General features: G+C 43.2%; 91 protein-coding genes and 7 tRNA genes (1 of these 98 only partly in view). 51 read left to right on the top strand and 47 right to left on the bottom strand.

Annotated elements, in window-relative coordinates:
* The first annotated feature begins 57 nt into the window (after positions 1-57).
* Entirely contained in the window at positions 58-237 is a 180-nt protein-coding gene (locus AABK40_RS00230) for a hypothetical protein (protein ID WP_338397345.1), read from the top strand.
* 82 nt (positions 238-319) lie between these two features.
* Here AABK40_RS00230 and AABK40_RS00235 read toward each other — a convergent pair whose 3' ends face one another.
* Complete coding sequence (locus AABK40_RS00235) at positions 320-583, bottom strand: DUF2492 family protein (RefSeq protein WP_338397346.1); 264 nt, start codon at positions 581-583, stop codon at positions 320-322.
* Positions 584-638: 55 nt separating this feature from the next.
* On the opposite strand from AABK40_RS00235, the gene AABK40_RS00240 reads away from it, so the two are divergent.
* Positions 639-1,247: a Crp/Fnr family transcriptional regulator gene (locus AABK40_RS00240; RefSeq protein WP_332919356.1), complete on the top strand. Its 609-nt coding sequence runs from the start codon at positions 639-641 to the stop codon at positions 1,245-1,247.
* A gap of 117 nt (positions 1,248-1,364) precedes the next feature.
* On the opposite strand, the gene AABK40_RS00245 is transcribed toward AABK40_RS00240, so the two are convergent.
* Both AABK40_RS00245 and ndk read right to left on the bottom strand, forming a co-directional pair.
* Positions 1,365-2,003, bottom strand: a complete 639-nt coding sequence (locus tag AABK40_RS00245) for a hypothetical protein (protein ID WP_332919355.1) — start codon at positions 2,001-2,003, stop codon at positions 1,365-1,367.
* Positions 2,004-2,253: 250 nt separating this feature from the next.
* Positions 2,254-2,724 carry a nucleoside-diphosphate kinase gene (ndk, locus tag AABK40_RS00250; RefSeq protein WP_332919354.1) on the bottom strand — a complete coding sequence of 157 codons (471 nt, stop codon included), beginning with the start codon at positions 2,722-2,724 and terminating at the stop codon, positions 2,254-2,256.
* Between the two features lie 353 nt (positions 2,725-3,077).
* Between ndk and AABK40_RS00255 the strand changes: the two genes are divergently transcribed.
* From AABK40_RS00255 to AABK40_RS00280, 6 genes are all read left to right on the top strand, one after another.
* Positions 3,078-3,551 carry a MarR family winged helix-turn-helix transcriptional regulator gene (locus AABK40_RS00255; RefSeq protein WP_332919353.1) on the top strand — a complete coding sequence of 158 codons (474 nt, stop codon included), beginning with the start codon at positions 3,078-3,080 and terminating at the stop codon, positions 3,549-3,551.
* Between the two features lie 40 nt (positions 3,552-3,591).
* A complete protein-coding gene (locus AABK40_RS00260) occupies positions 3,592-5,991 on the top strand; it encodes a 3-hydroxyacyl-CoA dehydrogenase/enoyl-CoA hydratase family protein (protein ID WP_338397347.1) in 2,400 nt (799 codons plus the stop codon).
* Positions 5,992-6,019: 28 nt separating this feature from the next.
* Positions 6,020-7,192, top strand: coding sequence for an acetyl-CoA C-acyltransferase (locus tag AABK40_RS00265; RefSeq protein ID WP_332919351.1), 1,173 nt, complete (start codon positions 6,020-6,022; stop codon positions 7,190-7,192).
* A 77-nt stretch (positions 7,193-7,269) separates the two neighbouring features.
* Positions 7,270-9,075, top strand: coding sequence for an acyl-CoA dehydrogenase family protein (locus tag AABK40_RS00270; protein WP_332919350.1), 1,806 nt, complete (start codon positions 7,270-7,272; stop codon positions 9,073-9,075).
* A 152-nt stretch (positions 9,076-9,227) separates the two neighbouring features.
* Positions 9,228-9,392, top strand: a complete 165-nt coding sequence (locus tag AABK40_RS00275; protein WP_332919349.1) for a hypothetical protein — start codon at positions 9,228-9,230, stop codon at positions 9,390-9,392.
* Positions 9,393-9,511: 119 nt separating this feature from the next.
* Positions 9,512-9,880, top strand: a complete 369-nt coding sequence (locus AABK40_RS00280) for a DUF6787 family protein (RefSeq protein WP_338397348.1) — start codon at positions 9,512-9,514, stop codon at positions 9,878-9,880.
* 42 nt (positions 9,881-9,922) lie between these two features.
* Here the strand turns inward: AABK40_RS00280 and AABK40_RS00285 are convergent, their stop codons facing one another.
* The 3 genes from AABK40_RS00285 to AABK40_RS00295 form a co-directional block, all read right to left on the bottom strand.
* Positions 9,923-12,241: a serine/threonine protein kinase gene (locus tag AABK40_RS00285; protein ID WP_332919347.1), complete on the bottom strand. Its 2,319-nt coding sequence runs from the start codon at positions 12,239-12,241 to the stop codon at positions 9,923-9,925.
* A 250-nt stretch (positions 12,242-12,491) separates the two neighbouring features.
* Positions 12,492-14,768: an ATP cone domain-containing protein gene (locus AABK40_RS00290; protein ID WP_332919346.1), complete on the bottom strand. Its 2,277-nt coding sequence runs from the start codon at positions 14,766-14,768 to the stop codon at positions 12,492-12,494.
* 651 nt (positions 14,769-15,419) lie between these two features.
* Positions 15,420-16,274, bottom strand: a complete 855-nt coding sequence (locus AABK40_RS00295; RefSeq protein ID WP_338397349.1) for a DUF3244 domain-containing protein — start codon at positions 16,272-16,274, stop codon at positions 15,420-15,422.
* A gap of 175 nt (positions 16,275-16,449) precedes the next feature.
* Here AABK40_RS00295 and AABK40_RS00300 point away from each other — a divergent pair, with 175 nt between their 5' ends.
* The 6 genes from AABK40_RS00300 (at position 16,450) to AABK40_RS00325 (ending at position 23,094) form a co-directional block, all read left to right on the top strand.
* Complete coding sequence (locus AABK40_RS00300) at positions 16,450-18,156, top strand: sensor histidine kinase (RefSeq protein ID WP_332919344.1); 1,707 nt, start codon at positions 16,450-16,452, stop codon at positions 18,154-18,156.
* A complete protein-coding gene (locus AABK40_RS00305; RefSeq protein WP_332919343.1) occupies positions 18,125-18,835 on the top strand; it encodes a response regulator transcription factor in 711 nt (236 codons plus the stop codon). Before AABK40_RS00300 ends, AABK40_RS00305 begins: the two co-directional genes overlap by 32 nt.
* A gap of 88 nt (positions 18,836-18,923) precedes the next feature.
* A complete protein-coding gene (locus AABK40_RS00310; protein WP_332919342.1) occupies positions 18,924-19,643 on the top strand; it encodes a 1-(5-phosphoribosyl)-5-[(5-phosphoribosylamino)methylideneamino]imidazole-4-carboxamide isomerase in 720 nt (239 codons plus the stop codon).
* Positions 19,644-20,750: 1,107 nt separating this feature from the next.
* Positions 20,751-21,629: a methylenetetrahydrofolate reductase [NAD(P)H] gene (metF, locus tag AABK40_RS00315; RefSeq protein ID WP_332919341.1), complete on the top strand. Its 879-nt coding sequence runs from the start codon at positions 20,751-20,753 to the stop codon at positions 21,627-21,629.
* A 322-nt stretch (positions 21,630-21,951) separates the two neighbouring features.
* On the top strand, positions 21,952-22,611 hold the full coding sequence (locus tag AABK40_RS00320) for a MarC family protein (protein WP_332919340.1): 660 nt from the start codon (positions 21,952-21,954) through the stop codon (positions 22,609-22,611).
* Between the two features lie 309 nt (positions 22,612-22,920).
* Positions 22,921-23,094: a hypothetical protein gene (locus AABK40_RS00325; RefSeq protein WP_332919339.1), complete on the top strand. Its 174-nt coding sequence runs from the start codon at positions 22,921-22,923 to the stop codon at positions 23,092-23,094.
* 752 nt (positions 23,095-23,846) lie between these two features.
* Here AABK40_RS00325 and mutS read toward each other — a convergent pair.
* Positions 23,847-26,456, bottom strand: coding sequence for a DNA mismatch repair protein MutS (gene mutS, locus AABK40_RS00330; RefSeq protein ID WP_338397350.1), 2,610 nt, complete (start codon positions 26,454-26,456; stop codon positions 23,847-23,849).
* A gap of 233 nt (positions 26,457-26,689) precedes the next feature.
* Between mutS and AABK40_RS00335 the strand changes: the two genes are divergently transcribed.
* From AABK40_RS00335 to AABK40_RS00385, 11 genes are all read left to right on the top strand, one after another.
* Complete coding sequence (locus AABK40_RS00335; protein WP_338397351.1) at positions 26,690-27,562, top strand: LytR/AlgR family response regulator transcription factor; 873 nt, start codon at positions 26,690-26,692, stop codon at positions 27,560-27,562.
* A 359-nt stretch (positions 27,563-27,921) separates the two neighbouring features.
* A complete protein-coding gene (locus tag AABK40_RS00340; RefSeq protein WP_338397352.1) occupies positions 27,922-30,339 on the top strand; it encodes a TonB-dependent receptor in 2,418 nt (805 codons plus the stop codon).
* Positions 30,340-30,794: 455 nt separating this feature from the next.
* Positions 30,795-31,289 carry a mechanosensitive ion channel domain-containing protein gene (locus AABK40_RS00345; RefSeq protein ID WP_338397353.1) on the top strand — a complete coding sequence of 165 codons (495 nt, stop codon included), beginning with the start codon at positions 30,795-30,797 and terminating at the stop codon, positions 31,287-31,289.
* 54 nt (positions 31,290-31,343) lie between these two features.
* The gene (locus tag AABK40_RS00350) at positions 31,344-31,601 is read left to right on the top strand and encodes a zinc ribbon domain-containing protein (RefSeq protein ID WP_338397354.1); all 258 of its coding nucleotides are present in this window, start codon (positions 31,344-31,346) and stop codon (positions 31,599-31,601) included.
* Between the two features lie 46 nt (positions 31,602-31,647).
* On the top strand, positions 31,648-32,067 hold the full coding sequence (locus AABK40_RS00355; RefSeq protein WP_338397355.1) for a 2-thiouracil desulfurase family protein: 420 nt from the start codon (positions 31,648-31,650) through the stop codon (positions 32,065-32,067).
* 11 nt (positions 32,068-32,078) lie between these two features.
* Positions 32,079-33,206: an LOG family protein gene (locus tag AABK40_RS00360; RefSeq protein WP_332919333.1), complete on the top strand. Its 1,128-nt coding sequence runs from the start codon at positions 32,079-32,081 to the stop codon at positions 33,204-33,206.
* Positions 33,207-33,430: 224 nt separating this feature from the next.
* Complete coding sequence (locus tag AABK40_RS00365) at positions 33,431-35,107, top strand: PNGase F N-terminal domain-containing protein (RefSeq protein ID WP_338397356.1); 1,677 nt, start codon at positions 33,431-33,433, stop codon at positions 35,105-35,107.
* Positions 35,108-35,241: 134 nt separating this feature from the next.
* Complete coding sequence (locus AABK40_RS00370) at positions 35,242-35,388, top strand: hypothetical protein (RefSeq protein WP_338397357.1); 147 nt, start codon at positions 35,242-35,244, stop codon at positions 35,386-35,388.
* A 109-nt stretch (positions 35,389-35,497) separates the two neighbouring features.
* Positions 35,498-36,007, top strand: a complete 510-nt coding sequence (locus AABK40_RS00375) for a CPBP family glutamic-type intramembrane protease (protein ID WP_338397358.1) — start codon at positions 35,498-35,500, stop codon at positions 36,005-36,007.
* A gap of 118 nt (positions 36,008-36,125) precedes the next feature.
* A complete protein-coding gene (locus AABK40_RS00380) occupies positions 36,126-36,272 on the top strand; it encodes a hypothetical protein (protein WP_338397359.1) in 147 nt (48 codons plus the stop codon).
* Positions 36,273-36,406: 134 nt separating this feature from the next.
* Positions 36,407-36,703 (top strand): hypothetical protein, encoded by a 297-nt coding sequence (locus tag AABK40_RS00385; protein WP_338397360.1) that lies wholly within the window; start codon positions 36,407-36,409, stop codon positions 36,701-36,703.
* Positions 36,704-36,850: 147 nt separating this feature from the next.
* On the opposite strand, the gene AABK40_RS00390 is transcribed toward AABK40_RS00385, so the two are convergent.
* Together AABK40_RS00390 and AABK40_RS00395 are read right to left on the bottom strand one after the other, a co-directional pair.
* Complete coding sequence (locus tag AABK40_RS00390) at positions 36,851-37,570, bottom strand: metallophosphoesterase family protein (protein ID WP_338397361.1); 720 nt, start codon at positions 37,568-37,570, stop codon at positions 36,851-36,853.
* Positions 37,571-37,909: 339 nt separating this feature from the next.
* Positions 37,910-40,447 (bottom strand): chondroitinase-B domain-containing protein, encoded by a 2,538-nt coding sequence (locus AABK40_RS00395; RefSeq protein WP_338397362.1) that lies wholly within the window; start codon positions 40,445-40,447, stop codon positions 37,910-37,912.
* A 282-nt stretch (positions 40,448-40,729) separates the two neighbouring features.
* Between AABK40_RS00395 and AABK40_RS00400 the strand changes: the two genes are divergently transcribed.
* Positions 40,730-42,163 carry a sulfatase family protein gene (locus AABK40_RS00400; protein WP_338397363.1) on the top strand — a complete coding sequence of 478 codons (1,434 nt, stop codon included), beginning with the start codon at positions 40,730-40,732 and terminating at the stop codon, positions 42,161-42,163.
* A gap of 72 nt (positions 42,164-42,235) precedes the next feature.
* On the opposite strand, the gene AABK40_RS00405 is transcribed toward AABK40_RS00400, so the two are convergent.
* The gene (locus AABK40_RS00405; protein ID WP_338397364.1) at positions 42,236-42,598 is read right to left on the bottom strand and encodes a hypothetical protein; all 363 of its coding nucleotides are present in this window, start codon (positions 42,596-42,598) and stop codon (positions 42,236-42,238) included.
* An 81-nt stretch (positions 42,599-42,679) separates the two neighbouring features.
* Positions 42,680-43,294, bottom strand: a complete 615-nt coding sequence (locus tag AABK40_RS00410; RefSeq protein ID WP_338397365.1) for a hypothetical protein — start codon at positions 43,292-43,294, stop codon at positions 42,680-42,682.
* A 194-nt stretch (positions 43,295-43,488) separates the two neighbouring features.
* Between AABK40_RS00410 and AABK40_RS00415 the strand changes: the two genes are divergently transcribed.
* A protein-coding gene (locus tag AABK40_RS00415) for an IS630 family transposase (protein WP_421953307.1) occupies positions 43,489-44,629 on the top strand; the annotation gives its coding sequence in 2 pieces (ribosomal slippage) (positions 43,489-43,931 and positions 43,930-44,629; 1,143 coding nt in all).
* On the opposite strand, the gene AABK40_RS00420 is transcribed toward AABK40_RS00415, so the two are convergent.
* The 7 genes from AABK40_RS00420 to AABK40_RS00450 all read right to left on the bottom strand — a co-directional run bounded on the left by AABK40_RS00420 (position 44,606) and on the right by AABK40_RS00450 (position 53,739).
* Positions 44,606-45,298, bottom strand: coding sequence for a hypothetical protein (locus tag AABK40_RS00420; RefSeq protein WP_338397366.1), 693 nt, complete (start codon positions 45,296-45,298; stop codon positions 44,606-44,608). The genes AABK40_RS00415 and AABK40_RS00420 overlap by 24 nt on opposite strands.
* Before the next feature lie 81 nt (positions 45,299-45,379).
* Positions 45,380-46,009 carry a transposase gene (locus AABK40_RS00425; RefSeq protein ID WP_338397052.1) on the bottom strand — a complete coding sequence of 210 codons (630 nt, stop codon included), beginning with the start codon at positions 46,007-46,009 and terminating at the stop codon, positions 45,380-45,382.
* A gap of 79 nt (positions 46,010-46,088) precedes the next feature.
* The gene (locus AABK40_RS00430; protein ID WP_338397051.1) at positions 46,089-46,586 is read right to left on the bottom strand and encodes a helix-turn-helix domain-containing protein; all 498 of its coding nucleotides are present in this window, start codon (positions 46,584-46,586) and stop codon (positions 46,089-46,091) included.
* Positions 46,587-47,291: 705 nt separating this feature from the next.
* Positions 47,292-47,495, bottom strand: a complete 204-nt coding sequence (locus tag AABK40_RS00435; RefSeq protein WP_332919322.1) for a hypothetical protein — start codon at positions 47,493-47,495, stop codon at positions 47,292-47,294.
* Positions 47,496-47,661: 166 nt separating this feature from the next.
* Positions 47,662-48,354: a hypothetical protein gene (locus tag AABK40_RS00440; RefSeq protein WP_332919321.1), complete on the bottom strand. Its 693-nt coding sequence runs from the start codon at positions 48,352-48,354 to the stop codon at positions 47,662-47,664.
* Positions 48,355-48,383: 29 nt separating this feature from the next.
* Positions 48,384-52,703, bottom strand: coding sequence for a DNA polymerase III subunit alpha (gene dnaE, locus AABK40_RS00445; RefSeq protein WP_338397367.1), 4,320 nt, complete (start codon positions 52,701-52,703; stop codon positions 48,384-48,386).
* Positions 52,704-53,196: 493 nt separating this feature from the next.
* Positions 53,197-53,739, bottom strand: coding sequence for an SRPBCC family protein (locus AABK40_RS00450; protein ID WP_338397368.1), 543 nt, complete (start codon positions 53,737-53,739; stop codon positions 53,197-53,199).
* 124 nt (positions 53,740-53,863) lie between these two features.
* Between AABK40_RS00450 and AABK40_RS00455 the strand changes: the two genes are divergently transcribed.
* Positions 53,864-54,433, top strand: a complete 570-nt coding sequence (locus tag AABK40_RS00455; RefSeq protein ID WP_338397369.1) for a TetR/AcrR family transcriptional regulator — start codon at positions 53,864-53,866, stop codon at positions 54,431-54,433.
* 255 nt (positions 54,434-54,688) lie between these two features.
* Positions 54,689-55,555: an SDR family oxidoreductase gene (locus AABK40_RS00460; RefSeq protein WP_338397370.1), complete on the top strand. Its 867-nt coding sequence runs from the start codon at positions 54,689-54,691 to the stop codon at positions 55,553-55,555.
* 189 nt (positions 55,556-55,744) lie between these two features.
* Here AABK40_RS00460 and AABK40_RS00465 read toward each other — a convergent pair whose 3' ends face one another.
* Together AABK40_RS00465 and icd are read right to left on the bottom strand one after the other, a co-directional pair.
* Complete coding sequence (locus AABK40_RS00465; protein ID WP_338397371.1) at positions 55,745-57,352, bottom strand: S1C family serine protease; 1,608 nt, start codon at positions 57,350-57,352, stop codon at positions 55,745-55,747.
* 568 nt (positions 57,353-57,920) lie between these two features.
* Positions 57,921-59,186, bottom strand: a complete 1,266-nt coding sequence (gene icd, locus AABK40_RS00470; RefSeq protein WP_332919316.1) for an NADP-dependent isocitrate dehydrogenase — start codon at positions 59,184-59,186, stop codon at positions 57,921-57,923.
* A 251-nt stretch (positions 59,187-59,437) separates the two neighbouring features.
* On the opposite strand from icd, the gene AABK40_RS00475 reads away from it, so the two are divergent.
* Both AABK40_RS00475 and AABK40_RS00480 read left to right on the top strand, forming a co-directional pair.
* Entirely contained in the window at positions 59,438-60,058 is a 621-nt protein-coding gene (locus AABK40_RS00475; protein ID WP_332919315.1) for a sterol desaturase family protein, read from the top strand.
* A gap of 589 nt (positions 60,059-60,647) precedes the next feature.
* Positions 60,648-60,995, top strand: a complete 348-nt coding sequence (locus AABK40_RS00480) for a hypothetical protein (RefSeq protein ID WP_332919314.1) — start codon at positions 60,648-60,650, stop codon at positions 60,993-60,995.
* A gap of 164 nt (positions 60,996-61,159) precedes the next feature.
* On the opposite strand, the gene AABK40_RS00485 is transcribed toward AABK40_RS00480, so the two are convergent.
* Entirely contained in the window at positions 61,160-61,615 is a 456-nt protein-coding gene (locus AABK40_RS00485; RefSeq protein WP_332919313.1) for a hypothetical protein, read from the bottom strand.
* A gap of 3,293 nt (positions 61,616-64,908) precedes the next feature.
* Between AABK40_RS00485 and AABK40_RS00490 the strand changes: the two genes are divergently transcribed.
* Positions 64,909-65,247, top strand: a complete 339-nt coding sequence (locus AABK40_RS00490) for a T9SS type A sorting domain-containing protein (protein WP_332919312.1) — start codon at positions 64,909-64,911, stop codon at positions 65,245-65,247.
* A 358-nt stretch (positions 65,248-65,605) separates the two neighbouring features.
* Here AABK40_RS00490 and AABK40_RS00495 read toward each other — a convergent pair whose 3' ends face one another.
* The 3 genes from AABK40_RS00495 to AABK40_RS00505 all read right to left on the bottom strand — a co-directional run bounded on the left by AABK40_RS00495 (position 65,606) and on the right by AABK40_RS00505 (position 69,689).
* The gene (locus AABK40_RS00495; RefSeq protein ID WP_338397372.1) at positions 65,606-65,875 is read right to left on the bottom strand and encodes a DUF805 domain-containing protein; all 270 of its coding nucleotides are present in this window, start codon (positions 65,873-65,875) and stop codon (positions 65,606-65,608) included.
* A gap of 114 nt (positions 65,876-65,989) precedes the next feature.
* Positions 65,990-67,537 carry a glutamate--tRNA ligase gene (gene gltX, locus AABK40_RS00500; protein ID WP_338397373.1) on the bottom strand — a complete coding sequence of 516 codons (1,548 nt, stop codon included), beginning with the start codon at positions 67,535-67,537 and terminating at the stop codon, positions 65,990-65,992.
* A gap of 250 nt (positions 67,538-67,787) precedes the next feature.
* Complete coding sequence (locus AABK40_RS00505) at positions 67,788-69,689, bottom strand: tetratricopeptide repeat protein (protein WP_338397374.1); 1,902 nt, start codon at positions 69,687-69,689, stop codon at positions 67,788-67,790.
* Positions 69,690-70,067: 378 nt separating this feature from the next.
* On the opposite strand from AABK40_RS00505, the gene epsC reads away from it, so the two are divergent.
* On the top strand, positions 70,068-70,892 hold the full coding sequence (gene epsC, locus AABK40_RS00510; protein ID WP_332919308.1) for a serine O-acetyltransferase EpsC: 825 nt from the start codon (positions 70,068-70,070) through the stop codon (positions 70,890-70,892).
* Between the two features lie 86 nt (positions 70,893-70,978).
* Here epsC and AABK40_RS00515 read toward each other — a convergent pair whose 3' ends face one another.
* Positions 70,979-73,645 carry an alpha-L-rhamnosidase-related protein gene (locus AABK40_RS00515; RefSeq protein WP_338397375.1) on the bottom strand — a complete coding sequence of 889 codons (2,667 nt, stop codon included), beginning with the start codon at positions 73,643-73,645 and terminating at the stop codon, positions 70,979-70,981.
* A 97-nt stretch (positions 73,646-73,742) separates the two neighbouring features.
* Here AABK40_RS00515 and AABK40_RS00520 point away from each other — a divergent pair, with 97 nt between their 5' ends.
* Positions 73,743-74,492, top strand: coding sequence for a porin family protein (locus AABK40_RS00520; protein ID WP_338397376.1), 750 nt, complete (start codon positions 73,743-73,745; stop codon positions 74,490-74,492).
* 38 nt (positions 74,493-74,530) lie between these two features.
* Here AABK40_RS00520 and AABK40_RS00525 read toward each other — a convergent pair whose 3' ends face one another.
* The 6 genes from AABK40_RS00525 to AABK40_RS00550 form a co-directional block, all read right to left on the bottom strand.
* Complete coding sequence (locus tag AABK40_RS00525) at positions 74,531-75,055, bottom strand: GNAT family N-acetyltransferase (RefSeq protein ID WP_338397377.1); 525 nt, start codon at positions 75,053-75,055, stop codon at positions 74,531-74,533.
* Positions 75,056-75,104: 49 nt separating this feature from the next.
* Positions 75,105-75,533 carry an organic hydroperoxide resistance protein gene (locus AABK40_RS00530; RefSeq protein ID WP_332919304.1) on the bottom strand — a complete coding sequence of 143 codons (429 nt, stop codon included), beginning with the start codon at positions 75,531-75,533 and terminating at the stop codon, positions 75,105-75,107.
* A gap of 602 nt (positions 75,534-76,135) precedes the next feature.
* On the bottom strand, positions 76,136-76,705 hold the full coding sequence (locus tag AABK40_RS00535; protein ID WP_332922923.1) for a GNAT family N-acetyltransferase: 570 nt from the start codon (positions 76,703-76,705) through the stop codon (positions 76,136-76,138).
* A 412-nt stretch (positions 76,706-77,117) separates the two neighbouring features.
* Positions 77,118-78,518 carry a dihydrolipoyl dehydrogenase gene (gene lpdA, locus AABK40_RS00540; RefSeq protein WP_338397378.1) on the bottom strand — a complete coding sequence of 467 codons (1,401 nt, stop codon included), beginning with the start codon at positions 78,516-78,518 and terminating at the stop codon, positions 77,118-77,120.
* Between the two features lie 232 nt (positions 78,519-78,750).
* Positions 78,751-80,325: a 2-oxoglutarate dehydrogenase complex dihydrolipoyllysine-residue succinyltransferase gene (gene odhB / locus AABK40_RS00545; RefSeq protein ID WP_338397379.1), complete on the bottom strand. Its 1,575-nt coding sequence runs from the start codon at positions 80,323-80,325 to the stop codon at positions 78,751-78,753.
* Between the two features lie 59 nt (positions 80,326-80,384).
* Entirely contained in the window at positions 80,385-83,147 is a 2,763-nt protein-coding gene (locus tag AABK40_RS00550; RefSeq protein WP_332922920.1) for a 2-oxoglutarate dehydrogenase E1 component, read from the bottom strand.
* A 556-nt stretch (positions 83,148-83,703) separates the two neighbouring features.
* On the opposite strand from AABK40_RS00550, the gene AABK40_RS00555 reads away from it, so the two are divergent.
* The 7 genes from AABK40_RS00555 (at position 83,704) to AABK40_RS00585 (ending at position 84,443) form a co-directional block, all read left to right on the top strand.
* A tRNA-Arg gene (locus AABK40_RS00555) sits at positions 83,704-83,777 on the top strand.
* A 37-nt stretch (positions 83,778-83,814) separates the two neighbouring features.
* A tRNA-Arg gene (locus AABK40_RS00560) sits at positions 83,815-83,888 on the top strand.
* Positions 83,889-83,925: 37 nt separating this feature from the next.
* Positions 83,926-83,999: transfer RNA gene (locus AABK40_RS00565), tRNA-Arg, on the top strand.
* A 37-nt stretch (positions 84,000-84,036) separates the two neighbouring features.
* Positions 84,037-84,110 (top strand) — tRNA-Arg (locus AABK40_RS00570).
* 37 nt (positions 84,111-84,147) lie between these two features.
* Positions 84,148-84,221, top strand: a tRNA-Arg gene (locus tag AABK40_RS00575).
* A gap of 37 nt (positions 84,222-84,258) precedes the next feature.
* Positions 84,259-84,332 (top strand) — tRNA-Arg (locus AABK40_RS00580).
* Between the two features lie 37 nt (positions 84,333-84,369).
* Positions 84,370-84,443 (top strand) — tRNA-Arg (locus AABK40_RS00585).
* 114 nt (positions 84,444-84,557) lie between these two features.
* On the opposite strand, the gene AABK40_RS00590 is transcribed toward AABK40_RS00585, so the two are convergent.
* Positions 84,558-85,796, bottom strand: a complete 1,239-nt coding sequence (locus tag AABK40_RS00590; RefSeq protein ID WP_338397380.1) for an aspartyl protease family protein — start codon at positions 85,794-85,796, stop codon at positions 84,558-84,560.
* A gap of 671 nt (positions 85,797-86,467) precedes the next feature.
* Here AABK40_RS00590 and AABK40_RS00595 point away from each other — a divergent pair.
* Positions 86,468-87,925 (top strand): carbohydrate porin, encoded by a 1,458-nt coding sequence (locus tag AABK40_RS00595; protein ID WP_338397381.1) that lies wholly within the window; start codon positions 86,468-86,470, stop codon positions 87,923-87,925.
* Positions 87,926-88,025: 100 nt separating this feature from the next.
* A complete protein-coding gene (locus tag AABK40_RS00600) occupies positions 88,026-89,087 on the top strand; it encodes a DNRLRE domain-containing protein (protein WP_338397382.1) in 1,062 nt (353 codons plus the stop codon).
* Between the two features lie 45 nt (positions 89,088-89,132).
* Here AABK40_RS00600 and AABK40_RS00605 read toward each other — a convergent pair whose 3' ends face one another.
* On the bottom strand, positions 89,133-90,401 hold the full coding sequence (locus AABK40_RS00605) for a glycosyltransferase (RefSeq protein ID WP_338397383.1): 1,269 nt from the start codon (positions 90,399-90,401) through the stop codon (positions 89,133-89,135).
* A 95-nt stretch (positions 90,402-90,496) separates the two neighbouring features.
* Entirely contained in the window at positions 90,497-91,705 is a 1,209-nt protein-coding gene (locus AABK40_RS00610) for a glycosyltransferase (RefSeq protein WP_338397384.1), read from the bottom strand.
* Positions 91,706-92,031: 326 nt separating this feature from the next.
* Between AABK40_RS00610 and AABK40_RS00615 the strand changes: the two genes are divergently transcribed.
* On the top strand, positions 92,032-92,865 hold the full coding sequence (locus AABK40_RS00615) for a universal stress protein (protein ID WP_338397385.1): 834 nt from the start codon (positions 92,032-92,034) through the stop codon (positions 92,863-92,865).
* A 25-nt stretch (positions 92,866-92,890) separates the two neighbouring features.
* Positions 92,891-94,153, top strand: coding sequence for a cation:proton antiporter (locus AABK40_RS00620; RefSeq protein WP_332922196.1), 1,263 nt, complete (start codon positions 92,891-92,893; stop codon positions 94,151-94,153).
* 212 nt (positions 94,154-94,365) lie between these two features.
* Here the strand turns inward: AABK40_RS00620 and AABK40_RS00625 are convergent, their stop codons facing one another.
* Positions 94,366-95,019, bottom strand: coding sequence for an O-methyltransferase (locus AABK40_RS00625; protein ID WP_338397386.1), 654 nt, complete (start codon positions 95,017-95,019; stop codon positions 94,366-94,368).
* Between the two features lie 181 nt (positions 95,020-95,200).
* Between AABK40_RS00625 and AABK40_RS00630 the strand changes: the two genes are divergently transcribed.
* The 3 genes from AABK40_RS00630 to AABK40_RS00640 all read left to right on the top strand — a co-directional run bounded on the left by AABK40_RS00630 (position 95,201) and on the right by AABK40_RS00640 (position 99,605).
* The gene (locus AABK40_RS00630; protein WP_338397387.1) at positions 95,201-95,962 is read left to right on the top strand and encodes an FkbM family methyltransferase; all 762 of its coding nucleotides are present in this window, start codon (positions 95,201-95,203) and stop codon (positions 95,960-95,962) included.
* 109 nt (positions 95,963-96,071) lie between these two features.
* On the top strand, positions 96,072-97,550 hold the full coding sequence (locus tag AABK40_RS00635) for a glycine--tRNA ligase (protein WP_338397388.1): 1,479 nt from the start codon (positions 96,072-96,074) through the stop codon (positions 97,548-97,550).
* An 819-nt stretch (positions 97,551-98,369) separates the two neighbouring features.
* Complete coding sequence (locus tag AABK40_RS00640; protein ID WP_338397389.1) at positions 98,370-99,605, top strand: alkaline phosphatase family protein; 1,236 nt, start codon at positions 98,370-98,372, stop codon at positions 99,603-99,605.
* A gap of 92 nt (positions 99,606-99,697) precedes the next feature.
* Here AABK40_RS00640 and AABK40_RS00645 read toward each other — a convergent pair whose 3' ends face one another.
* The gene (locus AABK40_RS00645) at positions 99,698-100,705 is read right to left on the bottom strand and encodes a hypothetical protein (protein ID WP_338397390.1); all 1,008 of its coding nucleotides are present in this window, start codon (positions 100,703-100,705) and stop codon (positions 99,698-99,700) included.
* 214 nt (positions 100,706-100,919) lie between these two features.
* Here AABK40_RS00645 and AABK40_RS00650 point away from each other — a divergent pair, with 214 nt between their 5' ends.
* Positions 100,920-101,159, top strand: a complete 240-nt coding sequence (locus AABK40_RS00650; protein ID WP_338397391.1) for a hypothetical protein — start codon at positions 100,920-100,922, stop codon at positions 101,157-101,159.
* 47 nt (positions 101,160-101,206) lie between these two features.
* On the opposite strand, the gene ade is transcribed toward AABK40_RS00650, so the two are convergent.
* The 3 genes from ade to tilS form a co-directional block, all read right to left on the bottom strand.
* Positions 101,207-102,832, bottom strand: coding sequence for an adenine deaminase (ade, locus tag AABK40_RS00655; protein WP_332922189.1), 1,626 nt, complete (start codon positions 102,830-102,832; stop codon positions 101,207-101,209).
* A 119-nt stretch (positions 102,833-102,951) separates the two neighbouring features.
* A complete protein-coding gene (locus AABK40_RS00660; RefSeq protein ID WP_332922188.1) occupies positions 102,952-103,467 on the bottom strand; it encodes a Crp/Fnr family transcriptional regulator in 516 nt (171 codons plus the stop codon).
* Positions 103,464-104,846: a tRNA lysidine(34) synthetase TilS gene (tilS, locus tag AABK40_RS00665; RefSeq protein ID WP_338397392.1), complete on the bottom strand. Its 1,383-nt coding sequence runs from the start codon at positions 104,844-104,846 to the stop codon at positions 103,464-103,466. The genes AABK40_RS00660 and tilS overlap by 4 nt, the downstream gene beginning before the upstream one ends.
* Before the next feature lie 88 nt (positions 104,847-104,934).
* Here tilS and AABK40_RS00670 point away from each other — a divergent pair, with 88 nt between their 5' ends.
* Positions 104,935-106,539: an OstA-like protein gene (locus AABK40_RS00670; RefSeq protein ID WP_338397393.1), complete on the top strand. Its 1,605-nt coding sequence runs from the start codon at positions 104,935-104,937 to the stop codon at positions 106,537-106,539.
* Positions 106,540-106,874: 335 nt separating this feature from the next.
* Here the strand turns inward: AABK40_RS00670 and yfcE are convergent, their stop codons facing one another.
* The 7 genes from yfcE to prfA form a co-directional block, all read right to left on the bottom strand.
* A complete protein-coding gene (gene yfcE, locus AABK40_RS00675; RefSeq protein WP_338397394.1) occupies positions 106,875-107,420 on the bottom strand; it encodes a phosphodiesterase in 546 nt (181 codons plus the stop codon).
* A 6-nt stretch (positions 107,421-107,426) separates the two neighbouring features.
* Entirely contained in the window at positions 107,427-108,173 is a 747-nt protein-coding gene (locus AABK40_RS00680; protein WP_338397395.1) for an SDR family NAD(P)-dependent oxidoreductase, read from the bottom strand.
* 152 nt (positions 108,174-108,325) lie between these two features.
* A complete protein-coding gene (locus AABK40_RS00685; protein ID WP_332922183.1) occupies positions 108,326-109,363 on the bottom strand; it encodes an RluA family pseudouridine synthase in 1,038 nt (345 codons plus the stop codon).
* 96 nt (positions 109,364-109,459) lie between these two features.
* Positions 109,460-110,194, bottom strand: a complete 735-nt coding sequence (locus AABK40_RS00690) for an acyl-CoA desaturase (protein ID WP_332922182.1) — start codon at positions 110,192-110,194, stop codon at positions 109,460-109,462.
* A 77-nt stretch (positions 110,195-110,271) separates the two neighbouring features.
* Entirely contained in the window at positions 110,272-110,868 is a 597-nt protein-coding gene (locus tag AABK40_RS00695; RefSeq protein WP_332922181.1) for a sigma-70 family RNA polymerase sigma factor, read from the bottom strand.
* 264 nt (positions 110,869-111,132) lie between these two features.
* Entirely contained in the window at positions 111,133-112,500 is a 1,368-nt protein-coding gene (locus tag AABK40_RS00700) for a hypothetical protein (RefSeq protein ID WP_338397396.1), read from the bottom strand.
* Between the two features lie 108 nt (positions 112,501-112,608).
* Positions 112,609-113,679 (bottom strand): peptide chain release factor 1, encoded by a 1,071-nt coding sequence (prfA, locus tag AABK40_RS00705; protein WP_332922179.1) that lies wholly within the window; start codon positions 113,677-113,679, stop codon positions 112,609-112,611.
* A 317-nt stretch (positions 113,680-113,996) separates the two neighbouring features.
* Between prfA and AABK40_RS00710 the strand changes: the two genes are divergently transcribed.
* The gene (locus tag AABK40_RS00710; RefSeq protein WP_332922178.1) at positions 113,997-114,509 is read left to right on the top strand and encodes a YfiR family protein; all 513 of its coding nucleotides are present in this window, start codon (positions 113,997-113,999) and stop codon (positions 114,507-114,509) included.
* A gap of 73 nt (positions 114,510-114,582) precedes the next feature.
* Here the strand turns inward: AABK40_RS00710 and AABK40_RS00715 are convergent, their stop codons facing one another.
* Positions 114,583-115,343, bottom strand: partial view of a helix-turn-helix domain-containing protein gene (locus tag AABK40_RS00715; RefSeq protein ID WP_332922177.1) — the 3' portion only. 163 nt of this gene lie beyond the right edge of the window; the window shows 761 of its 924 coding nt (coding positions 164-924); its start codon lies off the right edge, out of view; its stop codon occupies positions 114,583-114,585.

The raw sequence follows: 115,343 nt of genomic DNA on the forward strand, positions 1-115,343 counted from the left end.
TTCCATCTATAAGCCAAAAAGATATTCACTTTTCGACTCAACCAAAACAACCTAATCATGAGTAAAATGAAAGCTTTTTTGAAACGTTATCGCTTTATCTTCGGAATTTTATTGGGGATGCTGATCTCTACCGACATTGTTGCCTTTTCTCAGGCTGTAAAAGAAGGAAAAACGGTCGAGTATGTGATCAGTGATTTTATGGATGTGCTTGCGACTAAGGAAGAGGGTAATTTTTAAAGCAAAAAAATATTTTCATAACATGTACGGACGTTGCATGCAACGTCCGTACTGATATGATTATATCACTTATCGTGATAAATTACGCCTGAAAATTCTCGTGGCCATTACAAATCGACATCGCTGTTACGATACGGATTTTGCCATCAATAAGCTCCACTTTGTTTTTTCCGATAATAAAATCCAAAGCATCCTCTTTAGGGAAAGGTACGCCTGAACATGCCATAAACTGAACATCTGCGCCCCATTTTTCAGTGATCGCCTCCACCAATGATTCCGCAGTAAACTGACCGTCATTTTGTTGAACCATGAAAATTACTTCGTGTACGTGTTGAATATTGTTCATAATCGTTATTTTATATCTTTGCTGTAAAGATCCATAGACCAAAATTGTGAATGATATGACCGATGTCATAAGCCCGATCATCCCCGAGGAAATATTAAGAAAAAATGGTGCCCAAAAGATCCCCTTCTCAGCACGGGAACGGATTTTTACCGAAGGTGACGCCCCTGTTTTTTATTATCAGATCGCTCAAGGTGAGGCGCAGATGATTCACTATTCCACGGAAGGGAGAACCTTTGTTCAGGGGATTTTCAAAGCCGGGGAAAGTTTTGGTGAGCCAGCAATTTTTGGCAATTTCCCCTATCCTTCTTCTGGGGAAATGCTTTCAGCAGGCAGTATTTGGCGCCTCAAGCGAACGGCATTTCTCGAGCTGTTATCTTCTTGCCCTGCCCTACACTTTAAATTTTCCGAAGTGCTTTCTAAGCGGCTACTATATAAATCGGTAATGCAAAGGGAAAGTACTGGTGACGTGGTTCACAGAATCGCCGAGCTTTTTAAATATATGGCCGAAGCACAACAGGCCGAGCGGCCATTTCTGATTTCACTGACCCGCCAAGAGGTTGCAGATCGTCTTGGTTTGCGGGTGGAGACGGTCATCAGGGCCATAAAAAAAATGGAAAAAGAAGGGATTGTCTCCCTGATCAACAAAAAGATTTGGCTAAAATAAAAAAAGGAAGAACCCTTGAGCGCTCTTCCTTTCCATAAAATCGTTATTTCTACTATTCGATTGTGATGTCGATGCAGCAAAATTTAGACCAAATTATATTCGCCTTCGATTTTTATATTAAAGTCCAATTTTTAGTCCTGTTTTTCCGCTTTCGGCTTTTAAAATCATGCCTGCCTCGCCTTTTTCAAGTCGGTATTTTATCGTGCGCATTCCACCTGTAGGCTTCGCGTTGGTGTCGCTGTCATTATAAATAGGGAACTCACGCACCAGCTGCCCACCCTCGATTACAAATCGATCGTGCCCCATATAACCTTGCTTTAAATCAGCGCTCAATTCGGGCATGTAAATGGGGCCAAATGATTTATTACTGTAGGAGGCATAGGCACGAACCTGCCCATAGGCACCACTCCCCTGGCTGTATTCAAAAAGATACAATTCCTTGTAGCCATCCTGGTCGAGGTCGGCCACATAGCCTTCCCGAACAATCCCTTCAATGGCCTCTTCATAAGGCTCTTTCATATTTTCAAAGCCCTCAGGTGTAATCGTAATTTTGTTGCCTGTGGAAGTATTGGGAATATGAACCACCATTTTCTGACCATCAAAATCAAAAGACTGATCAAAAGCGACACTTGTAGCGTCCTGACTGACCTCTTCAGTGGAGGCACTTTGTTTTTGCTCTTGTTTTTTAGACTCTGTACAGCTGAACAGTACAGTTGTCCCCATCATAGCAATAAGTATCGTTTTAAGGGTGTTCATAACTTTCCGTTTGATTTTTACCTGATTAAAGATGATCCAATATAATTTATTCCGGCTTACCTTTCTAATTTATCAATCGTGAAAAGTGCACCTTTTATAGGGCTTTTTATTCATCACCTGCCAAACTTGTGCCCGTTTGGTACTCGAAAATCCAACTAATGATGGGGCAAGAGCAGGTCATTTATAATTTAGGGAACAAAAAAACACCTGAGGTTGTCTCAGGTGTTTGCCATGTTTTTTGTCTGCTTCCTTAGCGTGGAACAGTCACATCGAACTGAAGTTTCACTTCTCCAGATTCAGTGAAAATTTCTGAACGGGAAAAGAAAAACAGCGCTTCGTTTGCAGCATTTTCTACACTGTCAGAACCATGTACGGCATTTTTACTCACGGATTCTGCAAATAACTTGCGGATCGTTCCTGATTTCGCTTCTTCAGGATTTGTACTGCCAATCAATTCACGGTAGCTCTGAACAGCATTTTCTTTTTCAAGAACCGCCACAACAATAGGGCCCGAGGTCATGAACTCAACCAACGAGCGGAAGAATGGGCGCTCTTTATGAATCCCGTAGAAAACTTCCGCTTGAGCGGTCCTCAGCTTGATCATCTTCATAGCGGCGATGCGGAAACCCGCGTCTGTAATTTTCGCCAAAATTGGGCCGATATACTCGTTATTGACCGCCCCAGGCTTGATCATCGTAAAGGTGAAATTTCCTGAATCCATAGTTTTTTTAGTTTGAGGTTGATGTTTGTTTATTGAAAATTCTAAAGTTTTTTTATAAATGCAAGAAAATCAGTTTAAAAAAGATTCGCCATTTTATGATAATGTTAAAGCGATTACTTTTTGCACCAAAAGGTACATTGCTGGTTTCCTTTATGCTCCCCGTGTTGTAATCTGTTGCATTATATAGTGTCGTCAATCTTCAATTGCTCGTTCACTACAGGTTTAAATGGCAGTTTATGAACAATTTAGTACATCTTGTTGAACTGAATAGTAATAGACAATATCGTTTTTTTTCAATAATAGTCGGCATGCCGAACATTTTTTTTGTATATTCAGTTAAGACCTAAACAGCTATGAAGAAAGAAGAAACTGTCGATTACATTTTCAAGGCGAGTTGGCATGCGATTTCCCGAATGTATAATCGTTACGCCTCCTCACAAGAGATTACCACATCGATCGGCTATGTGTTGTTGAATATCCACCCAACTGAAGGTACGCCTGCGACCAAAATTGCACCATTAATGGGGCTCGAAAGTCGCAGTTTATCGCGGTTACTCAAGAATATGGAAGAACGGGAGCTGATATATCGCGAAAAAGCGAAGTATGATCGGCGTTCAGTTTTAATCCATTTAACAGAAAAGGGCCGAAAAAAACGTGAAGTATCCATTGTTACTGTGCGGTCATTCAATGAGGCAGTTCGTAATGCGGTGGAAGATCAGGAACTGGAAGTGTTTTTCCGTGTTGCCTCGAAAGTTAACAGTGTTGTAGAACAAGCAAATAAAGAACAAATAAACTTGTTGGAGGATTTCCCTCTAACGACCAAATAGGTGAATAATACCCAAAACAAATTAAATTTTTTACCACACCATGAATCGATCTATTAAAAAAGCGGCTATCCTTGGCTCTGGAATTATGGGCTCAAGAATTGCCTGCCATTTGGCAAACATCGGCGTAGAAGTACTTTTGTTGGATATCTCTCCCAAAGAACTGACGCCCGAGGAGGAAAAGAAAGGTTTGAGCCTGGAGATGGCTGTTGTGAAAAACCGCATCGTTACCCAGATGTTCAACACAGCAGTAAAATCCAAGCCCGCCTCGCTTTATGATCCGGCTTTTGCGCAAAGAGTTACCCTGGGTAACTTCGATGATGATATGCCCAAAATTAAGGAGGTAGACTGGATTGTGGAAGTGGTGGTAGAAAATCTGGGCATCAAAAAGGTGGTGTTTGAGCAGGTGGAAAAATACCGTACGCCGGGAACTTTCATTACCTCAAATACCTCAGGAATTCCCATTCACCTGATGACCGAAGGCCGTTCGGAAGATTTCAAGAAGTATTTCTGCGGTACGCACTTTTTCAACCCGCCTCGCTATCTGAAGTTGCTCGAGGTTATTCCTACCCCTGATACCGATCCGGAAGTGGTGGATTTCTTCATGCATTATGGAGACCGATACCTCGGTAAAACCACTGTACGCTGTAAAGATACTCCTGCATTTATCGCCAACCGTGTTGGTATTTATGCGATTTTGAAGGTCGTGGATTCCATGCAGAAGTTTGGGCTGAATATCGACCAGATTGATAAATTAACCGGTCCGGTGATTGGCCGTCCGAAGTCGGCAACCTTCCGTACTTCTGATGTCGTAGGGCTGGATACCCTTGTGAAGGTCTCCAACAACCTTTATGCTACTTTGGAGAATGATGAGTCAAGAGAGACCTTTAATCTGCCTCCGGTGATCAACACCATGATCGAAAAACAATGGCTGGGGGATAAAACCAAGCAAGGCTTCTACAAAAAGACCAAAGACGAGAATGGCAACAAAGTGATCTTGACTTTGAACCTGGAAACGCTGGAGTATGAACCAAAGCAGAAGGCCTCTTTCCCTACTCTGGAAATGACCAAGCCTATTGATGACGTGAAGGAACGTTTCAAGGTATTGCTTTCCGGTAAAGACAAAGCGGGTGAATTTTATCGTGATTCTTTCTATGGTTTGTTCCAATATGTGTCTAACCGTATTCCTGAAATCACCGATGAGCTTTACAAAATAGACGATGCGATCTGTGCTGGTTTTGGCTGGGAAGTAGGTCCATTCAAAACCTGGGAATTGGTGGGGGTGAAAAAGACCGTCGCCAAAATGGAAGAAGCAGGTTACAAGCCTGCCCAATGGGTTTATGAAATGCTGGAGGCCGGTCATGAAACCTTCTTTAAGGCTGAAGGCGGAACCACGACTTTCTATGACATTCCTTCCAAATCCTATAAAGGTGTTCCTGGTACGGAAGAGTACATCATACTGGACAATTTGCGGGAAAGCAATGTGGTCTGGAAAAATTCAGGCACTACCCTTTTCGATATTGGCGATGGGGTATTGAACCTTGAGTTCCATACCAAAATGAATACCCTTGGTGGGGAAGTGATTGAAGGGATCAATAAGGCGATCAGTCTGGCAGAAGAAAAATACCGCGGTTTGGTGATTGCCAATAACGGGCAGAACTTCTCCGCAGGTGCCAACCTCGCTTTGGTATTTATGAATGCCATTGAACAGGAGTATGATGAGATTGACTTCATGATTGCGGCTTTCCAGAAGACCATGATGCGTGCCCGATATTCTTCGGTGCCTGTGGTGGTTGCTCCGCATGCCTTGACTTTAGGTGGAGGTTGTGAACTGACCCTGCATGCCGATCACGTTCAGATGGCCGGGGAAACCTACATTGGATTGGTGGAAGTCGGTGTTGGGCTGATCCCTGCCGGGGGAGGAACCAAAGAACTGACCATGCGCGCGGCTGATCGTGCCATGAGTGGAGATGTAGAGCTCAATACTTTACAGGAAACCTTCATGAATATTGCGATGGCTAAAGTGGCCACTTCCGCCTATGAAGCCAAAAATATGGGCATTATTACGGCTAAAGACAGCATTACCCTCAATAAAGATCGACAGATAGCCGATGCGAAGGCGGCTGTAATTCGCCTTGCGGATCAAGGATATACACAGGCTGCTGAGCGTACATTTAAGGTACAGGGCCGGTCAGGTATGGCCATGTTCTATGCTGGGGTAAACGGTATGCGAATGGGGAATTATATCTCTGATCACGACGTGAAGATTGCCAAGAAAATTGCCAACGTGATGTGTGGTGGTGACCTCTCGGCACCAACAGTTGTTTCCGAACAGTATTTGCTTGACCTCGAAAGGGAAGCCTTCCTGTCGCTGACAGGCGAGAAAAAGACCCTTGAGCGTATTCAGGCAATTCTCAATGGTGGCAAACCATTACGCAACTAATCCATTACCAAACGCAAAATTTAGAACCATGAATGCATATATCGTTGCCGGCTATCGTTCGGCAGTAGGAAAAGCAAAAAAGGGCGGTTTTCGATTCACCCGCCCCGATGATATTGCTGCGGATGTGATTAAACATTTGGTCAGTAAAGTAGAAGGTCTTGATACCAAAAGAGTCGATGATTTGATTGTGGGCTGTGCCATTCCTGAAGCGGAACAAGGCATGCAAATGGGGCGGATGATCTCCCTGTTGGCCTTGGGTATTGATGCCCCTGGCTTTATTGTGAACCGTTACTGCGGATCAGGCCTGGAGGCTATTGCCATTGCCAGTGCGAGAATTCATGCAGGGCAGGCAGATTGCATTATCGCTGGTGGTGCAGAGTCCATGTCGATGGTACCCATGATGGGTTATAAAACCGCCTTGAATTATAAAATTGCGGAAGAAACTCCCGATTACTATACTTCCATGGGACTGACGGCCGAGCAGGTAGCCCTGAAGTATGGCATCAGCAGAGCCGAAGCGGATGAGTTTGCTGTGAAATCTCACGCCAAAGCAGTGGAGGCGATCAAGCAAGGGAAATTCAAAGATGAGATCGTTCCGGTAACCGTTGAAGAGGTTTATCTGGATGAAAACATGAAACGCAAGAGCCGTTCGTTTACGGTGGATACCGATGAAGGCCCTCGCCCTTCGACCGTGGATGGCTTGGGCAAATTACGCCCTGCTTTCGCTATGGGTGGGCAGGTAACTGCCGGTAACTCTTCCCAAACCTCAGATGGTGCCGCTTTCGTGATGGTCATGTCTGAAGCAATGGTCAAAGAACACAACCTTGAGCCGATTGCCCGCCTGGTAAGTTATTCGGTGGCAGGTGTTGAGCCTAAACTGATGGGGATCGGCCCCGTGGAGGCCATTCCTAAAGCTTTGAAAGTGGCAGGATTGTCACTAAATGATATCGAACAAATAGAATTGAATGAAGCCTTTGCTGCCCAGTCATTAGGGGTGATCAAGGGTGCTGAGCTGAACCCCGACATTGTGAATGTGAATGGTGGCGCCATTGCCCTTGGGCACCCGCTGGGATGTACAGGAGCAAAATTATCGGTACAGTTATTCAATGAAATGCGTCGCAGAAATCAAAAATACGGAATGGTGACAGCCTGTGTCGGTGGCGGCCAAGGCGTTGCCGGTATTTATGAATTGCTGAAATAATGCTGGTAGGTGGAGGGAATGCCCTGCACCTACCATTTCAAACCCCTATTGAACAACAAAACAAACTATACCCTACTATGGAAACACTAAACCAAGAAAAGAAAGCGATAAAAGGTGGTGAGTTCTTAATTTCGGAAACTCAACCTCAGGATGTTTTTACACCCGAAGAGTGGAATGAAGAGCAAAAGATGATTGCTCAGACCTGTACTGACTTTGTGGACCATGAGGTACATCCGCATGTGGAGGCTTTGGATGCAATGTCTGACCCTAACCTGATGCCTTCTTTATTGGATAAATCTGGTGAGCTTGGCCTTTTGGGAACCTCTATTCCTGAGCAGTATGGTGGCTTCGGAATGGACTTTAACACCTCCATGCTGATTGCCGAAAAGGTGGGTGCGGGCTATTCCTTCGCCGTGGCTTTATCCGCACATACAGGTATCGGTACATTGCCGATTTTGTATTATGGCAATGAAGACCAAAAAGCCAAATACCTTCCTAAACTTGCTTCGGGAGAATGGAAAGCCTCTTATTGCCTGACAGAGCCAGACTCTGGTTCTGATGCCAATTCAGGAAAAACCAAAGCAGAGCTAACCGCTGATGGCAAGCACTACCTGGTAAACGGACAAAAAATGTGGATTACCAATGGGGGGTTTGCAGACATTTTTATTGTCTTTGCCAAAATTGAAGACGATAAAAACCTGACGGCCTTTATCATTGAAAAGGATTTTGGTGGGGTAACCATGAATGAAGAAGAAAAGAAGATGGGGATCAAAGGGTCATCCACCCGTCAGATTTTCTTCAACGACTGTAAAGTGCCTGTCGAAAATATGCTTTCAGATCGCCAGAATGGTTTTAAAATAGCACTGAACATTCTGAATATTGGTCGGATTAAATTGGCCTCGGCAACGCTTGGTGCATCTAAAGGCGTGATTCAAAACGCTCTTGGCTATGCACAGGAACGCAAGCAGTTTGGGAAGTCAATTTCAGAGTTTGGGGCAATTAAGCACAAATTAGGGGAAATGATGGCAAGAATTTATGCTTCGGAGGCGGCGACTTACCGCGCAGGGCAAAATATTGACGATGCTTATGATGCACTGATCGCCAACGGAATGTCTGAAGCGGAAGCCAAGCTGAAAGCCGTGGAGGAATTTGCAATCGAGTGTGCGATGCTGAAAGTACATGGATCGGAAACCCTGGATTATGTAGTGGATGAGGGCGTACAGATTTACGGAGGTATGGGCTACTCGGCAGATGCCCCAATGGAGCGAGCTTACCGTGATTCCCGTATTAATCGGATTTTCGAGGGAACGAACGAGATTAACCGTATGCTGACCATCGACATGTTGCTGAAAAGAGCCATGAAAGGGGAGCTCGATTTAATGTCGCCAGCAATGGCAGTGGCCAAAGAGCTGACCTCAATTCCTGATTTTGGAGGAGATGACGATGAGCGTATTTTGGCAGGAGAGCATAAGTTGCTGAAAAATTTGAAGAAAGCAGGCTTGATGATCGCTGGTGCGGCAGTTCAAAAACTGATGGCTACACTCAAAGATGAGCAGGAAATTTTGATGAATCTCGCCGATATGCTGATTCAGGTGTATGCTTTGGAATCAGCGGTATTGCGTACCGAGAAAATTATTGCCGCTCAGGGAGAAGAAGCCGCAAAGGTGCATATCGAGATGGTGAAAATCTATGCGCAGTTTGCCGTAGATCAGGCGACATCAGCAGGGAAACAAGCGATTTATGCTTTTGCGGAAGGCGATGAGATGCGCATGATGCTCATGGGCTTGAAGCGATTCACAAAAATTCAACCACATAATTTAAGAGATGCGAGACGATTCGTAGCGGATTATTGCTTAGATAAAGGACAATATCCTTTCGGCTAATGCATTAGTCCAATGGTGTAATTCTATTGTTTTTTATTCGAAACCGACCACATTTGGTCGGTTTTTTTATTTTAAATTACATTCATAAGTCCCACCTTTGAGATAGGAAGAATCATTTTTCCGTTCACCCATTAAAAATAACCACACAACTTATGAAAGTATTGAAGCAGCTATTTTACTGGTTTTCAGCATTCATGCTGATCCTGAGCTTGTCAGGTTTGTCGTCTTGTGCACAACAGAAGTATAAATCTTATGGCAAGACCAAAACAATTAAAGAACGCGGGAAAGGGAATACAAAATATAAGACGATCTATTAATGATTGTGATTTAAGGCTGATCTCATCTTAATTTCATTTGTGCGTTTGTTTTTCCTTTCTAAAAGTGATAATTTTCGACGCATCACTTTTTTGTATGTTAAGTCGAAAGATTAGGATAGATGATATCAGAGAAAATAGAAACTCAAAGCCAAATGGGGCAAGAGCAAAAATCAGGTTGGTTGGAGAAGTTGGCTCAAAGATGGGAACTCAACAGTACTAAGCAAGTGTTGTTGGTGCTGTTGGTCTTTTCACTGACGGGCTCCACGGTAGCCTATATGCGAAAAGGGATTTTCGCCCTTTTTGGTTATGATGATGCCACTCCTTTCTGGCTGAAAGTCATCACTTACATTGCATTGGTTTTCCCAAGCTATCAAATCTTGATTTTGGTTTATGGCTGGATTTTTGGCCAGTTTGATTTCTTCTGGAAGAAGGAGAAGAAAATGCTTCAGCGCATGAGGCTGATGAAAAAAGATACAGATAAAAAATAGGCATACAAAAAAGGCGAATCTTTTCAGGATTCGCCTTTTTTATTATACGTCGTAAGCGTCAAATTTTTTCCACCATTCCTTCCGCTTTGCTTCCGTCCAGTGGTAGCGCTCTTGCAGCCGCTCAATGGTCATCAGTACTTCATTGATGTCTGCAGGCCGGTCGTTGATATCATAGGCCATACAGGAGAACAGGAAGTCGATCAGTTCCGAAGGTAAATCCTGCATTTGATACGCGTCGATATTGATCATATCTTTCGTCAGTGGCTTACCCCCCAGATTACTTTGGGAGAGCATATCGATCAACAGTTTTTTACCCAAAAGGAAAAAGCCAATAGCGCCAAGGGAGTAAATATCCACCCGATGGTCTGCCAGCTTGGGATTGCTCATACGCTCTGGCGCAAGATACGAAGGCGTACCAGCAACCTGATTCATTTGCGTGATTTCCTCTTCATCGTGCATATCCTTCACCAGACCGAAATCAAGTACCTTGATGTAATCAGGCTCTCCGCCAATCTTGCAAAGCATGATGTTTTGCGGCTTAATGTCGCGATGAACCAAACCCATCTGATGCGCTTCTTTCAGTGATTTTGAAACCTGCATCAGGATGTGCAACACGCGCTCGATAGGTTGTTCCCCATGCAATTTGACAAGCTCTTGCAGTGAAATACCATCAAGAAACTCCATGGCATAATAAAAACGACCATCTTTGGTGTAATTGTAATCGTAAATTCTGATCGTGTTCGGGTGTGAAAGTCGGGCGACCATCTGCACCTCCCGTTCGAAGCGTTGCAGGTGTTCCGACTCTATAAGCTCTTTTCTCAGGACTTTAATTGCCGTTGGTCGTCTTAAGAAGGCATGTTCTGCCAAATAAACTTCCCCAAAGCCTCCTTCGCCAATTTTTTTCTTGATCATATAATGCCCCATTCGGTTGGCCTTACTGACTTTTTTCTTCAGCAATGAGATATTCACATTACTGTTGAACAACAAAATGGAAAGAATGATGATCACAAAGAACATCGGGAAATACACAATTCGGATATAGCGGATAGGCGCAAAAACCTCATCAGCCTCTACTTCTGTCGCCACCCCAAAATTATACTCAGGAAGCCAATACCACGCCCCGACCATTTCCTTGCCTGCATAATTGCGGTAAGGTTCCATCACTGTCCCATAGTTGAGGCTATCAGAGGTGGTGCCCTTTGCTTCCAGGGCCCGCTGGACAATCCTGACGTAGTTGGAACTTTCCTCAGGGTCACGCATGGCCTGAATGCTATTGTGGTGAATGGTGTCCGAACTGGCGGTAATCAAACCTACCTGATCGAGTTCTGTGAGGGTCTTGGAAATTAAGCGGCCTTCATGGTCGAAAGCGTAAGACTCCCCCCCTTTTCCCTCAAGTGCAATATTGAAAAGCTTCGAGAACTGATGCTGCGGATTTGCGGCCACAGCAACCCCACCAATAATGCGGCGCTGCTCGTCATATATTGGTGCGCAGAAGTAACAGTAAGTATTGTAATTATCGATCAGGATGTGCTTCTTCTGTTCCTGAAATGGGGGAAGAAACACAGAACGGCCTTCACGAAGATCCGACAGGATGCCCATCAAATCTTTTGAGATGTAAGTGCCTACGATATAATGATTCAGCGTAGAGTCTGCCTCAATTTCAGTGGCGCTGTCTACTGCGTTATTATGAAATGCCACAACAGCACCCGATAAATCAATAATTGCAATCAGCGAAGCATTCCCCTGCTCCTTGATTTTATCGAGGAGCGTATCGAAACGTTTGTGCGCATCTACTTTGAAAGTGCGATCAATGAATGGCTTTTGAGCGGAAGCCTGTAAAATCTCTACGGCAGTCTGGTGAAGCTCTGTGCTGTCAGACACCTCGCGGGAAACTTCCGTGAGCTGATTACCCACCCATGTTTTCAGCAGTTTATGTTGTGCAATAAGAATGGATTCGAGTTCCTTGCGCTGCTGATTGATGATCTCTCGGCGAACACCTGAACGGAACAGGTTACCACATAATGAAATCAGCAATAAACAGGACGCCAAAGCCAGTGCCCGAACCCTTTTTGGGACCAGCAGTTGGTTGCGCCATTGCTCAAGAACAGAAATTTTCTTTTTGGAAGTAAACTGGGTGTCAGCGCCAACACGCTGAATAATACTTTTGGTTTTATTGGCAGTGGTTGTACCTGACTTGGTGATCGGGCTTTCCTCAACAAAATTCAGCAAAGACATAACCTCTTTACGCACCGACTCATCTCCCTCTGACAAGAGATCAATCTTTGCCTGAGCAAGCTCTGGAGGTAGATCCATCACCTGAGCAATGATATCACTGACTTTTTGGTGTTTATCCTGATGCATTGAGTCTGAAATTGAAAATCGTTGGTTAAGTACTATGACTTACTAAAATAGAAATAACAAAAATCAAGCCGTATATGAAATGATAATTGATGTTTTAAGTGTAAAAAATAATACCGAAAATATTCGAAGCCGTTACAGGCTATTTCAAGTAGATTATTGGAGGGAAAGTTAATCAAATGATTTAAGATTTTTAATAAAAAAAAGCCGTTTTCGATAAGAAAACGGCTTTTTAACATATTTTGGGATAGTATTAAATGTCACACTGGCCTGACATACAAGCTAACTCTTGTGCGGCAGTTGTGTAATCTTCTTCCTCGAAGCGGTAGATTTTCGCAAAATCAATCTCAGGGAAAGCAGCATTTAATTTCTCATAAGTAGCTTTATCGATCTCTACATAAGGCATTTGATCAAATTGTGCATCGTAGGCTGGAAGGAAAGTCATACCGCCAATACGGCTTTGGTTTTCCCACGTCCAGCGAACAATATCCAAAACTTCATCCTGCTTATAGGTAATCGTTACCGATGGGTTATGTTCCGTATAGTTGGTTTTTACTCTCAACCAGTACTCACATTGCTCAAGGGCAGTACGGTCATTTCTTGTTACGGCACCTTCTGGCGCTTTTACAGGGAAATGAGCCACGTAAGTTGTCGCATTCTCGGCTGTTTGTCCATTTTCAGGATCCATAGGTACACCCGACGATTTCAATACTTTGTAAATTGGAGTGGCAGCGCCAACACGCACGTTACGGATGTAGTAAGGAGACCAGCGAGAGTGAATACCTGGTGAACAGTTCAACAACTGAGAAGAGTTCCCTGAAGGCTTCACACAGGTGATGGATGCCGAAGCATTGATGCCCAGAGTCGCTGCATATTTTGCGTTGGTTTCTACGGCAAGATCTCTAAGAGTTTTCATTACCTCAGCATCCTGAACCAATGGTGTATCCAACTGCCCGTTGATGTCCACCCCTAAAAGGCGTTCTTCTTCACAGTTTTTCTTCCAATGGTCGCGAAGGCCAGGGAAATGCGTCGCCATAGACTGGATAGTACCGATAATGGTCGCCAACTCTACTTTTTCTTTCAGGTCTTCCAAGGTGTCCTCAGGGCGGGCAACCGCTACTGAAAGGTTACAGAACTGGAATGGGCGCAAGATAATTTCGCCACAAGGGTTGGTACCGAAGCGAGCTTCTTTACGACGGGCAGGCTTGGTAGCCAAAGCGGCTTTTCTGTTGAAGATACCTGGCTCACCACGCTCTGAGTGTACCATATCCAAAAGATATTTGGCGATCTCTGCCTGTGAAAGCTCACGCTCAGGCCAAACTGCCGAGTTGTTGGCATTCCAGCGTTGTGGATTTGTTCTCCAGAAGTCACCATCTTTTGAGTGGCGCATTGCGTCATCATCAAAATCAAACAATGAGATCATTGCTGTACGGCGAACACCGCCAGAAACAGCAGCAGAACCAATCGCACACATAATATCATGCGCATCTACGGAACGAAGGAATCGACCCTGGCGAGCAATGATACGCGCACGGGCAAAATCCAACATCTGACGCAATGGCTCAGGACCCGAAGCACGACCACCTTTAATGCGCAATACGGCACCTGAAGGACGTACCAGTGAGTAATCAAATTTAATATCGTTACCTGCGAACCAAGCATCCAAACCAACACGCAATGAATCTCCCCAGCCTTCGGTGGTGTCTGTTACCACGTGTGTAGGAAGAATAGTGCCTTGCTGGCGCTTGATACGAGGGAAGTTTTCTATGTATTCGTTCTCTACAGAGAAACCTACACCACAACCTGCCATGGAAATCAGCAATGCTTCAACGAATGAATCCACTGAATCTACAGGCATATAAGAACAGTTGTAAATCGACATGTTGTTACGGCGTGCCGCAGGGCCTGCCATGGCCAACAAACGCATCGATGGCATTACACGCATGTCCAGAATACCCTTACGAACACGTTCGTAATCAGCTTCAGGAAGGCGGTTTTCAGAAAGTTCTTTCATGAAATCCACTGCGCGGTCCACCGTTTCGATCCATGTCTCACGGCGGCCTTTCTCATAGCCAAAACGAGAGTATTTATCGTAAAACTGGAACTTCTGTAATTGTGTAGGGAAGAATTTATCCGATGCTTCAAAGTCCTCTTTTACCTCCTGAGGAATCGGACGATGCTCTCTAAGCTTGGCATGCTCGGCGCGGTAAAGAATATAATGCTTGGCTGCGGCATATTCTCCTTCGGCCTGAAGTGTCATTTCCACGATATCCTGAATATTTTCTACTGTCGGGACATCATATTGTGCCGAGACGATATTCACCACACGCTCGGTGAGGTTGGAAATCAACGGCTTCACTTCTGATTCCTTACGACCCACATTGGCAAAACACTTCAAGAGAGCGTTTTCAATTTTTGATGGATCGAAAGTGGCGCGTTTGCCATTTCGCTTGACTATTTGAATGGGCTGATTCACGGTTTCTTCAGCATTTGCTGCGTTTAGAGTCTCTGAAGCGGAATTTTCGGACATAGTTTAATCGGGGATTTTGTTAAAATACCTAAATGTGCTTGTTCCCTGGCTTCGTTTAATTGCTTAAAATTACGAAGTCCTCAAGGAATAAGATAGTTCAAGCTGTTCCTAAGTTGTTCAGAATAAAGGAGCTACTTTAAAAAGTGCAAAATTTATTTGCAGGCATCCTTAAACGTTTGCTGATTGATCCTGAAGGCAGGACACTCGCTTGAAGAGCATCAAATGTAGTAAATAAAACGACAGCATGGGAAAGCAAAAAAATCTTCAAAGAAAAGTTCTTCAAATATTCCAAAAGGACGCATTTAGTGGTTTATCTTTTAAAAAATAGCACATATTTTATTTAACCTCCGCTATTGGTGGTGGCAAATGGTTATTATATAAATATTTAGTGAGTGCGTTTGCAAATAGGAAACATTTCAAATCTACTTCCTGAAATTAAGGCTAACCCATTTCTTGAGGTGATTTTAACCGATCACTATTTTTTACAATTGTGGTTTAATAAAAACGCACAATGTTTAAAAAGTGCAATTTACTTCTGCCCATATTTTTTTAAGGCTTGACTTTTACATAAATAAAAAAGTAGCAAGGAAAAAAGTTCCTTACTACGCGAATTGGGGTATGAAAAGAAAGCTAAATGCTTGATGGATTTACTTACTGAATGGAGAGGTGCTTCTGAAAGGCTTTTTTACCTTGTATAATTTGAAGCTGATACTCCCCTGCCTCAAGGGGGGCTGTGTCAATGGTGGTTTGGTAGGCGCCATCCACCGCCGAGATGCTTCGCTGAAGTATGGCTTGCTGTTGGCCGTTGAGTAGTTTCATTTCAAGGTTTTTGGCCTTGGCCTCAAAGCCGATAGAAATCTGGTTGTCCTGAACCATCAATTCTATATTTTGCAATTTCAGCGGATCAAAACCACTTTGTTTTTGCTCTTCGGGTGTCAGGTTATGCAGTCGGGTAGTTTTTTTGGCAGCAGGAAAATGTGCCTGCATATACTGCTGTATATCTCCTGAAGAAACGTGGGCTTGCTGAAGTTGTGCCATGGCCTGCTGTTTCAGCTGTTGTATTTGTTGTGGCGAAAATCCCTGAGGGGCCCCTGTGCCGTTGTTGTCGAAAAATTGCTGAAAGGAACTGTCGTTGAAGAACGACCCCATATTGGCCATACCATGCTGAAAGAGGCTGTCGAAATTATCGGGGATCATATTTTGCTGAAATCCGAAGCCCGAAAATGGATCTGCGCCTGTGGAGTCAGTGGAAGAAAAAGACGAGGAAGACGAAAAGGAGAACGCCCCATTCATGCCCGCTTCTTGCATTTGCTTTTGCACATTGGCCTGATCGGCCTCCATGGCCTGGCGGCTGTCGTAAGTTTTGGTGATGGTTTTCTGATGGCCGTTGGCATCGGTGGTCATCATTTTTATGGTATATTTTTCTTTGGTATTTGATTGTGCCCGCAAAGTGGACGAACAACAAAATATACCACAAATGAGGATAAATGTCAGTAGGTGTTTCATGGCTTAAAAAGGATTGTCGTTGCAATGAAATTTACAATGCTAAGGTATTGTCTTTGAGTGGTTTATTTTGTTAATAGGCTGTTAAAACAAGTTAAAAGATGTTAAATACAGGCGCAGGAGTACGATTTAAGAAGCAGGACACTTAAATTGGGTTGGTCTTTTCGGCTATACATCTATGAACAAGAGAAATCTAAATATCGTCATCGGCATCATGTGCCTCTCTACACTCTGCCTGCTGGGTTTTCAGCTGTATTGGGTAGGGAATGCCATGAAAGTGAATGAAGAGCGTTTTAATCAGGATGTTCATATGGCACTGAATGCCGTAGCGCTGAACCTTGAAAAACAGGAGGTGATCCATCGGGTGCATCAACAGCAAAAAGCACTGACCGATTCTGACTTGCTGTTTTGGGTCGATCAGATGCAATCTCACGGCTACCCGACCTCCATACTGGACCAGAATGGGAAGTTGCGTAACAGCCAGCAGTTGCAGCAGCAGATTCAGCGCATGCAAGGGCAGATGACCAACATGATGACGGCCCTGGGCTTACCTGTACAGGGGCTGAATTTTAAAGACCTGATGAATGCTGGTGAAGGACAATGGTCGATCAGTTTGCAGCAGGGCGATTCTATTTATACTTATGGCAACTCCTTTTTTTCCAAGGGAAAACCAAACCGCAAGTTGAATAAAAAGGGCTTTGGCCAATGGAAAAAACAACAGCGATCTCCCGCTGCAATGAAACAGGAGCAGGAAAAGCGGATGAATGAGCGCAATAAAATGGTGCAGGCCATTGTTGATCAGATGTTTGCCCAACCCCGAACCGTTGCTCAGAAACTTAAAAAGCATACCCTCGACTCCCTACTCCATGCCGAACTTGGACGTCGAGGCATGCACCTCGATTATGAGTATGGTGTAACGCAAAACGATCACTGGCTGATGAGTAGCCATGCGAGCATTAAAGCGGCGGAACTTGTGAGTTCTGACTTCTACACCACGCTTTACCCCAATGATTTCTTCAATTCCAACACCAAACTATTGGTGAATTTCCCTAATAAAGACCGCTTCCTGCTGGGGAAAGTCGGCCTTGCTTTGGGCTCCTCATTGTTGTTGGTGCTGGTGATGATTCTTTGTTTTGGTTACGCCATTCATACGATTCTGCATCAGAAGAAAATTTCTGAAATGAAGAATGACTTTGTCAATAACATGACCCACGAGTTCAAAACCCCTATTGCGACGGTCTCGCTGGCCTGCGAAGCACTCGCCGATCCAGATATGAGGCAGTCGGGGTCCATTGTGGATCGCTACCTCGGGATTATCAGGAATGAAAACAAACGCCTTGGACAGCAGGTGGAAAAGGTGTTGCAGGTTGCCCGCATGGATCGTAAAAAGATGAAAGTGAAGTGGGAAACGGTGGATGTGATCAAGGTGGCCAAACAGACAGTGCAAAACATTGCTCTTCAGGTGGAAAAGCGTGGAGGGTCTATTCAAATCGAGCAAACCGCCAAACGAACAGTACTCCGATCGGACCGTGTTCACTTGACCAATATTATTGAAAACCTGTTGGATAATGCCAACAAATACTCGCAGGGAGAACCGCATATTCGCCTGCAAATTGAAGAAACAAAAAATGCATTGATGCTTTCTGTAATTGATCAGGGCTGTGGAATGAGCAAAGAACATATCCGAAATATTTTTGATAAATTCTACCGTATTTCCACAGGAAACCTTCACGATGTAAAGGGTTTTGGCCTTGGGCTCTCCTATGTAAAGTCGGCCGTGGAGGCCATTGGCGGAGAAGTGGAAGTCAGCAGTCAATTGGGAAAAGGATCAACATTTACGCTATTTTTACCTTATGGAACAGAAAACAAAGATTCTATTGGTTGAGGATGACCCCAGCCTTGGACAGATCTTGCAGGAATATTTAACCATCAAAGGGTATGAAACTACCTGGTGTGAGGATGGCGCCGAAGCATGGGCCACTTTTCAGAAGGAGCAATTTCATTTGTGCCTGCTGGATGTGATGTTGCCCAAAAAAGATGGTTTTACCCTCTCGAAAGACATCAAAAATTCCAGTAAAGATGTCCCCTTTATTTTCCTGACCGCCAAGTCCATGAAAGAGGATACGCTGGAAGGGCTGAGCCTCGGGGCTGATGATTACATGACCAAGCCGTTCTCTATGGAGGAACTTTTGCTTCGGATCAAAGCAATACTGCGCAGGACTTATGCCGATGCACCGCAGCAGGAAACGGCCAAAGTTTTTGAGTTTGGCGACTGTGTGCTTGATGTGCACCTGCAGGAGTTGGCCGTGAAAGGTCATAAAATTCACCTGACCGCCAAAGAGGTTGGACTTTTAAGACTTTTAGTGATGAAGAAAAACCAGACGATGGAGCGCTCCGATGCCCTGAAAGAGATCTGGCAGGATGATTCTTACTTTAATGCCCGAAGCATGGATGTTTACATTGCCAAACTGCGAAAGTACCTCAAGCCTGACCCTTCAGTTTTGATCCAGACCATTCATGGGCAGGGATTCCGCCTGGCGGAAATTGACCAAGCGGCATCCTGAGGAAAGGCAGTGTTTTTTTCCGTTGTTTTTGCTATATTAAGGGGATAATACCCTACCAAGGCAATTTTTTACTAATAACCACATCAGAATGATCGAAATAATCCCTTCTTTAGCAGTGTTGCAGAACAAGGTTGTTCGCCTCCAGCAAGGTAAGTTTGACTCCGCCAAAGAGTATGACAAGTCGCCAACCGACTTGGCGAAGCGATTTGAGGATATTGGCGCCAAGCAAATTCATATTGTTGACCTTGATGGTGTCAAGCGAAAAGAGCCTGTGAACTTGGATATGTTAGACACAATCAGTTCGCATTGTTCACTGAGTGTGAATTTTGCAGGAGGGGTTTATACTGATGGGGCGATCAATAAAGTATTTGAGTACGGCGCCAAAAGTGTTACCGCAGGGGGGCTTTCAGTGCTCAACCCTCGGTTGTTTGTAGGTTGGATGATGACCTACGGACGTGAAAGAATCGCTTTGTCGGCAGATTCGCTCGGAGGGATGATCATGACGGACGGCTGGCTGAAAAACACACAGATTGCCACCGAGGATCATATTGCCTATTTCGCCTCGAGGGGTTTGAAATATTTTAAGGTGACCGACATTTCTCGGGATGGTACTTTAGAGGGGCCTGATACTGAGTTCTTTAAATCGTTGGTGGAGAAGTTTCCTGATATTAATATCATGGCCAGCGGGGGAATCAAGTGTATTGATGATATCAAAAAGCTTGAAGATGTAGGCGTAAAGGGTGTTGTGATCGGTAAAGCCGTTTATGAAGACCATATAAAAATAGAAGACTTAGGTGTATTTGCTTAGGGTAGTTTATAATACGCACTATAATTTACGAGTAGATCATCAGCTTTAAAATATGCGCTGAATGAGGCGTGCTTAAAAAATAACCTGAGGGTGGAAAGAGATCGTTCTTTGCCACCCTTTTTTATGCACCATTTCTATTCGTCAGTAGTATTCCCAGAGGGGTATAAACAGTATGCTCGTTTCATTGAATTTTCTACTGAAAAGTCATCAGGTACTTTTTGGTGGATGATAGCCTTTTTAGCTACATGAAATATGCAGAAATATACTGGACGATATAGCTCATGAAGCCCTTAACCGATCAGTTTTGGTCATGTTCAATATCATGCGTTATTCTGAGGTGTGGAAGGTAAAGCAGCGGTCATTTTTCAGGAATCTCTCCTGTTTGCTGTTTATCAGGCTGTTAGCTGTTTTTGCTACGGAAACGGCCAATTAATCAGAAAAAAAGTTAATTGTTTAGGATAAAATAGAGGGCAATGAAACCGTTTTGGCACGCTTTTAGCAATATTATAAACAGCGGTAAAATAGAACTGCCACCTCTTAGAGGTGGCAGTTACAGTCCAAAAAATCCTTGCGATACGATAAGATAAAAAAGTCCTAATAGTCTTAGCTGAAAAAATAAACCGCTTTACAAATTTCTTGTCCATTCCACAATTTGTAATTAAGGTTCACAGCCTTCAATAAAAAAACAACAAAAAAGTAGAGATTAAAAAGTCGCTTGTCTAAGTCAAAAAAATGGGTTCAGGAATTAAATTCCTGTTCCTTTCTCCAAAAATCTATAATACAAATATCGTTAAAATTTTTTAAAATAACATGACTTTTGTCATTAGTTTAACGAATCTTAATTTTGGTAGTGATATTCAAGGTCAAATTGCAAAATTTTGAATTTTGGCTAAAATCAATGCTAATTTGACATAGCCCGATTTTTCCTTCTGCAGATTGTTTTTTCACAATTGAATTTTTCTCCTTAAATTAAAGCTATACAAGCACTTTATAGCCTATTCGTTGTATTATTTCAATAATGAAATACAGTTGCAAACGTTGGCGGTGAAAAGTAAAAGTTGTAATTTAGTAAGATCGCTCCTCATAAATTAAAACATTTTTCTGCGCATGAAAATTCAAAAAATTTTTGAAAAAAAATCAAAAACCTTCTCTTTCGAGTTCTTCCCTCCTAAAAGTACTCGGGCAAATATAGAATTTGGCATCAACCTGGGGCAACTTTTACGTTTGAGTCCTGATTTCGTTTCGGTTACTTATGGTGCTGGAGGAAGTCATCAGGAGGCCACTTTTGATTTGGTGGATTATATCCAGAATAAGCACGAGCTCACGACAATGGTACACTATACGTGCGTCGGTGCTGATGAGCAGAAAATAAAAACCGATCTTGATTACCTTCAAGGGATTGGAATTGAGAATTTTATGTTGCTCCGTGGCGATCCACCTAAAGGAGAGTCGAGTTTCAAAATTCAGGAAAGCGGTTTTAATAATGCCAGTGATCTGGTTGCTTATGCCAAGACCATCACAGATGCAACGCTTGGTGTGGCGGGCTACCCTGAAAAGCACCCTGAAGCTGTGGACATGAATTCAGACATCAGTTATCTGAAAAATAAAATGGAGCAAGGCGGGGACTTCATTGTTACCCAGATGTTCTTTGATAACGACGCTTACTTTTCTTTTGTAGAAAGGTGCCGTAAAGCGGGGATCAAGGCAAGGATTATTCCTGGGATTATGCCTATCACGAATTTCAAGCAGATCAAGCGCTTTTCATCGATGGTGAATGCCCATATTCCTGATGAGATCATCAATGCGATGGAACCGCTACAGGATTCGCCAGACAAGATGTATAAAGTCGGGGTTTATCTTGCCTTAAAGCAGTGTATGGAGCTTCTCGAACGTGGGGCGCCTGGCTTGCATTTTTATACCCTCAACAAATCGCGTGCGACAGTCGATATTTTTGAGGCTTTGCCTGAGTGGCTGAAACGCTCTTGATTTGGTTCAGGGATGAAGTAATGCACCCAATAGCAATGACATAAAAGACAAGGAGTTACAGGTATAACAAAAAAAGTAGCCCAAAATAAGATTTTCAGTATTGATAAAGACTGCCCGAAATTAGGACGGTCTTTTTTTATGTTCAAAATTTTATATGGTGAAGGGGTGTTTGTGCAAAATATTGGGTTTGAATTTTCATTGCTTCTATGGTGTTTCAAAATCAAATTTCGTTTTAAAGCGCATGTTTTATCTGAAAAATGACTGATCTTTGCATTTCACCGAACCATTTATCGAAATGGTTCAACACCTTTGATCAGGATTTATGATAGCATACAAATTGTTTTTAACCACCGTGTTTTTGGGTTTTTTCTCGATGATGAACCCCTTTGCATTGATCCCTGTTTATGCAAGCTTGGTGGAGCGATTCGACGGACATACCCGACGTAAAATCGCCAATAAAGCCTGCATTGTCAGCTTCTTTTTGCTGGCACTTTTCGTGCTGCTCGGAAATGTGATTTTTCAGATGTTCGGGATTACCCTGAATGCTTTTCGTTTAGTGGGCGGCGCCATCATGATTTCCGCTGGCGTAGAGTTGCTTCGGGGGAAAATGAGTAAGGAAAATCGCCCTAAAGGGGATGTGGAGCGCGAGGACATGTCGTCAGAGGATATTGCCATTTCGCCTCTTGCGGTCCCGATTTTGGCGGGGCCAGGTACGCTGGCAGTCGGTATGAACTTCTCAGGAATGTATCCTGGCTGGTGGTATTCTTTTGCCATTGTGGGCATTGGCGCAGTTACACTGAGTATCGTTTACTTTTCTTTTATTTACTGTGAACTGATCACTAAATTTCTCGGTCGCGACCTGATGGACGTTATCGCAAGAATCATCGGTTTAATTATTGCCGTTATGGGAGTGCAAATGATCCTGTTCGGAATTCAGTCTGTATTGGAAGGCTGGGGGCTGATTCACGGGCTGTCAGTATAAAAATATTCAATAACATGAAAAATATCATCTTTTGAGGTGATGGAGGGTTTTTTTAAAATATTTTTAATTTGACTTCAGTATAGCAAGATTATTTATAATTTATGCGATCAGAAAGGGCTTTTGCCCTTTTTTTTTAGGGCAAAAAATAGACTGCATCAAGGTGTAAATCAACTGCCTAAGAGGATATTTATAAAAAATTATTTATTTTTGATAAAATACCTCAAAGGACGTAAATGAACCATATTTTTTAGACTGAAGTCCGTTTGAGATTAAAATTAAATTATACCATTCAACATTAATCTGATAGACATGAGCAATTCGAAACAATTCAGCTTCATTGGAAAAGCATTTTACCCACTAATGATGATCTTCGCAGTTATCATTTTGGCTCTTTCGATCGGTGTTTATCATCACGTACAAGATGATACCACTACTGCAAGTATTGAGACTACAGAAACAACAACGGCACAAGCGGTTGATTAAGAGAAAATATATTTGATGAAAAGCATCCTTCGGGGTGCTTTTTTTTGGACAAAAATCGCTTGAGCTTGTTATAGTAAAGTAAACAAAGAAAAACTTTATGAAAGATAAAGCGAAAGCAAGTAAGAAAATCATCACCGTTCTTACCTATGTAATGCTCGGCGTGATTATTATTGGCGCAGTGCTGTTCGGTGTGCTGCAATAAATCAGGAAGCATCTGCCCTAATCGGTCAGGTGCTTTTTTGTTTTCCAATAACACAAATGTTAAAAATCCTATTAATTTTCAATAATGCTGTCAGTGTGGCTTTACTTTTGCAATGAAACCATTGAACATTACATGATTATCGCATGTAAATGGCTTCAAAACTTAACTTTAAGGAATAGGCAGGGCGATGACTCCTAAAATATGCACTGCCTTCCTTTTTAACACTGATGACAATGGGTAAGGACAAGAAAAAAACGGGCGTTAAGATTTCAATGAACTTCACTTATGTGATGTTATTCGTGATCGTACTTTGCGCAGTGCTTTACGGCTGTAATGTGTAATGCACAAAGCAAGAAAACGCAAAAAAAGGCGCTTGATACGATATCAAGCGCCTTTTTTATTGCCTATGCACCGAGCCTGTTTTGGTTCAAACGTCTCGATTGGATCAAAATTTTATTCGTTTGAATTGCTTTAGCCGAAGCGGGATGCTTGAACTAAAGATTTTTTTAAGCTACAGCGAGAGTCCTCTTTCGTGATGCAACAACCTTATTTATTTCTTCACCGCCAACTTATCCTTCAACTCATTCAGCTTTAGCAGTGCCTCAACAGGCGTCATGGCATTGACATCCAACTTGCGGAGCATGCGCTCCACTTCTGCCAATTGCGGATCCACGGCATCAAACAAATTCATCTGGAAGTTATTTTTCGGCATCGCCTCAATGCGCTCTTTGGCGCGTTCCTTCGTGCGGCTGTCCTCCAAATGCGCCAATACTTCATTGGCTCGGGTAACGATCGGCTTGGGCATTCCCGCCAATTGCGCCACATGAATACCAAAACTATGCGCGCTTCCTCCCGCTTGCAGCTTACGCAGGAAGATCACTTTTCCGTCAATTTCCTTCACCGATACATTGTAATTTTTGATGCCTTTGAAATCTTCCGCCAATTGGTTCAGCTCATGATAGTGCGTCGCAAAAAGCGTTTTGGCTTTGGCTTTTCGGTGATTGTGCAAATATTCAACAATCGACCAAGCGATCGAAACCCCGTCATAAGTCGAAGTTCCACGACCAATTTCATCCATCAAAATCAAACTGCGCTCCGACAGGTTGTTCATGATCGAAGCCGTTTCGGTCATCTCCACCATAAAAGTAGATTCCCCTTTCGAAAGGTTATCCGAAGCTCCCACACGGGTAAATACCTTGTCGATCCAACCGATTTTGGCTTCAGAGGCAGGAACGAATGCTCCCATCTGTGCCATCAAAACGATCAGTGCCGTCTGGCGCAACAAAGCCGACTTACCCGCCATGTTTGGTCCTGTGATGATGATGATTTGCTGATCGTCATTGTTGAGCAAAATATCATTCGGAATGTAAGGTTCGCCAACAGGCAATTGCTTTTCGATCACGGGATGGCGACCGCCCTTGATATCCAACGTAACCTCTTCGGTCATTTGTGGCTTGACATATTCATTCGTCAGCGCACTTTCAGCAAAAGAACTCAGACAGTCGATGCTCGCCACCGCAAAAGCATCCTGCTGAATCGGCCCGATGTATTCTGCGGTAAATTGTATGAGTTCGCGGAAAATAGCCTGCTCAATAACCGACAGCTTTTCCTCGGCACCCAAAATCTTCTCTTCATAAACCTTCAGCTCCTCGGTGATGTATCGCTCGGCATTCACCAACGTTTGCTTGCGAATCCACTCCTGAGGCACCTTGTCCTGATGTGCTTTTGAGACTTCAAGATAGTAACCAAATACCTTGTTGTAAGAGATTTTCAGCGATGGAATACCTGTGCGCTCCTTCTCTCTTTCCTTGATTTGATCCAAATAGTCTTTTCCTGAAAAAGCAATTGCACGCAATTCATCCAATTCCGCATTGACACCATCGTTGATGATGTTCCCCTGATGAACAAGCATTGGCGCATCCTCCTTCAGGACCTCTTGCAGGCGCTCGTGCAGTTTGGTGCATGGGTTAATGCGGTCTGCCAAAGCCTGAAGCTCTGCATAAGGAGAATCCAATAATTGCTCACGGATTGGCCCTAAAGCTTGCAGGGCCTTTTTCAGTTGAGTCAGCTCTCGCGGATTAATACGCCCCGCCCCTACTTTGGAGATCAGGCGCTCAATATCATAAATGTTTTTCAGTTGGTCGCGGATGATTAGCTGAAGCTCTTCATCCTCACAAAGGGCTTCCACACAGGCGTGTCGATGCTGAATGGCGTTCAGGTCTTTCAGCGGCAGTACCAACCATTTCTTCATCAAACGACCACCCATTGGGGTCAAAGTATGATCCAAAATCTGAATCAACGGCACACCGCCTTCTTGTTGCGGTGCAAGCAATTCAAGGTTACGGATGGTGAATTTATCCAGCCAAACATACCGATCCTCTTCAATGCGGGAAATGCTGTTGATGTGCGCAATTTCCTTATGAACAGTATCTTCCAAATAATATAAAATCGCTCCTGCCGAGATAATCCCTTCTTGTAATCGTTCAATACCAAAACCTTTCAGGGAATCCGTTTTAAACTGCTGAATCAGTTTTTCATAGCCATATTCATAGCTGAAAATCCATTCTTCCAAAGTGAAGGTATTGTACTGATCATCAAAAGATTGCTGATATTGCTCTCGCTGTGAACGGCAATAAAGAATTTCTGACGGACGAAAACTCTGGATCAAATTCTCGATATAAGTCAATTCACCCGTTGCCACAGAAAATTCTCCAGTCGATAAATCCAAAAAGGAAACACCATGTCCATTTTTGCCAAAATAAACCGACCCCAAATAGTTGTTCACCTTCTGATCCAACACCTGATCGTTGAACGAAAGCCCTGGCGTTACCAATTCGGTTACCCCTCTTTTGACAATCCCCTTGACTGATTTAGGATCTTCCAACTGATCGCAAATCGCCACCCGATGACCCGCACGTACCAATCGGGGCAAATAAGCATCCAAAGCGTGATGGGGAAAGCCTGCCAACTCGATATGGGAAGCGGAACCATTGGCTCTTTTGGTCAAAACAATGTCCAAAACCTTACTTGCGATAATTGCATCCTCGCAGAAAGTTTCATAAAAGTCCCCGACCCTGAACAGCAACAACGCCCCTGGATATTGCGCCTTGATGGCGTTGTATTGCTTCATTAATGGTGTTTCTTTGCTCCCTTTTGCCATTGAGTGGTAAATTTTTGATCTATGAGATTAACCTAAAACAGGTGATATATTACTTGAAATGAAATGCAAAGGTAATCATTTTTCATTTTATTTAAGGGTATGCTTGTCGGCAAAATCGGGAGAGTGAAAGCGGTATGGGTGTAAGGGCTGTGAAAAGCACAAATACTTTGATAATTTTGCATCAACGGAAAAAACACTGCTATTTTTGTTGAACATTAATTGAATCGGACGGTATGCTCAAGAAACTACTCCTACCTATCGCCTATCCATGGGCACATCAATGGGTCGCAAAAATGGCCTGGGGTACCGCTGTGTTCATCGCCTTGTTTTTATTCTTGTTCGCACCATTTGGCCTGGCGAGTTTTACGGTTCCTTATCAAAGAGCATTGATCACCGCTGGTTTTGGGCTGATCACCGGCTTGGTTTTGCACCTGACGTCCCGTGCTTTGTTTCCTTATATTAAAGCCCGAAATAGCTGGAAATTGTGGGAGGAGATTGTCGCTCACTTGTTCCAAATTGGTGTCATTGCCATATTCAACAGTTGCTATGCCATGGCGCTGGATATGTTCCCAACTTCGTTCAATACTGTATTTTCATTTTTGTATTATACCATGCTCGTCGGTACCTTTCCAACGGTTTTTTTTACACTCCTCAAGAGTGGGGAAATCGGGCGGTCTTCGGAATTGATCTCATTAGATGATTCGAAAGCGGAAAGTAATAAAAGTGCTATTTCATCTGCTTCTGATCGATTGGTGCTTGCAGGGCAAAATCAGTTTGAACAGGTTGATATATCCACGGATCAACTGCTGTACATGCAAACGACGGATAATTATGTAACGCTTTATTGGGAGGATAATGGGACGGAGAAAAGTATGATTTTGAGGGGGAGCCTGACCTATTTCGAGTCGCAGATCAACTGTTCATTTATTGCCCGAGCCCATCGTTCTTATATCGTCAATTTTAATAAGGTTACCTCTTGGGATGGAAATGCGGGGGGTGGAAAACTAAAGCTTCAGGGGGTGGAAGATTCTATCCCTGTCTCCCGAAATTATGCTTCCAAATGGAATGTGTGGCTGAAAGAGCGATTGTCAAACAGCCCAAAATAGTGCTTTTAAGCCCATAATAGCGCTAATTACCCCAAACTAAACCCTATTTTTCTAATGACGGCGACCGTCTGTCAGGATCTTCAGAAATTGTGGTTGATGAGATGATAAATCTCTCAGAAAATGCCGTGTGCTCCATTTCCTTTGGGAAGTTTATTCCCCTTGATCCATAATTAATAGGCCTTCAAAGGGACTGAATAGCAAGATAGTGCGTAAGGTAGAGAAGGCGTACCACTTACAGGTTATCGGTTATTTTTGACATGGAGCAGCTATGCTCATGGTTAGCCACGGTTTGGCATTTATTGCTGAGAAAATTATCGAATGCTCATCATCAATTTCGACCAAAAAACAAATGATCTGTCATGGAAAAGTACCACATTGAATATTGTAGAAATAGTTGGCTTTTGAGCCTGTTTTTTATTCTTCTGCTGTCCTGTTTTTCGGGGCGAGCCTTGGCACAGGAAGGTCAAACGGTACAGGGACAAATCGTAGATAGCGACTCTGGTTATCCGATCATTGGGGCTAATATTATTTTGGCGGATCATGAACCGCTATTGGGAACGACCACCGATGCTGATGGGCGTTTTCAGTTGAAAAATGTACCGCTCGGCAGGCAGTCGCTCAAGGTTTCGGCGATGGGCTACGCACCACAGTTTTTGCGTTCGATTTTGGTGGTGGGTGGAAGAAGCACCCAACTGAATATTGAATTGACCGAACAGGCGACACAGTTGGAGGAGCTGGTCATTCAGGGACAAAAAACGGATGCCCGACCGAATAACGAAATGGCGCTGGTATCGGGTCGTGGATTTGATACTGAACTGACGGAGCGTTTTGCGGGTAGCCGAAATGATCCTGCCCGTATGGCGACGAATTTTGCAGGGGTGTCGGGTGCTAATGACGGTCGAAATGATATCATCATCCGAGGGAACTCGCCGATGGGTGTGCTTTGGCGACTGGAGGATATTGACATCCCGAGTCCAAATCATTTTGCTTCTTTTGGTTCAACGGGTGGACCTGTCGGGATGTTAAATACCAATGCCTTGGGACGCAGTGATTTCATGACGTCGGCTTTTCCTGCATCTTATGGGAATGCGCTTTCGGGGGCTTTTGATTTGACGATGCGCAACGGAAAAGTTGGGCGACCGATGTTTACGGGACAAATCGGGTTCAACGGGATTGAATTGGGTGCTGAAGGTTCTTTTTCGAAAAATAGCAATGCAACCTATCTGATCAATTATCGCTACTCGACTCTTGATCTTTTCAAAAAAATAGGCTTGAATTTCGGTACAGGATCAGCTGTCCCTCAATATCAGGATTTATCCATGAAGCTTAATTTTCCGCTAAAAAATGCAGGCAAGCTGTCGGTTTTTGCTTTGGGTGGAAAAAGCTCGATTGATATTCTGGGCAGTGATTTGGATCTGGAAAGCGATGATACGGATTTGTACGGAAATGAGAATGTAGATATTTACAATACAAGTCAGACTTTGGTAACAGGGCTATCACATACCTACTTTTTTGATGCGCAAACTTACGGAAAACTGACTCTTGCCTATACGCATCAGCAAAATGGGGTGCAGGTGGATACCTTGACTTGGCAACAAAATGTACCTTCTGCTCGACAGGAGATCTTTTCACATAATCGGGAAGATCGTTTGGTGGCGCATTATTTCATCAATCGAAAATGGAACAGCAAGCACACGACCCGATCGGGTGTGATGCTGACCAATTTTATCAATGATTTTGCGGACAGCACTTATATCAATTATGCGGATACATGGCATACTTACCGTTCGGGTGATGGCAATACGCAGTTGGTGCAGGCTTATACCGATTGGCTGTATCGCTTTGCTCCGAAATGGCAACTGAAGTCGGGAGTGTATGGAAGTTATTATTTTCTAAACGATCAGTTTGCGATTGAGCCACGGATTAATTTGAGCTATCAGTGGACGGATCGGTTGTCGGTAAATGCTGGTTTTGGGATGCACAGTCAGACACAGCCGATTCCTGTTTTGTATGCGAAACCCGAGTTTGATGGTACGGACACGAGCCTGCAAGATAACCTGAATTTGGGCATGAGCCGATCGATTCACTATGTGTTGGGCATGAATTATCAGTTGGCGGAATATTGGTCGATCAAGTCCGAAATTTACTATCAAGACTTGTATGATATTCCCGTAGCGGCACAGCCGTCGGGCTTCAGTATGCTCAATGCAGGCGATGACTTTGCTCTGCCTTATAAATTCGGTTTAGTCAATGAAGGGGTCGGTCGAAATTACGGAATGGAACTGACGGTCGAACGGCAATTCGCCGATCAGTTTTATGCTTTGCTCACGGGTAGTGTCTTTGGATCAAAATATCAGGGTTCCGATGGCATTTGGCGAAATACGGCTTTCAACAGCGAAGTGGTAACGAATGCTTTGGTGGGAAAAGAATGGGCCTTGGGCTCAAATCTGACATTGACTGCCGACACGAAAGTGGTGGTGGCTGGCGGTCGATATTTTACGCCGATTGATTTGGAAGAAAGCCGAAAGGAAGGCAGGGAAGTGCGTCGGGAGGATGATCCTTACAGCGAAAAAATGGATCCTTATTTCCGTTGGGATTTCAAGATTGGCCTGCGCCTGAACCAAAAGAAATTGACCCACGAATGGGTGATTGATATTCAAAATCTGACCAACCGACAGAATGGATACAGCATTAATTATAATAGCCGAACCGAGCAAATCACGCAGGTCAGTCAGCTGGGATTGTTTGTGGTACCGCAGTATCGGATTTATTTTTAGTAGGGTCCGGGCTTTATGGCTGACCTAAACGTTTTATGATTTTTTCTATCGCGAGACTCTGTCTTGTGATAGAAAATTGGGGAGGTTAGGCTATCACGAGAGGGACTCTCGCGATGGATATAGGAGTGTTTTTAAACCATGATTAATTTTTAAAGATTATTTTGACCACGATTTTTTAAGCTTGTTTCTGCTATCGGAGGCTGTTACACCAATCCATTGAGATTATTTTATAAACTGTATGGATGCACCTGTGTGTTTATCCAAATCTATCAAATACAGGATTGGTTTGGGCAGACACATAGGTCAGCCCGTACAGCGACCAAATATGCCTTTGGTTAAGTGTCTCGCCTGGGTCAAAGCATAGGTGAAATTAAGTTAGTCCAAGCGAGTCGCTTGAACTAACTTAATTCGTATATTCAGCCCATCAAACAACATTTACCTAAAATCAAACATCAATGAACAGCACAGAGATTGAAATTGGATTGAGCATTTTGTTGTTGCTCATTTTCTTTATTGGCAAAAGATACATTTCCCGATTCATCAAACGCAGTGGAAATTCGCATGACTATATGCCTTTTCGCTCGGTCTATGTGTCGAAGGTGATCACCTTCCTTTGGGCCGTATTATTGATCGTAGTTTTGGGAGTGATTTGGGAAGTTTCTTTTCAGGGGCTTTCGGTTTATATCGCCTCGATCTTTACGGTGGTTGGGGTAGGTTTCTTTGCCGCATGGTCAATTCTGAGTAACATAACTTCGGCGATGGTGTTGTTTTTTAACGCCCCTTTTAAGATTGGCGATCGCATCAAGATCAAGGATGGGGACAATGGTGCCGAGGGCGAGGTGATTGATATTAATTTGTTCAATATCCGCATCCGTGATGTGGATGGGAATGTAACGGCATACCCGAACAATTTGGCGATGCAGAAGGCGATTGTGAAATATAAATTATAATATGAACGGGTTGTAGGGACGTTGCATGCAACGTCCGTACGGTAAATGAAAAATATGTCAAAAGAGAAGTGTCAGAGTTGTGGGATGCCTTTATCCAAGGATCCGCAGGGTGGAGGAACGAATGCTGATGGAAGCAAGAGTGAGGAATTTTGCAGTCATTGTTATGTCGATGGGCAATTTTTGTTTGAGGGAACGGTAACAGAGTTTCAAAAGCATTGCAGAGAACAGATGGTCAAGAAAGGGTTTAACCGATTTGTAGCGTGGTTTTTTACATTGGGCATTCCCAAATTAAAGCGTTGGCAGTCATCGTAATCGTCGTAGAGGCATCGCATGCGGTGCCTATATTCGAATAAGAAACATGGAAAAAATATTGGTAAGCGCCTGTTTGGCGGGGAAGAGATGTCGGTATGATGGCAAGGACAATGGCGTCCCACAGATTCAGCAATTACATGCCGAGGGGCGTTGTGTGTTGGTTTGCCCAGAGGAGTTAGGTGGTTTGCCGACCCCACGAACCCCTGCTGAGATTGTCGGGAGTCAGGTGTTGACTAAAGATGGGGAGGATGTTACTGAAGCTTTTAATGCTGGGGCGGCAGCGGGCTTGAAGATCGCTCAGTCGGAAAATATTAAAGAGGCGATCTTAAAGGCAAAATCTCCGTCTTGTGGTTGTGGGCAGATTTATGATGGTTCCTTTTCGAGGAAACTGATTGTCGGAAATGGACAGTTTGCAGCGCAACTGCTATCGGCAAGAATTAAAGTGAAAACAGAGTTGGATTTATAAAAATTTTTAGATTGAGAGAAATACATTCAGCATCCGAATTTGAAAAAGTTTTAGCGCAGAATAAGCGACTTACACGTCTGGCTTTTCAGGCCATAGACTTAAATCCATTCAAAGAAAAGTTACTTCATACCCCAATAAATAAGTGCTTGTTTCTGGGGTGTAAGATGGACAAAGACCTGATGTTTTACCTGCAATATGAGCAGGAAAATCAGCTCTTTCCTGAGTTGGATATGCCTTTTCATATGTTTCGGTCGGAATTATATGACAAGGAAAGTATCTATAAAAACTTTGATCGTGAAGACCCTAAAAGTTACTACTATACACCCGATCATGTGATTTACAGTCACTATGTGAATTCGGGAAAACAGTTCGCTACTGACATCAGTGTTACGCTTGCGCAACGCTTGCATGACCATGCGATTACGGATGCACTGGAGGAATTTATCAAAAATTTTGATCCTGATAAGCGCGTGGCAATCATGGGAGGGCATCAGCTCAAACGCACCGATGAAGATTATCTTCGGGTGGTGAAAATCTCCAAACAGCTGGCTGAAAAAGGTTATTTGATGATGTCTGGCGGAGGCCCTGGTGCCATGGAAGCAACCCACGTGGGCGCATGGATGGCGGGACGTTCGGAAGCAGAATTACAGCAGGCATTGGAGGTATTGGTGCAGGCGCCAAGCTTTGAGGATGACGGCTGGCTGGCGACTTCCTTTGAGGTGATTGAGCGTTTCCCGAGGGATGAAAAATATGAGTCTTTGGGTATCCCGACCTGGGCATATGGACATGAACCACCAAGCCCTTTTGCTTCGAAAATCGCCAAATATTTCGCCAACTCTGTTCGTGAAGAAGGGCTATTGGCCATTGCCATGGGCGGGGTGATTTTCTCTCCCGGCAGTGCTGGAACCTTGCAGGAAATCTTTCAGGATGCCTGTCAGAATCATTATGAAACCTATGGCAAGGCGAGCCCGATGATCTTCCTGAATAAACAATTCTGGGAGGAGGAATTACCTATTTTCCCATTGATGCATAAGCTGAAGGCAAGACGCCGATACCGCCATTTACAACTCGGTATTGGCAGCGAACCTGAGGAGATTTTGCAACTGATCGAAACATTAGGACAGGTGCAGGATACCTAAATAAGTATCGGTCACCCTTTCAGGCATTTTTGCAGTAATCCGCTGGAACTGTGAAAATGCTTTTTTTATTTTTGATAATCCAATCAGCGTAAATCAATGGCGCAGATGAAAGGGTTAATTTTGTGCCGTTATTGAAGAAGTACGGAGGGATTAACAGTTAATATTACCCAAAAATAACCCAAGCCTCGGATCTTGTAAGCCTTTACATTACATCATTTTTTGATATGAAACATTGGTTTACTAAAGTGGTAGCGGTGGCCTCTCTGGCGACTTGCACCCTGCCCGCTATGGCAAGAAAAGTGAAAGATCAGGGGGAGATTATCTACCTGTCTTCTTATAATGGTAAAATGACTGGCGATACCATTCGGGTGTTTTTCGCAGATCAGAAGGCCCAAATTTTCAGTAAGCGTTCAAGCAAAAACGAGTTGCAACTGATTGATTATGCGCAGGCGCAAGGCTTAAGCGTATTGACCACCCAGGCGGGGGAGCACTACACTTTGCAACGCCCTTTTGAAAATATGCCAAGCATGACCGCCACTGGGGAAACAGAAAAAATTGCGGGGGTACTTTGTGAGAAATATGAGTTCGTTTCTTTCTCGAACAAGATGGAAATGTGGATTGCCAAAGACAGCAAGATTCATGGTTCTCCTTATAACAGTATGGGTGCCGACAAAGGGCTTGTGCTGAAGGTACGCCGTAATGGCAACAGCACGATTGAGGCTGCAAAAATCAATTATAAAAAGCTGAAACCTGAAGCGCTGAACTGGCCTTCGGACTTTGGGAAATTTGTTGATGCCCCACATTATACTCAACAGCAAATTGAGAACAGATACGAGACCATTCCGGTGTTCGATCATCAGCATTTGAACTTTGGCGATGAATTGAAGGCGGTAACGAATCCGCAGGAAAATGTGGCTTATCGAGTAAGTAAGGGAGCAGTGGTTTTGAAGAAAATCCGATTGCCCAAGCGGGATGATGCGCGTGTTTTTGCCCGCCTGACGCAATACTCCGAAGGTGATGCATATGACCGTACAGGTTCTGTTTTTGTGATTCCTACGGATAAACCGAAAAGCTTTTTGGATGCCTTCTTCCAAGGGCTGGATCAGGTGCCGAGTTTCAAGGATAATAAAGGTAGAACGTATCAGGGCATGACCGTTACCGACGACTATACCCCACCGATGGAACTGATGCGTTTCTTCACTTCTTTTGGGGTACGGGCTTATAATGATAAGCGTCCGATTGCGGGCTATCCGTGGGCAGATTCTACCATTTACAAACAGGATATTTCCGAGTTGTTGCCCGCAATGCAGGAGGAGGTTTGGATCGGGGTTTTTATCGGAAACTATGCCAAAAACGGACACAATGTGAGCCTGGACCTGATGTACTACCCTTCTGAAGAACCCAAAACAAAAAAATGGGTATCCCCTATTTTTGATACCGTTAATTTGATGGAAATGGCGGGTCAGGAGTACCCGAAAATGTTTGATGGGGACACCCTTGAAGTGGAAGTGAATATTCCTGAAGGCGTGAAGAATGTGCGCCTGCGCTATGTGCCGACCGGTCATGGTGGCTGGGGCACGGGCGATGAATTTGTGCCGAAAGAAAACCGCATTTTTGTCGATGGGAAGCTGTCGTATCGATTTACACCATGGAGAACCGATTGCGCCACATACCGCCTGAGCAACCCCGCTTCGGGCAACTTCGGAAATGGGATGTCATCCTCAGACTTGAGTCGTTCGAATTGGTGTCCGGGTACTTTGACCCAACCGACATTCATCAGCATGCCGGAGCTTACTCCGGGGAAACACCTTATTCGGGTAGCGATCCCACAGGGAGCAGATGCAGGAACCATGTTCAATTTCTGGTGCGTGAGTGGTACTCTGATCGGGGATTACGAATAAAGTACAGATTATACATTACACTTTTCATAACGTTGAGGCCACCCTTTGCACATGGGGTGGCTTTTTTTATTGATAATAAAGTGAAAAATTGTAATTTTAAAGTAAAGAATAGTGGGTTATTAAACAGATCACTTATGACAACTCAACCTATCCTCAAATTACTTAAAGAAACTTTGACCTATGGAATAGGTGTAATTATGGGATCATTTTTCGGCTATTGGGCGATGAAGAAGATTTTTACTTTATTGACCGTTAATGGGCTTTGGCGGGAGGTTTTTTGAAATGAATTCTTCCCTGAAACTTTATCTACAAGCACCGAGCATATCGATACCTAATGTAAATTATAAAGAAATAGTCTTGGCTGGAGTGGTGCTCAAGGTATAGATTAGTTTGGTTTCGGTATTTTTGGGGCTGTTGTTGTATTTCAAGTACGCCTTCAACTTTTATGATTTCAAGCTGGCCAATACTGAAGTTCTTTGGTGGAAGGCGGTTATCCTCGGGCCTGTTTTCGAAGAATTGACTTGCCGATTGTGGCATGATTTCAAAACACGAAATCTTATTTTATCCACCGGATTAATAGGTGGCTATCTTCTTTTTATTGGGCTAAATTGGGCACTTGTCGGTCTTTTGTGCTTGCTTACTTGTATCTTTTTGGGAAGGCAACTTGATCAAGTGCCGATCAATCGGAATATCGTCATTCACCTGAGTACCCTGCTATTTGTGTTGGCACATTATCGTGTGGGACTTGAAAGTGATTTGACCACTTGGTACGAACAAACTTATTACTATTTACAACTTCTACCTGTCGGTTTGTTTTTGGCTTATTTGCGAAATGTGAAAGGAATCGGCGCCTGCATTTTGCTTCATATGCTTAATAATGGACTGTCGATGTTATTCTAAATTATGTTTTGTACCTATCGGTACGGACGTTGCATGCAACGTCCCTACGGTAGTAGAAATCATATTTTTGGTTGGGTAATGGTATATTTTCGATAAGCTAATCCTAAATTTTACGGATATGAAAAATTATTTTGACTCAAATTTATTCCGCTTAACCAAATCAACACGTCTTTATGCGGGTATCGGTTTGATTGCCTTTTCCTGGTTGGTTATTGAGCACCTTGGTGAGAAGATCGGGGTGTTGTTGTATGTGTTGGTGAATTGATGGATTGAATATTTTCCACGGGTTGAAACCCGAGGCTTTTGTAAAATGTACCTTCGGCACATGCGTTATGTGGGCTTATTTATAAATATTGGCTACCTTGTTGAGCTTCGATATTTGAGTATAAATTGGTGAAAATGACGAAAGATCAGCACGTAAAGGCCTTAGCATTGGTTGATAGCCTGATGAGTAAAGAAAAGATGAGCCTTAAGGAAGAGGCTTTAATGGACAGCTTAGTGGATCAGATTGAAGCGTATGAAGAACGCTGGGCCTCTGAAGAGATTGAAGATGAGTTATCACCGGATGAATTTGATGAAACCTTTCACCTCCTTCGCTCAAAGATGAATACAGAGCGTCTTTACAGGGCTATTGAGCAGGTGGATCATGGGAAAGTAAAGCAGATCGATTGGTGTGAATTAATAGATTTACCTTAACGTACCATTGCAAGTCACCCCACAAAATACCTTCTCTCCTTGTACTGATCATCGACCGTCAGCGTCATTGCCTGTTCAATTTCCTTGATGTCTTTGCTGGCTGTTTGGCGGGAAACCTTACACTTCTGACTGTAGATGGAAATCGTTCTACCTCGCCTTCTCCAAAGCCTCGGCAAACTTATCGGGAAAGTCCGAATCCAAAATGCCTTGCATCGCCTTTTTGACATCGTAACTGAAACGAGGAAAACTAACTTTGAGTGATTGTGGATCTTTAGGGTCAAGCTGGTCAAATTCCAAAAGGGCACAACAGCCGTCGGTATTGCGGTCTTTGGGTTTGCCCGCCGAACCGACATTGATCACATGTTTGTAATGCTCCCCTTGCTGAATGATGCGATGATACGGCAGGTGCGTATGTCCACTCAAAAACAGATCGGCATTGCTTTCAGCCATCATTTTCAAAACATCCGCCTCTGGATAATCCTCCAACAAATAATCATTGATCGCCTTCTTGCTTCCGTGCATCATTTCCATTCGGAAGACCTTCTCCCCTGTTCCAAATTCCAAACTCAGGTGGCGGGGCAACTGCTGTAAAAAGCGTCTTTGCTCCTCTCCCAATAGCTTTTGGGTCAGGCCTCCATTGGAAGTGTCCCCTGTCAAGTCTTTTAATTGTTTCTCATCATGATTACCCATGATGGTTGGAATGCGGTGCTTTCGGATGCGGTCAATCACCTCATTTGCCCAAACATTATAACCAACCAAATCCCCCAAACAGTAAATGGCATCGGGCTGAATTTCTTCGGCTTTTTGGAGGAAGGCTTCGAAGGCGGGCAAGTTGGCGTGGATATCGGAGAAGAAAAGGAGTTTCATGGGGTTGTTTTTTTGTGGTAACTAATAATGTTGGGGGGGAATGACCATGATTTACAGGATTACCATGATTTTTTTTGCTCTATGTCGCTTAGTATTAGCCTGTCGAAAATATGCCATTAGCTTATCCAAAAACATCATTTTTAGTGCCGTAAAAACGTTGCATGCAACGTCCGTACCGTGAGGTACAAAAATACGCGACAGCCCAGTTTAGCGTAAAGCTTTGTAGATAAGTAAATCCCCCTTTACAATTCTTAATTGATGCCTAAAGATAAACAAAAAAAGGTCGTAAACTTTCGCTTACGACCTCGTGTTTGACAATTCTATGACAGAGAATTGAATTTATCGAATGATGATCTTTTGACTATGTGTTTTTTCGTTTCCGATCAATTTCAGGATGTACATGCCTGAAGGGAAAACCGGTAAAGAAAGGTGATTTCCTTTCAGTGCGCTGTGGAATACCTGGCGTCCTTCCATATTGATCAAAATCAGCTGATCGTAACCTTGAAGGTTTTCAAAATTCAGGTGATCCTGTACAGGGTTCGGGTAGATGCGCACTTGTTGCGCTGCAGGAGTTGAAGTAATCGCATCATCATTGTCCTCTTCTTCCTGATCGTCTTCATCTTCCTCTTCCTCCTCGTCCATCATCTGTTTATAGATATCAACCTCGGTGATGGTATTCCAATCATTGCTTGAGTTGCCCTGACCAATGATTCTGACATATCGAACGGTTTGGTTGAAGGGGTAAACGGTTTGCTCAAGGGTATTTTGACTTTCCTGATTTGCAAGGATAATATCAAAAGTTTCGCCATCGGTACTACCTGCCAAGTCAAAATAGGAAGTTCGTTCATTGGCTTTGTTGAATGCGATCTGAACAATGTTGACCAACATTTCTTCGCCCAAATCATAGGTGATGTGTTCGCCTTTGCCGTTGGAAGCCCACAAAGTGCCGAAATCATCATCAATCGTTTTATCAGCCGTATTGCCTTTGGCGGTTTCTTCGGAAGAAGCATAAACCTCTTTGATCTCCGCCAATTCACTGTTCGCAGGAATCTCAGGTGCTTCCTGTTGGATATTGATGGCCGTCGAAATCTCCCCGTCGGTAAGGGTCAGAACAGCCGATCGTTGTTCATCGGTATCATTGGCCGAAGCGGTAAGGGTGATGGTTGCATCGCCGTCGCCACTGTTTTTATCGATCGTTAGCCAATCGCTGTCGGTGCTTGCTGTCCATTGAACATTGGCATAAACCATTATTTCAATTGATGTTTCCGCTGCAGGAAGTGTGTTTGGCTCAGAGATGTTGATGTAGTTTTTGTCTTCTACTTCATTGTCCAAACTGCCTGTTGGCCCAACATCCTGTGGTCGCATTGGGTGATACATCATCGCTCCTGTGCTGTACTGATCAGCGCCAACGGTCGTTACTACTCCACGATCCTGTCCGTGAATATCCTTTAGATTGACAATAGAACGGAGGTTGTCGAAATCTGGTGTGTTGGCAGTACTGAAATACAGGCTGTCGTTCAGCGCAAGTTGTGGATCAAAGCTTTTTACTTCTGCATCGGCAAAAGAAATATTACTTTCGCTGTTGGTCATCTCGCTACCCGATTGCGGATATACCAAGTTATTACTCCAATCAATGCCGGCGTGTTCGCTGTCATCGTAGAAGTTGATCGGGTCGTTGGTGGTGTTGATGATCAGGTTGTTGGCCAAGGTAATGTCCTCGATGCTTTTCGGGTAGTTGCCATTGTTGTCAAAACCCAATTCAATACCATATTCATTGTCCACCAAAGTATTATTGGCAATCACTACACGCTGAGCGATAAAATGTTTGTTCAGTTTGCTGTCCTGTCCGTCGATCGCATCTCCTTTAGTTATCGTAATCGGTGCATCCCAACGGTTACCGTTCAGTCCCTGAAAGTAGTTGTTGATCACCACATGATCCGTTCCATAAATACGGATTCCACCTGTACCCAAATTCGCCCCTGCAGGAGAGGTTGAGGTTGGACGGCCACCACCGAAAAAGTAGTTGCCTTCGATATGGTTGCGGTTACCATGGCGCAATGACAACACACCATAACAGCCCACGAAAGTGTTGTGGCGGATGGTATTGTCACATGATTTTACAGAAACGACCTCTGGGTCACCATCACAATTTTCAAAACGGTTGAATTCTACGGTGGTGAAGCCACTCGACATCGACATCTCCGACCAACCGATACGGATGGACTCCTGCTCATTTACCGCACGGGGCCCGTTGTTGCGGAAGTAGTTGTGGTCGATGCGGTCGTATTGCGATTGGCGGTATTCTTCAGGATCACCGTTTTCGTTGTCCTTGTTATTTGTACCATCAATGGTGATGTAGTGCCCTGGTGTGGTTTTATTTTGGAAAATATTATGGTCGATGCGGTTGTGATGACTTTCGTGCTCAAAGTTTTTGTCGTCCCAAACGCCTTGAATAATCAGCCATTTGACGCTTCTGCCCTCTTCTGTGGGGGTCAGTTCAAATACATTCTGGGTAACACGCATGTTGTTACAGCCCTCAAGCTTTACCATCGTGGTGTTATTGACCACATTGAAGGTAAATCCCTGAATGATCACATGTTCAGATCTTCTGAAGGAAAAATAAGCGTTTCCGGACATTTTGACGCCACCGACTTCTTCCGCCATAAATACAATCGGTTTTTCGGCTGTTCCTTGAATCTCGATGCTGGAAGCACTCAGGTCTGCATAGGTTCCGGATTTAACAATGATGGTGTCGCCGGCAACAGCAGCGGCCAACACTTTTCGCATGTCGCTTCGGTTATCGACAATCGTGGTTTCTGCCCACGCATTCAGACTAAAGAGCAGTCCGAATAATACAAAAATGGGGGTTGATTTCATTTGGAATAAATAAAGTGATTTTTAAAAAGTGATGGTAATGTAATGAAAATTGGTATTTTGGTTGTTGGATTACCAAAATTATAATTAAAAATTCACTTATTATTTTAACACTATCGCTTTGGTCAATCAACCGCATGATAAATGTCGCTTTTAAAGAAGCTTTAGATATTCATGATCATGTTATGGCTTAATTTTTATTTCAATTTGTAAATCGAACAGGTATTTATAGGCAGGGGTGTTATTATGCTGCGAAGCAATTTTTTTCAACTAAAGTCATTACTCATGCAAAGACCATTCACCGTTTACAGTCTGTTGTTTTTTTTGGGCTGGTGTGGGAGCACCTTGCCGCTATGCGCTCAGCAAGATACCCGTCCCAACATTATTTTCATTATTACTGATGATCAACAGGTCGGATTATTAGGGGTTGAAGGCAACCCGACCGCTCACACCCCTAATATTGATCGCATTGGTAAGGAGGGCATGCTTTTCAAAAATGCCTTCGTTACCACTCCCCTTTGTTCGCCGAGCCGTGCGAGCTTCTTCACGGGGAATTATTCGAGCAAGCATTTGGTGATCAATAATGATAAAATTGGTCTCGATGCGATCAGTCATACGCTCAATACCTGGCCTCGACGTTTGCGGGAAACGGGCTACGAAACGGCTTTTATTGGTAAATGGCATATGGGCTTGGATGATTCCCGTCGTCCGGGCTTTGACCGTTGGATGAGCTTCAAAGGTCAGGGGGATTATGTGGATGGGGTGATCAACGATGAAGGGTTGCGGAAGCAAACCACGGGCTATATGACCGATATTATCAATGATCATGCGGTGGAGTTTTTGCAGAGAGCACATGATAAACCCTTTGCGATGATTGTGGCACACAAAGCCGTGCACTGGCCGATCATTCCCGCTAAAAGACATGAAGATTTATATTCAGATGTGAAGTTTGAAATACCTGAACCACCCAAAGGAGATTTGGAAGGAAAGCAGGTGTTGTCCTCCAAATTTGAGCGAAAGCCTGTTTATGCCCTGGAGAATGTGATGCCCGAAATGCCTGAGTCAAGACGTGGACGAAGCAATACGCCCTCGAATATTTTTGCTGATGAGCACCGCTGTATGCAGAGTGTGGATGATGGTGTGGGCGCTATGTTGAAGCAATTGGAAGACATGGGCGAACTTGATAATACCCTGATCATTTATGTAAGTGACAATGGCATGCTGATGGGCGAACACGGACAGTTCAATAAAAAACGTTGGGCGTATGATCCTGTGCTTCGCATCCCGATGTTGATGCGCTATCCGAAGTTGATCGAGGCAGGAAGCACCCGTGAGCAGATGGTGCAGAACATCGATGTTGCTCCGACCATCCTCGAATTAGCAGGCGTTGAACCGATCGAACCGATGCAGGGAACGTCCCTTTTGCCGATCCTGAAAAATGAAAAAGCACCGTGGAGGGAGTCGATGCTCCATGAATATTTCTTCGAAAAAGTAGTGGTGCATGTGCGTCCGTGGCAAGCCGTGCGTACCGAAGAATGGAAATATATCCACTATACCGAAGGCACTTTCGATGATGAGCTTTACCATCTCGCCAACGATCCTGAGGAGATCCACAACCTCGCCAATGACAAAAAATACAAGAAACAACTGGCGATCATGAAGGCAGAATTGTTGAGGCTGACGATGAAGGAAGATGTGAGGAGCGGGAAGGTGAGGTGATTTTTGAGGTGGATGAAATGAAAAAAGCAACCTGATGTGGGTTGCTTTTTTTGTGAGGGAGTAGATTTCCCTTTAGAAATTCAAAACCGCCCTTTGCGCCTTCGCCAATGATTTTTTAGCATAATTTAAGTCAATCCCAAACTCATCAATCTTCATCGGATTGTCCAAAACACGGGATTGCAAATCATACTTCCCCTTGAACTGATTAATCGACCGCAGCGTCACACTCACATTATCCGGATGATTAACAATCTCCGCAATCTGCTCATTCGTGTGCGTCGCCCGATACCTCATGAACAACTCCTCCGCCGAGATGATGTGCTCATAATCGTAGCGATCCCCACCCCGCAAGGGCTTGCCTGTATAGCAATCAGTGTACAGCGCCAACCGCTGACCATCAAATGCCTCGCCCCGCTTCAAGGCTTCCTTTTGCATGGCCTGCTTGCGGAGCTTGAAGGCTTCATCGATTTCTGTGCGGGAGTAGGGGCGGGTGATAGAATTAGGTTGTATAGTGAATTAACTTAAACTAAAGTATAAAGCACAAAGTGCAAGAATGTTTGATATGAATAAAAACACATAAATATACTTATTATTGTAGCCTATTTTTACATTACTTCCACTTGCATTTACTTTTTTCAAGATTTTTTCATGTGCGTTAATTTTGACTCTTAATTGTTCAATTTCACGATCATGTCTTTCATCTGTTTTGGCTTGGTGAGCTAATTCCTTGTCATGTCTTTCATCTGTTTTGGCTTGGTGAGCTAATTCCTTATCATGCCGTAAGTCTGTAGCTTCTTGATGCTCTAATTTGATAGTGTTATTAGCTCCAACCTCTTGTATGTCTTCTATTTTTTTTTGTTGGTCTATAAACGCTTTTGCCTGTTGAATTAAGTGATGAGCAAATTCTTCCCCTTTATTGTTTAATTTTTTAAGTTTCCCATCTCGATCCCTAAAACCGTTCTTTGTCATTTCAGACATATGGTTAAACATACACTGAGAAAGGTATAAAGAAGAACATGAAAATTTCACAGCTTCTTGAATTAGCTGATTCATCTCACTTACAGCTTCGTTTGTCTTGATTAGAGCTTCAGAAGTTGCCTGTGATTGACGTTTAGTTTTACCGAAACCCAAAAAACCACCAGAGATATCTTTTGCTTGAATGGCCTGTGCTTCAGCTTCCTTTATCCTTTTTGAAAGGTTATCAATCTTCTTAAAGATTTTAACTGATTCAAGTTTTGATGAACGCTCAATCTCATTGTGAGATAAACTAGTGACGCGTCAAACAAACAATGTCTGTCATTAATCGGTTCTTCCTAAAAAAGAATATGAGCCGCTATACTGTTGAACTGACTAATGAAGAAAGATCTGCTTTGAGGGAGATCATTTCGAAAGGATCCCATAAATCCCTCAGAGTTATAAATGCTCTTATTCTCCTAAACAGTGATGAATCGGGTGAGGAACCAAGGAAACCCTATGAAGAAATTGCATCTGCTCTAAATGTAAGCTCTAAAAAAGTGGAGCGCGTTCGAAAACGTTTTGTGGAAGAAGGTTTTGAGGTTACTTTGAATGGAAAAAAACGAGATCCCTCCAGTTACAGGGTTAAATTTGATGGAGACCTTGAGGCTCATATTATTGCACTAAGTTGCAGTAAACCTCCTCAAGGAATGGCTCAATGGTCATTAAGGTTATTGGCAGATAATGTGGTTGAATTAAACTATACTGATAGTATTTCACATGAATCAGTTCGATTAATTTTAAAAAAACGAGCTGAAGCCTTGGCGAGTGCAAGGATGGGTAATTCCTCCTGAGCAAAATGGTGAGTTTGTTGCTCATATGGAGCAGGTTCTCGATGTCTATAAACGCCCCTACGATAAAAACCATCCTGTAATTTGTATGGATGAAGGGGGAAAGCAATTGATTGGTCAAACTCGGACTCCTATTGAAGTAAAGGGAGCTAAGGGCGTTCAAATAAAGGAGGATTACGAATATAAACGCAATGGTGTATGCAATATCTTTGTTGCGAATGAACCGCTAAATGGGAAAAGGTATGCTCAGGTTACAGACCGAAAAACAAAATCAGATTGGGCAAAATTTATCAGGAAATTAATTGATGAGCATTACTCTGAGTGCAATAAAGTTACGGTAGTATTAGATAACCTAAAGACGCATACTATCGGGGCTTTTTATGATACATTCTCACCAAAGGAGGCAAAACGGATTGTTGATAAGATCGAATTTGTTTTCACCCCAAAACATGGAAGTTGGTTAAATATGGCAGAAATTGAGCTCAATGTTTTGGGTAAGCAGTGTCTGTCACAAAGAATAGCTGATAAAGAAACATTGCAAAAGCAAGTGGATGCTTGGGTGTCTTACAGAAATGCCATTACCGCCTCTATCAATTGGCAATTCACCACGGAAGATGCCAGGATAAAACTAAAGAGGTTATATCCGACAATAGAGGCTTGACATAACACTAGGTAGATGGTTTTTAGCAGTCTGTTCCCCTCTGTCAATTGCATCATTTAAAGAGTTTCTATTGATATCAAAATGTTCTTCATTTGTAATCTCTCTATTGCTTGACTTCTTATTTGCCCATTCATCTTTATCGAGGTCACTCATTGATTTGTTGACTCCTCTATCAGTGCAAGCTAAGTTACCTTTATCAGTGGCAAAGTCGGCTTTCTGTTCATCTGAAAGCATAAACCCCCCATCTTTATGGAATTGAGATAATGACTTTATATGATCAGGACTACTTTCAGCGCCTTTTATCGTTTTTCCTGTATAAGCATCAGTAAGGTTGTCATGAGAGTCTAATTGTTTCCTTGTAAACTCAGCACCGACTGAATTTTTTCCACCTCCAGCAAAAGATTTTCCTTCTGAATTTTTACCTCTGTCATATAAGTCCCTTTTATATTTATCTTCTTTTTTTGCATAAATACCTCTTTTATGTTGAGCTGTTTTTTGATTTGCATTGTGGATAGTCGTTACATTTCCCCCGTCTTGGTTAGAAATGATCATACTCGCAAGTCCGAATTGTGATGTGATTGATGATGTGATTGAGTCTTTGCACTGATTTAATAATCCTTGCGTGTCTTTAGAAGTCATTTGTTCTCTCAGACTTTCCATTTCTTCCATTGCTTTGCTGTGCCCTTCGTCGACTTTTATTTTAAAAGAGCTTATTTTATCTAGTGCGATAACCCTTAAATACCACCCGATTTAAAACCCACCAAAACACCACTCAATTGGCTTTTTCCATCTTTCATTGTAATACTCAATATAGTTGGTGATTTTTCTTTCTAAATTAGGGACCGAGTTAAATTGCCCATTACGAATTACATGCTTCTGTAAACGGCCAAACCAATTCTCTATTTGGTTCAACCAAGAGCAATGTTTTGGAGTATATTGAAATCTGATTTTATGGTCTTTATCCTCTAAAAATTCCATCCTGGACTTCATCGTCTTTAATACTCCACACCGTCCTTTCTTACCTAAATCACTGTCATAATTTACTTTATCAGCAATTAGCTTGACTAATGACTCTGATTTATGTGTATTAAGCTGGTCTGCAATAAAAACGATTTTTTTGTTAGGGTATTTATCGATGATTGACTCTATAAATTTACAAAAATCCTCCTCATTCCGAGTCTGTCCAAGTTGATATTTGGTGACCTCGCCGTCCATTATATTCAGGCCTGCGATTAAACAGGTCGTTCCGTTCCGCTTGTATTCTGGGTCTACTCGCTTAACTTGACCGCTTTTTGCTGTGGTTATTTTTATGTTTTGTTTAGCTTGAATACCCGTCTTTTCATCCACAGAAATAGTCACAACATCGTCTGATTGCTCCAAATAAACACTGCAAACATCAGAAACACGGTCGTTATGCTCCTGTTGGTCACCTATTTTTGGATGTATCCAATATTCAGTTTTATGAGGACTTAATTCGTTTTTTTAAAAGTCGACCAACATGACTTGATGAGATTTCGATTCCCATTTTCTTCGCTTGCTCACTCAAAGACTCATGAGACCATTCAGTGATTGGAACATCATAATCTTGAGGATCTTGGCAGCTTAATGTTTGCACTTGAATTTTTTCTTCGGCAGTTAAACGAGGTTTCCTTCCGCTTCTTTTAGAATCAGTTAATTGTTCATAAATAAGTCGGATAAATTCAGTATCTCCTATTTTATTTTGGGTTTCATCTAACTCATTGATTGCGTCCCATTTATTAAGCCATCTCTTCACTGTATTGGGATCTGCTTTTTCATTAGCACAAATCTCTTTGAAGCTTAACCCCTTATTAAAATGGTACACAAATGAGGCTCGGCGACGAATATTTGAAGGCGTCTTCCCACTATTAATAATTCTAAATAGTAGTCTCTCTTCTCGCTCCGTCAGATCAATGACAATAGATGTTTTTCTTCCCATACAGTGATTCAAGAAAAAATCATGCTAAATTTAGGGGGTGTAGCACTAGGCTATCTAATTCTTTAAGAATTGCTTTCTCATCTAGAATTTCGAATTCGGTCTGATGTTTTTTCATAGTGATTTATCAATTAGGTTCTTTTGCGAATTTAGAATTGATTGTAATTACAGTTTCCCGAGTACTTCAGTGTGATTCTGTATGTTGGCATAGTTTTTATTAGCTGTGTAGCTATTATTATTGATGTTAAAAAGTCTATTTTTTTTGTATTTAAAAGGCTATAAATGATGATTTAGCCTTTTAGTTCAATTAATCAACCGAATTTAGCTGTTTTTTTGTTGTTGGCATGGCTTGTTTATTGCAGCTGTGTAGCTAATGATTGTTTTTTGGGAAGTGGTGTATGCCTGTTACGTTTACAGGTAGAAGAGGTGTTTTCTGCTGATGATATCCACGCTTATTTTTGGGGAGGTGCTGAGCTCAGATGATTTTGAGTACAGTAATTTTATCCACCTTATGTGGTTTTTTGGAGCTCTTATGAGGGAATAAGAGATTCGGATCTGTTTTGGGCAGTTGGTGGCCTTTGCTTGGGGTGTTGCTATTTCGTTCATGGTAAATTGGTGCTTGCTGTTGTTTACCAAAACGATTAAAAAATGATAAGGTATAGCTATGTAGCTATGAGATACTGTAATATCTGATCAAAAAATGCTAACTTAGGAAAGGCGTGTTTGTTTGAGGTATTTCTGATCAAGAAGTCCTTCTTTGGAGAGATCGATGTGGTGCACCTGTTGAAATGATTCACGAATGATTTTCCCATTATTTTCTGAGATAAGGTCAATAGGGATCGCTGTAGCGACTTTAACCGTCAGTGTCTTTTTTTCTTGTGGGTGAAACAGGGCAACTTCAAAAAATGGCATTTGTGTTTTATTGGTGATGATAGCACAATCTAAGGAGTAAATCCCTGAGAAGCAATTATAGCTATACAGTTATGTGTAATATTAATAATGATTTGATATGAAACGGATAAAAAAAGCCTCACTTCAAGGTGAGGCTGCTTAATGGGTGATAAATATTTTTGTATTTTTAAATCAGATTGGGATCGTTGGACAAGAGCTTTTGTCGATAATAATCGGCGTTGTGCTCTGCGAAGGTGTAGCCGTTTTGTTCGTAAAAATCGATCAGGTTCAACCCGATGTCCTGTGGCAGAATCATCCAGGTGCTTCGTGCTGTGGATTGTGGAATACCGAGCTTATCCACTCCGTGCCATCTCACCCCTACACACTGGTTTCCGTTAAAGTTAACCAAGGCGGCCACAAACCTTAGTTTATCTTCTGTTTCAGAGTTTCGTTCCCTGCCGTGATGGTCCATATAGGATTTGGCAGGTGCATATATGACCTTGATTTCTCCCTTGATATAAGTTTTTGGTGAGATGACTTGCTTTATAGTATCAAGAAAGCGGGCTTTGTCGGGAAACCGCTTACGATCTTCCTTAAGGTCGTAGGTTAGAATTTCCAGTTTTTGCTCAGCCGCAAACGGTGGCTCGTTGATTTCGATATCGAGCCACAGGGTGGTCAGCTCATCATGCGCTTTCAGCTCTTTTCGGGAAGAGAAATTTCCCATAAAAGATATTTCCAACACCCCGATAGTCCTCCCTTGCTGTGGTTGATAGTTCTCAACCACAGTAATTTCATCAATTTCTGAAGCAGGCAACTGATTAGGGAACCGCTGCTCTTCAATTAATGGGCTAAATTTTTCTATCAGTTCAGAATCAGTCATGATTTTGATTAATGGGTTATGTTAAAGGCTTAGGTGAGCACAGAATACGTAATTTCATCGATTTCATCAAGCTTCTGAAAGAATTCATTTTCAGGCTTGACCTGGAAACTCCTTGAGATCATGTCGATAGAAATATTCTCTTCAGTATCTTTAATAACGAACTTCAGATTACAGTGCCCTTTATGTTTCAGGGCTGCAAACTTAATGCCTTCCATCACATTATTTGAAATGTCTTTGGTTTCAATTTGGATGGAGACTGTTTTTGCCAGCTTATCTCGGATATTCCCCAACAGTTCAATATTTCGGATTTTGAATTCCATGCGTCCTGGGTCCCACTGACGTGCCTGAACCGTTCCTTTCAGGTAAAGGAACCAACCCATCTCAAGGTATTGCTTGAACTTCACATAGTCTTCACCGAAAAGGAAGAAAGTGAATGAGCCAGAATAATCTTCCATGGTCAAGGTACCAAAAGGCTGCCCTTTTTTGGTATAGCGGTGTGCAAAATCGGTTACACATCCTCCAATGGAGACCTCTCCACGTCCTGCCAATGCCTCCATCTGTGTATCCAACATGCTCAAATTGGCATTACAGAACATATCGAGCTCGAGCTTATAATCATCAAGCGGATGGCCAGAAATATAGATGCCGACCACTTCTTTTTCTTTGTTGAGCTTGGTGATCGATGACCATTCTTCCACTACGGGCGCCTGCGGTTCGGGCTCGGCAACACCGGAATCTCCACCAAACATGGATACCTGTGCCTGTTTGGCTTGCTCCTGCTGACGCTGACCATATCGCACCGCTTTCTCAAAGAACAACATGTCCTTTTCTGTTTCCGAATGGAAATAAGCCGCACGCGGAATGTTGAAAGAATCGAAGCCTCCGCCCAATACCAGACACTCCATCGCTTTCTTGTTCACGGCACGCAAATCTACCCGCTTGGTGAACTCAAAAATGGAATTGAACTTACCGTTTTCCTCACGCTCACGAACAATAGCGGCTACCGCAGCCTCTCCTACTCCTTTGATCGCACCCATACCGAAACGGATCGCGCCTTGGTCGTTCACGGTGAATTTCAAAGAAGATTCGTTCACATCGGGGCCAAGTACAGGGATTTTCATGCGCTGACACTCCTCCATGAAGAAGGTTACCTTCTTGATGTCGTTCATGTTGTGGGTCAGCACCGATGCCATGTATTCGGGCGGATAATTGGCCTTAAGATAACCCGTATGGAAGGCAACCACCGAATAACAGGTCGAGTGGGACTTGTTAAAGGCATAGGCGGCAAAGGCTTCCCAGTCTTTCCAGATTTTCTCCAGACGATCCTCAGGGTGTCCATTGGCTTTACCACCGTCAATGAATTTCGGCTTCAGCTTTTCCAGCAAAGCGAAGATCTTTTTACCCATCGCCTTACGCAGCATATCGGCCTCACCTTTCGTAAACCCTGCCAACAACTGCGACAACAACATTACCTGCTCCTGATAAACCGTAATACCATAAGTCTCGGCAAGGTATTTCTCCATTTCAGGCAAATCGTAAGCAATGTCTTCACGGCCGTGCTTACGGGCAATAAAGTTCGGGATATACTCCAAAGGTCCTGGACGATACAGGGCGTTCATCGCAATCAAATCGGCGAACTTATCGGGCTTCAGGGCGCGCAGGTGCTTCTGCATCCCAGGGGACTCAAACTGAAACGTACCGTTGGTTTCCCCTTTCTGATACAGCTGATAAGTCTTTTCATCATCCAAAGGAATTTCATCGGGATCGATGTCCACATTGTGGCGTTGCTTGACGATCTTGATCGCATCCTTGATAATGGAAAGGGTTCGCAAACCCAAGAAGTCCATCTTCAGCATACCGGCATCCTCTACCACGGAGTTGTCGAACTGCGTAACGAGTAGGTCGGCATCTTTGGCGGTGGATACAGGGATGAATTTGGTGATGTCGTCAGGGGTAATGATGATCCCACAGGCGTGAATACCGGTGTTACGCATCGAACCTTCCAACACACGGGCCTTGTTCAGCACATTGCCCGTCATATCGTGTTGTTTGGAGATCTCGAAGAGCTGTCTTGCCATTTCCATCTGATCGGAATTTAACTTGTCCTTCAGCTGCTCAGGCGACATGCCGAACATCTTCTTCAGCTTGATATCAGGGACCAGCTTCGCAATACGGTCGGCCTCGGGCAATGGCAAGTCCATCACACGGGCGGTATCACGAATGGATGATTTGGCCGCCATCGTACCGTAAGTAATGATGTGCGATACCTGATTGTGGCCATATTTCTCTACTACCCAATCGATGATTCTTCCACGACCTTCATCGTCAAAGTCAATATCAATATCGGGAAGGGATACACGGTCAGGGTTTAGGAAACGCTCAAAAAGGAGATCATATTCAATCGGATCGACATTCGTAATTCCAATCGCATAGGCAACGGCAGAACCCGCCGCCGAACCACGACCCGGCCCTACGGATACACCCATATCACGAGCTGCGGAGGTGAAATCCTGCACAATCAGGAAGTAACCAGGATAGCCCGTCTTTTCGATAATCATCAACTCAAAGTCGAGGCGTTCGATGATGTCTTTATCGAGTTCTTTGCCCCATCGCTTATAAGCACCCTCGTAAGTCAAATGGCGTAAATAGGCATTTTCCCCACGCTTGCCGCCGTCTTTTTCATCTTCTTCATTAACGAATTGTTCAGGAATGTCGAAGGCAGGCAACAATACATCACGCTCGAGTTTATAAGCTTCTATTTTATCATAAATCTCATTGGTGGTAACAATCGCCTCGGGAAGATCTTTGAAAAGCTCCTTCATTTCCTCCGGAGATTTCAGGTAGAATTGATCATTCGGGAATCCAAAGCGGTAACCTCTACCTCTACCGATAGGGGTTTCTTTCTTTTCGCCATCGCGCACACACAACAAAATGTCGTGGGCATCAGATCCCTCCTGATTGATATAATAGACATTGTTGGAGGCGAAATACTTCACGCCGTATTTCTTTGCCCAACCGATTAACACCTCATTGACGTGGTCTTCTTCATCCAAACCATGACGCATCAATTCCACATAAAAATCATCCCCAAAATGACCATGCCACCAGCGGAATGCTTCTTCGGCTTTCTCTTCGCCGACATTCAGAATCAGGTCAGGAATTTCGCCATTGAGGTTACCCGTCGTAGCGATCAGGTTTTCTTTATACTCAACAATCAGGTCTTTATCCACACGAGGATAACCCGCATACAAACCGTCCACATAGGCGATAGAGCTCAATTTGGACAGGTTATGGTAGCCCGCTTTGTTTTTGGCAATCAAGGTTTGCTGAAAACGGCGGTCGGGATTGTCCTTGGTAAACTGACGTCTTTTGTATTCCTGTGCGACATAAAAATCACAACCCACGATTGGTTTCAGATCGGCCTTCAGTGCGGCGCGCACAAAGTGAAAAGCGCCCATCATGTTACCGTGGTCGGTCATCGCCACGGCAGGCATGCCCATCTCTTGTGTCTTGGCAACCAAAGACGGAACATCGCAGGTTGCCGAAAGAATAGAGAATTGGGTGTGTACGTGAAGATGTACAAAAGGGACATCGGTCAGGTCAATGTCCTTGGTGGTCTCAACGCCCGAGCTGTCGCTATCTTCCTCCTCATCAAACTCAACATTATCGGGTTTGTAGGGTTCGATGTTCAGACCAATGGCTTCGATCATGCTCGGATTATTTTCCTTAAAAGCATGAACAACATCTTCGGTTGTTCCGAGTTTTTCGGCAGGATAGAGGCCAATACGCACCATTTCGAGGAAACAGCGGGCGGTGGCTTCCACATCGGCAGAGGCATTGTGCGCCTCGGCAAAGCCTTCACCGAACAGCTTCATGTGCAGTTCGGTCAGCGTCGGCCATTTGAATTTACCGCCACGTCCACCAGGAATCTGACAGTATTCCGTACCCTCATCCTTGGTGTCGAGTTGTGGTTTGTCAAGGATTTGCGCCGTGTCCATGCCTTTGCGATCCAGCTCCGCCCCAACAATGTTGATATCAAATTCAATGTTTTGTCCGACCGAGAACTGCGACTTGGAAAGGGCGACTTCAAACTCTTTCAGTACATACTCCAAAGGCATCCCCTGCTTCTCGGCACGCTGTGTGGTGATACCGTGAATTTTGGTGGCATTGAAAGGAATCGAATATCCTTCGGGCTTGACAATAAAGTTTTTGACCTCTACCAAATTCCCTTTTTCATCGTGTAACTGCCAAGCCAACTGTACCATTCTTGGCCAGTTTTCGTGATCAGTAACCGGTGCATTGTAATTTTTTGGAAGTCCGGTGGTCTCGGTATCGTATATTAAAAACATAAATTCTCCTCGAAATGAAAATTGGCGAAACTGCGCCAATACAAAGATAAGAAAGATGCTTAAACAAAGGAGAATCGAGGTTTAAATATTGGTGAGGGTAAGATTGTGGCTGTTGCACAACTCAGATTTATCAATTTAACGCAAGAGATTATTTTGTTAGCTGTATGGATGCACCCATGTGTGTATCCAAACTATTCCATACTCTTAATGATTCGGGCAGACACATAGGTCGGCCCGTATAGCGACCAAATAAAACTTCGTGGTGCAATATCAGATGTAACATTAATGTTACGATTTATCAAGAAAAATAAACGTTCCACAATGTTTCACGGCGCTTCTATATTTTTCAATTGGTTATTAATCAATGATTTTGTCGTGTTTCACGATTGTTCCACGAAAAATGTGAGACGTTAAGAATAACGTCTCTACAAAAACACCGACCCATGCAAACACTGACGCATGAAGACACCAGCGCATGCGCTGATGCTACCCGTTATTGCTCCATCACCTCCTTCAAATTACCCAATCCTTCCTGAAAATCCTTGCCGATCATTTGCTCCAAATCCATGAACAATAACAACGAATTGGTCGGGTATGGCATATGTCCTTTCATCCCCCACTTGACCAATGTTCCACCGTCCTGTGCTTCGGTGGTGAAATAAACAGGGCTTTTGGATTCGAAAGGTTCGGTGAAGCTGATTTCAATATCCACCCGTTCGTTCGGGATGATGTTGGTGATTTCCTGTGTGCCCGCACCGACATCAGGATTTTCACTTTTCCACGAGGCGGTGAAGCCGACGGTGCCGTCTGTGCCTGTATAAGTGTGTTGGGCGTTGGGATCTTTATCCACCCAAGTGCCCCACTCCTCTTGCAGGTGCTTGATGTGAACCACATAATCAAAAACCTCCGCAACAGGTCGATTGATTTTGATCTGCTTCTCTACGGCATAATCCTTTTCAATGAACAGGCCTGTAACCAAAGGAAAGGCGATGATGACAAGGACGATGATCAGAATGCTTTTGAAGAATGTTTTCATGGTAGTGGTGAATTGGTCTTTTGAGGTTAAGTGGAAATGCCACGGTGTTTTTACAATTTAGTTTTTTTCATAAAAAAATGCTGAAAAAGTTTTAACCGAATAAATATTCGCTTACATTTGAATCATGAAACCAAAAGACGAGCAAAAGCGACAGGCAATTTTCAGGGCGACTTTGGCCTTGGCGGGAGAAATGGGCATAGCGGGCATCAAGATGTCGGCGATTGCGAAACGTGCCAATATTGGCAGCGGGACGCTTTATGTTTATTTTCAGAGCAAGGAAGAGCTGTTGAATACGCTGTATGCGGAACTGAAAGCGCAAAGCTCGATGTCTATTTTGGAGGATATTTCAGGCTTGCCAGTGAAGATGAAGCTGTTTGAGTTGTGGAAAAGCTCTTTGCGTTATCGCCTTGAGCATCAGGATGAGGTGGTGTTTATGGAGCAGTTTGCGTTCTCTCCTTTTGCTTCCGAGGCATCAAAAAAAATCTCTCAGCAATTCAGTGATTTCTTGTTTGGCGTTTTGGATGAGGGTAAAACTCAAATGATTATTAAAAACACTTCCAATGACATTTTGGTTGCCTTATTGTCTGGATTCGTAAGAGATCTGGCGTTGACTTGCGACCGGACAGGCATCGTGGTAAATGATCAATTGTTGCAGGCTTCTTTTGGGATCTGTTGGGATGCGCTGAAGTCTTAACGATGTTTGTCTTTATTTTACCCGTTCTACTGATGTAGGGACGTTGCATGCAAAGTCCGTACCGATAGGTACAAAAAAATAAAGGCATCATATCTTGTTAAGGTAAAAGGAGGGCTTGGCAGCACAAATCAATAATCCTTTGAATTCCATAAATCTGTGGACAATAAATTAAACGGGGAACATCCATTCCCCAAAAATTTTAATCAAAAACCGAATAAATATTCGCTTAAAATAAACCTAATAATCATATCAACAATGAAAAAAGTAATCTTAATCACCGGAACATCAACAGGCGTAGGTCTTTCATCAGCATTGGCATTCGGGCGTAAGGGCTATAAAGTATATGCAAGTATGCGGAATTTGGCGAAGCGCACCGTTTTGGAAGAGGCGGCGAAAGCTGAAAATTTGCCAGTAGAAATCATCGAGTTGGATGTAACGTCTATGACGTCCATTCAGTCGGCAGTGGATTTGGTGATGGAAAAAGAAGGCCGTTTGGATATTTTGCTGAACAATGCAGGAGCAGGCTTCGCCAAAACCACTGAGCATGCGACTGAGGAAGAAATTCAATGGCAGATGGATGTGAATTATTTCGGTGTGGTGCACACGACCAAAGCCGTTTTGCCGATCATGCGAAAGCAGAAATGCGGGCACGTTATCAACGTAACTTCCGTAGGAGGCTTGGTGGGTCAGCCGTTCAATGAATTGTATTGTGGCGCAAAATTCGCCGTGGAGGGCTATACGGAAGCCTTGGCGTCCTATGTGACCAAAGCATTCAATATTCATTTCACCAATGTGGAGCCAGGTGGTATCGCAACGGAGTTTGTTAATAATGCCATGACAAAGATGGCCGAGGGTGGAATGATTGAAGAAGGTGATCCTTATGCGCCAGTGTTCAATGCTTACTTGTCGGGCATGCAGTCGCGTTCGGGCGAAGAATTGGCGTCCCTTTACCAAACCCCTGAACAAGTAGCCGAGGTAATTTTGGAAGTCGCACAACAGGAAGAGCCGGTGATCAGAGTTCGTACTTCGGATTGGGCAGAAGATTTGTGCCAGTTGAAAACCGAGGCTGACCCAACGGGCTTGAAGTTGCGGGATAAGGTGGTGAAGCAGTTTTTGGGGTGATTTAATTCTTTGGAAAAGTAATTATTTACATTTTTTTGCAGGATATTTATCTATTGAAAAATAGCTCCCACCTTATTATTTTCAGCTGAATTGTTCAGGGAAATCGAAAAAGCCTTGGTTCAAATCTAAAGTTGAGCCAAGGCTTTAATTTTTACAACGAGTTTGTGTTCTCTTGCCGGTTAATATCTATTATTTTAGTTGTTTTGGGGCAGAGTCCGAAAATTGAAGCTTAAGCTTATCTATAACTTCATTCGTTGGAATTCCGAAAGCAACTCCTTCTACTCCAATTCCAATAAGCTTTGAACTGACAACCCCAATAGCTACTCCTTCTTGATTTACGAGGGCACCACCACTATTACCATGGTTGACACTCGCATCAGTTTGAATGAGGTTAATTTTATTGGCGTTTTCTCTGAATCCAGAGACAATACCTTTTGAAATGGTTTGAGCAAGATCTTGCGCATTTGGCGTGCCGACAGCATAAATTTCTGAAGCTATTGCTAAAGAACCCTGCTGATCGAGTTTGACCGGTTTTAAGTCTGTAGCATCAATCTTTAACAGGGCCAAATCATGCACCTTGCTTGATCTAATGATTTTAGGCGTGAATTTCTGACCATTTGGCAGAATAACACTTAGTTTGTCCGAGGTAGCGATTACATGAAAGTTCGTCAAAATATACCCGTCACTTCCAATAATAAACCCACTGCCATGCCCAGATTTGTTGGAGATTGTTACAGAAGAGGAAATGACTTCTGAAACATTCGATGCGTATGGTATGTTGTTTTCAATATCAAATGGCGTAAAATCCTGCTCAATATTTTTGTCCTTTTTAAGTAAGGATTTCACCTTTGGAGCTTTTAAGAACTCCAACAGGTTGTACTCCATGGCATCTTTAAGCATTCTTTTTACATGATCACCATTTGTGGATGAAAATTCTCCTGAAGATGCCTTTGATTTATAACGAAAAATAGATTGTTCATAATAATCCAGGATATTCCATTCTACTTCAACGGTAGCTTTTTGAAGGATATTACTATTACCACCTGCAAATCCACCTATTCGACCACGAGTAGCATCAGTGGTGATGCCCAAGATTGTTGCATTAACATGAAGGTTTTCGGTATAGCCGCTGGCGAGTATTTTCTTCGACTGATCTATATACTCTAAATCAACGAGTAATTCATTTAGCGCTTCAGCAAAGATGGTGTTTTCTAATTTAATCTCCCCATCCTCAATTTCAGATTCTGAGGACTTATTGCTTGCGTATTTTTTGTATCTTGAATACCTATTATGTTCTATTTCTCCATCTTCAATATCAATACTCACTTTGTTAATGACAATGTGTTTTTGATCATCTTGCTTTTTGTGTAATGGTTCTAATCTATTGAATTCAACGACCTTTTGGTAGTTAACGGACTTTGTCCCATTATCAAGCAAAAACATGAATAGAGCACTGACTCCTGCAATTGCCTGTGCGCCGGGAATGAAAGCACAAGCACCTGCAGTAGCTAACGAAATCATTTTTACAGGAGATTTGTAGTCTTGAGAAATAGACCTGGTTTCACTTTTATACCCAGGCTTACTTACTGTGATTTCTTTTATGCCATTATCTCGTTTAACTTTGTATTTGCCCTTGACTTTTTTTGCGGTCTTTCCATCAATTTTAACAGTTGCTCCCTTTGGGGTGATAAATTTTGTTTTTTGGTAACGAGAGCTAAAGATAGAAGCACAACTTGAGTTGAGGAAAATAAGTAGCACAAGAATGAAAGTGGCCGAATTCAATCGATATTTATACATGAAGTCAGGTGGTTATTGAATTAAAAAAAGGATTGTTAGTTGGTGTTGAGAGATGAATATAGGTGGCAAAAAAACATCGCCAAGTGGTAAGATATACCTGATCTATTTAATTATTCTGTTGATTTGGCAAATAGGATATATTTTAAAAAGGTAATTACGTGAAAATGAGGCTTGCTTAAGTTCAACGGCAGAATAGTTACAATATGAACTTTTCATGTACAAAAGTGATTTTACAAGAGTTGATGGAGTGACGGGGCACAGTGAGACGCTACGACCAAGTCAGTACACAATAATGAAAAAACGAAAAGAATTCGACACACCTTACCTTCTATTTACACCGGCTTAGCACCCGAAGCTTTTACAAAATGTACCTTCAGCACATGAGCCCAGAATGGGCTTCTTGCAATAGACATGTAATTCATTCCATGGAAAAATTGCAACATCCATACCGTCAAGTCCAAAATATTATATCAGACAATAAAACAAAAATCCCCACTCCGATAACTCAAAGTGGGGATTTCTATATCAACACCTATCACGAGAAGAACCCTCGCAATAGCTTTATTTATTACATATTCGTTACAATCTCTTCACCGAATTCAGAACATTTCAGCAAGGTTGCCCCTTCCATCAAACGCTCGAAATCATAAGTTACGCGCTTTTTAGAGATAGAGCCTTCAATTCCTTTGTAAATCAGTTCTGAAGCTTCCGTCCAGCCCATATATTCCAGCATCAAGGCACCTGAAAGGATTACCGAACCAGGGTTCACTTTATCCTGACCTGCATATTTTGGTGCAGTACCGTGCGTTGCTTCGAAGATCGCATTACCTGTTTGGTAGTTGATGTTTGCTCCAGGAGCAATACCAATTCCACCCACGATCGCCGCCAATGCATCCGATACATAGTCGCCGTTCAAGTTCAAAGTTGCGATTACGCTGTATTCAGCAGGACGCAACAAAATTTGCTGCAAGAAAGCATCTGCAATCGAGTCTTTAACGATGATTTTTCCAGCTTGCTCGGCTTCTTTTTGTGCCAAATCAGCAGCTGCTTTGCCATCCTGATCTGCAATGCGGTCGTACTGTGCCCAAGTGAATACCTGCTCAGCATATTCGCGCTCAGCCAACTCGTATCCCCATTTTTTGAAGGCACCTTCGGTAAATTTCATGATGTTACCTTTGTGTACCAAAGTAACCGAAGGCTTTTTATACTGAATAGCATACTCAATAGAGGCACGCACCAAACGCTCTGTACCTTCTTTAGATACTGGCTTGATACCAATTGAAGAAGTTTCTGGGAAGCGGATTTTTGTAACCCCCATTTCTTCCTGCAAAAATTTCTTCACTTTTATTGCTTCTTCAGACCCGTGCATGTACTCAATACCTGCGTAGATGTCCTCTGTGTTTTCACGGAAGATCACCATATCGCAAAGCTCAGGGCGCTTCACTGGCGACGGTACTCCCTCGAACCAACGTACAGGGCGCACGCAAGAATAAAGGTCAAGTTCCTGACGCAAAGCCACATTCAAAGAGCGAATACCACCACCTACAGGGGTTGTCAATGGGCCTTTAATGCCTACAAGGTACTCTCTGAAGGCATCCAAAGTTTCACCTGGCAACCAGTTGCCCGTTTCGTTGAAAGCCTTTTCGCCTGCCAACACCTCTTTCCATTCAATTTTTCTTTCGCCATTGTAAGCCTTCTCCACAGCAGCGTCGAGTACTCTTTTTGCTGCAGGCCAAATATCAACACCTGTTCCATCTCCTTCAATAAATGGGACTACAGGGTTATTTGGTACTTGAAGTTTTCCGTCTTTGATTGTGATTTTTTGTTCGCTCATGGTTAATGAAACTATCGTTTTTTATCTAAGTTGAATCCGAATATAGGAGAATTTAAGTTGATTTTTATTCGATTTACAGATTATTATTCGTTATAAATGGATTAAAAAAGGGGTTTGTAGTTAAAAAATTGGGCTTTACCATTTTTGTATAATCCGCAGAAACAAATTGGTTGAAATAGTACTTTAACATGAGTGTGAGAATAGCATGTCGCTATTGCTGAAATTGAAAATGAAGAAGGAAGGGGTGTAATATGAAGAAAAGCACTACACAGCAGAAGGGATCTCCGCCCTTGTTTAAGAATCAGTTACTTGAAAAATTTACCCATACCCACATTGCTTACCCACTATTGATCTTCTATGGTGGCGGGCTCGGTTTGTTGGCCTATGGTGGCGTAATGATGGGGATTTCGGTGATCAATTTACTGGTCACTTTTACTTTAGGTTTGTTGCTTTTCACTTTTGTGGAGTATTGGGCGCACCGAAAGGTTTATCATATGATAGAGGATAAGCCCTGGAAGGCGCGGTTTACTTATACTTTTCATGGCGTGCATCACGATCACCCCAAGGATAAAAGCCGTTTGGCTATGCCGCCAGTGGTCAGTGTGCTGATTATTGCTTTACTGTTTGGCTTGTTTCGTTTGCTGATCGGCGATTATGCCTATGGTTTTTTGGCGGGCTTTATTGCTGGCTACGCCACCTACCTGTTTGTACACTATATCGTACATGCCTGGCGCCCTCCGCAGAATGTTTTCAAGCTATTGTGGGTGCACCATGCGATCCATCATTATAAAGACAATACTGTTGCTTTCGGTGTAAGTTCGCCAATTTGGGATGTGATTTTTGGAACAATGCCACGGAAAAAGCGTACCTAAAAGTATCATTACTATTCCATTCAGAAACTTCAACGGACGTATAAGTCCATCATGTTGTCAAGAAGTTTGCGACCCAGATCCTCGATTTGGGTCGCTTTTTTTATTTATATCCAACGGAGTGTATTAGACGATCCCAAGTTGGAGGGTGCATTTGAAAGTGGGGCAGCCTGCTGCAATTTCAGATGATTGGAGTAGACTTTATTCCCTGTTTTTCAACCATCGCGCCGCAGAATGCTTCATTACGGTGACGAGTTTCAGGTTTTTTTAGGCACTAAACGGAATGTGACCTTTCAGATCTTATCAATTTGTGGCCGATAAAAGGGTGCGAATTTCGAAATATGTAATTTCAGTGAAATAGACCTGATAATTTAACATTGGGTGGTTGGGATCAAAAGCTTTAAAATTGCATATGCCTTTTTAGGAAAGGTAACAGAATGAGGATTGAAAAACAGGTGAGTTTGTGAAATTGGCAATGATATGCCTTGATTTTGGTGTGAATGTAGATTTCGAGATTTGTAATGATGAAAATTCTTAAAATATCTCCCGTATATTTGTATTGTAATCAATAACAAACAAAGAAATTACAACGATGAAAAAAGTATTGTCTATTGCCTTCGCCTTAATTTTGGTTTCTTCTTTTGCATTCGCAGGAACAAATGACAACGAGTCAGCCAAAGGAAAATCTTTCTTCCGTGTGATCGGAAATTCAAACGCGCAAGTGTACAAAGTATTGTATATGGCGAATAAAGATTCTAAGGTGGTTGTATCACTTTACAATGAAGCAGGAAACTTGGTGGCTAAATCAGCAATCAAAGACAAAAACGAATTTATGAAACCTTTCCGTTTCGAAGAGATGCCAGCGGGAACTTATACCGTGGTAGTAAGAGATGGTTTTGGGGTTACTCGTAAAACATTCGAGCACACACCAGCATTGTAATTGATTCATCGGCGAAGGTTGACAATAAGAGTGCAATCCAGGAGTGATTGTCCTCTTACGTCAACACGATGAATCATTGGGAACAAAAGTCTCGGTAGTCGAGCAGCAATAAATGCCTTTTTAGGGCATTTTTTTTTGTCTATACTTTTTTGCAGGATGCCATTTTACTTCCCCTGTGCCCATTTTTTGTGTACGCTTTCAATGTCCTGGCTTAGTTGGTGCAACTGTGGAGGATCGAGGGCGAAATCATCAAGGTTGACGATCAGCTTTTCCTTTCCTTTCTGTTTGATATGTAGCCATCGGTCGTTTCTGTAAAACTCCTCTGCCTGTTTTTTTGCACTGAAGTTGTATTGGTGCTGTTGGTGTACAAAATGTACTTTATCCTCGTTGAAGGTGAGTGCCATTCCCGATATTCTACGGATCTGCCAATGGTTTTTCAGTACAATGAACAGCCCAAAAATAAGCAAAGCCACCACGTGTAGGTTGTTACCGAAATACCTATAGGTGCTTGCGTTGTCGGGGTCTTTGGTGATGAAAACCACACCTGCAATTAACAGCATGGCATAGCCCAAAACATTGGCTTTTTTGAGTCTTTTTATTTTTTTATCAGCACTGTACATGTTTCTTTCTTTTCGACAAAGATAACTATTCTATCGGTTTTGGGCTCGTTATCATTTGGACAATTCTTAGTGTTTGGGGAATGCAAACGTTCGATAATTTTAAAATTACCAATATGAAGGAGATAAAAGTCTTTTATTTTTGAAATCTGTATTTATGATCAGGATTGTCAAAAAATTAACATTAGCGGACTGTACTCAAAATGCTCGAAAACGAATGTGCCTTTTTCGTAAAACATAATATTTTGGTAATAAAAAGCAGATGGAAAATACGAATTCCGTAATGTGATGCGCTGAAAATGCGCTTTTTAGCTTTTCAAAACTTCATAAATGTGCAAATTTTATAAATCATGTTCTTTACATTTGCAGTGTAATCAATCAACAAAGCAAGTGTATTACAAGCGATGATGAAGGTGTTGTCTATCGTACTGCCACTAACTGTGTTTATTTGATCATCAATGATTCCTGTTGATGTATTTCACCTTTCGGAGCAAAAGCAATCTTAGTCGTGTGCCTTCGCCCAGAAAAAAAATTAAATACAGATCAGCTTTCCATATTGCCGCTGCTATTCAGCAAATAGTAGTATTAGCATTGTTGGATGGATGAAAAGTTAGTCGTCATATTTCAAAAAGTCCAAAAATTATTGATTAGTGGGCAGAACAGACAGCCAGCTGTGGGTAACCTAATAGGTTTGCCCATATGCACATCATCAAAAAATTTAAAGTTAATCAAGAGCGCCATTTGGGGCTTTTTTTTTGCCCAAAATATTTCAATGGCTAATTGAAAACAAGGATACAGCTTCTGTAGGATGCAGCCTGTAAATACGGCATGTTTTAATATTGTCCACAGACTAAAGAGATTCACATCGATTTTTTCAATCCGTCAATTGCTTATCGTCCATCGCGCACCTGGAATTGTATTTCCAAATTTTCGATAAGTAGGACAGCATGTGTTCATTATGGGTTGTCGCATTAGTCATAGTGCCCCCCCCCTTCCGATTCCTCCGATCTCTAACCATTAGGCTTTGTGTTGGTTTGTTGCCTTTGCTTGCCTCGTTTTGGTGGCTGAAGCAATTGCCTAATTCACAATAAGAAAATTATATCAGTGGTATAATTTACAAATCTGTCATTTCGTTTTTTATACCTGAAAACTTAACATTGGGGTGTTGGTGTCAAAAGGTTTGAAAATGGGGTATTGAATTAAAAAAAGGTAGGAAAATGAGGTTAATAAAAAAGGCTGGTTTGCGAAATTGATAATTTGACCTGCGCTGTGAGGCTGTGGGCTGATTTAAAAATCTGATAAACGTATGAATTTAATAAAATTAGTCGCGTACATTTGTAATGTAAACAATAAGTAAAAACACAAAACAAAAGAATTATGAAAAGTTTAATGAACACATTCGCAAAATTGATGACAGGAATTTTAGAAGATATGCCAGCGAGCACCTTCACTAACATTAGTAAATTTTAAGCTGTTTCATCATATTGAAGTTGACTATCCATGCAAACGGTTTGCATTAGATATGTCAGCATGATGAACCAGTAATGAGAGAACAAGCCTCGATAGTCGAGCGTCGGTAAATGCCTTAACAGGGCATTTTTTTTTGTCCAAAATTTCAGGTAGCAGTGCTCCCCTTCCGATTCCCCCGATCTCTAACCATTAGTCTTTGTGTTGGTTTGTTGCCATTGCTTGCCTCGTTTTGGTGGCTGAAGCAATTGCCTAATTCACAATAAGAAAATTATATCAGTGGTATAATTTACAAATCTGTCATTTCGTTTTTTATACCTGAAAACTTAACATTGGGGTGTTGGTGTCAAAAGGTTTGAAAATGGGGTATTGAATTAAAAAAAGGTAGGAAAATGAGGTTAATAAAAAAGGCTGGTTTGCGAAATTGATAATTTGACCTGCGCTGTGAGGCTGTGGGCTGATTTAAAAATCTGATAAACGTATGAATTTAATAAAATTAGTCGCGTACATTTGTAATGTAAACAATAAGTAAAAACACAAAACAAAAGAATTATGAAAAGTTTAATGAACACATTCGCAAAATTGATGACAGGAATTTTAGAAGATATGCCAGCGAGCACCTTCACTAACATTAGTAAATTTTAAGCTGTTTCATCATATTGAAGTTGACTATCCATGCAAACGGTTTGCATTAGATATGTCAGCATGATGAACCAGTAATGAGAGAACAAGCCTCGATAGTCGAGCGTCGGTAAATGCCTTAACAGGGCATTTTTTTTTGTCCAAAATTTCAGGTAGCAGTGCTCCCCTTCCGATTCCCCCGATCTCTAACCATTAGTCTTTGTGTTGGTTTGTTGCCATTGCTTGCCTCGTTTTGGTGGCTGAAGCAATTGCCTAATTCACAATAAGAAAATTATATCAGTGGTATAATTTACAAATCTGTCATTTCGTTTTTTATACCTGAAAACTTAACATTGGGGTGTTGGTGTCAAAAGGTTTGAAAATGGGGTATTGAATTAAAAAAAGGTAGGAAAATGAGGCTAATAAAAAAGGCTGGTTTGCGAAATTGATAATTTGACCTGCGCTGTGAGGCTGTGGGCTGATTTAAAAATGTGGCAAACGTATGAATTTAATAAAATTAGTCGCGTACATTTGTAATGTAAACAATAAGTAAAAACACAAAACAAAAGAATTATGAAAAGTTTAATGAAGAGTATCGTTAGTTTAATGAAAGGAATTTTAGAAGAAATGCCCGCAAGCACTTTCACCAATATCAGTAAATTCTAATCTGGTTCATCATACTGAAGTTGACTATCCATGCAAACGGTTTGCATTTGATATGTCAGCATGATGAATCAGTAATGAAGGAATAAGTCTCGATTGTCGAGCATCGGTAAATGCCTTAACAGGGCATTTTTTTTTGTCCAAAATTTTCTGAGCCTGTTTTTTAGTTTTCAAATTACCTCCCACCAGACACTGTTTTATCCTTTGCCTTTAAGGGGCGTTTTCTTGAGGATGTATACGCATTAAAAATAAATTAAAAAATGGGACGGTAATTACCGTTGATTTTCAAATTTTCAAAATCAGGAAAATTAAAGCGGAAAATTAACATTAGCCGTTTCCGATTCAAGGCTTTAAAATTGGAATATACTTTTTCGGAAAGTTTGAATAATGAGGGAAGAAGTCTATTGCCACATTGCGATATTGATAATTATTATAGTTGAAAAACGTTAGAAGTCGAATTAAAAAGTTGATAATTGTATCAATTTCATAATTTTCAGGCCGTATGTTTACAATGTAATTAAACATTTAACCTAACTATTACGACTATGAAAAAGATCTTTTCAGTAATGATCGCCATGATGATGTCTGCTGCAGTATTTGCAGGAGCAAACGACAACGAAGCCGCTAAGGGCAAATCAATGTTTCGTGTTATTGCCAACAACAACGCCGAGCTTTACAAGGTGATTTATATCGCCAACAAAACCTCGAAAGTGAAAATCAGCATCTATGATGAGGATGGTGCGATGGTGGTTTCTACGGTAGTGAAGGGTGTGGAAGATTTCATGAAGCCTTTCCGATTCAAAAGAATGCCTGCAGGAACGTACACCGTTGTGGTTCGCGATGGATTTAGCGTTACGCGCAAAACATTTGAGCACAAGCCTTAAGGCCATGGTTACACCACCTTTTAAAATGAATAATTCACCTAAAATGTAAAAAATGCATATGATGTTAGACCCAATGAATTGGACGAGGGGCACGGTTTTAAATCACTTATCGGTATCCGTCCACCTTTTGAGTCGAGTATAGTGAATAGCCTTACCGACCAACAGAGCGCTTCAGAAGCGTTTCAATTATTGCCGCTGACGATTGTATCTTATTTTTCTTAATACCTTCTGTGTGTTTTCAGGAGGTATTTTTTTTGCAAGTGGCTTGGTGGCGTCAGGTAAATGGTATTGATCGCACAGGCGCTCAGCATCCACTGCTACAGTGCTCGGTTGGGGAATTATCAGTGGTAAAAATGTTTTACTTTTCAGCAGAAGGGAAAAACAGTAAAATGGGTGCAATAAACCAGTAAAGGCCTTTTTTGCCTGTATCTTTAACCCTGCGATAGCTCACAAATAGCAGAGGAATAAGGACCAATAATTCATAGGCGATCACATAGATTATTTTAGAGATGTCGTGTAAAACTGATTTGACGATGATGTTGCCAAGAATTACAATGGCAATATTCAGCAGGAGGAATGACCAATAGTTCTTGCGGTTACACTGACCTTTAAAAATGGCGTTGAACATACTTTAGTGGGTTATTTTCAGGAAAAATTTCTCGGTCAAAGATAGTTCAGACCATAAAAAAGCCAACAGTGAAAATCACCATTGGCTTGATTAAAATTATCTGTTGACAGAAAATTAGGCCTTGATTCTGTCTTTTAGGCTATCCAAAGCCGACTGAATACGCTCAGCAACTTCCTGCTGACCGATTGTCGCGATGGTTTCAAAAAGGTCTGCTCCTCCCGCTTGCCCTGTAATGGCTACACGTACAGATTGCATCACTTTTCCCATACCGATTTCGCGTTTTTCGCATAGCTCCACATAGGCGGCTTTCACGGTTTCTGCATTGAAATCTTCCAATGCCAATACGACATTTTTGAAATCAGCCAAAACTTCATTCGCTTCAGTTGTCCATTTTTTGCGGATTACTTTATCGTCGTAGGCGGTAGGAGCTTCGAAGAAGTATTTCCCTTCAGCAACAAACTGCGTAGGGAAAGTTACGCGCTCTTTCAGCAACTGACCAATCGCTGCGGCTTTTTCTTCAGAACATTCCAAGCCTGCTTTTTGGGCATCAGCCAATACAAAAGCGGTTAGGTCTTCTGCAGAGCGGTTTTTCAGGTATTGCTGATTAAACCACTGTGCTTTCTGGATGTCGAATTTGGTTCCTGCCTTACCTACACGCTCAATTGAGAATCGTTCGCAAAGATCCTCCAAAGAGAACATCTCTTCGTCGTTTCCTGGCGACCAGCCCAGCAATGCCAAAAAGTTGGTCATGGCTTCAGGCAAATAACCTTGCTCACGGAAGCCCATAGACGTTTCGCCAGAGCGTGGGTCGTTCCAGTCCAATGGGAATACTGGGTAACCTTTTTTGTCGGCATCACGCTTCGATAATTTACCGTTACCGTCAGGCTTGAGGATTAGCGGCAAGTGAGCGAATTCAGGCATGCTGTCTTCCCATCCCAAAAATTCATATAGCAAAACGTGGCATGGCGCTGAAGGCAACCACTCTTCACCACGAATGACGTGGGTGATTTTCATCAGATGATCATCCACTACATTGGCCAGGTGGTAAGTCGGCATACCGTCAGATTTCAGCAAAACTTTGTCATCAATATCGATAGACATCACTTTTACCCATCCTCGAACCATGTCTTTCAGGCGTACTTCCTCTTTTTGTGGTACTTTCAAACGTACCACATAAGGCTCACCGGCATCCATTTTTGCTTTGACCTCCTCGGCAGAAAGTGTCAAAGAGTTTTTCATTGATGAACGGGTGATGGAGTTGTATTGTGGTTGTGCCACTTTAGCTTCCATCAATCTTTGGCGCATTGCATCGAGCTCCTCAGGGGTATCGAAAGCGTAGTATGCTTTGTCCTGGTCGATCAGTTGCTGCACATATTTTTGATAGATGTCTTTGCGTTGTGACTGAACGTAAGGGCCGTGCTCCCCAGCCTCTTTTGCGCCAACACCTTCATCTACTTCCATGCCCAACCAGTTGAGGGCTTCAAGGATGTAGGCTTCAGCACCTTCGACGAAACGGCTCTGGTCGGTATCTTCCAATCTTAAAAGGAATTTACCACCATTTTTGCGTGCGAACAGGTAATTGAAAAGGGCAGTGCGGACACCACCGATATGAAGGGCTCCCGTTGGTGAGGGGGCGAAACGAACTCTTACTTCTTTTTCCATTTATAGAGGAATGATTATTTATGTCAAAACCTGATTAGGCCGCTGTTGTTCAACGGCTAAAATCGTCTGCAAAGGTAACAATTCAGTGGGGATTTTGAAAAAGCAGGGCGCAGGAACTGTAATATTACTTTGCAGGAGCACCAAGGGGGTATGCCTGTTGGGAAGCGGGCATGAAAAAAGCGCCTATTTCAGGCGCTTTAAGTTAGTGATGATGGGTTACGCTTTAAAATCAAAAGCGCACCTTGATGGCTTATTTACTGCTTTCAGATTTGGATTTCACCTTTACTTTATCAGTTGATCGCAGGTTTTTGGCAATAAATTTCATTTGGTTGACTTCCTCTTCAGGGCGAGATTTCAGGTATTCCCAGTCGAGTTGCGACATTTTGGCCATGCCTTCTTTGTCGTGGCGGAAAGCCCTGTAAATGATGATTCTGCGCCATTGGTCGGCGGTTTTATCGGTATTTTCTTTACAGAAATTGTATTCCTTTTGTGCTAAAGTAGCGCGTTGGGTGAACGACTTTGCGTAGTAATACCTGCCGAGCGTTTTGATGGTTTTTTTCTGCTCCTGATTTAAAGCATGATAATCTTCATTGAGTTTTGCTTTTAGTTCAGGGGCAAGCGTGAGGTACATATTCAGCCACATGACAGCAATGATGCGCTCTACTTTGTTTTTTTGCTGATGTTCAAGATCAGCATAATAATGCTCTGCCTGTTTTTCTTTTTCCTCGTAATTCAGCGCTTTTGGGGCTTTGGGTGCTGTTGGTGCTTTGCTTTCTTCGGGTGCAGCAACGGACACGCTTGCGGTCAGTACCTCGGTGGAGGCTTTCGCATCCAGGTTGGTATTAAAAGAAAGTTTTTGTTGATCGCTGTTAATCTGCTGAATTTTATCGATGGTGGATTGTGCCACCACGGCAGCCTGATCGATGGTCTGTTCATACACCTGATAACCATTTTGGCCCCTTTTGGAACTCCAAAGCATTTGGTGGTCGGTAAGCACAAGGTAACCGTCGTCGGCATGGGTATTAAAAGGCGCACCGAGGTTGACGACTTCATTCCGTGAAGCATCATATTTGAAAATATCATAACCACCATAGTTGGAATGGCCGTCGCTGGTAAAGTACATGGTGTTGGTGCGGTGGTCAAATACGGGAGCAAGTTCATCGGAAGAGGAATTGACCTCCTCAAAGTTGATGGCCTTTTTCCACTCCCCTTTGCTGTTTTTTACACTGTACCAGATATCGAATCCTCCTTTGCCATGTGGGCGGTCGGAGCTGAAATACAGGGTGTCGCCAGTGGCAGAAAGTGCAGGTGTGATGTTATCAAAGTAGGGATCGTTCACGCGGTCTTCCAATACCTGTGCCCTGCCCCATCGGCCATTTTTTCGGGTAGAAAAGTATAGCTGTGCGGGGTAGTTCAATGAACTTCTGACAAAATACAGGGTGTTGCCATCGGGGCTGATGATGGCACTTTCCTCCTGATTGGTGGACGTGAGGTTTTTCATCCCGTCGGTGGTGTTGAGGTAGGGTTCCCACTGTTGGGTATCGCTATTTTGGGTGAATCTTTCAAAAGCGCCTCGGCCCGTACGCTCGACACTTGCCAGCCACAGTTGTTTTTGTTGTGGCAGGTAAGTTCCTGCAAAGTATTTCTTTGAAGTGGGGAATTCAGTCGCAAGGCGGAAACCGTCATTTTCAGAAGGCTGGTAGGGGTCGTTCAGGGCGAGTTCACAGCCCTTGACTTCCTCTTCAGCTTTGATGATCAGTGTTTTTGCATCTCCTTTAATCCGTCCACGGATCGTTTTTGCCTCTTCAATAAAAGTATCGAAAGCACTGACGGCCTGTTCGTATTTTCCCATTTGCTTCAGTACAACGGCATAATCATAGCGCACCAAGGGAAGGTCTTCACGGTAGTCGCTGATGAGTTTTTCAAACATGGCAGTGGCCTTGTCGTGATCTCCCATCCCGATATAGCACTCCGCAAGCTCGAAAGCGGTGAAGGGGTCGAAATTGGCTTTCAGGGCTTTTTCATATAGTGGTACTGCTGCGGCATATTTTCCAGCATCGTAGGCTCTTTCAGCTTTTTCAATGGTGGAGTTTTGTGCTGCGGCAAAGTGGGCGTTACCTAAAATAAGGAGGAAAAGGAGGATTTTCTTCATTTGGTTAATGTTGATAGCCTTTGTAGTTTAAATGGTGTGCTTACTGGTTGTAAAGACTTGTTAATTCATTAACAAGTAATGGGTTATTGATCAATCATTAAAAGCATAATTATACTAATTTATTTAAAATATATTAATATTTTTATTTAATAAGTGATTATTTTATTGCTTTCCTTACAGCAATGCGGTATTATCTTAATTTGAGGATTATTGCGTGTATTACGGCTTGCCAAAATTGTACAGAGTAGCGGCATTTTGCGGTTACTGTTTTTAAGGGAAGAGAATAAATCTTACCTTTGATTGTTCAGTATTAATCAAATGAGCAGTCAGTGGCCTTCTACGTACTGAATAAAAAAAAGACTTAATGGGATTATGACTATGGATAAGGAATTTATAAACAAGCTGTTTGCCTACCACCAATCAACACCACCGATGCCTTACCGTTCTTCGGTATGTGACTTGCTGGAAAAGGTGAGGGAGTTCCTGTTTCCACAGCTTTCAGAAAGCTGTATTGTGTCTCCTGCGCAGTTAGAGGCGCAGTATCAGGTGCTTTATGCCAAGATGCTCAATATTCTGGTGGGAATGCGGAAAGAGTTGCGCGATGACCCTGAAAAACTTACGCACCAGATTTTTGAAAAATTCCCTCAGATTCATGCTTGCCTGAAAAAGGATGCTGAAGCGATTTGTGAAGGTGACCCTGCGGCCTCTGGTGTCGATCAGGTGATTCGTACCTACCCAGGCTTCAAGGCGATTTTCAGTCACCGTTTTGCCCACGAGTTGTATTTGCTGGATATTCCTCTTTTGCCACGCATCATCAGTGAAAATGCGCACAGCCATACGGGGATCGACATCCACCCAGGAGCTAAGATTGGCGCCTATTTTTGCATTGATCACGGGACGGGTATTGTGATTGGGGAAACGACAGAAATTGGTGATCACGTGAAGCTGTACCAGGGGGTAACCCTCGGAGCGCTGAGTGTGGACAAAAGCATGGCGGAAACAAAGCGGCACCCTACATTGCATGACCATGTGGTGGTTTATGCTGGGGCGACGATTCTTGGTGGCCATACGATTATTGGTGAGAATAGCACGATTGGCGGTAACGTCTGGCTGACGAGCTCGGTGCAGAAGGATTCCGTAGTGTATCACCGTCCGCAGATTATCATGAAAAATAAAAATGAAGCCAGCAGCGAAAGTGCTTAAATTAGCTGTTGGAAGCTGAAACGCTTTGTACAATAAAATAAAAAAAGGTGATGCTCCCAAGTACAGAGGAGGATCACCTTTTTTGTTTATTCGGCCGTAATGCGCATATAGTCGATCAGTGCCTTGTTGTTTTCCTGTCGCCAGCCATCGTTAAAAGATTCGAGGCTGAGAGAAATGGTTGATCTCCCTTTGGGCAGGCGGATCAGGGTCTTGTTGCTATATCCCCAGTTCGACCACTCCCCTTTTCCTCTCGAGGGCATCACAACCACCCCCTGATAAATACCGGAAATACTTAGGCTTCGCGAAACACACGCCCCCTGCGCTTTATCGGGCTGCTGGCCGTTACTGTAATGGAAATCAATAAAATAGTTGCCTTCATGCTTTAGGTTGATCTGAAAGTTCACCATGCTGCGGTCTTCTCCCTTCAGGGTAAAATAACCGATAGGTTTCAGTCCTTTAACATCTGCACTTTTGTGATAAGTAACATTGGAAGCCGGTACCAAAAGGGTGTTAGATTCCGGAAGCAAAGGCTTTGAAATGTAGGAGGTGAAGCCCAGGGAATCAATCCCCTGCACGCTGTACTGGGCATGGTCGTTGGGGATGAGCTTGAAGTTATGCTCATCAGCAACATACGCATACGGGAGCCCATTGCGTAGCACATTGTAGGCAATGGCATTTTTCTGCTGATCCCAATGGAGGGTATTGCCATCTATTTTTGCCATCGGGCTCTTGAGCATTTTCACCATAGGTAATAAATCTACTTCAGAAGCCGGCCATGGTGTGTTGGTCATAACGATCTTCACCTGATGTTTCCCTTTGATATTGTTGGGAATGCTGTGGGTACTTTTGGCAACATTATCAATGCTGAAAGATTTAATGTGCTGACCGTGCCCACTGATCTGAATATCGAGCAGGCTGTTTCTGTATTTAAAGTTTTTCAGGTGTAACTCGCTGCCAAAACTGCCCGGAATCTTCGGCGCAAAGTGCAGCCCCGATTCCCGGAAGTCCATGCCCATCAGTACGCGGTAATATAGACCGAGCGTGGCACAGGCACTCCAGAGTTTTTCTTCAGGAGTGGCGTTGATATAGTTGATCGTGCCCGTGGAGGCGTTTACACTTGCCGGAGTTTGTAAGCTCAGGGAGTTGGCGCGCAGCAGGCTACCGATGCCAAACCTTGCGGCTTCCTCATTACTATTTTCACTTGCCCCCCAGATCCATAAAGTTTGTATCAGTGGGAGAATGTGCGCCTGATCGTCTGAAATGTTATTGGCCAAAGGGCAATAGGCCGGAATGCCAAAAGGTGCCAGGGGAACATTCTGGTAAAGCAATTTGGCCTGCCGCTTACTCGTAATGCCATTGAGGGTGGTCATGGCTTCGCCGAAATAATCTATTCTGTTGAACTTATAAAGGTTTGAGGGGCCATAAACATAAGAGGAGTAATATCCGACATTCTCATTCCACAGGTTTTTATTAATCGCCAGTTTAAGCTGCTGTTGGTATTTCCGGTAGCGGTCGCTCTCTTTGCCGAGCAGGTCGGAGGCCTGCGCGAGAATACTGAAAAGTTGGTAATGAATGGTATTGGTACTGAGGTGCTGACTGTTGAAAATGTCGGTGGGCTGCATCCATTTCGGGTAATTCGACAGGCTGGCACCCACGCCAATATTAGCGCCTTTGATCAGGCCAGTATGGTGATCCATCAGCGTGATGATGTCCTGCTCAACGGTTTCCTGAAGAATAGGATAAATAAACTCCAGCCACTCCCGGTCGCCGGTTACCAGATATAGCTGCCAGGCAGAAATACCCCAAAGCACGTGCTCCGAAGAAATAGGCCAGCCGCCAAAATGTTTATCGTAATTGGTAATTCGGTTTTGGGTAATCTGTGCGGTCAGGTTGGTCTTGACGGTCTCAGGGTCAAGGATTCCCAGGGCAAGCATGGTCGCAAAAGTCATGTTTGACTCTTCATTGATCGTCTGTGATTGTGTTGCCCATGCTGAATGGTGAAAGTAATCGTTCACATAATCAATGGCGAGCTGATAGTTGCGCTCCAGGATGGTCACATTTGAAAGTAACTCCGGATAGAAGTAATTCGCCCGGCCCGAGGGCTTCCATTGGTTGGCGGTAAACTCTTTTCGGTTCCTGATCTGCAGGGTCAGTTGATAGATCCCCTCCTGATCGGTCGCTTCAAGCAAATATTGCTGTGTCCCCTCGATGGGCTGATTAAGGATCATTCCCTGTGGGATATTGGTCAGCAGGGCAATGTCCTGCAGTTCATCTTTATAGATCACATCCTCCCCAAACTGGCAATAGCCCTGCCGTTTGATCTCCTGCAAAACCGGCGAAAAGTCCAGCTTGAAACTAATGGCGGTCAGTGCTTTGTTGGCTTGTGTATTTGCTTTAATTTTTAGACTGGTGTCGGGGGCATGCTTTCCGAACACCACCATGGGGCAGTCCAGGTGCCCATGCGCCTGTGCTTTGGTATGATACTGATGGTACTCACTTGAGGGGAATTCAATATTTTTCCCATTGACGGTGAAAGTGTACTTGATATTTTTGGGAATGATATTTTTTTCCCGTTGATAATAGTTGGTGCGTAATCCTGTTTGTGTAGTTTTGGCACTGTAATTTTGACCAATGACTGCACTTGGGTATATCGTGAAGTAGCCGACATTGAACATGGCGTATTCTTCTTGCGTTTTTTTGCAAGCGGAACAACTCAAGATCAGGCCAATAAAAAGGAATAGTTTTCTAATCATAAAGAAAAATTTTAGCAAGGGCGAACCCATTCCAAAAAGCTTTTCGCGTTTGTCTGTCAAAAATATCTTAAATTTATCGCTGTTTAACCATTTGGCTATGAGATTTTATAAATACTTTTTGCTTTCGTTGTTGCTGATGCTTGTTGCACAGGCGAAGGCGCAGCAGTTCATCGGTGTACGAGGCAGTGGCGGCGTATCGACGGTGAATTTTCAGAATAATATCAATAATGCAAATTTCTTTACGGCTTTTACCCCGGCCTATTCGGGGGGCGCCTTTTACAGAATATACACAGGACCCCACGCCGGCTTGCAAACGGGGCTGGATTTTACCAAAAAGGGGTTTATTCAGCGGCTTCCGGCATCAAGTACACAAGACACTTTGCAGGCAGCGAGCTATACCTACCTTGAGGTGCCATTGATGTCGAGCTTTTACTTTTTTAAAGGATCGACCAAGGTGGTATTGAACCTGGGGCCTTATTTTGCTTATCAGCTCAGTAACACACAACAGCTGGTGAGCCGAAGTTCGGGGGATATCATCAGTGAGGGGCCATTGGACTATGATGATTTCAGGGACAATCGTTTTGACCTTGGCATTCGTGCCGAGTTGGGTTTGCTGCAATCCTTTGGTCCAAATTCACTCGAACTTACGGGGGTGTTCAGTATGGGGCTGAAAAATATCATCAACCCAGATTATCCTTCAGCGCCTTTAGGGACCCTGAATATGTATCTGGGGATTCAGCTGGCGTATATGTTCCAGTTTGATAATGCCCGTGAACGTTTCCCATTTGTGGATCAACGCCGAAAGCTGGCGCGTAAAAAACAGAAAAAAGAGAAAAGACATTATTAGGATTTTGGGCCGCCCGTTTTAAAAAAAGCTTCACCGCTTTAATGTTGCTTGAGTGCCGATAGCTGAAGCAACATGGGCAAATCACAGGCACGGTGTCCGGTGTTTCCCATCGGTGTTTCTATGGTTTTAAATCCGGTCTTTTTATATAATCCAACGGCACTTTCAAGGCTTGGCAGCGTTTCGAGATAAACCTGTTTAAAGCCTTTTTTTTGTGCAAAATCGAGGCACTTATTCATCAGAAGCTTGCCGTATCCCTTGCCACGGGCTTGTGCACTAAGGAACATCCGCTGGAGTTCGCAGGTTTCAGTTGGGGAGCCCGCGCCCTTAAGTGGGGCAATGCCCGCACCTCCAATAATCAGTCCTTTATCTTCAATAATGAAATAGCGTGAGGAGGCTGTTTGGTAATGTGCGCTCATTTGGTCGAGCATGGGGTCGAAATAAATGGTTCCCTCTTTGTTCTCGCCGTACTCTTCTAATGCCGACCGGATAATTTGGGCGATCAGGGGATTGTCGTTGGGGGTGATGGTTCGGATGGTCATGCAGGAAGTAAAACAAAAAAGCACAAACGGTCAAATTTGTGCTTTAATTTCGGGTTAAGAAAGAGGTGTTATATCATGCATTTGAAGCGGAGATATTAACTTCAATATTGCCTTTTGTTGCTTTGGAATAAGGGCATACCTGATGTGCGGCATCAGCGAGTGCTTTGGCTTCTTCTTCGCTTACTTCAGGAATGATGGCATGAATATCTACTGCCAGACCAAAGCCGTCGGCATCTTTTCCAATAGCCACTTCTGCTTTCACGGCAGTGGTTCCTGTTTTTACTTTTTTATTGTTGATGACCAAATTCAGGGCGCTGTTGAAACAAGCCGCATAGCCCGCTGCAAATAATTGCTCGGGGTTGGTAGCTCCTGCTTTTTCCTCTCCGCCAAGACTCTTAGGCATGCTCAGCTGGCGATCTATGGCTCCGTCTGGGGTGGTTACTTTTCCATCTCGTCCGCCTGTGGCTTCTGCTTGTGCGGTATATAGTTTTTGAATACTCATTATCTTTTGGTTTATGTCGTGTGCGATATAATTACTATTGAGTATACCCCAAGCGTCCGTAAAAGGTTACGTTCATCCGTGAAAAAAGAGGAAAAGAAATTAAATCGTGTATTTGGGCTTAGCGCGTGTTGAAAGACTTAGAGCTGATGGAAAATTCAGATGAATGAAAGTGATTTTGAATTACATCTCCAATACTCGAAATATTCGTTACGAATTTTAAGTTTTAAATACGCTCTTGTTGTATGGTTTTATATTGTCCACAGATTACGCAGATTTCCACAGATTTTTTTATTTCGTAAATTGGATATCGGCCATCGCAAACCTGCGATCACTTTTCATTATTTTAGAGAAATGGTTCTCATAGAAATATCCTGCGTTATTTGCAGGCAGAAGCGCTTTAAGTTTACAATACGCTCTTGTTGTATGTTTCTATATTGTCCACAGATTACGCAGATTTCCACAGATTTTTTTGTTTCGTAAATTGGATATCACCCATCGCAAACCTGCGATCACTTTTCATTATTTTGGAGAAATGGTTCTTATAGAAATATCATGCGTTATTTACATGCAGAAGCGCTCTTATAATCCCTTTTGGAATACCTTTAGCATTTACGGAAGGTGTAAATATGATTGGTTCGGTTGCGGCTGTTGCTTTCAGATGCTTCCTGCTTAAATCCACAACACATCAGGATCATGGCCCCCGCAGCATCTTGCTGATCGATATAAGCTTTAACAGTTTTGAACCTCAATGTTTTGACTGCATATCGGGTAAGTCCCTTGGCCAACTCAAAACCATAACCTTTCCCCCACACTTCTGGATCAAGTCGCATACTGATCACCTCTTCCTCCTTGGCGTTTTTGACAATGGAGCAGGTACCCAAAAATTGCTGATTTTTGATATCGACCGCCGCCCATACCCAATGGTCATTATAGGGCTTATTATAATTGTCGATAATTTGCTGAAGTAATGCGCTACTCTCTTGCTTGTTCAGGGGTTTGCCAATAGTGTACTGGGTTACCTGATTTTGGGATAACAGTTTACTGAAGGCAGGGAGGTCCTGCAGGTTCAACGGGCGAACCGTGATCCTCTTCGTTTCGAACTTGGCAGTGTTGTTATACTGCGCAGGTCTGATGGGTTCTTCGTGTACTCTATAATGGGGGGAAGTACTCATATCTGTTCTGTCTAAGCTAAGTTGTTTTATTGCTTAATCCGAAAGCAATTAACTTATTTATTTTGAATATATCAATTATTTAGCTGTTTTGATGTGATATTCAAATTTGATGCGCTTTGTGTAAATAGGGGTTTGGTCTTAATTTTATTTTGACAAACAATAAAAAACGAAATAATAATTGTTGAATTCTATACAATTTAAACCTCTTTTATTATAGATGGGTTTGAATTTTTTGAGGATGAGTATATTGTTTATGGGCTGTAAGTGTTTCACAATGATGTGTAAGTAATAAAAATGATAAGGCCTGATTTGATTTTTTCAAGAACAGTCTGACAAGTGTTTTTAGTCGTTTCAGCGCAAAAAAAAGACAGGCGAAGGCCTGTCTTTTTTTAGGTATATTTATCTATTTTTTCTAAACATGCAATGCGCGGTCTTCCGTTGCAGCAAGGCAGGCCTCTTTCATGGCCTCGGTATAGGTGGGGTGTGCGTGCGACATCCGTGCGATATCTTCTGCAGAGGCACGGTACTCCATGGCAATAACGGCTTCAGCGATCATGTCTGCCGCTCGGGGCCCGATGATGTGTACACCGAGCAATTCATCCGTCTGTTTGTCAGCAAGTACTTTCACCTGTCCTTCGATATCCATGGAGGCTCTTGCGCGCCCGAGGGCTTTGAAAGGGAATGCTCCAGTTTTATAAGCAGTTCCTTTTTCTTTCAGCTGCTCTTCGGTATAACCTACCGAAGCCACCTCAGGCCAAGTGTAAACCACCCCAGGAATTAAGTTGTAATTGATGTGTGGCTTTTGTCCAGCGGCATATTCGGCGACGTAAACGCCTTCTTCTTCCGCTTTGTGAGCAAGCATGGCACCTTTGATCACATCTCCGATGGCAAAGATGTTGTCTTGTGAAGTTTGCAAGTGTTCGTTCACTTCCACCCTGCCCTGTTTGTCTGTCGTGATGCCCACATTTTCAAGCCCAAGCCCTTCAGTATAGGCTTTACGGCCAATAGCCACCATGCAATAATCGCCGAGGAATTCCACGGTTTGTCCTTTTTTATCTTCCGCTGTAACGGTTACCTGATCTTCCGAACGGCTTACCCCAGTAACCTTATGTTGGAGGTAGAATTTTACGCCGATCTTTTTCAGTGAACGCTGGAGGTCTTTACCCATGGTGCGGTCCATGGTCGGGATAATATTGTCCATATACTCAATCACAGATACTTTTGCGCCTAATCGGGCATATACTGAACCGAGCTCCAGGCCAATAACCCCTCCACCAATAATAATGAGGTGATCGGGCACTTTTTGCAAGTTCAGGGCCTCTGTAGAGGTGATCACCCGCTCTTTGTCGAGTTCGATAAAAGGCAGGTTGGCAGGTTTGGAACCTGTGGCAATAATGGTTTTTGCTGAAGTGAAGGTATTCACTTCTCCTTTATCATTGAGGACCTTGATGGTGTTTTTATCCTGAAAGCTTCCCAGTCCGTGGTGTACATCAATCTTGTTTTTCTTCATCAGGTAGTCGATGCCTGCGGTAGTTTGGCTTACAACGCTATCCTTTCTTTTGATCATCTGTGGCATATCTACGCCAAGATCATTGATTTTGATCCCATGCTCCTCGAATCGTTTGTGGGCATTGTGGTAATGCTCCGAAGAATCCAGCAGGGCTTTGGAAGGGATACACCCGACATTCAGACAGGTGCCGCCGAGGGTGCTGTATTTTTCAACAAGGGCGGTTTTCATGCCCAGCTGTGCACAGCGAATGGCTGCTACGTAGCCGCCAGGACCTGATCCGATGATGGTGATGTCGTATTTCATTGTTTTGGAATTTTCGTGGTGATGGTGTGATGATGTAGCCTCAGGGCATGCCCTGAGGACTATTTGTTGAAAGCGGATGCTTTCGGTTTTGGGGATCGTAGCGGGATGTTGTGAAGAGTGGTTTTCTTTTTTGTCCACAGAGTACACAGATTTTCACAGATTACTTTTTTCATTTAAAATAAATCAAGTCAATCCTTTTAATCAGGGTAATCATGGCCTTAAAACCAACACTTTAAATTCCCAACAACAGGCGCGAAGGATCTTCAAGTAGTTCTTTCACGCGAACGAGGAAGCCTACCGATTCTCGGCCGTCGATAATGCGGTGGTCGTAGCTTAGTGCGACATACATAATCGGCAGAATTTTCACTTCGCCATTCACCGCCATTGGGCGCTCAACGATGTTGTGCATTCCTAAAATTGCCGACTGTGGAGCATTGATGATTGGCGTGGAGAGCATGGATCCGAAGATTCCCCCGTTGGTGATGGTGAATGTTCCACCAGTCATTTCATCAATGGAAAGTTTATTGTTTTTGGCTTTTGTGGCCAGTTCAACGATGGTTTTTTCGATGGTATCAAAAGACATCTCCTCGGCATTTCTGATCACGGGCACCACCAGGCCTTTAGGAGCAGAAACAGCAATGGAAATATCGCAGAATTCATTATACACCATCTCATCTCCGTCGATCTGTGCATTTACTGCAGGGAATTCTTGAAGGGCCAGGCAACAGGCTTTGGTGAAGAAAGACATGAAGCCGAGATTGACCTCATATTTCTTCTTGAAAGATTCTTTGTACTTTTTACGAAGATCCATGATCGGCTGCATGTTCACCTCATTGAAGGTGGTCAGCATCGCCGTTTCATTTTTCACCTGTACCAGTCGTTTGGCAATGGTTTTGCGCAAAGGCGTCATGCGCTTGCGTTCCTGCCCGCGGCCTTCGACTTTAAGACTTGGGGAAGGTGCTGATTTTTCCGCACTTTTCTGAGGTGCTTTAGGCGCTGTGGAGGCTTTGGCATTGAGGGCATCTTCTTTGGTGATGCGGCCATCCTTACCAGTTCCATTAACATTTTCAGCCTTAATTCCTTTTTCAGCCAATATTTTTGCAGCAGCAGGAGAGCTGTGACCAGAGGCGTAGCTGTCATTGTTCGCCGCTGGCATTGGGTTTGGTGTTTCGTCCTCTTTTGCTGCTGTCTGTGTCGAGGAAGCGGAGGAGCCTCCTGCGTTTTTAGTGATTTTACACAGTGGCGCACCGATGTTCAGGGTGTCGCCTTCCTCGGCAATGGTTTCAAGTACGCCTGTGGCTTCGGCAGTGAGTTCGAAAGTCGCTTTGTCGGATTCAATTTCGGCAATGACTTCATCCATCTCCACCTGATCGCCCGTGCTTTTCAGCCAGGAGGCAATCACCACCTCAGTGATGGATTCCCCAACGGTAGGAACGTTCATTTCAACAACTTCCCCTTCGCTACTATCGCTACTTTTGTGCTCCTGCTCATTACCGCCATTGTCGTTTTGGCTTTGTGCCTGACTGTCGGTATTTTCTTCTTTGCTGGTATCGGCAGATCCTTCGCCTGCGGCAGATTCGTCGATCTTACATACCAGACCACCGATTTCAAGGGTTTCCCCTTCTTCAGCGACAATGCTCAGCTTTCCGCCTGCTTCGGCGGTAAGTTCAAAAGTGGCTTTGTCGGATTCCATCTCGCAGATGACCTCGTCCATTTCTACCACATCACCGTCACTTTTCAACCATTGTGCAATGGTAACTTCACTGATTGATTCCCCAACATTAGGGACTGTTACTTCAAGGCTCATAATTTCTTATGTTGGAATGTTTTTGGAAAAGAGGCCTGACGCCCCTTTTTTTAGATTGATTATTTTAGGTCGAAAGTGGTTTCGACGATGATTGCTTGATTTTTCGCATGCAACTTGGCGTAACCTGTTGCTGGCGATGTGGAGGTGTTTCTCGAGATACAGCGGATGTTTCTGCTTTCAGGGAAGTTCTCACGGATAAACCACCAGGCACCCATGTTTTTCGGTTCTTCCTGAACCCATACCACTTCGGCTTTTTTGTATTTGTCGAGCAAGTCTTCCACTTGCTTTGTTGGGAATGGGTGAATTTGCTCCACCCTTACCAGTGCGACGTCCTCACGCTTGTCGTTGCGTTGTTTTTCCAGCAGGTCGTAATAAACTTTCCCAGAACAGAACACCACTCGCTTGGTTTTTCTTGGTCCTGCCTTAGGGTCGTCAATTATTTCCTGGAAGGAAGTTTTCTCCGTGAAATCACTGATGGGCGAAACCACCTCAGGGTGTCGCAACAATGATTTCGGTGACATATTCACTAATGGCTTTCTGAAATCCCAGGTAAGCTGGCGACGCATAGCATGGAAGAAGTTCGCTGGCGTGGTGATGTTGGTGATGATCCAGTTTTGGTTGGCAGAAATTTGCAGGAAGCGTTCCAGTCGTGCTGAAGAGTGCTCTGGCCCCTGACCTTCGTAACCGTGAGGCAACAGCATCACGAGGGCACTCATGGAGTTCCATTTTGTTTCTGACGAACAGATAAACTGATCAATCATTACCTGAGCACCATTGGCGAAATCGCCGAATTGTGCTTCCCAGATGGTTAATGCATTAGGGTTGGCAGTGGAGTAACCATACTCAAAACCGAGCACGGCATATTCTGAAAGCAATGAGTTGTAGTTGCTGAAATGCTCCTGCTTTTCGTCGATGTGGTTCAGCGAGTTGTATTTCTCGTTGGTTTCAGAATCGAACAATGCAGCATGGCGGTGCGAGAAGGTTCCACGAATAACGTCCTGACCTGTCAGGCGTACCTTTTTTCCTTCAATCAGCATTGAACCATAAGCCAGTAACTCGCCAGCGGCCCAGTTGAGTTTCTGCTCCTCGAAGAACATATTTTTACGCTCCTTGATCAGCTTTTCGATCTGGCGCAAAACCTTAAACCCTTCTGGTACGGTGGTGAGCGCGGTAGCCACCTGATTGATTTTCAGTTCATCAATCCCTGTAATTGGCGAGTAGTCAAAGTCCTCGCCCTTGGATTTCCGCAAAGCTTGCCATTGTCTTTCGAGCGGTTGCAGCTTATAAGGCAGCGGGCTTTGCTTCACCAGGTTGAGGCGATCCTGCAACAGCTGGCGGAACTGCTTGTCCATTTCCTGCGCTACTTTGGCATCCATTTCCCCGCGCTCCGAAAGGTATTTGGAGTAAACCTCTCTTGGGTTCGGGTGCTTGGCAATTTTTTTGTAAAGCTGTGGCTGGGTGAATTTCGGCTCATCCGACTCATTATGTCCATGGCGACGGTAGCAAACCATGTCGATATAAACATCGCGATTAAATTTCTGACGATACTCAATGGCAATCTCCATGGCATGTACCACCGCTTCAGGGTCATCGCCATTCACGTGCATAACGGGGCAATCCGTTACTTTAGCGATATCGGTACAGTAAATACTTGATCGCGCATCGTGGTAGTTGGTCGTGAAACCAATCTGGTTGTTGATCACAAAATGGATGGTACCACCAGTATTGAAACCGTGCAGTTTGGCCATTTGCGTGATTTCATACATGATGCCCTGCCCTGCAATGGCGGCATCACCATGAATGAGAACGGGAACAATTTTATGGTAATCGTTCTCGTAAAGGTAATCAATTTTTGCACGGGTATTTCCCTGCACTACAGGATTTACCGCCTCCAGGTGTGAAGGGTTTGGCGTCAGGTTCAGCTTTACTTTTTCGCCTGTTCGTGCAACAATATCAGAGGAATAGCCGAGGTGATATTTTACGTCACCGTCTCCCATGGTGGAATCTGAAGGGGTGTTTCCTTCAAATTCGTTGAATATTTGCTCATAGGTTTTACCCATGATATTGGCCAGTACGTTCAGTCGGCCACGGTGAGCCATACCGATAACAAACTCTTCCGCACCTAAAGCAGCACCATGGTGAATCATGGCGTCAAGTGCAGGAATGGTTGTTTCCCCTCCTTCAAGGGAGAAGCGTTTCTGCCCGATATATTTGGTGTGGAGGAAATTCTCGAACACGACCGCCTCATTGAGTTTACCAAGGATATGGCATTTTTGGTCGTAGTCAAAGGATTTGTGGATGGCGTAATCTTCCACTGTATCTTTAAACCACTGTTGAATTTCAGGCTCACGGATGTACATAAACTCAAACCCAATGTGGTGAGAGTAAATGGCTTTCAGTTTGTCGATAATCTGATTAAGCGTACCGTTTTCCAGTCCGATTTCCTTTCCAGCTTCAAAGGTCGTTTCACCGTCGGCATCTGTGAGTCCAAATTCTGTTGGATCCAGATACGCTTTCCAGTAGCGGCGTTCACGTACAGGGTTGGTTTTTGTTTTTAGGTGTGCACGGGTACGGAAGGCATAAATAAGGTTTCGGACGCAAATTTCTTTATATGCGTGAGAATCGGTATTGGTGTCCGCTCCTACTTTCTGCTGAAAGTCAGGGGAAGGGGTTTCTTCGTTTTGGTAATGCGAAGAAAACTCAAATCCTTCAAAAAATTTTTGCCAACTCTCATCCACAGATTGTGGGTTTTGTTGGTACTGAGCATACAGTTCGTCGATGTAGTCACCGTGTGCATTAGCGATGTAGGAGTATTTGTCCATCAGCCTGATTTCTATATGTTTCGGTCATGATTGTAAGACTGTTGTAACAGCCTCTAACCAAATTTAGCTTCATTATTTATCAATCAAAAACCGTGTAAACGGGTAGGCAATTTATGGATTCTGATTCAATGTGGCGGATTTACTCAAGGTTACATTTATAGCGCTTTTTTTTGATGGTATGTGATGTTTTTTAGCGTAAAAATGGCGTTTGGGCATCAAAAGATCGCATAATTATACAAAGGGGGCTTCTGTTGTTATGAATTTTGATGGCGATCGGTAAAGGGGATTTTTTTCTTTTTTGTGATGGCATCCTTAGCTGCGGTACGCCTTGTGTTGGTGGGTTTCTGCTTATCTTTCCAAAGATAATTTAGGGCAGGATGATATTATTTATGAATTTATTGACTTCAGATATTAAAAAAGCATAATTAAGGCTCTTGCAGGCGCTTTTTTTAAATAAAGGGTTTGTAAAAGAAAAAAGGAATACTACCTTTGCAAAGCAATTTTGAAAAGGGGGCTTTCGAGACCCTATTTTTTTCTGTGATTGCAAAACAATTTTGGCTTCGTAGCTCAACTGAATAGAGCACTTGATTACGGCTCAAGAGGTTCCAGGTTTGAATCCTGGCGAGGTCACAAACACTTATTGGCGGTGTATAAAAGCTAATGAACTGGCTTCGTAGCTCAACTGAATAGAGCACTTGATTACGGCTCAAGAGGTTCCAGGTTTGAATCCTGGCGAGGTCACAAACACTTATTAGCGGTGTATAAAAGCTAATGAACCGGCTTCGTAGCTCAACTGAATAGAGCACTTGATTACGGCTCAAGAGGTTCCAGGTTTGAATCCTGGCGAGGTCACAAACACTTATTGGCGGTGTATAAAAGCTAATGAACTGGCTTCGTAGCTCAACTGAATAGAGCACTTGATTACGGCTCAAGAGGTTCCAGGTTTGAATCCTGGCGAGGTCACAAACACTTATTAGCGGTGTATAAAAGCTAATGAACCGGCTTCGTAGCTCAACTGAATAGAGCACTTGATTACGGCTCAAGAGGTTCCAGGTTTGAATCCTGGCGAGGTCACAAACACTTATTAGCGGTGTATAAAAGCTAATGAACCGGCTTCGTAGCTCAACTGAATAGAGCACTTGATTACGGCTCAAGAGGTTCCAGGTTTGAATCCTGGCGAGGTCACAAACACTTATTGGCGGTGTATAAAAGCTAATGAATCGGCTTCGTAGCTCAACTGAATAGAGCACTTGATTACGGCTCAAGAGGTTCCAGGTTTGAATCCTGGCGAGGTCACAAAACTCCTGAAGATGATTCAGGAGTTTTTTTATGCCTCATTTTTTTTATGCAGGGATTTTCAAAATATTGGCGGAAGTAGCCTGTTGTGAATGCCCACTAAATAGACTGAGCCTAAATCAGGTCTTTTAACTGAAATTTGACTTTGGTTCGATGGCCGTCTCTGCGGTACACAATTTTGACTTTCTGCCGTTTTCGCATAGATTTGAATAGCGTGGAGATGTTGCCCATGTTGGCTTCCACGGCTTTAAAATGATTGACCCGCAGCAGTTGGTCGCCCGCCATTAGCCCTGCCTTTTCGGCCGGGGAATTAGTAATGACTTTCTGAATAATGATTTTTGGCTCGTGCTCGTCAATCAGCTGAAGGACGATCCCACTCCTGTTATGCCTGAAGGGATTTTTATGGTATTTGCCTGTTTTCAGATAAACCATTGCTCCAGCGTAATCCAGCCATACCTTATAGCGCTTCAGCACCTCCCCGCCTATCGTGCCGTTTCTGCTGAGTACAAAAGTGCTGTCTTCAAGGTAACTTTCATCAGCAAAATTGGTGACCACCTCTTTGAGTGGCGGCAGTTCCTGATGAAGACTGATATGATCAATGCGGCCCATGCTTCCTTCAAGTTGTCCGCTGATGCTTAACCCAAGTGCGGTGTCGATATGCTTTTGGGGTGGGTTGAATGGCAGGCCTTCGTGGTCTTGCTCCAGGGTCAGCCCACTGCTTGCGCCAGTATCAATCATTAAGGAAAGGCTGTTCAGTTGTTCCTCCTCCAGGCGAAGGTCGGCGATAATGTGGGCTTTGGTGTGCCGAATGGTAAGAGGAAGGGCAATACTCTTTTTGGGAGGAGAGAAATGTTCCCGTCGATGAAAGGTGATCAGTTTGCGGTCGTAATTAATTTCCGTGACAAAACGACTCAATAATTCATAACCAATAATTCCGTGAACCATGGTGCCTGTAAGTGCCCAGAAATTCATGGGGTCTTTTTCGAGGATCAGCAATGCGCCATTTCGGGAATGTAACTGCCCGGCATCAAGATTAATGCCCGTGGAAATGTAAGCGGTTATGGGTGTCCTGTTGGCACCATAAAGGGTGATTTTTTTCTGATACGTGAGACCAAGTACCTCCGCAACAGACACATCTGTCAGGATGCTGTGTTGCACACCAGTATCAATAATAAAATTTAGGGGAAGGAATCCGTTGATCTGAAATTTGACAATAATCAGATTGCTCCGCAACTCGAAAGGGAGGCTGTGCCGTTTGGTGTTGTCGTCCAAGAAAAAACCAAACCGATTTTGGGCAGAAGATAATAAGGGAAAAAATAGAACCAGCAACAAGCTGATCGTACCGCGCATCATTTTTGGTTATCGGCGAAGTACTAAATCAGTGAATATACCAATAAAATTCAGGTGGAAATTAGGCGTCAGCGCCGTCTCCTGCATAAGCCCCTGTGTCGGAAATATGGTTGCAATCCGAGATTTTGAATTGATGATATGTATTTGACTGAGGGCAATAAGGCCTGTGGATAGCAGCATGGCGAAAAAAACACCTAATACTTTGTTGTTAAAGGACTTTGGATTATTTGGCTTTGTTGATGGCGTCATGGGAGTGTTTCGGTTTTTGGACAACGAAAGTAATTTAAATAAGAAAAACTGACAATACAAATGATTAGTCTTGATTGTTAGTCATTTATATCAATTTTTAATCCTAAAGGGGATTAAGCTGCGAAATCTGAGCTGATATGAAATTTATATTAAATAATACAGATGATTATACGCAATAATGTTCGTGAGGGATTTTTTAGCTGAGATTGGTAAAAATAATCCATTTGATTGAATGGTGCCCTAAGCGGCTGTAATCCGTGCCTGAGAGGGAACATCTTGAAGGTATTCTTGTTTACCTGTGGAGGTTGAAGTGTTGGTAAATTGTAAAATTTCAATATTCAGGACTGGGCATCTTTGTCCCATAGGGTAGGAATTTGCTGACACTTGCTGCAGGATTAAATGATACTGAATAGAATAGATTGGCTATGGCGAAATTTTTAGGATTGATATTAGGAGTATTTTCGATGTTTTTTTTCAATATGGCATGGGCGCAGGAAGTTGATACCGATTCCCTGAAGAACTATCAGAATGGTGCCTTTGTTGGTTTGTATGGCCGTATCGGGATCAATACGGTGGTGAATCACGGTCGTGCTACTGGAGCGAATTTCAATTTGAATGGCATGGGAAGCCGTGGGGGAAGAAATGAAGAGGGGGATTATTTTGAGTTTATTCCAGGTTATCAATTTCAGCCTAACCTAAAGAATGGCGACCGCACAAGGATAAAGATTGCCCTGACTTTCGCGATGTATTCTCGCTCCTCGCAGCTCATTACCTACGGAAGCACCAATCAGCTTTCGGGCCTGGCTTTCGCACTGCCCGAGGCGTATATTCAGGTAGATGAAATAGCCAACCTGCCACTGATGCTCTGGGTAGGTGGGCGGTACACCCGCGAGACTTATTCACAAACCAATGATTATTTCAATTTTGATGACCATACTGGGCAAGGGGCGGGAATCAAGTATAAAAATACACAATTGATGGCCTTGTATGTTGCCAGTCGAGACACTTCAGACACGGGCCCAAATTATTTTTACAATGGGGTGGTCAACAACGGGCAAGTGCTGGAGCTCCGACAGCGTTTGGTGTTGATTGGAGAGCAAAATTTCAGCCTGGGAGAGGATCACTCCTTTAAGGCACTTGCGGAATATCACCAGCTTGCAGAGGCAGATGACAACGCGGACACGGTGGGGGTTAATCCCAATCAGCTGAAATCAGCCAATGGCTGGGTACTCGGATTGAAGCATCGCTGGAATATACTGAATCGTTCACGGCAGACCTATAATACACTGACTGTTCGGTATGCGCGAGGGATTGCCAATGGTGGCGATAACGGCTTCTCGCGGACCTATTTTACTTATGGTGCTCCAGATCTGGAAGCGAATCATTTCAACCGTGCCTATTCGCTGTCGATTGTTGAGTCCTTAATCCTTGAATATTCTGAAAAATTCTCTTCAGAGATTTATGGCTTATACATGCGCAGCCGTGGTGCGGCAGCGGAAAGTGCCCTCGATGATCGAGGGCAGGCCGAGAACTATTTCGGCACCAAGGTTTACAATTTTAAGGAAGAGTTTGTTGTAGGCGCCCGAACGATGTTTCACCTTAATAATTATTTACACCTGATTGCTGAGGGCAGTTACCAAGGTCGGGTAAATGGGACAGATCCTGCCGCATCGGTTACAAAATTGACCCTTGCGCCTACTTTTATGCCTATTGGTCATGATGGTTTATTTGACAGGCCGCAGATCAGGCTGGTGTTTACCTTGGCACGATACAACGATTTTGCACAGCGAAGCATCGGCTCCCCTTTCCTGAATGTGGTCGGGCCAACACCTGTGGGTTTTTATGTGGGGGTGAAGTCGGAATGGTATATTGGGACTCCTTAATAAAAATAAATTAGTTTAAAAATGTATATAATTATAAATATAATTTTAAAAGTGGGGTTTAGTTATTAATATAGATAAGTATTTTTAAGTATAACATATCATGAATTGTAAAACTGCACTTAACCTAATTTCGGCTATTTTTTTGACCGCCTCAATGCTCGCTTGTTCACAAGATTCAAATTTGTTACCAAACGAAAAGGGAGGAATAACCTTTTCGATTAGTGAGACCAACCATAATTTTCGTCATGCAGATGTTGGGGAACCAAAATTTATTCTCCTATCTATAAAGGATATGGAGGGTGATTATATCTACAATATGCGGAAAATTGACCTATTCAATATGAATGGTCAGTACCTTACTGAAAACATAGAGCTTCCTGTGGCTGATTATACTGTTGAGGATTTTGCTGTTTTGGATCAAGATGCCTCCATCATTTATCTTACTCCTAAATCTGGATCTGAGTTTGAAGATTATGTTTCAACTCCTTTGCCACATTCTTTTAGTATAACACCCGATAATGTGAATAACGTGGTTTTGGAGGTTCTTCCCTCAGATTTTGGGGGGCTAGATAAATTTGGTTATGCCAAATTCTCCTTACAAATCGTAAAACATCTTAAACTTCGACCGAACAGTTCTGATGGAAAAGATGCACGAGTAGATTCTTGGTACGGAGATGAAAATTGGGGTGATCGAGAGGATTTGATGATTAAAAATTGGACCATTGATGGGCGTTTAAGCAGAACAAGAGCTTACCTTGACTTTGACTTTACTGATATCCCTGCAGGAGCGACCATTAAAAAAGCGTCATTATCTTTATATCATTGGCCAGAAAATACGCACTCAAAATTAAGTGGGAGTAATGCGTGTTGGATTAATCGAGTAACAGAAGCGTGGGGCGAAGGTGAAATTACCTGGAATACTCAGCCTTCGTTCACTTCGGTAAACCGGATAAGTATGGAAGCCTCTGAAACAGATAACGAGGATTATCTGGATATAGATATTCTGCCAATAGTCAATGATATTGTAAATAGTCCAGCAGGAAGTGATGGTATAATGATTCAGTTAAAGCAAGAGAGTGGTTACAGAGCCTTATACTTCTGTTCAAGTGATTATCATGATCCTGATAAGCGTCCAAAATTAGAGGTTATTTACAGTTATTAATTTCAGCGCTTATATGTGATTTAAAAGGGTCTTTGAAGGTTTTCTTCAGAGACTTTTTTTTATGGATAGGGCTTGGTTGTATTTTTCAACATATTCTTTACCAACGATTTGTTCATTGAAATTCTCAAGGATATGCCCTCTTGCCTCTTTTTTGATACAAACAAGATCGGCCTCCTGCGTGAGCCATAAAATCCCCTTTGCCAAGTCTTCAACAGACTGATAATCGGCGACATAACCATTTTCTTTGTGCAAAACAGCTTCCGGATTACCACCTGTTCGGTAGGTAATCACGGGAGTTTCACAGGCCATTGCTTCCAAAATCATGTAGCTGAGGTTCTCATGAAGTGCCGCAGTAATAAAGCCATCCCCGATTTGATACAACTCCCGCATGTCTTCCTGTGCGCTGATCAGGCCTAAATAACTATACTCAAAGGGCAGTGCCGTTAATGTATCCAATTGCGTACATTTTCCGAAAAACACCAGGTGCGGCGGTTTTATTCCCTGTGCAATGAGTTGTTCGATGGCCTTGCAGACGTCCTTAAACCCTTTTCGTGGGTCCAGTAAATTGGCAGCACCGAAGAGCAATAATGGCTGATGGAGCGGGAGTCCCCATTTTTTTTTCAGGCGATCTTCTTGATCTGATGGCTGAAACAGCGTGGTGTCTATGGGATTGAAAATTCGGTCGAAATGAAGCAGAGGAGCCAAAGCGGCACTTTTTCCCTGCGCTACGATCCAGTCGCTGACACCGATTAAGTGTGGGTGGTTCAATGGGTAAATCTCGCGCTTCTTTTTCCATTGCTGATGCGATAAATCGTGGCTGTGGGGGTTTCTGAGCAATGGACAACAACCGCATTCTTTCAGATAGCCATCGCAGCGATCAGCATAATGACAGCCACCAGAAAATGCCCAAATGTCATGAAGCGTCCAGACGATTGGTTTTTGAAGTAAAAACAGCTTTTTCATTCCCTTCATGGAAAGAAAGCCCTGATTGGTCCAGTGGATATGGATGATGTCTGCCGATTGAATTAAGGGATGGTTGGCAAGGTCAGCCCCAACAGTTGCAGAAGAAAAAGCAAAACGATGTGCGGCATCCTTCTCGTACCATAAAAAGTGCAGCTTCTCCATGGCAAGACGAATTTTCCATCCTTTGACCACCTGCATTTTCGGGTGGGGCTTATTTTGGTGTTGTACCAAAAAGTGTACATCCATTCCCTGCGCTTCCACAGCTTTAGCAATCCGCAAGGCAGCCATACTTGCCCCGCCAGTATCTCCGAAGGAGGTCAGAAAAACGATTTTTAATTTTTTATCTGCCATAGCAAGTGTTAAGCTAAGCAATCGGGAGGAAATTCTCTTCGATTTGCGTGGGAATTAAGTTAATGGGGCGGGTATTGTATCAAAAAGCGTACAGCTTATTTGGCGGCAATTTTTTGTAAAGCGGTTCTGAAGCGGTCGGCTACAGTGTTTATATTCACTTCATGATCAATGATATCGAGGCTTTTCTGCCCAAACTCAGCTACTTTTTCAGGGTTTTGCAGGAGCTCGGTGATTTTTTCAGCCAAGTCATTGATGTCATTTTCTTTAAAGAAATAGCCATTCTCCCCATGGCGTAAGAGGTGCCGTTCGGTACCGTCGCCCACCGAGCAAACAATAGGTTTGCCAAAGGCCATGCCTTCATTAATGGCCAGCCCACCCATTCCTGCGAGCACAAAAACAGCCGCCTGCATAAACTCCTTCCCGAGCTGTTCATAGCCATAAACGGCCCCCAGGAACTTCACGTGATCCTCTAAATTCAGGGCCGCCGCCTGTGTTTTCAGGTTATCGAGCTCAGGACCATTGCCAATCACCACCAGCTCCACCTCGGGAATTTGCTTTCGGATGATGTCCACTGCCTGAAGCAGATGATGTACTTTTTTCCACTTCACCAGTCGGCCAACATGAATAATTCGGAAAGGTTTTGGGGTATTCTGCGGATCAGCTTTGAGAGTGAGATAAGCCTTTTTGATCTCATCAGTATTGGGAGAGTTCAGGGTGACGTGAATGTCCTCGTGGGCAATGCCGAAGGATGGTTGTACGTTATATGCTACATCGGTATAGTTGATCGTGGCCGAACACTGTTTGTAATAGGCCTGCCGCATGATCGTCAGCAGGTGTGTTTTCAGCTTAAACCGCCAGCCACTGTTGGGCTGAAAGTGAAGGTTTTCATCGTAAATAGGATGCTCCTGATAATACTTCACTGCGCCATGTTTTGGTGCCACCATGAACGGAATCTCACGGATGACCAGTTTGGTGTTCACCTGTTGAATGGCACGTCGCAATTTGGGCAGGAAGGCAAAACCGATGATATAGGGCCACAGCGAAACCACGATTTCAGGTTTTTCAGTAATGATGATTTGGTCCAGGTCTGTAAGCTGAGGTTTGCCATACCATGTTTTGTATTCAGAGGTTTTGATCAGTTTAAACTCATAACCCGAATCAATCAGTTTGACCCCTTTACCGATGGTGCCGTTCGATTGGCCTGGGATGACCACCACCACCTCGAATTCGGGCATGGCATTAATTTTATTCAATAAAGCGACTAAATAATGGGGCAATCCGCCAAAGGTAAAAAGTACTTTCATGTTTTCAGTTATCAGATCATTGACCGTCGGCAAAGCTAATAATATTTGAACACTAAACTATTGTGGAAGGCTGTTGAGTGGGTATTTACCCATTAGGCACAGGTTGGAATGCATAGGATGGGATTGTTTTCGAATTAAAATTTCGAAAATTATGTCGGTTGGGGAAGTTGATATCGCCTTATTTCATCAAAAATAACTTATATTTGGTTATATGTCCCGACCATCAATTTCCTACATCAACAGCGATTTTTTTGGGTGGAACAGGTTCTACAGTAAGTAATATTTTTTGCTGACTGTTATTTTTCCTGAAGAAAATTAAAAATCCCATGTTTAAGAAATTAGCCGTGGCCGTCGCTTTTTCTCCTACCGGAGAGGCGGTTTTAGCAGAATCATTGCGCTTGAAAAAGCTTTTCGATGCTGAGATGGTCCTTATACATATTGGCGCACAGGGCAAGGCAGATATTGCTCAGCTCGATGAGATGCTTTCCCGTGTAGGAGTATCGAAAGAGGAAGTGATCCTTCGCTGGGAAGATGGCAACCCTTCAAAAAAGATTCTTGAAATTTGTACTGATGAGGATGTTGACCTGTTGGTTGCTGGTGCTTTGCGCAAGGAGAACCTCTTTCAGTATTATATCGGTTCCGTAGCACGCGATATTCTGCGCAAGGCGAATTGTTCGGTGATGGTGCTGGTATCGCCTTCTTCCAATCCTCAGAATATGGACAACATTGTGGTGCAATGTGGTGGTGGACGAAACCCGCGCAAGTCGTTGAAAGCGGCAGTGGAGCTGGCCAAAAAAGACCAGTCGAGTATTGTTCACCTGATTCGCGAGATCAAGCTGTATGGCCTGAGCCTTGCTGTGGCCTCTGAAGACTCTGAGGAAGAATATTCTGAAACGAGAAAGAGCCTTGTGAATGAGGAACTGAAGGAAGTGCAAGAGAAGCTGAACAAACTGAATGTGGCCGACCTGCGGGTGAATATAAAAATTACCGCAGGGAAAGCCGGGCACGAGTTGGCGAAATTTACACGACGAACCAATGCGGATTTGTTGGTGATGCAGGGAATGGGGCGCAAATTAGGGCTTTTTGACCGTATTTTCAGACAGGATCTGGAATACATCATGTCTGATTTGCCATCGAATTTATTGATTGTGCACCCCTAATTTTTATTCGTAGCGTGAATTTTACATGGAGAAATTAAATCATAGTGAAGTGATCAGCCTGCTGTTGCAGCTGGCCGTAATCCTCGGCGTGGCGCGTCTTTTGGCTGAGCTGATCCGAAGGATGAAGCAACCTGCAGTGGTGGGGGAAATTTTAGCGGGAGTATTATTGGGGCCGACGTTTTTTGGACAGATAGCGCCTGAACTTTGGGGTACCCTTTTCCCGACAAGCGGCTCTTCGGCCATTGTGCTTGACGGCTTTTTTCAGATTGCCGTCGTATTACTGCTCTTTATTGCAGGGCTTGAAGTGGAGCTTGACCTGGTGATTGAACAGGGGAAGAAAGCGGCCAACATCAGTTTGTCAGCCCTGATTATCCCTTTTATCCTGGGATTTGTAGGCCCTTATTTTGTGCCTGAATTCTTTGGGCTTGAAGACAGCGCCAACCACCTTGTCTTTGCCCTGTTTATCGGGACAACCCTCTCGATTACGGCTTTGCCCGTGATTGCGCGAATCCTGATGGACCTGAATATCTTTAAAACCCGAACGGGGATGCTCATCATTGCTTCAGCCATGATTATCGATATTTTGGGCTGGCTGATCTTTACCGTTATCCTTTCGATGATGGGTTCTGAAAGTGGACACATGGGCTTGGGAGAAACTATTGGCCTGACTATGGGCTTTACCCTGCTGATGCTGACCGTTGGCCGATATGTAATTGATAAAGTGTTGCCGTGGATCAACGCCCGCTTGGCCTGGCCTGGCGGTCTGTTGTCGTTATCTATGGCCTTGTGTTTTTGTGCTGCCGCCTTTACCGAATGGATTGGCATTCATGCCATTTTTGGGTCTTTCATTGTTGGTATTGCCCTGGGCGATTCGGTACACCTTTCCGAAAGAGCCAAAGAAATTTTACATCATTTCATCAATAATATCTTTGCACCGCTATTTTTTGTATCGATAGGTTTGCATGTCAATTTCATCGACAGCTTTAATTTATGGCTGGTGGTTGTACTGATTATAACCGCTTTTATCGGGAAAGTCGCTGGTGGATATACAGGGGCGAAAATCAGTGGACTGCCAAAGCATGACGCGCTGGCGATTGGTTTTGGAATGAATACGCATGGTACGTTGGAGGTGATTTTGGGCGCCATTGCTTTACAGGCGGGCTTGATCGATAATCAGCTTTTTGTAGCGATCGTGATCATGGTGTTGGTAACCATCATTATTTCTGCACCACTGCTGAAGATGTGTATTCAGCTTGGGAAGCGAGATGCGGAACAGGCTGCTCCCTGAGTCCGTTGAAAGACACAAAAAAAGCCAATGGGTCATTGAACTCATTGGCTTTTTTTTATGAATGACTAACTGTTATTTCGTTGTTCGTTTTTACCGGTTAAAATCCGACACTTTGTAAGTAGGCCTACGGCACTTCAGTCCAAAAGCCCTTTTGAAGAATCAGAAGGAATGTCTATCGCGGGCCATTTTATTGTCTCTTACCAATCACGGTTTTAAATATCAAGACAGTTTCCTTCTTTGTAGTAAATACTGGTCATGGTTTCTTCAAAACTAATGGGCGAATGGCCATGAAAATCAATTTTCCTGAAGCCAGCATCAAGGATTTTCTGAATCCCCGGCTGATATTCTGGTCGGTCGGAATTATCCCATATAATCACTCCTCTCGAGGTCAGCTTGCTCAATGCAACAGGCGCACAGGCATTGCGGTTTCGGCCATCAATCACGATAATATCAAAAGCGGTCTCTTGCTGCTGCAGGTGCTTGATGTAGCCGTTGTTGGTATCTTCTTCAAGAAAGGCTTTCGCATTTTTTATTTTGGCAATTATAGGAGAAATGTACTCGAAGTAACTTTTGTCGTGATCAACAGAAACAACGTGCTTGGCCCTTTGTGCAAACCATTTGGTGGAGTTGCCCATACCATATTCATAAACGGTGAGCTTCTTGGCAGGAAGAATACGCGCTGAAATGAAATGAATACAGGCATAGGAAAACCATGGGATGGGCTCGTTATTTCCATCAATCGACTGTCCCGTGAACCTGCTTTCTGTCCAGCCTTTAGGTTCGAGATAAAATCGGTTTAAAAAATAGATATTAAGTAACCGTGCCGTGAAACGGTTTTTACGCAAGGCTTTTTTGATAAAACTCATTTATAAAGTTGATTAATTTTCCGTATCGCCTTTATAAATAAAAGCTTGATGGTTAACTTGAAGAGCGGCGAATATTTTTTGCTTTTCCATAAATTTCACGAATTTAAAAAATAAGAGGCAATATTAAAGTGATCCCCGCAATGAAATTAGCAATCAATATTTTTTAACGGCACTACACAATATGAACAGGATCATTCAGCAGTATATGCTGGCGAAAGCATGGTGGAAACTCCGCAGATATTTCTCTATAAAAAAGATACCCATTGAGCGATTGGGCTCAGCATATGGGGGCTGGGTGGTACCCAAAGGGGTGCTGAACAGTAAATCGGTCTGCTATTGCGCAGGAGCGGGGGAAGATATCAGTTTTGATTTGCTGCTGGCAGAGAAATATGAATGCGAGGTGCATATTTTTGATCCTACTCCACGGGCAGTGGAACACTTTAAAAAGGCGGAAAGTGCCATGCGGCAGCGAAAGGCGATGTCGATTTATAATGGCGCATGGGCCTACCCCACTACGCCGAAAGTGTTGGAGATGGTGCAGTTTCATGAGTGGGGAATTTGGGACAGGGATTCGGTGTTGAGATTTTACACCCCGGCGGATCCCTCCCATGTGTCGCATTCAGCGGTAAACCTGCAAAAGACCGATCAGTACTTCGAGGCCCAGGTTTACAGCACTCAGCAACTGATGGACAATCTGGGGCATCAGCAAATAGATATGCTCAAAATAGACATTGAAGGGGCTGAATATACGGTGATGAATAACCTGCTGAGCGAAGGGCTTTACCCTAAAATCCTTTGTGTGGAATTTGATGAGGTCAATCACCCGCAGGATGAAAATGCGCTACTGCGGATGCGGGAAGCGCTTGAGGCATGGATTGAACGTGGTTATGATTTGGTGCATCAAGATGAATTTTTCAACTCTACCCTCGTGAGGAGGACTTAAATACCCCTTAATTGTCAAGGACATTCCTTATATTTGCAAGCAATGTGGCAGCGGCCTGCTGCCCATGATTAAATAAGCAATTCAAAGAATCAATATATATTTTTCCAAGATGGCTAAACAACAAGAAGAAAACGGCGCCTTAAAGGACATTATTTCGCACGCAAAAGAGTACGGATTCGTATATCCATCCTCTGAAATCTATGACGGCCTGCAGGCAGTTTATGATTACGGAGCATACGGGGTGGAATTGAAGAAAAACCTTAAAGACGTTTGGTGGCAGTCAATGACTCGCCTGAACTCCAATGTTGTCGGTATCGATGCATCAATCTTCATGCACCCTACAACGTGGAAGGCCTCAGGGCACGTGGATTCTTTCAACGATCCGATGATCGACAACAAAGATTCCAATAAGCGTTACCGCGCCGATGTATTGGTGGAGGAGTTTGCAGCCAAATTGGAAGAAGAAGGCAAAGCGGAAGAGGCGAAAGCTTTGGAGCAGGAATTGGGACGTTTGCTGGAGGCGGAAGATCTTGAAGCTGTTCGTCAGTTGATCATCGACAAGGAGATTGTTTGTCCAATCTCAGGAACATGCAACTGGACAGAAGTTCGCCAGTTCAACTTGATGTTCTCGACGCAAATCGGTTCAGTAGCCGATGATTCAAGTACCGTTTATCTTCGTCCTGAGACGGCGCAGGGTATTTTTGTAAACTTCCTGAATGTTCAGAAAACAGCCCGTATGAAGGTGCCTTTCGGTATCGCTCAGATCGGTAAAGCATTCCGTAACGAGATCGTTGCGCGTCAGTTCATCTTCCGTATGCGTGAGTTTGAGCAAATGGAAATGCAATTTTTCGTTCGCCCAGGAGAAGAAATGGAGTGGTACGAAAAGTGGAAAGAAAGCCGCATGAAATGGCACAAAGTGCTGGGTGTTCCTCAGGATCGTTTGCGTTTCCACGATCACGAGAAATTGGCGCACTATGCCAATGCAGCAGCGGATATCGAGTACAAATTCCCATTTGGCTTTAAAGAAGTGGAGGGAATTCACTCTCGTACGGATTTCGATTTAACACAACATCAGGAGTTCTCGAGAAAGAAACAGCAGTATTTCGATACTGAGATCAATAAGAACTATATTCCTTATGTGGTAGAAACCTCTATTGGTGCTGACCGCTTGTTCTTGATGACCATGTTCAATGCCTTTACAGAAGAAATGGTTGGCGAAGGAGAGAAAGCGAAAAAACGTACTTTCTTGAAGTTCCACCCTGCCCTTGCCCCTGTAAAAGCAGCGATTTTCCCATTGACTAAAAAAGATGGTTTGCCAGATGTAGCGAAAGAGATTTTCAATGACCTGAAATACGATTTCAATTTGGTATATGAGGAGCAGCAATCTATCGGTAAGCGTTATACTCGTCAGGATTTGATCGGTACGCCTTTCTGTATTGCAGTAGATCACCAAACTTTGGAAGACAAAACAGTAACCATCCGTCACCGCGACTCTATGGAGCAAGAACGTGTGGCGATTGCAGATTTGCGTAAAGTGATCGGCGAAGCGGTTTCTATTTCTAAGATTTTCCGTGAGTTGGAAGACTAAGCACTGCCTGTCATAAAAATATTTAAAGCGACTTCAGAGATGAGGTCGCTTTTTTTGTAACTGAAAGTTTGGGGTATTGTAGATCAATAATTCAAGAACAATTCCAGTAATCCGAATTTGCAGCAGGATGGGAAGTTTAAAAAAATGCGCTTAATGATGTTGATAAAGTACAAATTGATGTCGTTTTCCTGTGGAGGCATGAAACAGGAGTACCCCTTTAAAAAGCGTGTGAGCCTAATTTTAAATGAAAACAATCGGTGCTTAATGAGAAATTTATATTTTTTTAATAAATGTCTGAAACCTGCAAGCGCTTTTTCGAGTTATAACATTTATACATTCGATAAATTGATCAAACCGATCTAAAGAAATACATTCCATTCCACAAGAGAAGTATTTACCTGACAGCCACAGTCCACTGTCAGGTTTTTTTTGTTCAAAAACTTCTTATTGTCGGGTTTTGGGGCGAAAATCCGAGCATTATTTCAATTGTTGTTTATTTTACAACAAGCGTAATAAACTGCCGACTTCCCGACGTAAACTTGAACAATGAGAAGTTTTAGTGTCTTGAATTTGCATCAACAGGCTTGATCAAATAAGCTTTTTATGGATGAATTGGCAATAAATGGGGCTTAATGACTTAGTTGCACTTATTTGTCAGTTGGGAAAACAGCCATTGATTTGGGATGTACTCAGCTTTATAAAGTTCAATATTAAACTAAAAAACAGAGCGTTTTCTCCTCAAAGATTATCGGGCTACCTCAGCCGACCTTATGGAAGATTGTTTTAACTTGCTGAAAAATTAACATCACCTTGAATATCATGCTGCGTTCCTTTATTTTTTTGCTGATCGCAGGCGGTCTTTTTGCCTGTAAATCCACACCCAACAGTACTTCCGGTACGGGTTATCATCCGTTGATTCTCATTTCTGTGGATGGTTATCGCTTTGATTACACCGAGAAATTTCAGGCACCAAACATTCAGAAATTTGCTGAGGAAGGAGTAAAAGCCGAAGCATTGATTCCCTGCTACCCGAGCAAGACTTTCCCCAACCACTGGGCAGTAGCCACAGGTACTTATCCTGGTCATAATGGGCTGATTCATAATGCCTTTTTTTCAAAAAACTATCAGGCCACTTTTAAACTCGGTGATGCTGCCGAACGGAATAACCCCCGATGGTATGGTGGCACTCCCATCTGGAAATTGGCAGAAGATCAGGGGAAAATTGCAGCCTGTTATTTTTGGCCCGGCTCGGAGGTGGAGCATGCAGGTCACCTTCCGACTTATTACTACCCTTATCGGGAGTCCACACCTTTTAACGATCGGGTTGATCAGGTACTGAAATGGGCACAGCTTCCTGAAGGGGAACGGCCGGATTTTATCACTTTGTATTTTCATGAACCCGACCACAGTGGGCATCATTTCGGGCCAGACAGCAAAAAGACCAAGCAGGCAGTGGCCGAAGTGGATCGGGCTTTGGGCCGGTTGTTCCGCTTGATGAATGAAAAAGGGATTGCCCCTGATTATTTGTTAATCTCTGACCACGGCATGGTGGAAGTAACGCATGGAATTGATTACCAGGAACTGGCCGACTTCAATGGTTGCCAGGTGTTAAATGCTGGAGGCACACAATTGATGATTTACCCTGCCACTGAAACAAATATCGCGGGCTTGATAAAAGCACTGGAAGCTAATGCGGACGGGCGCTATCGGGTGATTCAGAAAAAGGATGCCCCTGAATACTGGCATTATACACATCAGGATGTGCCAGATTTTTGGCTTGAAGCCAGCCCGCATTATATGTTTGTGGAGGCAGGAAGAAAGCCGTCGGCGGGAACGCATGGTTATGACCCGGCAGTACAGGATACGCATGCGATTTTTTATGCTAATGGCCCGTCGTTTAAAAGGGGGATGACCATTCCCGCATTTGAAAATGTCAATATTTATCCATTGATGGCAAGGGTTTTAAACCTCAGCATTCCACAGGGCATTGACGGGAATTTGTCTGTATTGCAACCGATACTGGAAGAGACGCAAAAAAAGGCCACCACGGAATAACCGCGATGGCCTTTAGCTTAGTTGGCTTGGGCCTGCCTTTGGGCGTCAATTTTCCCGATCAATAATGACGGGCCGCCCGAAGGAAGGGAAAGTTATTTGTTTGCTCTGAAAATCAGTTGATCGTACTGTATTTCGGTGCCTCTCGTGTTTCCATCCAAATAAAAGGTGAAAATCCCCGAAAGGGCAATTTCCTGACCAGAATTCAGAAGACCTACTTGATTTACAATAATGCCATCAGCTACCAGCTGATAAGTCTTGCCATCCTTTTGCAGTGTACCACTTACCTCCAGATCATTTGTGCCAATCGCAGCGGCTTCATCACTTTTAAAAAGCTTTTCAAGCTGGTCTGCTGTTTTTGATTTTACCGTCAGATCGAATTGTTCGCCAGAAGCGAGGGCTACTGTGAAATGTAAGTTTTGTCCGTCAAGTTCAACACTTTGTTCTTTAATATCATCCGTTTGAATACTTGACGTTTTATTGATGGCCGTGAATTTTTTAAACTCATCTGCCTTAATTTCAATCGTGTTACTTTCCTGTTGGTCGTTTACCACCTTCAGGTACATGGCCCCCCCAGTGTGTGGTTTCATATTATTTACCTGATAAGGTGTGAAGGGCGCGAAGGATTTCTGATCCATGGAAACCATCAGTGTTCCGCCAGAACCGACGGGTGTTTCTGTGATGTCGAACGACTGTTCGTCGACCTTTTTATAAGTGATTTTAAAGTCTGCTAATTTGGTCGTAATCTCTTTTGTACTGTTGGTTTCGAGGACACCATTAACGGCCATCATCGCAGTGTAGGTAACACCAGGAAATAGCACGACATTGTTAATCACCTCTTTGTGGTCACCTGCCTGTGCGGGCAACTCCAATACTGGCTTGACATCCGAAATATTGGGATTGTCTTTTGACGTTTGAAAGAGCTTGATCTCAAAATTGGCGTCGCCTTTGGTGGCGTATTCAACTGTAAACCCATGTATAGTTGCTGCTGACAAAGCAACAATTTCTGCATTGGCCGATTCGGTGGGTGCGCTGCTGTCCTTGTCCTTACAGGCGAAGAGCAATGCAGGTAGGATGCAAAGGAGGAGTAGTAGATTTTTCATGTTATTTATTTTGTAGGGTAATAAATTTCTAAACGGAATTTTTTATGGTGGTGGTTAATTCTGTTTAAGTCAATGAGTTCAATCTTCCTTATTTTGGTAAATTACTACTATTCAGCATTCATGGAATTAGAATCTATTTAAACTTTTTCAAGATTCGATCAAATTTATCCTGTGTAGTCTCGGAATATTTTCTTCAAAAAATAGGCTGATCTGAATGCTGAAAATACTCCTGAACACTTTTGTTGGAGGTTCGAGCCTGCTAAGCCAGGCGATGAAGCCAACACTAATCAAGGGCAGTTTCCCTGAAGTGGGGATCAAAAAAATGCCTCAAGAGTATGATCTTGAGGCATCGAGATTGATGAAGAAGTTGGTATTGTTTGTAATTTTTCAGTTAAGTTATTGGAGCCATTTATCTTATAGCTCCATAAACATAACATTAAGATTTGATGAATAAAAGAAAAAAGTTAATAAAAATCATGTTTTTCTATATTTTAACTCTTTTTATTCCTTAGCCAAGTCGGTGAAGCAAAACTGATCTCCGTCAAATAGTCCTTTATCGCTTAATTTAAGAGATGGGATGACCAGCAGCGCCATGAAAGATAATGTCATGAATGGTGCGTTCAATGTACCCCCCATGGCTTTCACCATTTTGTCCACGGCCATATATCGTTGTGCCGCTTCATAGCCATTGATATTGGTCATCAGGCCAGCTACAGGTAAAGGTAAAACGGTTTGATCTTCTCCATCGAAAGCACAAACGCCACCCCGAGATTCGATGATGATGTTCACTGCACGGCAAAGGGATTCGTCATCTGTTCCTACGGCAATAATATTATGAGAATCATGCGCTACGGAAGAGGCAATAGCACCCTTTTTCAGTCCGAAATTTTTAATGAAAGCTTTGGCAACAGGCGCTTTTTTGTACCTGTTCACCACCACCATTTTCAGGACATCCCGTTCGGTATCCGATACATATTGGCCATCTTCAATTTTAGCCTCCATGGTCAGGGCATTGGTAATGAGTTCGCCTTCAAGGCACTCGATCACGTTGATTTTTTTCGCTGAAGCAGGAATGGCAAAATCTTCTACGACCTTTGGGGCACACGAAAAATTGTTGATGGGTGTGCACGGAACAGATTTTAATAAAGTGGTGCCATGTTCAGCCACCAGCTCCCCGTTGATGTAAGTTTTCTGAATGTTGAACTCCTCAAGGTTATCTACAATAATCAGATCAGCAGGGTCACCTTCCTGCAACAACCCGATGTCCAGGTCATAGTGTTTGATGGCATTGTAACTTGCCGCACGAAGCACATCAAAAAGGTCGTGGCCTTTGGCCAGTGCACGTTTTACGTGATCGTTCAGGTGATTTTCAATCAGGTTGTCAGGGTGCTTGTCATCACAGCAAAACATCACCTGCTCAGGGTGATCTTTGAGTAAATCCACCAAAGCTTCAAAGTTTTTTGCAGCACTTCCCTCACGGATTTGCACTTTCATGCCTGCCTGAATTTTGTCTAATCCTTCCTGATAAGTGAAGCATTCGTGATCTGTACTGATACCTGCATCGGCATAAGCTTTTGCCTGTTCGCCCTTCAGTCCAGGGGCGTGGCCATCGATCGGTTTGCCGTAAGCTTTGGCGATATCAAGTTTACGGACACAGTCCTCATCCTTGTTCAGCACCCCAGGCCAGTTCATGAACTCGGTCATGTATTTCAGCCCATCTTTTTTGAACAGGGTATCAACGTCCTCGGGAGTGATGGTCGCCCCCGCTGTTTCGAATTGTGTAGCGGGTACACATGGCGGCACACCAAAATTAATTTTGAAGTTGGTTTGTTTGGCATTGTTGATCATGAAGCGGATGCCCATGATGCCCATCACATTGCCGATCTCGTGCGGGTCTGAAACGGTTCCTACAGTTCCATGCACTACGGCAAGTCTTGCAAATTCCGAGGGAATCAACATGGAGCTTTCAATATGAACATGGGCGTCCACAAAGCCAGGCATGATATAATGCGCTGGAGCTTCCTTGATTTTTCGGATTGACTTGATGCGTTGTTGATCTATTTTGATTTCTGCAGGATAGATGATCTTTTGATGAAGATCAACCAGTTGTCCTTTAATTATTTTCATAGTTCCCTGTAAGTAAGCAATATAATGGCTATAGTCCTGAAGTATGGACAGGCTTAAAAGTGAACAAATTTAAAGGCTTAAGGGATAAAAGAAAATAAAATCAGTGGCTAAGGACTAAATTATTGATAAACATCCTTGAGCTCAAAAAAGGCTTTCGACTTTTTGTAAGCAATGAATAATTTTTTCATGTAATCATTATAATAGACCGTCAGGGCACGAAGCATTTTATTTTCAATCTCTGGGTATTTTTCAAAAATATCGTGGAGGTCTGAGGCTGGAATAGCATAGATTTCCGCCTTGGTGCTTGTAACGATGGTGTGGTGGAGTCGGTGGGTGTGTGGCAAGAGGGCATTTTTTCCGAAAGCCCCATACGCACCAATTCTGCCGAGTTCCTCAAAGTTTCCTTCGATATCCACAGACATGCTTACTTCGCCATTTTTGATGATATACAGCACCTGGCTGGGATCATTTCTGAAAAATATGGCTTCATCTTTTTGGTACTCCCTCAGGTATAGAAAGGGTTTGAATTCCGAAAGCTCACGGTAATTGAGCTCAGCAAGCAAAGGGCAATTTTGCAGAAAATCGTAAAGTTGAATGTCTTCGTCAGAATAAGGTTTTTTAAAGAGACCTTTCATAAAGATTGTTTTTGTACACGCCAAATATTAGTTGTTGAATCGGTGATTTTAAATCGGTCGTCGGGGCGATAGCCAACAACCCAGATAATTTTCCCATTGCTTTCGAGCACCATGCAGCGCTCTTTTAGCGGCAAGGGAACTTTTTGATCGATCAGAAAATCACTGATTTTCTTTTTGCCTCTCATTCCCAACGGCTGAAACTTATCGCCGAGTTGCCAGGGGCGAAGTTTCAGTGGAAATTCAATTTTATCAAGGTCGAAAGCCCCAATGTCGGGAACTCTTTCTAATTGATAATCATTTTTGGCCATCTTTTCAAAAGATAATTTAAAATCTTGGCTGACCAAAGACTGATCGTCAATTTTGACCTCGATGGTGCGTAAATCCTGCTGTTGTTCCTGATAAATCAAATGGTGCCTGTCGGTAAACAGTCGGCCATTTTTACCTTCAAATTGTTTTCCGGCAGGGCTTTTCAGGTGTTGCGCAATTTGTTCAATAACGGCAAAGGAAAAACCCATCGGGCGAAGCCAGTATTCTAATAACAAAATTGGGGAGGCTTGTTCAGCAATTATACCCTTGTCCATCCAAATCTGCTGTGCTTGCTGTTTCCATGCCTTGACCTTGAGCTCTTCAGCCCATTGCAATAACTGTTTGTGAGCTTCGGAAATTCGGTACTGTGTCGCGGCGAAAGTCTTTTCAAGCTCAGGGTTAATGTGTTTAAGTTCAGGAATGATATGATGTCGTATTCTGTTGCGCTGATATTTCACCTCCAGGTTACTTTCGTCTTCCCTGTACGCTATTTGATGCAAATCGGCATAATCTTGCAATTGTTTTCTGCTGAAATCCAGCAAAGGGCGAATCAGCTGCCCTCTTTGGGTTTGCATGCCTTTAATGCCTGCTATTCCGCAACCTTTGGCCGTATTGAACAGAAAGGTTTCGAGCTGGTCGTTGAGGTGGTGTGCCGTAGCGACATAAGCGTACTGGTGGGTGTTTACCAAATTCTCGAAGAACTGATAACGTAAAGTTCTGGCCACCATTTCGATGGATCCTCCCTGTTTTTGAGCCTCCGAGCGGGTATCCCATGTGGTACAATGCAAGGGTATTTGCAGTTGTTCAGCCGTTTTCCTGACCAGTAATTCATCGAGTTCGGAGGCGGTTCCTCTAAGTTGAAAATTACAGTGCGCAATGGTGACAGGTAAGTGGTGCTGGCAAAATAAATGGAGCAATACCATGGAATCAAGCCCACCACTGACAGCCAACAGATAGGGCTTTTCTGGGCTGTAAAGCCCCTTGGCTTTTAATTGTGCTAAAAACGCATTAAGGATCATGGGATTATTGGCGGAATAGCGGATGGATTTATTAAATTTGGTGGAATTTACCAAAATTACAAGAGGATTGTGGCATTTGCCTGTTTTTTACCGCCAAATCACGTCCTTCTTCTTATTAGGCTTTAATTACTAATTGATACAGATGCGTAAAATCATCGCTTTATTCGCTTGTGTGCTTGTTATGATGAGCATGGGTCAGGTGCAGGCTCAAAATAAAAAAGAGAAAGTAAACTACGACGCCAAGGATTTGGTTAACGGTCGGCGAGGATCTGTGCGCTATCAGAAATTGATTGGTGATGTGGTTTTCAGTTTCAAAAAACGTAATGCACAGATTTATGCCGATTCTGCTTACTATTACCGCAGGAAGGGTGAGATGGAGTGCTACGGAAAGGTACGTATTGTTGAGAATGACTCGATAAATATTACCTCGCGGAAGCTGGTTTACCGAACCACCGAGCGGATGGCCAAGCTGCGTGAGGATGTGGTTTACAGTGATGGCAACATGACGCTGTACACTGATTTTCTGGATTACAACACCACCAGCAAATCTGCCCACTATTTTAACTCTGGAAAAATTATTGATGGTGAAAATACCCTGACGTCAACTCAGGGGACTTACTACCCAAACCAAAAGAAGATGGTCTTTTCGGGGGAGGTAAAACTGGTGAACCCTGAATATACGCTCGAAACCGATTCCCTGATTTATAACACAGTTACCAAGGAAGCCACCACCTTTGGCTACACCAAAAGTACCCGTAGCGATGGCTCTACCCTTGATACTCCCCATGGCATGATTTACGACGCCAGCAGTCAGGAATCGCAAGTTTATTCTGGGGTGATTGAAACCGACGCCTACCGGGTGAAGGGGGACGATATGGTTTATAATAAAGCGGAGAACCTGTATAAGGTGATTGGCAACGTATATATGCTGTCGAAAAAAGACAGTGTGGAAATTACCGGTCAGGAGGCTTATTACGACAAATCGCGTGGCTATACCAAAATTTGGGGAAGCCCAGTGATGAAAAAAATTATGGAGGTTGACACTTTCTATCTTTCAGCAGATACGCTGATTGCTGTTGATAACAAACAGGAAAATGAAAATAAGATGTTGGCCTTCCATGATGTAAAGATATGGAAATCTGACTTGCAGGGAATCGCTGATTCTATGGCTTATAATATGAATGATTCACTGATTTACCTTTACGATGATCCATTGCTGTGGGCGCAGCGAAACCAGATTGAAGCGGATTCCATTTCATTGAAATTAGGAAAAGGTTCTCTGGATAAAATGTTCCTCCAACGGAATGCCTTCATTATTATGGAAGATACTGTGGGTAATTTCAATCAGATTAAGGGGCGTGAAATGGTGGCTCATTTTAAAGGCAAAAGCATTGAGGAAGTTGATGTGAATGGTAACAGTGAGTCGCTTTACTTTGCCCTGAAGCAAGACAACAGCTTGCAGGGACTTAACCGGATTCTGTGCAGTAATATGAAGATCTTTTTTGAAGGGACTCAACCTTCGGAAGTCCGCTTTTATGTTAAGCCTGAAGCAACCTTCTACCCTCCTCATGAAATTACGGATGAGCTCAAAGTACTTAAAGGCCTTAATTGGCGGAAAAGTGACCGTCCTACCCTCGAGGATGTCCTGGCGCCGAGAGGCGTGCAGCCTGCTGATTCTACTGGCGTTATCAGTACCCCTGCGCCAATTCTAAAAGAGGCGATAGACGCACCCGCTTTGAATGAATAACAAAACAAAAAAGGGCTACAACAATTAAGTGTAGCCCTATCCATAATCCCATTTGTCCTCCGTATTAAAGAAGGAAATTAACCTATATTGACTATAATAAAGAAAGGTAATTTTTTATATAATTACAATTATTTTTTGATTTTTTACGGCTTTTTCACTCACTTGTGCAAAAAGGGACTATTTTTGGTTGTATTTACACTATTTGAAATGAGCCTTTTTCCCTTAAAAATATAAACCCCATAATTTACAAGTGTTTATTGCTTATTAATGGGTTGCCTTCGGCGATGGATTGTGCGCATTGAAAGCAAATGGTTACGTAATATTTTTAGACTATGTTAATCTAATGTTGTGCTTTTTATAGTTTCTCCATTAAAGTCTTTTACCGTTAAGGTATTGCCCTCAAATACACCATAACTTGCTTGAAAGCCACCTTTTGGGAGTGCTACGGAACCTGGATTGAAGAAAAATAAGTCGCCTTCTTTTTCGGCTACTGGCAGGTGGGTATGGCCAGAAACAAAAATCGCATTTTTGGGCAAGGCTGGAGGGTCCATAGGTGTATGGAGGTGCCCATGTGTAATGTAGAAATATTGCCCTTCTGTTTGCAGAACAGTGTAATCCGCCATCATTGGAAAATCCAGTAGCATCTGGTCCACTTCGCTGTCGCAATTTCCGCGTACGGCAATGATTTTATTTTTATACGTATTCAGTAATTGGGCAACATCTGCAGGGGCATATTCTTCAGGTAATGGGTTCCGAGGGCCGTGATACATCAAGTCCCCAACCAGTACAATCTGATCTGCTTTTTCTTGTTCCACCGCCTTCAGGGCTTTTTTTATGGCCATCATCGACCCGTGGACATCCGAAATAAAAATGACCTTCATCTCTGTTTATTTTTTGTTGAAAATTGTAGCTGAACCTTGTGCTTTCGGGAGAATGGTAATATCACTGATATTGACATGCTCAGGGCGCAACACCATGAATGCGATAATGTCGGCAATATCTTTGGCATACAGTGGCTCGTAGCCCTCATACACTTTGCTTGCACGTTCCATGTCCCCTTTGAACCTTACAGCACTGAACTCTGTATCCACTGCGCCAGGGCATACATTACTGACCTTGATATTGAAAGGGTTCAATTCCATACGCAAGCCATCACTCAGGGCCGTAACAGCATGTTTTGAGGCACAGTAAACGCCTCCGTTAGGGTAGACCTCTTTTCCTGCAATAGAGCTGATATTGATGATATGCCCTGTTTTTCGTTCGACCATCATCGGGACAATCGTGCGCGAGACATAAAGCAAGCCTTTTACATTGATGTCGATCATGGCATCAAAATCGAGAATACTTCCCTGATGAATCAGGTCCAGACCATGGGCATTACCTGCATTGTTGATCAGCAGATCGATGGCCTTCCATTCTTCAGGAAGACTATGAATACATTGCTCCACCTTTTCCAGTTCTCTGACATCAAACAGTAGCGGGTAGGTATCGGTATCGAGGGTATTGGCGAGTTCAGTCAGTCGCTCTTCGCGGCGGCCACACAGAATCAGGTTGTAGTGTGGGGCTAAAGCTTCGGCAGTGGCTTTCCCAATACCTGAGGTAGCTCCTGTGATAAAGGCAATTTTCTTTTTCATCTTTTTTGAGGATAGAAGTGAGTCCCTGAAAGGACAGAAATGTACGAAAAGCCAATTTATCAATTTTATTGAAAAATAGCATTTCCGTTTTTATGCCGACAGCACAGGGCATAAAAAAAGCGGAACATGAAGTCCGCTTTTTTTAATTTTTTTTAGTCGTTATGAGTAACGTATTGATCCCATTTGGCCAGCACATTGGTGAAGTCCTCAGGAAGTTCGCACTCAAACTGCATCCATTCTTTACTGATCGGGTGCTCAAAACCAAGCGATTTGGCATGCAAAGCCTGCCGAGGCATAATCTTGAAACAATTATCAACAAACTGCTTGTATTTTGAGAATGAGGTACCTTTCAGTATTTTATTTCCTCCGTACATGGCATCACTGAAAAGTGGGTGGCCAAGGTATTTCATATGTGCACGAATCTGGTGTGTACGCCCTGTTTCAAGGTTACACTGAATCATGGTGACATAGCGCAATGGCTTGATTACTTTATAGTGGGTGATGGCTACGCGACCGAAATCCCCTTCAGGGAAAGCATCAACAACCCGACGATCTTTCAAAGATCGGCCAATGTTTACATTGATGGTCCCTTCCTGCTCTTTGGGCTCTCCCCAAACTAAAGCGTTGTAGGTACGCTCAATGCTGTGGTCAAAAAACTGGCGGGCCAATCCCGACATTGCCTGCTCCGTTTTGGCAATCACCAACAAACCACTGGTGTCTTTATCAATTCGGTGAACCAAGCCTGGGCGTCCGGTGTTACCTTCCATTTCTGGCAGGTTTTTAAAGTGATACGCAAGGGCATTCACCAAAGTGCCAGACCAGTTCTGGTGCGCTGGGTGTACTACCATCCCCGCTTCCTTGTTCACAACCAACAAATGGTCGTCTTCATATACAATATTTAGGGGGATGTCCTCAGGCACCACATCGGTATCGCGTGGCGGCTCTGGCATGGCCATGACCACTACATCCTCAGGGTGTAATTTGTGGTTGGGCTTTACGGTTTTATCATTGACGGTGATGAAACCATCTTTGATTCCCTTCTGAATCTTACTACGGCTCGCATTGGGCAGCTTGTCCATCAAGAATTTATCCAGGCGGATAATGGCTTGTTTGGGATCTGCTACGATACGATGATGTTCATATAACTCATTGATTTCTTCATCGAAAAAATCATTTTTTTCTTCACTCATAAGCTTGAATTTCAACCGCAAAGGTAGGTGCATGAACCCGAAAGTCCAAAGAGAGGACAAAATAAAGCCCCAAGCACAGCTTGAGGCAGATCTTTATTAACTTTTAACTTTTCTTAATTTAATTATTCCAACAGTATTCAGGATCTTAATGATAAGATAGGTGGGGTCGATCTCCCACCACTTTACACCAAAGTTCGGGCGATGCCCCATAGAGTGGTGATTGTTATGGTAAGATTCGCCCATCATCAGAAAATCTACTGGCAAAAGGTTCTTGGAGGTATCCGACACATCAAAGTTACGGTACCCGTATTTGTGCGCAAACCAGTTGATAATAACCCCATGAACAGGAGCAAGAAGAAATTGTACTGGCAGCAATAGCCACAAAAGGATATGATCGGCAAAGGCAACGTAAAAGGCAACATATACCAAACCCCAGCCGATTCTTGAAACCCAGCTTGAAGCGAATAGATCAAAACTTTTCCATTCGGGTACACCACGGGTAAATCTTTTTTCTACTTCGGTTCTGCTGTAAAGAATATCGGTGAAGATTTTCTTGGTGCGGAACATCATATAAAAAAGGTTCTTGTCGTAAATCGGGGAATGTGGGTCTTTCTCAGTATCTGCAAAAGCATGGTGCATACGGTGCAATACGCCATAAGCATAGGGGCTCAGGTAACTTGAGCCTTGCCCAATCCATGTCAGGATAAAAAAGACCTTTTCGGTTTTTTTCGACATGGAGAATGTTTTATGAGCTGCATATCTGTGCAGAAAGAAGGTCTGGAAAAACAGGGAGAAATACCAGGTAAAGATAAAGAAAAGAATAACTGCCATACGGAGGTAATAAAGAGTCAATAAAAGCTTTTGCTTATATGACAATCATCACCTCTGTTTGTGACAATTAAAAGAAATTATTTTGTGTCTTCTTTCAAGAAGTTGATGAAATCGTCCAAATTTCCCTCTCTACTTGCTTTCAGGAAGTGTTCGTAGCCTTTTTTTACCTGCTGTGTTTCTACATTGAAGCGTTCTTTTTGATCCTCAAGGCGTTGTTTGGCCCTTGAAACCAGTTGGCGACAATGATCTTTCTTTTTTTCGAAGATTTCAGAAATTTCGGGATAATCCAAGTTAAATACCTCGCGCAACAGATAGGTGCCTCGTTCCAAAGGGTTGAGTTTTTTCACCATTGTTTTGTAGGCCGAGCGCAACTGGTGGTCAATATCAGTCTTAAATTCTTCGACCTCTTTGGTGGAGGGAAGAAACTCTGATATGTCCATTGACCATGGGCACTCCATGCGGTGCCTCCATTGTTTCTTGAAATTCAGACAGGCGTTGGTAACTGCCCTCACAAGGTACGCCTTAGGGTTGGCTACCTTGGTGCGGTCCATGCTGGTCCACTTAATGAGGGTTTCTTGAACGATGTCTTCCGCATCTTTCAGATTGTCAAGTATTTCAAAAGCAATCTTAAAAAGAAGAGGTCTATAGGTGTTAATGCTTTGTGTCAGTTCCATTGTAATCACAAATATAATTTAATTATCATTGAATCAAATTAAATCAATGGCTAAGCGATGATTATTAACAAAATTGAGGAAACTCCTTTCGGTGTGCAACATGTAAGTGATGAAATTTTAAGTGATCATCAAAAGTAATGGCTGCTGTATTGAGAGGCTGTTTTTGTCTGTTTTTTTTTTACAGCACCCCACTTTTTTTTGGCTGTTGAGTTTCCAAAATCAAGGATGTATTTGTGCGTATTTACGTGGATGACGATGGATGGATTACTCCGTAGGTGTAAGGTCTTCTTCGGCTATAAACTCAAAGGCACCGATATCGGGTTTTTCATCTCGTGTTCGATCAAGGAAATCTTTTTTTACGGCAGTAGGTGTTGCCTGATCGATCTGAGGGCTATCTTCTTTCAGCTTGTAATTATCCTCTTCAATATTTTGAAAAAGGTCACTGCTGAAATAGTTGTTATATAAGTTCGTGTTTCCGAAATCCTGCAGGGTTTTCAGTAAAGAGAAGGTGATCTCTGCCGGAGAGTCAGTTCCTTCAATTGAGATTTCCTCCTGATTAGCACCCCAGACTATACTGTTGATCAGTTCAAAGTGAGGAGCATTTGCCTGCACTTTGCTGTTCGTTTCGGGAGCTTCGGGCTGTACCTTAATGAGTGGGTCGCGGCGCAACAGGCTACTTCCAATGCCGTTGATGGTCAGGTGATTTCCATAAAAATGTGTACCACCATAGCTGCAAATCATGGCTTTTCCACTCTTGGAGAAGATGCTGTTTTCGGCATGAATTTCCGCCTGGTTGATCAGTAGGCCGTATCCCCCCTGATTGATCAGCTGACAGTTTTTCAGCATCACAGGCGTGGTGCTGTTTTGAATACAAAGACTGTTTTGTGCATTTCTGACTTCGGTAAACTGCAGATTTATTTCACCCGTAGGGCTGTTAATGTGAATCCCAGACCACTGCGAGGGTGCTTCAACGGTCAGTTTTTCATTTCTGAAAACGATGGGCTGTTCATTTGTTCCCTGAGCCTGCAAGCTGCCAAATATATTGACTGCTGCGGCTTGTTGAGCAAGAAAAGTGGCGCCTGCTTCAATGGTAAGGTTTACGGCAGGTGCTACGGTCAGTGTATCAGTCAGTAGAAAAGGTCGGTCGGCTTTTAAGGTCGTATCCTGAAGGATGGTGTGCTTGCCAAAACGATAAACATCCTGTGTTGCCGCCTGGCATTTCACCTCTTGTTCGTTGCCGTTGGTCAGGAAGATTAAGCTGTCGGGCATGGCAACGGGGGCGTTTTCATTGGTGGCCTGAGCATGATACTGAACGATGATCAGCAAGGAATCTTTGCCCAATAGCCTGATGTTATTTTCTGTGGTGGTTTCGTTGCCGTTGATGATCACCTGATAGGGGGAGTTGTCTCCGCCTGCGAGCCGTATTTGGGTGATTTCAATGGCTTTCTCTGCGCGATTATAAACCTGAAGTTGCTCAAAGGTACTTTTTTGTCCACTGATAAGGGTATCGAACTGAAGGGTGTCTGTTGAAAAGGCCAGTTTCAGTATCGGGTCGGTAGACAATTGTTCTTCTTTAGGCAGGCATGCCCATGCAAAAAAGAGAAGGAAGAAGACTAAAAAAGAAAATCGCATATGGAGGCGGTCTGTTAAAAAATGCTCAGACGAATATTTATGAAGTGGAGAACCCACCCCCTACCATCAGGTAAAGGGTGAATTAATATTTTGAGAAAATGGAGAAGCCTATTGCTCCTCGCCATTCATTTTAGTGGCATTTTCAGCAATACGCAATTGCTCAACAATGTCACCAATGTCCCCGTCCATAATGGCTGGAAGGTTATGGGAAGAGTAACCGATGCGGTGATCTGTTACACGGCTCTGTGGATAATTATATGTTCGGATTTTATCTGATCGGTCACCAGAACCTACCAATGAGCGGCGGTGTTCCGAGATCGCATCATTATGCTTTTTCAGCTCAGCCTCATACAATCTTGAGCGCAGTACTGTCAGGGCTTTGTCGTAGTTGGCATGCTGTGAACGACCATCCTGACACTCCACAACCGTATTGGTCGGAAGGTGAGTTAATCGAACGGCAGATTCCGTTTTGTTGACGTGCTGCCCACCAGCACCTGAGGCACGGAAAGTATCTTTCTTGATGTCTTTCAGGTTCAGTTCAAAATCCACATCCTCTGCTTCGGGCATCAGGGCAACCGTAGCGGCCGAAGTGTGAACACGGCCTTGTGTTTCTGTCTGAGGAACGCGCTGTACACGGTGTACACCAGATTCAAATTTCAGCTTGCCGTAAACATCAGCACCAGAAACGGAGGCGATAATTTCTTTATAACCACCAGCAGATCCCTCTGTGGCACTCATCAGTGATACCGACCATTTGTTTTTTTCAGCAAATCGCTGATACATACGGAAAAGATCTCCCGCAAAAATAGAGGCTTCGTCGCCACCTGTTCCTGCACGGATCTCCAGGATACCATCTTTGGCATCATTGGGATCTTTGGGGATCAATAATTCTTTTAAATCTGCTTCAATCGTTGACACTTGAGGCTCCAGTTCATTCAGCTCCATTTTGGCCATATCCCGATAGTCTTCATCCTTCTCGGTCGACAAAATGTGCTTCGCCTCTTCAATACCACTGATTACCGTTCGGTATTCTTCATATTTTTTCACCACCTTTTCCAAGTCAGAGAATTCTTTGGTCAGCTTGGTGAATTGTTTCATGTCTGAAGCAATATCGGGCTGTACTAACAGTTGCCCAACTTCTTCATATCGAGCTTTGATAGCCTCAAGTTTTTCAGTCATTTTCGTTCTTTCTTATGAATATGCAAAGTTAATAAAAACAATGTTTTATTCCCCGTCAAAAGTAATCAGGATTGATAAAGCTTTGTGAATCATGGCTGTTTTCATCTTTTTTTTACTATAATTACTCTTATCAATCACTGATTGTAAATTAATTTGACCATTAGTAGTTCTGAATAGTACATGGTTTGGTGTTGTCAGGAATGGAATTTAGGCGCCTGAACCCGATTTTAGTACAGCTTTAGGTTAAATTAAGTTGGTGATTATTTTTCGTTGATTTCAATAGCTTGTATATTGAAAAACAGATTACTTTTGTGATAATGAAGCGACAAATCATTTTTCTCTTAATATTATTTTCAACCTGTTCCATTGCTTTTGCGCAGGGAAACCAATCCTATGCTTTTCAGAAGCTGTACCTTTATACTTTTATGAAGTATATAGAGTGGCCTAATGCGGAGGTAAATGAAAAGTTTACCATCGGCTTTGTAGGCTATTCAGGGCTTTACCCTCATTTGGAAAAAATGGCAGAGGAGAAGGAAATCAGGGGGAAGGCGATTGAATTGAAGAAAATCAGTTCAGTAGAAGAAGCCCAACAATGCCAGCTATTATATGTGCCCAGTGGGCAGGCAGATTTGCCCAACTATATTGAAGCTCTGAAAGGCTCGCCTGTTTTGATTGTTTCTGATCTGGAAGGGGCAGCCGAAGAAGGCGCTGGCTTTAGTTTTTTGATGGTGGACGGTAAATTAAAGTTTGACATTAACACCACAACGATAGAAGCATCGCAGTTGAGTATTAAGGATGCGCTGAAGAAGTTTGCTGTTAATACTTACTAAAAAAATAAAGACATAAAAAAACCTTGATCATCGGCGATCAAGGTTTTTTTATGGTTAAAGCACTCTTGGGTGCTTAGATATTCATTAATGATTCACGACGACGCATCTTTCCTGCAGGAATACCAAACATCATCTTGAAACGGCGACAGAAATAAGCGGTATCTTTATAGCCTACTTCTTTACCGATGTCGCGAATAGATTTCTTGGTTGTTCTCAATAAACCTACCGCCTTCTCCATGCGCTGGTACTCGATATAATCCTGAGGGTTAATTCCTGTCAGCATTTTAAAATACTGCCCAACATAATCCTCAGAAACATTGGCTACACTCGCCAAAACTTTATTGGACAGATCGCCTTCAAGATTCTCCTTGATATAATTGAAGATATCAATCAATCGAGGATCCTTAAAATAAGTACTGTTCGTTGCCAGTTGTTCAACAAACAGGCGGTTGCGGATAATGTGGCGAACAATCTCCACCACCAAATATTCGGTATTGATTTTTACCACACGTTGGTTACCTGCCAACTCAGATACACTTTCCTTCAAGATGGAGCGCATGATAGCCGCCAAGCGATCATTTCTACCAATAATGAAAGGTGGAATATCAAGAGAGTTGAAGAAGTTTACAGAATCAAATACTTTAGCTTCAAAAGAAACATAAGAGAAATTTTCTGCAATGGTATCCTCGAGCTCAGAATGATGGAAAGATTTGAAATAGTCATCACGCTGTGTGATGAACTCATCATTGTTTAAAACATCTGGCTTACCTGACCCATAAGAAATGGTGGTCGAGTGGCCTCCAGGAATAAACAAAATATCCCCTTCTTTTACTA

Origin of the sequence: Persicobacter psychrovividus, from assembly GCF_036492425.1 — a bacterium.
In the GTDB taxonomy this organism is placed as follows: Bacteria; Bacteroidota; Bacteroidia; order Cytophagales; family Cyclobacteriaceae; genus Persicobacter; species Persicobacter psychrovividus.

Coding starts and splice junctions, on each gene's coding strand:
- AABK40_RS00230 (WP_338397345.1), top strand. CDS start 58: ATGAGTAAAATGAAAGCTTTTTTGAAACGTTATCGCTTTATCTTCGGA.
- AABK40_RS00235 (WP_338397346.1), bottom strand. CDS start 583: ATGAACAATATTCAACACGTACACGAAGTAATTTTCATGGTTCAACAA.
- AABK40_RS00240 (WP_332919356.1), top strand. CDS start 639: ATGACCGATGTCATAAGCCCGATCATCCCCGAGGAAATATTAAGAAAA.
- AABK40_RS00245 (WP_332919355.1), bottom strand. CDS start 2,003: ATGAACACCCTTAAAACGATACTTATTGCTATGATGGGGACAACTGTA.
- ndk (WP_332919354.1), bottom strand. CDS start 2,724: ATGGATTCAGGAAATTTCACCTTTACGATGATCAAGCCTGGGGCGGTC.
- AABK40_RS00255 (WP_332919353.1), top strand. CDS start 3,078: ATGAAGAAAGAAGAAACTGTCGATTACATTTTCAAGGCGAGTTGGCAT.
- AABK40_RS00260 (WP_338397347.1), top strand. CDS start 3,592: ATGAATCGATCTATTAAAAAAGCGGCTATCCTTGGCTCTGGAATTATG.
- AABK40_RS00265 (WP_332919351.1), top strand. CDS start 6,020: ATGAATGCATATATCGTTGCCGGCTATCGTTCGGCAGTAGGAAAAGCA.
- AABK40_RS00270 (WP_332919350.1), top strand. CDS start 7,270: ATGGAAACACTAAACCAAGAAAAGAAAGCGATAAAAGGTGGTGAGTTC.
- AABK40_RS00275 (WP_332919349.1), top strand. CDS start 9,228: ATGAAAGTATTGAAGCAGCTATTTTACTGGTTTTCAGCATTCATGCTG.
- AABK40_RS00280 (WP_338397348.1), top strand. CDS start 9,512: ATGATATCAGAGAAAATAGAAACTCAAAGCCAAATGGGGCAAGAGCAA.
- AABK40_RS00285 (WP_332919347.1), bottom strand. CDS start 12,241: ATGCATCAGGATAAACACCAAAAAGTCAGTGATATCATTGCTCAGGTG.
- AABK40_RS00290 (WP_332919346.1), bottom strand. CDS start 14,768: ATGTCCGAAAATTCCGCTTCAGAGACTCTAAACGCAGCAAATGCTGAA.
- AABK40_RS00295 (WP_338397349.1), bottom strand. CDS start 16,274: ATGAAACACCTACTGACATTTATCCTCATTTGTGGTATATTTTGTTGT.
- AABK40_RS00300 (WP_332919344.1), top strand. CDS start 16,450: ATGAACAAGAGAAATCTAAATATCGTCATCGGCATCATGTGCCTCTCT.
- AABK40_RS00305 (WP_332919343.1), top strand. CDS start 18,125: ATGGAACAGAAAACAAAGATTCTATTGGTTGAGGATGACCCCAGCCTT.
- AABK40_RS00310 (WP_332919342.1), top strand. CDS start 18,924: ATGATCGAAATAATCCCTTCTTTAGCAGTGTTGCAGAACAAGGTTGTT.
- metF (WP_332919341.1), top strand. CDS start 20,751: ATGAAAATTCAAAAAATTTTTGAAAAAAAATCAAAAACCTTCTCTTTC.
- AABK40_RS00320 (WP_332919340.1), top strand. CDS start 21,952: ATGATAGCATACAAATTGTTTTTAACCACCGTGTTTTTGGGTTTTTTC.
- AABK40_RS00325 (WP_332919339.1), top strand. CDS start 22,921: ATGAGCAATTCGAAACAATTCAGCTTCATTGGAAAAGCATTTTACCCA.
- mutS (WP_338397350.1), bottom strand. CDS start 26,456: ATGGCAAAAGGGAGCAAAGAAACACCATTAATGAAGCAATACAACGCC.
- AABK40_RS00335 (WP_338397351.1), top strand. CDS start 26,690: ATGCTCAAGAAACTACTCCTACCTATCGCCTATCCATGGGCACATCAA.
- AABK40_RS00340 (WP_338397352.1), top strand. CDS start 27,922: ATGGAAAAGTACCACATTGAATATTGTAGAAATAGTTGGCTTTTGAGC.
- AABK40_RS00345 (WP_338397353.1), top strand. CDS start 30,795: ATGAACAGCACAGAGATTGAAATTGGATTGAGCATTTTGTTGTTGCTC.
- AABK40_RS00350 (WP_338397354.1), top strand. CDS start 31,344: ATGTCAAAAGAGAAGTGTCAGAGTTGTGGGATGCCTTTATCCAAGGAT.
- AABK40_RS00355 (WP_338397355.1), top strand. CDS start 31,648: ATGGAAAAAATATTGGTAAGCGCCTGTTTGGCGGGGAAGAGATGTCGG.
- AABK40_RS00365 (WP_338397356.1), top strand. CDS start 33,431: ATGAAACATTGGTTTACTAAAGTGGTAGCGGTGGCCTCTCTGGCGACT.
- AABK40_RS00370 (WP_338397357.1), top strand. CDS start 35,242: ATGACAACTCAACCTATCCTCAAATTACTTAAAGAAACTTTGACCTAT.
- AABK40_RS00380 (WP_338397359.1), top strand. CDS start 36,126: ATGAAAAATTATTTTGACTCAAATTTATTCCGCTTAACCAAATCAACA.
- AABK40_RS00385 (WP_338397360.1), top strand. CDS start 36,407: ATGACGAAAGATCAGCACGTAAAGGCCTTAGCATTGGTTGATAGCCTG.
- AABK40_RS00390 (WP_338397361.1), bottom strand. CDS start 37,570: ATGAAACTCCTTTTCTTCTCCGATATCCACGCCAACTTGCCCGCCTTC.
- AABK40_RS00395 (WP_338397362.1), bottom strand. CDS start 40,447: ATGAAATCAACCCCCATTTTTGTATTATTCGGACTGCTCTTTAGTCTG.
- AABK40_RS00400 (WP_338397363.1), top strand. CDS start 40,730: ATGCAAAGACCATTCACCGTTTACAGTCTGTTGTTTTTTTTGGGCTGG.
- AABK40_RS00405 (WP_338397364.1), bottom strand. CDS start 42,598: ATGCAAAAGGAAGCCTTGAAGCGGGGCGAGGCATTTGATGGTCAGCGG.
- AABK40_RS00420 (WP_338397366.1), bottom strand. CDS start 45,298: ATGGAAGAAATGGAAAGTCTGAGAGAACAAATGACTTCTAAAGACACG.
- AABK40_RS00430 (WP_338397051.1), bottom strand. CDS start 46,586: ATGGGAAGAAAAACATCTATTGTCATTGATCTGACGGAGCGAGAAGAG.
- AABK40_RS00435 (WP_332919322.1), bottom strand. CDS start 47,495: ATGCCATTTTTTGAAGTTGCCCTGTTTCACCCACAAGAAAAAAAGACA.
- AABK40_RS00440 (WP_332919321.1), bottom strand. CDS start 48,354: ATGACTGATTCTGAACTGATAGAAAAATTTAGCCCATTAATTGAAGAG.
- dnaE (WP_338397367.1), bottom strand. CDS start 52,703: ATGTTTTTAATATACGATACCGAGACCACCGGACTTCCAAAAAATTAC.
- AABK40_RS00450 (WP_338397368.1), bottom strand. CDS start 53,739: ATGAAAACATTCTTCAAAAGCATTCTGATCATCGTCCTTGTCATCATC.
- AABK40_RS00455 (WP_338397369.1), top strand. CDS start 53,864: ATGAAACCAAAAGACGAGCAAAAGCGACAGGCAATTTTCAGGGCGACT.
- AABK40_RS00460 (WP_338397370.1), top strand. CDS start 54,689: ATGAAAAAAGTAATCTTAATCACCGGAACATCAACAGGCGTAGGTCTT.
- AABK40_RS00465 (WP_338397371.1), bottom strand. CDS start 57,352: ATGTATAAATATCGATTGAATTCGGCCACTTTCATTCTTGTGCTACTT.
- icd (WP_332919316.1), bottom strand. CDS start 59,186: ATGAGCGAACAAAAAATCACAATCAAAGACGGAAAACTTCAAGTACCA.
- AABK40_RS00475 (WP_332919315.1), top strand. CDS start 59,438: ATGAAGAAAAGCACTACACAGCAGAAGGGATCTCCGCCCTTGTTTAAG.
- AABK40_RS00480 (WP_332919314.1), top strand. CDS start 60,648: ATGAAAAAAGTATTGTCTATTGCCTTCGCCTTAATTTTGGTTTCTTCT.
- AABK40_RS00485 (WP_332919313.1), bottom strand. CDS start 61,615: ATGTACAGTGCTGATAAAAAAATAAAAAGACTCAAAAAAGCCAATGTT.
- AABK40_RS00490 (WP_332919312.1), top strand. CDS start 64,909: ATGAAAAAGATCTTTTCAGTAATGATCGCCATGATGATGTCTGCTGCA.
- AABK40_RS00495 (WP_338397372.1), bottom strand. CDS start 65,875: ATGTTCAACGCCATTTTTAAAGGTCAGTGTAACCGCAAGAACTATTGG.
- gltX (WP_338397373.1), bottom strand. CDS start 67,537: ATGGAAAAAGAAGTAAGAGTTCGTTTCGCCCCCTCACCAACGGGAGCC.
- AABK40_RS00505 (WP_338397374.1), bottom strand. CDS start 69,689: ATGAAGAAAATCCTCCTTTTCCTCCTTATTTTAGGTAACGCCCACTTT.
- epsC (WP_332919308.1), top strand. CDS start 70,068: ATGGATAAGGAATTTATAAACAAGCTGTTTGCCTACCACCAATCAACA.
- AABK40_RS00515 (WP_338397375.1), bottom strand. CDS start 73,645: ATGATTAGAAAACTATTCCTTTTTATTGGCCTGATCTTGAGTTGTTCC.
- AABK40_RS00520 (WP_338397376.1), top strand. CDS start 73,743: ATGAGATTTTATAAATACTTTTTGCTTTCGTTGTTGCTGATGCTTGTT.
- AABK40_RS00530 (WP_332919304.1), bottom strand. CDS start 75,533: ATGAGTATTCAAAAACTATATACCGCACAAGCAGAAGCCACAGGCGGA.
- AABK40_RS00535 (WP_332922923.1), bottom strand. CDS start 76,705: ATGAGTACTTCCCCCCATTATAGAGTACACGAAGAACCCATCAGACCT.
- lpdA (WP_338397378.1), bottom strand. CDS start 78,518: ATGAAATACGACATCACCATCATCGGATCAGGTCCTGGCGGCTACGTA.
- odhB (WP_338397379.1), bottom strand. CDS start 80,325: ATGAGCCTTGAAGTAACAGTCCCTAATGTTGGGGAATCAATCAGTGAA.
- AABK40_RS00550 (WP_332922920.1), bottom strand. CDS start 83,147: ATGGACAAATACTCCTACATCGCTAATGCACACGGTGACTACATCGAC.
- AABK40_RS00590 (WP_338397380.1), bottom strand. CDS start 85,796: ATGATGCGCGGTACGATCAGCTTGTTGCTGGTTCTATTTTTTCCCTTA.
- AABK40_RS00595 (WP_338397381.1), top strand. CDS start 86,468: ATGGCGAAATTTTTAGGATTGATATTAGGAGTATTTTCGATGTTTTTT.
- AABK40_RS00600 (WP_338397382.1), top strand. CDS start 88,026: ATGAATTGTAAAACTGCACTTAACCTAATTTCGGCTATTTTTTTGACC.
- AABK40_RS00605 (WP_338397383.1), bottom strand. CDS start 90,401: ATGGCAGATAAAAAATTAAAAATCGTTTTTCTGACCTCCTTCGGAGAT.
- AABK40_RS00610 (WP_338397384.1), bottom strand. CDS start 91,705: ATGAAAGTACTTTTTACCTTTGGCGGATTGCCCCATTATTTAGTCGCT.
- AABK40_RS00615 (WP_338397385.1), top strand. CDS start 92,032: ATGTTTAAGAAATTAGCCGTGGCCGTCGCTTTTTCTCCTACCGGAGAG.
- AABK40_RS00620 (WP_332922196.1), top strand. CDS start 92,891: ATGGAGAAATTAAATCATAGTGAAGTGATCAGCCTGCTGTTGCAGCTG.
- AABK40_RS00625 (WP_338397386.1), bottom strand. CDS start 95,019: ATGAGTTTTATCAAAAAAGCCTTGCGTAAAAACCGTTTCACGGCACGG.
- AABK40_RS00630 (WP_338397387.1), top strand. CDS start 95,201: ATGAACAGGATCATTCAGCAGTATATGCTGGCGAAAGCATGGTGGAAA.
- AABK40_RS00635 (WP_338397388.1), top strand. CDS start 96,072: ATGGCTAAACAACAAGAAGAAAACGGCGCCTTAAAGGACATTATTTCG.
- AABK40_RS00640 (WP_338397389.1), top strand. CDS start 98,370: ATGCTGCGTTCCTTTATTTTTTTGCTGATCGCAGGCGGTCTTTTTGCC.
- AABK40_RS00645 (WP_338397390.1), bottom strand. CDS start 100,705: ATGAAAAATCTACTACTCCTCCTTTGCATCCTACCTGCATTGCTCTTC.
- AABK40_RS00650 (WP_338397391.1), top strand. CDS start 100,920: ATGCTGAAAATACTCCTGAACACTTTTGTTGGAGGTTCGAGCCTGCTA.
- ade (WP_332922189.1), bottom strand. CDS start 102,832: ATGAAAATAATTAAAGGACAACTGGTTGATCTTCATCAAAAGATCATC.
- AABK40_RS00660 (WP_332922188.1), bottom strand. CDS start 103,467: ATGAAAGGTCTCTTTAAAAAACCTTATTCTGACGAAGACATTCAACTT.
- AABK40_RS00670 (WP_338397393.1), top strand. CDS start 104,935: ATGCGTAAAATCATCGCTTTATTCGCTTGTGTGCTTGTTATGATGAGC.
- yfcE (WP_338397394.1), bottom strand. CDS start 107,420: ATGAAGGTCATTTTTATTTCGGATGTCCACGGGTCGATGATGGCCATA.
- AABK40_RS00680 (WP_338397395.1), bottom strand. CDS start 108,173: ATGAAAAAGAAAATTGCCTTTATCACAGGAGCTACCTCAGGTATTGGG.
- AABK40_RS00685 (WP_332922183.1), bottom strand. CDS start 109,363: ATGAGTGAAGAAAAAAATGATTTTTTCGATGAAGAAATCAATGAGTTA.
- AABK40_RS00690 (WP_332922182.1), bottom strand. CDS start 110,194: ATGGCAGTTATTCTTTTCTTTATCTTTACCTGGTATTTCTCCCTGTTT.
- AABK40_RS00695 (WP_332922181.1), bottom strand. CDS start 110,868: ATGGAACTGACACAAAGCATTAACACCTATAGACCTCTTCTTTTTAAG.
- AABK40_RS00700 (WP_338397396.1), bottom strand. CDS start 112,500: ATGCGATTTTCTTTTTTAGTCTTCTTCCTTCTCTTTTTTGCATGGGCA.
- prfA (WP_332922179.1), bottom strand. CDS start 113,679: ATGACTGAAAAACTTGAGGCTATCAAAGCTCGATATGAAGAAGTTGGG.
- AABK40_RS00710 (WP_332922178.1), top strand. CDS start 113,997: ATGAAGCGACAAATCATTTTTCTCTTAATATTATTTTCAACCTGTTCC.